The sequence below is a fragment of the Duganella sp. AC917 genome, assembly GCF_979258245.1.
In genome coordinates this window covers 4,800,796-4,913,316 of sequence record NZ_OZ409848.1, presented here as the reverse complement: position 1 = coordinate 4,913,316, position 112,521 = coordinate 4,800,796, and the positions used below count along the sequence as shown (strand labels likewise).

Genomic DNA, 112,521 nt, shown 5'->3' with positions numbered 1-112,521 from the left:
GCGCAATTGCTGGACCAGATCGACCCTGGCGTCTCCGGTAAAAACGAGCGCGGGGCGCCCGCGCCGGTCTAACCCCGCAGGCGCGCCGGCGTGTGGGCCAGGAAGTAGTCCAGGTCCTCCGGCACGCCCAGGCCGTACATGCCGGCGCGGTCGGCGCCGATGTTGTAGTAGCCGAGGCGCGCGCCGTTGGCGATCATCGCGTTGTAGGTGGGCGCGACGTAGAATTCGCCGTTGACGCGCAGGTCGGCGGCGATCATGGCGTCGGCGGCGGCGACGAAATCGCTGCCGCGCGCGAAGTTGTAGATGCCCACCGTGGCCTCGTTCGAGACCACCTGCTTTTCCACCACCTCGACGATGGAACCTGCGGCATCGAGCCGCACATACGACCATTTCGGGTGGTCGGCGCCCATCGTCATGATCAAGCCGTCCAGCTTTTCCGTTGCCATGCGCGCCAGGTAGTCGTCGATGTCCGCATCGATGTACTGGTCGCAGTTGGCGATCATCAGCGGCGTGGCGTCGTCGATCAGCGCGCGCGCCAGCAGCACGGTGCACGCCGCTCCCTGCGTCACCTGCGCCACCGGCACGATGGCGCAGCCGGGCGCGATCGCCTCGAGCCGCGCGCCCAGGCCGTACTGGTCAAGGTGCGCCTGCTGGCACAGGAAGATGAAGCGGTGCGGTTGGCTTGGGCGCAGGTTGTCGACGACCACCTCGATCATCGGCCGGCCGCCGATCGGGATCAGCGGCTTGGGATCGGTGTAGCCGGCATTGGCGAAGCGGCTGCCGTGGCCAGCCATCGGCACGACGATGTTGATCATGGCGCTTCGCCCAGGTATTTGTCGTCGACCGCGCCGGGGACCTTGACCACCAGCGTCACGGTGTCTTCCAGCACGACGAAATCGGTCGACTCCATCGGGTTGATGACGACGATGTCGCCGGTCGCGTATTCGACGCCGTTCATTTGCACGCGGCCGCTCTGGATCACGGTGATTTCCTGCGCGATCTTGTGGTAGTGGCGCGCCTCGCGGTCGCCGGCGCGGTAATGCTTGATGCCCACTTCGGCGGCGCGGGTGGCCAGCGCGGTCGGCGTGAAGTCGCCGACGAACCAGCCGCGCGTCATGTCGTCGAGTCGATAGCGTTCCATGGTCAGCCTTTCGGGATGTCGAGGTAGGCGCGCAGCGCGTACATGCGGCCGTCGCGCCATTCGATGATGTCGACGCCCTCGAGGTGGGTGGCGTCGATGTCGAGCGTGAATTCGATCACGGTGGTGGCGCCGTCGGCATAGATGTTTTTGGCGCGGAAGGACAGCTTTTGGCAGCCCTCGAACATGCCCTTCATCATGGCCAGCGCGGCCGGCTTGCCGTCGATGCGCTTGACCACCGGGTCCTCCAGCGAAAAATCGTCGGCCAGCAGGGCGCCCACGGCGTCGAGGTCGCGGGTGTCGAAGGCGCGGATGTAGGCTTCTGTCAGTTGTTTGGTCATAGTCGGTTCAATTGGGGTGGCGATGCAGCGCGGCTTCGTATTCCTCGATTTTTTTCGGCGAATAGAAGGTGTGGTAGGCGTGGTTGGGCACGGCCAGCGCGGTCAGTTTGCGGTTCAGCAGAACCAGTTCGTTGAGCACCGGCGCGATGTAGAACACGCCGTCGACGCTGGTGTTCTTGCGGATCGAATGCTGGGCCGCCAGCACGAAGTCGGCGCCGCGCGCGAAGTAGTAGAAGCCGGCGATGGCATGGCGGCTGATCGGATGCTTCTCGGCCGTCTCGATGATGGCGCCGTCGTCCTCCAGGCGCGCGTACGACCAGCGCGGGTGCACCGAGTCGAATGTCAGCGCGCCGGCGTCGGCGCCGCCAGCGCGGAAGCGCGCCAGGTAGTCGTTCAGATCGAGGTCGAACACCTGGTCGCCGTTGACGATCAGCAGCGGCTCGTCGGCGCCGATGTAGTCGATCGCCAGCAGCGCGCTGCAGGCGGCGCCCTCGGTCTGGTGCATCAGGCGGATGATGGCGGTGTCGGCGCCGGCCAGCAGGCGCACCGTGCTGTCGAGGTGATAGCGGCTGCAATCCTCATCGCGCAGGATGAAGATGAAGCGCTTGTCCTCGGCGATGCCGTCCAGGTTCTCGATCAGGTACTGGATCATTGGCTTGCCGGCGATTTCGATCAGCGGCTTGGGAAACGGGAAATCGGCACCCTCGAAGAACGGCGACGAGACGCTCAGCGGCACGATAATGTTAAGCATGCGCGGCCTCCAGTTCTGCGATGGTGCGGGTGATATTGGCGTGATTGACCTCGCGCACATCGTGCACGCACATCACATGCGCGCCGGAGTCGCGCGCCGCCTTGATGCCGTTCGGGTTGTCCTCGACGATCAGGCATTCGTCCGGGCGCAGTCCCATGCGCTCGATGGCCTTGAGGTACATGTCCGGCGCCGGCTTGGGCGCCGTCACGTCCTGGTTCGACAGGAAGAATTCGAGGAAGGACAGCAGCTCGGCGCGTTCCAGCATCATGGCGATGGTGTTGCGGATCGAGTTGGAGCACACCGCCATGCGGTAGCCCTCCGCCTTGAGCCGCGACAGCGCGAACTGGTGGTGGAACACCGGCTTGCATTTGGCGTAGATCACTTCCATCGTGTAGATCTGCTTCATCTCGTTGATGAAACCGTGCAGCGCCTCGGGCAGGCCGCGTTCGAGCGACAGCATGCGCAGCTTGGTCTTGGTCGGCAGGCCGTCGTAGGTGACCAGATGGTCGTAGCGGCTGATGGCCATGCCGAACAGCGTGAGCGCGCGGTTGAGCGCTTCGAAGTGCCATTCCTTGGCGTCGATTAGCACGCCATCCATATCGAAGATGATCGCTTTAATCGTGGTCATCGAAAAAATCCTTTGCGGCTTGGGGAAAATCGGTGCACAGGCTCAGGGCCGCGTGCCGGTGCAGGCCGGCGGCGCGCAAACGGCGCCACAGGTCCAGGTGGGGGCGGCGATGCAGCTCCGGCGAGACCACGCAGACCGCCTTGCCTTGCGCCAGCCAGCCTTCGATGTCGGCGGGTTGGTACCACTCGCCGTGGAAGGCGTCTAGCCAGACGCCGGCGGCGCGCTCCAGGAACGACGGCACGGTTTCGTATTCGCTGTGGCGGGTGTAGGCCGGCAGGCCGCGCTGCAGGTAGCCCAGCGCGTCGGGCACCGCCATGTCGAACACGAAGGCGTCGTCGGTGGCGTGGGCGGCCAGCGCAGCGGCAACCGGCGCATGCAGGCCGTCGGCCTTGATGTTGAGCGCCAGCGGCCGGCCGGCCGGATAGCGCGCGCACAGCGCCAGAAAGGTATCGAGCGTCATCTCGCCTCCGCCGGGCATGTCGTGCGAGATGACGACCGCGCGGCCGGCGTCGCGCAAATCGGTCTCGATGCCGAAGCCGCCAGCCAAGGCTCGTTCAAACGCGGCCGGCGAGTTTTTTTCGCTCTCTTCGAGCCAGTAACCCCGGTGCGCGACGATTTTCATGCTTGCGTGTGTGAGCGGATGGAGAACCTGTGATTGTACCCGGGGATCGCCCGTTGCAAGGCCATCCGCGTTGTTATTAGGCAACGCAAAGCGGCAAGCATTTTCATGGCGCGAGCAGGGCCTCGCAGGCCATCCGCATGGCCTGTTGCACGGCCTCGAGCCGGTCGCCGGCGGTGGTGGCCAGCTGTGGATATCGGCCCGCTACGAGGGCGTTGAGTTCAGACAGGCGCGCCGCCAGCAGTTCCTTGAAGCGCGCCGGCGCGCCGAAGTCGTGGCCTTGTTCGCGCGCCTGGTGCAGCAGCAGCAGGCTTTCGAGGGCGGCGTCCAGCGCGGCGACCGGCGCCGCCGCTGACGGCGGCGCCGCCGGGCAGGTCGACAGCGCTTTTGGCAGATAGACGTAGTCGCCCCCGGCCAGGGCGGCGAGGGCGGTGGCCACGTTGGCGCGTTCGATATAGGAGCGCTCGCCGAAGCGGCCGAAGGCCTGGCCGCCCGCGTAACCGAGCGTGGCGCGCTTGAACAGCAGGGCGCCGGGCGCGCACATGGCGGCGGCGGCGCCGCTGTCGCCAACGTCGCCGCCCAGCAGCATGTTGGCCAGCGAAGCGGCGTCGATCAGCAGCTCGTTCGGGAACAGCGGGGCCGCCGGCAGCGGCGTTCCGTCCGGCGCGCGCGGCTGGCGCCAGGCGGCCACCAGGCCCACGCGCGGATGGTCGACGAAGTAGGCCAGCATGACGGCGATTTTTTCCGGCGCCAGCGTGTCGCCCGGCGGCGCGACGGTGATGTACTCGCCAAGCGCCAGCGCCAGGCAGTGATTGAGGTTGTCGAGCGCGCCGAGGCCAGGCGCGTGGCTGTAGCGCAGGCGCCGGTGCGCTTTCAAAAGTGGTTTGAGCGACGCGAGGCAAGCGCCTTGCGGGCTGCTGTCGCTGACGATCACTTCGCAGTTGACGTGGGTTTGCGCCAGCGCGCTCGCCAGCGTGGCCGCCAGCGGCAGCGGGTCTGAGGCCGGAATCAGGATGCTGACCAGCGGCGGGCCGGCGTCCGCGGCCTGCTTGATTTGCCGGAGAGCGCTGCGGCGGCCGCGTTTGAGCGTGCCACGCGCCACGCGCAGGTAAAGCCGTTCCAGGTCGCGCACCAGCGCGGGCGTATCGAACAGCGGCGCACTGGTGCGGTTCTTAGCGAGGCGGTTGCGCAGGCGGGCAAGTTCTTTCGGATGGGTGGCCAGCCGGATCGCCTTTGTCACATACTGTTTTTCGCTGCGGGCGATCAGTTCCGGCAAGCCGGCCGACCGCAGCAGGCTGCCGCACACGCGGCTGGCGAAGCTGCCGCCAGCGCGCGTGAGCAGCGGCAGGCCGGCCCACAGCACGTCGCCGGCGATGGCGCCGGCGTTGTGCGGGCCGGTGTCAAGGAACAGGTCCGCCGCCCGATAACGGGCCAGCTGCGGCTCGCCGCCGGCGGCGGTGGTGGCGAAGCACAGGCGGTCGCTGGAAATGTCGCGCTGCAGCGCGGCCAGGCGCAGGTTGTCGCGTACCTGTTCGCTGTCGGTCCGCAGCCAAAGCACGCTGCCCGGCACCGCTTGCAGAATATGCATCCACGTTGAGAAGCGCTCCGGGACGATATGCTCGGCGGCGCCGAAGCAGCAGAACACGAATGCGTCGTCGGGCAGGCCGTATTCGGCGCGCGCGCCGACCGATGGCGGCGGCGGAACCGGGCGGCGGCGATCCTGCGGCTGGAAGCACTGCGGCAGATACAGCGGTTTTTCGCTATGGTGCCCGGCCAGTTCGGGTGGCAGGACGAAACTGTCGGCCAGAATGTAGTCGACGCGGCTGTTACCGCTGGTGCCGGCCTGTCCAAGCCAGCCGATTTGCACGGGTGACGGGCGGTGGCTCAGGATGCCCGGCCGTCCGCCCGGCAGCATGCCGTGCAGGTCGACCAGGATGTCGATTTCGTGGGCGCGGATCGCTTGCGCCGCCTGCATGTCGTTCAGCGGACCGATAGGCACATGCAGGTCGAAGCCGCGCAGCAGCCGCTGACGCAGCGCCGAATGATCCTCGCCGCTCCAGCAGAAGCCATACACTTCGATGTTGTCGCGGTCGTGCAGCTCCAGCAGCTCGGCGATCATGCGGCCGGTCGGATGCGCGCCGAAACCGCCTGACAGGTATCCGACGCGCAGTTTGCGGTGGGTGTAGCCGTCCTGGTCGGACAACGTCGTCGGCGCCGGAGGAAAATGGATCGCCACCTCGCGCCGCGCGCACGCCAGTTGCCGCGCCGGATCGTCGTCGAGACTGAGCATCGCCAGCGCCGACGTGTGGTGCCGTAACGCCGTCTCGCTCACGCCCGGCACGAAGCCGTGCGCCGGCCATGCGCACAATTTGAGCCGCAGGTCTATCCAGAGCGGCACGATCAGCCGCTGCTTCGGATCGAGTTGCAGGCTGCGCAGCAGCGCGTCCTCGGCCTGCGCCGGATCGCCTTGCGCCTCCGCCAGCCGGCCGATGTTGTTAAGCAGCCGTACCTGCAACGGGGTCGCCGCCGTCGGCGCGCCGGGCGGCACCGCCTCGAGCGCGTCGAGCGCCTCGCGCCACAAGGCCAGCGCCGCTTGCGGCTGGCGTTTGCGCTCCAGTAGCACGCCCAGACCGAGCTGGCTTTCGGTGAATCCGGGACGCAGTGTGAGGGATTTGCGGTAGGCGTGTTCGGCGCCGGCGTCGTCCTCGCCTTGCGTGCGCACCACGGCCAGGTTGTACCACGCCACATATTCAAGGGGGGAGTCGCAGTGCCTGAGCCACAGCGTGTACAAGGCGATGGTTTGTTCGGTCTTGCCCTGCGCGGCCAGCAGGCCGGCCACGCCGATCAGGTCCATGACGGACAGTTCGCCCAGTCCCGCCAGCGCCATCGCCAGGGTGCCTGCTTCCGCCAGATTACCGGCGGCCATGGCTGCGTGCAGTTGCCGGGTCATGGGCTTCGGGCCGCGTCGCTGGTCAGGCCGAAGGGCCGGCGTCCCAGCCGTCGGTGATGTCCGCCGGGTAGCCGCGCTTGAAGTGGGTGGTCCACGGGTAGGCCGGCGCGCCGGTGCCGTCCTTCAGTTTAATTTTGCTGGCGTCGCACAGGAAGGCGGCCGGATTGCCGGCGACGACCGTGCCGGCGGCGACGTCGCGGTGCACCTTGCTGTGCGCGGCCACCAGCGCGCGCTCGCCGACCTTCACGCCGGGCAGGATCACCGACATCGCGGCGATGGCGGCGTAGTCCCCGATCTCCACGCCCATCAGCATATTGCTGGGCGGGTGCGGATCGTTGGTCAGCACCACGTAGGGCAGCAGCCAGACGAAGTTGCCGACCTTGGACATTTTGCCGATGAAGACATTCGACTGGCAGCGCACGTAATCGCCGATCTGGCAGTCGCCCTGGATGTCGTTCATGGTGCCGATCTGGAAGGCGATGCCGGCGACGGTTTTTTCGCGCACCACCACGCGGTGGCCGGTCACCAGCCTGTCGCCGAAGCGCGAGCCTTCGTAAAACACCGAGTGCGACCGGATGCGCGCGCCCTTGCCGATCACCAGCGGCTGGCCCTCGGCCAGCGGGGTCGGATAGCCGATCTCGCAGTAACCGTCGATGACGGCGCCGTCGCCGATGTCCACGTTGTCGTGGATGATCGTGAAGGGGCCGACGCTGATGCCGGCGCCCAGTTTGGCCTTCGGCGAAATGATGGCGCTTGGATGAATCATACGGAGCAGAACCTTCGCACGGCGGCCGCCACTTCAAGCGCCTGCTCGTCGCTCATGGTCGGACCGATCGGCAGGCTCAGAACCTCGCGGTGGATCGCCTCGGCCAGCGGGAACGCGCCCTCGGCGTAACCCAGATCGGCGTAGGCAGGCTGCAGATGCGGCGGCACCGGATAGTGGACGATGGTGCCGATGCCTTGGTCCGCCAGCGCCTTTGCCAGGGCGTCGCGCTGCGCGTGGCGCACCACGTACAGATGCCATACCGGCTCGGCCCAATCGGGCACGAACGGCAGGGCCAGGCCGGCGATGCCAGCCAGCTCGCGGTCGTAGATGGCGGCGATGGCGCGGCGGCGCGCGTTGTCCGCGTTCAGCTTGGGCAGCTTGACGCTTAACAGCGCCGACTGCACCTCGTCCAGGCGCGAGTTATAGCCCGGCACCTCGTTGTAGTATTTAACCTTGGAGCCGTAGTTGCGCAGGGTGCGGATCTTGTCGGCCAGGTCGTCGTCGCTGGTGGTGACGGCGCCGCCGTCGCCCAGCGCGCCCAGGTTTTTGCCCGGGTAGAAGCTGAAGGCCGCCGCGTCGCCCAACTGGCCGGCCACGCCGCCGCGATACAGCGCGCCGTGCGACTGCGCGGCGTCCTCGATCAGTTTCAGATTGTGCTTGGCCGCCAGCGCCTTGAGCGGGTCCGTGTCGGCGGTCTGGCCGTACAGGTGGACCGCCAGGATGGCCTTGGTGCGCGGCGTGATGGCCGCCTCCACCAGCGCCGGGTCGATATTGAAGCCGTCGGCGGTCGGCTCCACCGGGATCGGCGTGGCGCCGCAGTCGCTCACCGCCAGCCAGGTAGCGATAAAGGTGTTGGACGGTACGATCACCTCGTCGCCGGGACCGACGCCGTAGGCCTTGAGGATCATGAAGATCGCATCGAGGCCGTTGGCCACGCCGATGGCGTGCTTGCTCTTGCAGTAGGTGGCGAAGCTGGCTTCGAAGGCCGACGTTTCGGCGCCCAGCACATACCAGCCGGAGTGCAGCACGCGCTTGAACGCCGCTTCCAGTTCTTCGGCTTGCGACAGGTTGATGGCTTTCAGGTCGAGGAAGGGAACGCTCATGGTGACACTCGCTTATGGTGATTTGCCGCGGCCACGAATTCGTCGTAGTCGTGATAATAGTCTTTTGGGTCGTACAGCGTCGAGGCCATCACCACGCACACCGCGCCGGACGAGAAGTTCTCGACTTCGCGCCACATCATGCCGGGCACGTACAGGCCGTAGTACGACCGATTAAGCTGGAATTTCTTGCGCTCGAAGCCATCATCGACGATGACGTCGAAGCTGCCTGACATGGCGACGAACAGCTGCTGCAGCTCGATGTGGCCGTGGCCTGCGCGCGCCGATCCGCCCGGGACGTCGTACAGGTAGTAGACGCGCTTGATATCGAACGGAATATGCACGCCGCCCTCGATCACCGACAGGTTGCCGCGCACGTCGTGGTGCGGCGGCAGGTCGATCAGCCGGCACTGGTCCATCATGACGGCGCTCCCTCGCGGTTTGCCGCCACCTTCGCGTGGAAACGCTGCTGCGAAGTGGCCATCATCGGGAACACGCCGCCCAGGCGCGCGGCCACGTCGTCGACGGTGGGCGCCATCACCGCCAGCTCCTCCGGCCCGACGATGCCGATGTCGGCCGATTCGATCAGCAGGTCGATGTAGTCGGAGAAGCAGTAGCCGAAGTTCGGATTGCTGTTCGGGTTGGAGTTCGATTCGAGCCGGCGGTCGTGGCGGAAGTAGGACAGCTCTTCATCGATGTAGAACACCTTGCCGTCGCGCGCGAGGTTGAAGTAGGCGGCGACGTCGGCCAGCCCCAGGGTGCAATCATGGTTGTGATACTTGAACAGGTGGCGTCCGATTTCCCACAGCCGCTCGCGGCGGAACATGATGGAGCTGAATTCGCCGACGAAATTGCGCATGCCCAGCACCATGCTGCGCTGCATATCGCGCGCCGGCATGCTGCCGCTGGCCTCATACGGACGGCGCGTTTCGGTGCGCTCGTTGTCGACGTTGATCACCTGCGAGGCCGAAAACACCAGCTGAATCTCCGGGTCCATGTTCATGGTCGCGACCATGCGCTCGATGCAGAACGGATGCAGTACGTCGTCGTCGAACAGGGGCTTGATCAACTTGCCCTTGGCCGCGAACAGCGCGGTCAGCACGTTCTGCTCGCGGATCGCCGAATTGCGCTGGTAAATCAGATGGCCGCTGTATTTGGCGCAGATATCCTTGATCGCCTCGGTCGGGCAGTTGTCGCTGACCAGGATCTCGATGTTCGGGTAGCTCTGGCCCAGCGCGGAGCGCAGGCAGGTCTCGAAATGGCCGGTCTTGTACGACGGGATGACGATGCTAACTAAAGGCAAACTCATAGTGCGTTCCCGGTTCAGGCGGCGACTGCCGTTACGATGTACTGCCACGGCAGCGCGTCTTCGACCGCCACCACTGGATCGATGCCGCTGGCGCCGGCCATCAGGCGGATCGCCGCCAGATACTTTTCACGCGCCGGTTCGTCGACGATGCGCGCGCTGCCGCCGCTGATCTGGAAGCCGGCCTGCTGGAACATCTCCAGCATGGCGCCGCGCGTGAAGATGCGCTTGCGCGATTTCTCCAGGCCTCCCGGGCCGTAGCGCAGGTCGCCCGCGTTCATGCGCGCCTGGATGCTCCAGTGCTGGAAGTTGCGGATGGTCGCCACGATTTTGCCGCCGGGCGCGATGCTGGTGCGGATTTTCTGCAGCAGCGTCCATGGATCGTCGATCATCTCCAGCGCCTCGTCGAGCACCCAGCAATCGGCGCCGCGCACGTGGTCCCACAGGTCAGGACCGGCGTGCTCGATCTCCACGTTGAAGACGAAATCGCAGTGCGGACGGGCCGCCTGGGCCGGCGCCGGATCGGCCTCGATGCCGGTGTAGTCGACGATGGCGTTGCGTGCCTTGTAGGCCTTGGCGAAGGCGCCGTCGCGGCAATGCACCTCGACGATCTTGCGCGCCTCCGGCGGCATGAAGTGCAGCAGGTCGGTGTTGACGACTGTAGTGGCGCTGGGCAGGTCGTAGTGATAGCCCCCGGTGCGGATCACGGTGCCCTGCCAGTCATGCTTGATGAAGTTGCGCTTCGGCGGCTTGGGCGCGAAGTCCTCGCGCACCCACTCGATGCTCTCGATCAGATCATGCGCGCCGGCCTGGTGGATCGCCAGCATGGTCGAAATCATCGGCGCGCCGTGCTTGATCGGCATCGGCCATTGGCGTACAACCTCGATATTGGTCAGCATGCAGGCCGGGTGCAGGTAGCGCACGGCGCCGTCGGCGCGGTCGTAGCCTTGCTCGTTGACCGGCTGGATGGTGCCGACGCCGTACATGCCCGGACGCAGATGGCTGTGCAATGATTCGATGAAGCCGCCCTTGAGGATCTCGACGTCCGAGTCCAGGAACAGCACCTCGCCCGACAGGCCAAGATGGTTGATCGCCCAGCTCAGGCCCGGGCCGTGATGGATGTTATAGCCGAACGGGATGAACTCGACGTTCTCGAAGCCGTCGGTGATGGCGCGGATCTTCTCGGCCACGTCCGGGTTGGAGCCGTCGATGATGTAGACGCGGTTGGTGTAGAACTGGCGCAGGGTGCGCAGCAGCGCCTCGATCAGGTCCGGCGAATTGTAGGACACGCTGACGATCGGAATCTGGTCGATGCGCACCGGTTCGGCCGCCGCGGTGTGCGACGGATCGTCGGACGGGCGCACCGCGTGCTGCGGCGCCGGCATGCGCGGCGCGGCCGGCTTGGCCACCTGCTGCAGCACCGTCTCCAGGTTGCGCACGAAGCGCGGCGTATCGAACAGCGCGCAGGTCATGCGGTTGGCCACCAGCTGGCGCTTCATCGAGGCGATGCGGTTAGGATCGTTGGCCAACGCCACGGCCTTCTCTTCGTAATCGGCGAAGTTATAGGTGATCAGCTGCGGCAGGTCGACCGCGCGCAGCAGGCTGCCAGCCATGCGCGACGAGAAGGTGTGGCCGGCGCAGGTGAGCAGCGGCAGGCCGGCCCACAGCGCGTCGCTGGCGGTGGTGCCGGCGTTGAACGGGAAGGTGTCGAGGAACAGGTCGGCCACCTGGTAGCGCGCCAGGTACTCGGCCGGCACGGCGCGGCTGTTGAAGATCAGGCGGTTGCGGTCGATGCCCGCCTCCTCGGCGTAACGGTACAGGTTCTCGCGCACTTCCGGGTAATCGGCCACCAGCCACAGGACGCTGTTCGGCACGCGGCGCAGAATGTTCATCCACGTGCCGAACATGTCGGGCGTGAACTTGAAGTTGTTGTTGAACGAGCAGAAGACGAAGGCGTCGTCCGGCAGGTTGACACTGGCGCGGGTCGGCTTGGCGGCGATGGCGCGCTGGCGGTCGTTGATCTGGAAGGTGTCGGGCAGGTACAGCGGCTTCTCGGTGAAGTCCTTGGTCATCTCCGGCGTGATCAGGAATTCGTCGGCCAGCACGTAATCGACGCCGGGCAGGCCGGTGCTGCCCGGGAAACCGAGGTAGGTCAGCTGCACCGGCGCCGGGCGGAACGCCAGGATGTTCGGGCGCGCACCCAGGGTCAGGCCGTGCAGGTCGACCAGGATATCGATTTCGTGGGCGCGGATGGTGCGCGCGGCCTGTTCGTCGGTCAGCGCATCGATGCGGATGTAATGGTCCATCGCCTTGACCACGCGGGCGCGGATCGGCGAGCCGTCCTCGCGGCTCCAGCTGAAGGCATAGACCTCGAACTTGCTGCGGTCGTGCAGCTCATAGAGTTCGGCGGTCAGGATAGAGACCGCGTGCGAGCAAAAGTCCGACGACAGGTAGCCGATGCGCAGGCGGCTGTGGCCATAACCATGGGCGCCGGTCAGCGGCGCGACGGCCGCGTTGACCTTCTCGTTGACGAAGCGGCGCGCGGCGGCCAGCTGCTGGGCGGGATCGTCGGAGGCGCTCAGCATCGCCAGCGCCGAGGTGCCGTCGATCATGGTCGTGACCGAGATGTGTTCCAGCCCGCTGTAGACGGGCCACTCGCACTGCTTCTGGCGCAGGTGGACCCAATGGGTCATCACGTTGGCCTGCTGCGGATCGACGCCCAGGCTCAGGGCCAGCATCTTCTCGGCCTCGGGGTAGCGCTTGCGGATCTCCAGCAGGCGTCCCAGGTTGTTCAGCGTCTGCACGTGCAGGGTCGGATTGGTTTTGATATCCGGCTGGACGTCGGTCAGGATCGAATTCCACATCGCCAGCGCCTCGTCGGGGCGGCCGACTCTTTCGAGCAGGGTGCCAAGATTGAGGCGGGCCTCGACGAAGTTCGGATTCTGCGCGATCGCCTGGCGCAGCACGGTCTCGGCGCCGGCGTCGTCGCCGCTATTGGACAGCACCACGGCCAGGTTGAAGCAGGCCGCGTAGACCAGCGGCGACGGCGTGTGCAGGATCCAGGTCTGGTACAGGCCGATCGCGGCGGGGAGCTGGCCGCTTTCCTGCAGCACGGCGGCGGCGCCGAACAGATCGCCGATGGAAAGCGCGCCGCTGGCGGCCAGGGCCATCACATTGCCGAGCGGGCTGGTATCGGAGGGAGCGGATGCGGCGGGAGCGTGAGCGGTCATGGCTGGGCTTAGAGTTGGATCGGTCCGGCACGCGGCGAACGGCCCGCAGAGCCACAAAAAGTACGCACTATCATACCTTTTGTCGCTGGCTGCGGGGCAACTTTTGGCTCAGGAGCAAGAATGTAAAACCACCTCTGCTCGACCGATCACAACCCCCGGGGTCAAGTCTGTCATTCGGACACAGGCTCGGCCGTATCGCCTAGATACGGTTGTGAGCGTGTCCGAATGACAGACTTGACCCCGGGGTGGGGTTAGCGGTCGGGGACGCTAAACCAGCTGCTGGCGCTGTGGCCGGCCTGCTCGCGGCGGGTGTTGGTGAGCGCGCCGGCGGCGCCTTGCAGTCCCTGTCCGGCGTGGTATTGCTTGAGCGCGTCCGTCAGCGCTTGCACGCTGTTTTCGGCGCCCGCGCCGGTGGCGTTCAATGCGGCCAGCTGTTGCGTTTGTGCCGCATTGGCGGTGCCGGATGTTGCCGGATTGGCAGTGTTGAAGGCCGACAGGGCGTTGCTCAGGCCACTCACTTGCTGTTGCAGCGAGGTGTTTGGCGTTGCCGACGTTGCCTGTTTTTGCGCCAGGAACCAGACGTCGGCGCTGTCGTGCACGCTGCCGTCGGTGCTGGTGTAGCGCGACGTCAGGCCGATGACGTTGCCGTTTTGCTGCGTCAGCGCGGCGCTGGCGCCGGTGGCGATCGTGGCGATGCCCAGTTGCGCCAGGGTCTTGAGCTCGTCGGCCTGGCTGACGCCGTCCGAGTTGCCGTCGATCCACACGCGCAGGGCGCCGAACGCGTCGTCGGCATCGCTGATGCGGCCGTCGCCATTGCTGTCGAGCGCGGCCAGCGCGGCGTAGCCGTCGGCCGCTTTGGTGCCGTCGGCCAAGGTGGTGGCGCTGCCGAACAGCTCGCCGCCGTCGTTGATGACGCCGTCACCGTTGCGGTCCAGGGCCAGCAGGCCGTCCTTGCTGTCGACCCAGCCGGTGTTGACCGTTTGGCCGTCGCCGCGGATGTCGAACTGCACACCAGCCGCGATGCTGACGGTGCGCACGCCGTTGCCGTCCAGATCCAGCACCAGCGGCGTGGCGTAGTTGACCGACGCGGCGTTGAGCGCCATCGTTTGCGTGACCGACATTGCCGCCACCTGGGCGCCGGTGAAGGCGTCCGCTTGCGCGATGCTGAGCGCGGTCAGGTTGGTGGTCGTCAGCGACGGGACCTGCCCGGCCGTGAACGCGGCGATCTGGTCGGTGGTGAAGACCTGCAACTGGCTCGCCTTGAGGCCCGCCACTTGCGTGTTGGTCAGTCCGGCGATCTGCGTGGTCGACAGGTAGCCGATCTGCGTGACCGTCAGCGAGCCGAGCTGGCTGGTGCTCCAGGCCGCCAACTGCGTCGGCGTGAAGGCGTTGATCTGGTCGATCGTCAGCGCGGCGATCTGGGCGTTCTTGAGCGCGCCCATTTGCAACGTCGTCAGCGCTGCGGACTGGGTGCCGGTCAGCGCGTTGAGTTGCGTCGACGTCAGCGTCTGGATTTGCGCCGTGGTCAGCGATTGCAGCTGGCTGGTGCCGAAAGCGGCGACCTGGTCGACCGTCAGCGCGGTGACCTGGCTCAGCTTGATGCTGGCGACCTGGTCCGTGGTGAGGGCCTGGATCTGGCCGTTCGACAGCGCCGACAGCTGCGTGGTGTTGAGGTAACCGATCTGCGCGGTACGCAGGGCGCTGATCTGGCTGGTGCTCATGGCAAACAACTGGTCGGCGGTCATCGCGCCGAGCTGGGCGCTGGTGAGCGCCTGCACCTGGGCCGTGTTCAGGCCCGGCAGTTGCGTGACGTCGAGGCTGGCAACCTGCAAGGTACCCAGCGCGGCGACGCTGGCCGTGACGAGCGCGCCGATCTGGTTGGTCGACAGCGCGACCACGGCGCTGACGCTGAGCGCGGCCGCTTGCGCGGTGCCCAACGCGGCGATCTGGTCGGTGCTGAAGGCGGTGATCTGGCCACCGTCGATGGCGGCGACCTGCGCCGTCTTCAGGCCGCGCACCTGGCTGGTGGTCAGCGCCACCGTCTGGTCGCTGCTCAGGCCGATGAACTGGCCGGCGGTCAACGCGGCGACGTCCTGGGTGTCGAGCGCGGCGACCTGACCGGTGCTGAGCGCGGCCAACTGGTCGGCGGTCAGCCACTGCATTTGGGCGGTGGACAGGCCGGTCATTTGCGCCGTGGCCAGCGCGGCGATCTGATCTGTGCTCAGGCTGCTGGCTTGGGCGGTGGTCATTGCGGCGATCTGGATGGTGCCCAGCGCACGGATCTGGTCGGTGGTCAGCGCCAGCAGGTTATCGACGGTCAGGCCGTAGGCCAACTGCGCGGTGCTCAGCGCGGCGATATGGGCGATGTCGAGCCCGGCCACCTGTGCCGTTTGCAGGCCGTTGGACAGCTGGATGGTGCTGAAGGCGGCCAGTTGCGCCAGGGTCAGCGAGTTGAGCTGTCCGGCGGACAGCGCCGCAAGCTGCACTGTGTTGATGGCGGTGATCTGGCGCGTGCTCAGCACGACCAGGTCGTCCGTTTCCAGTGCAACGATCTGGTCCGCAGTCAAGGCGTTCACTTGTTGCGTGGTCAAGGTCGATGCTTGCGCAGTGCTCAGCGCGACGATCTGGTCGGTCGTCAGCGCCTGCACCTGGCTGCTGCTCAGGACGGCCGTCTGCGCGGTGCGCAGCGCCACGAGCTGGTCGGTCGTCAAGGCGGCGATGCGGTCGCTGCCGACGCCATACACCAGTTGCGCGGTGGTCAGGGCGCTGACGTGGCCGGCATCCAGTGCGGCCAGTTGGGCTGTGCTCAGGCCGTTGCTGATTTGGCTGGTGGTCAGTGTTGCCAGCTCGGCTGTGGTCAGGCCGTTGAGCTGGTCGCTGTTGAGCACGCTGATCTGGTCGCTGGTCAGCGCGGTCATCTGGCGCGTTGTGAAGGACGACAGGTCGGCCGTTTCCAGCGCGGCAACTTGCGCGGTGGTCAGCGCGGCCACTTGCTGCGTGGTCAGGGTCGACGCTTGCGCCGTGCTCAGCGCGACGATCTGGTCGCTGGTCAACGCCTGCACCTGGCTGCTGTTCAGAACGGACGTTTGCGCGGTGCGTAATGCTGCGAACTGGTCGGTCGTCAGCGCGGCAATGCTGTCGCTGCTCAGACCATACACGAGCTGTGCGGTCGTCAGCGAACTGATGTGGTCCGCGTCCAGTGTCACCAATTGCGCCGTGCTCAGACCGTTGCTGATCTGGCTGGTTGTCAACGCCGCCAGCTCGGCCGTGCTCAGACCGTTGAGCTGGTCGCTGCTGAGTACGCTGATCTGGTCGCTGGTCAACGCGACCATCTGACGCGTGGTGAAGGACGACAGGTCGGCCGTTTCCAGCGCGGCAACCTGCGTGGTTGTCAGCGCGGCCACTTGCTGCGTGGTCAGCGCCGACGCTTGCGCCGTGCTCAGCGCGACGATGTGGTCGGTGCTCAACGCCTGCACCTGGCTGCTGTTCAGCACGGACGTTTGCGCAGTGCGCAAGGCTACGATCTGATCGGTCGCCAGCGCGGCGATGCTGTCGCTGCTCAAGCCGTACACGAGTTGCGCGGTGGTCAGGGAGCTGATGTGGTCCGCGTCCAGTGTTACCAATTGCGCCGTGCTCAGGCCGTTGCTGATCTGGCTGGTGGTCAACGCCGCCAGCTCGGCCGTGCTCAGGCCGTTGAGCTGGTCGCTGTTGAGTACGCCGATCTGGTCGCTGGTCAACGCGACCATCTGGCGCGTGGTGAAGGATGACAGGTCGGCCGTTTCCAGTGCGGCAACTTGCGTGGTCGTCAGTGCCGCCACTTGCTGCGTGGTCAGAGTCGACGCTTGCGCTGTGCTCAGCGCGACTATCTGGTCAGTGGTCAGTGCCTGCACCTGGCTGCTGTTGAGCACGGACGTTTGCGCGGTGCGCAATGCGGCGAGCTGGTCGGTCGTCAGGGCGCTGATGCTCTCGCTGCTCAGGCCATATACGAGCTGCGCGGTGGTCAGCGAGCTGACGTGGTCGGCGTCAAGCGCGACCAGTTGCGCCGTGCTCAGACCGTTACTGATCTGGCTGGTCGTCAGGGAAGCCAGTTGTGCCGTGGCAAGTCCGTTAAGCTGATCGCTGTTCAGCACGCCAACCTGGTCGCTGGTCAAGGCGACGATCTGGCGCGTGGTGAAGGATGACAGGTCTGCCGTTTCCAGCGCGGCGACCTGGTTGGTCGTCAGCGCCGCCACCTGCCTGGTGGCCAGCGATGCCGCCTGTTCCGTGGTCAATGCTGCGATCTGGTCGGTATTGAGGCCGGCGGCGATCTGGTCGGTGGTCAGCGCGGCGATCTGTGTGGTCGCCAGGGATGCGACCTGGTCGGTCAGCAGCGCCTGCAGCTGGTTCGTGCCGAGCACGGTCACTTGCGCGGTGGACAACGCGGCCAGGTCGGCCGTTTCCAGCGCTGCCATCTGGTCGCTGACCAGCGCGGTCAGCTGGGTGCTGCCGAGCGCGCGGACTTGTGCGGTGGTCAGGGCGACGATCTGGTCGGTGCTCAGCGCGGCAAATTGCGTGGCCTGCAGATTCTTGATCGCACCGGTGTTGATCGCGGCGAACTGGTCGGTGTTGAGCGCGGCCAACTGGGCGGTGCTCAGCGATGGCAGTTGGACCGAGGTCAGCACCGCCACATGGGCGGTTTCGAGCAGGCTCAATTGCAGGGTCGTCAGCGCGCCCAGCAGTTGCGTGGTCAGGCCGGTGACAGCGCTGGTGGAGAGCGCGTTGAGCTGGTCGGCCGTCAGCGCGCCGATCTGGTTGGTGTTGAAGGCGGCCAGTTGGTTGCTGTGTAGCGCGACAAAGTCCATCGTGCTGAGTGCGGCGACCTGGTCGGTGCTGAGCACGCTGATCTGCGACGTGCCCAGGACGCCGACCTGCGCCGTGCCCAGTGCCATGATCTGGTCGGTGTTCAAGGCGGCGATCTGGGCGGTGCTCAGGCCGCCGATTTGCGCGGTGCCCAGGGTACTAACCAGGTCGGTTGTCAGCGCGGCGACGTTGGCGGTCGTCAAAGCGGCGATTTGCGCCGTCTTGAGCACGGCGAAGTCTGCCGTCTCCAGCGCGTTGAGCTGGTCGCTGCCGAGCGCGGCCAGTTGCGCGGTGCTCAGCGCGGCAGTCTGCTGGCTGTTTAGCGCGACGATCTGGTCGGTTGTGATTGCGCCGAACTGGGCGGTATTGAGCGCGCCCAGTTGCGTGCTCGACAAGGTGGCGAAGTTGTCGGTGCTGATGGCGGCGATCTGGTCGCTGCCGAGCACGCCCAACTGGCGCGTGCTCAGGTTGTCCATCTGCAATGTGGTCAGCGCGGCGATCTGGTCCGTGGTGAGCGAGCGCGCCTGCGCCGAGCTCAGCGAATCGAGCTGGACGGTGGTCAGGTTTTGCAACTGGTCGACGGTCAGCGCGGTCAGCTGCACGGTGGTCAGCGCTTGCAGCTGCGCGGTTTTGAGCGCCTGCAGGTCGTCGGTGGCGATCGCCCGCACCTGGTCGGTGCCGAGCGCGATAAGCTGGTTGCTGGTCAGCGCGGCGACTTGGGCGGTGGTCAGGTTGTCGATCTGCGTCAGGCCCAGCTGGCTGACTTGCACGGTGCTCAGCGCGGCGATCTGATTACTGACCAGTGCGGCCAAGTCTTCCAGCTCCATCGCGTTCAGCTGAGCGGTGGTCAAGGCGGCGATCTGGGCGGTGGCCAGCTGTGCGAATTGCCGCGTTGTCAGCTGAATGATCTGGTCGTTGCTGAGCGCTTGGAGCTGCGCCGTCGTCAGGGCGTTGAGTTGCGCAGAAGCGAGACTCTGCAACTGGTCGGCCAGCAGCGCGTTGAGCTGGTCGGTGGCCAGCGCGGCGATCTGCGTGGTTTTGAGCGCGATCAACTCGTCGGTGGTCAGCGCCTGGATTTGTGTCGTGGTCAGCGACAGCAACTGGTTGCTGCTCAGCGCCTGGGTTTGTGCGCTGGTCAGCGCGGCGATGCGGTCCAAGGTCAGCGACTGGATCTGGTCGGTGCCCAGCGCGGCGATCTGCGCGGTTTTGAACGCGGCCAGGTCTTCCAGCTCGATGGCGCCCAGTTGCTGCGTGCTGAGGGTGGCCACTTGCGCGGTCGCCAGTTGCGCGAACTGTTGCGTGGTCAGCTGAATGATCTGGTCGGCGGTCAGCGAGCGCAGCTGTGCGCTGGACAAGGCGTTGAGCTGGCCCGAGCCCAAGGCCTGCACCTGGTCGATGAGCAGGGCGGTGATCTGGTTGCTGCTGAGCGCGGCGATTTGCACGGTCTTGAGCGAGATCACTTCGGCCGTGGTCAACGCTTGCATTTGATCGGTAGTCAGCGCGGCGATCTGCGCGGTCGCCAAGCTGCCGAGCTGCGCGGTGGTGAACGACATGATCTGGTCGCTGGTCAGCTGAGCGACGCGTTCGGTGCTCAGCGCGGCAAGTTGCGTGACGGTCAGCCGGGCCAGATCTTCCAGCTCGATCGCGCGCAGTTGATCGCTGCTCAACACGGCAACGCCGGCGGTGCTGATGCTGCCGATCTGGCGCGTGGTCAGCGCCACGATCTGGTCGGTGCTCAAGGCGGCGATCTGGGCGCTGCCGAGGCCGGCGATCTGGTTCTGGGTCAGCGCCTGGATCTGGTCGGTGCTCAGGTTGCTCAGGCCGCCGATCGCGGTCAATTGCGCGGCGCTCAGGGCGGCAAAGTCTTCCGAGCTGAGCGCGTGGATCTGGTCCGAGTTCAGCGACGATAGCTGGCTGGTCGACATCGATGCGACCTGGGTGCTGGTCAGCGCGGTGACCTGGTCGGTGCTCAGCAGCGCGACGTGGGCGGTGTTGAACGCGGCGATTTGCGCGGTCTTGAGGACCGTGATTTCGGCGGTGTTGAGGGCGGTCAGTTGGCCGCTGGTCAGGCTGGCGATCTGGCCCGTGGCCAGCGCGGCGACCTGCTGCGTGGTCAGCGAAGTGATCTGCGAGGTCAGCAGACTCTGGAATTGCGAGGTGCTCAGCGAAGCCAGCTGCGCGGCGGTCATGCCTTGCAGCTGGTCGGTGGAAATTGCGCCGAACTGGGCGCTGTTAAACGCCAGCAATTGCGCGGTGCGCAACGCGGCCAAATCGCGCGTTTCCAGCGCGGCGATCTGGTCGGTGATCAGCGCTGCAACTTGCTGGCTGGTCAGGTTGGCCACTTGCGTGACGCTCAGGCCGGCGATCTGGTCGCTGTTGAGCAGCACGAACTGGGCGGTGCTCAACGCCGCCACTTGCTGGGTCTTGAACGCGGCCAGGTCCTGGGTTTCCAGCACGGCCAGTTGGCCGGCGGTCAGCGCGTTCACCTGGGCCGTCGTCAGATTGCCTGCTTGCAGCGTGTTCAATGCAACGATCTGGTCGGTGCCGAGCGCGCGGAACTGGTCGCTGGTGAGCACCGCCATCTGGGCGGCGGTCAGCGAGCGGAACTGGTCGTCGGTCAGCGCGCTGACTTGGGCTGTCGTCAATGCCTGCACTTGCGCGGTCCTCAGCGCGGCGATGTCGCCGGTAGCGAAGGTTTGCAGCTGGTCGGTGCCGAGGGCGACAAGCTGGCCCGTGCTCAATCCGGCCACCTGCACGCTGGTCAGCGCGGCTGCCTGCGCGGTGCCGAGGTTGGCGAAAAGGCTGGTGCCGAGCGCTGCGAGTTGCACCGTTCTGAGGGCGGCGAAGTCCTGGCTTTCCAGCGCGTTCAGCTGGTTGCTGCCGAGGGCGGCGACTTGTTGCGTGGACAAGCCGGCGATTTGTACGGTTGTCAGCGCGATCAACTGGTCGCTGTTGAAGGCGGCGATCTGTGCCGTTTTGACGGCGGCTATTTGCGCGGTTTTCATCAGTGCCAGCACGTCTGCACCCAGGGCCAGCAATTGCTCGCTGCTCAGCAAGGCTACTTGCGTGGTGGACAAGCTGGTCACCTGCGCCGTGCCCAGCGCGGCGATTTGCGTGCTGTTCAGCGATTGCAACTGCGCGCTGGACAGACCGTTCAGCTGGGCGCTGGTGAGCGCCTGCATCTGGCCGGCGGTCAGCGCGTTCAGGTTGACGGTGCTCAATCCCGCCAGTTGCGCGGTGCGCAGCGCGGCCAGGTCGTGGGTTTCCATCGCGGCGATCTGGGCGCTGTCGAGCGCCTGCAGCTGGCGGGTGCTCAGGTTGGCGACCTGGGTGCTGGTCAGCGCGACGATCTGGTCGGTGCTCAGCATGCTGATCTGATCGGTGCCGAGCGCGGCCAGTTGAATGGTCCTCAACGCGGCCAGGTCGGCCGTCTCAAGCGCGAGCAACTGGTTGGTCGACAACACGGCAAGCTGCGCGGTGCCCAGGTTGCTAGCTTGCGCCGTGGTCAGCGCGGCGACCTGGTCGGTCGTCATGGCCGCTAGTTGCTTGCTGGTCAACGCCGCGATTTGCTGGGTTTTCAGCGCTTGCAGCTGGTCGGTGGTCAGGGCCGCTACGCTGGACGTGCCGAGGCCAATGACCTGTTGCGTCTTGAGCGCGACCAGGTCCTGGGTTTCCATTGCCACCAGCTGGGCGGTCGACAGCAAGGCCAGCTGTTGCGTGGACAGCGCACCCGTTTGCGACGTGGTCAGCGCGACAATCTGGTCGGTGGTGACGGCGCCGAACTGGCCGGCGCTCAGCGCGTTGATTTGCGACGATTTAAGCGCCGCCCAGTCGGCCGTGGTCAGCACGGCCACTTGCGCGGTCAGCAGGTAGCCGATCTGGGCGGTGCTGAAGGCGTTCACTTGGGCCGTGGTCAGCGCGCCCAATTGGGCCGAGCTGAGCACCTGAACCTGATCCGAGCTCAGTTGCGCGATTTGCGTGGTTTTCAGCGCCGCGACCTGGTTGGTGGTCAAGGTGGCGATGGCTTTGGTGCCCAGGCTGAGCAGCTGGCTGGTCTTGAGCGCGGCGAAGTCCTGCGTTTCCATTGCGGCCAACTGCGCGGTGGTGAGCGCTTGCAACTGGGCGGCGGTCAGCGCGCCGGCTTGCGCGGTCGTCAGCGCGACGATCAGATCGGTATTCAGCGCGGCCACCTGCGCCGGCGTCAGCGCGGCGACCTGCGCGGTCCGCAGCGCGGCGAAATCGACCGTTTGCAGCGCGTTGATCTGGTCGGTCGACAGGGCCGCAATGGCGCGCGTGCTGAGCGCGGCGGTCTGGGCGGTCGTGAGCGCGACGATCTGGTCGGTCGTCAGCGCGGCAAGCTGGCCGTTGGTGAAGTTGCTCAGCTGGGTGCTGGCCAGCGCGGCCAACTGGGTGGTCGTCAAGGCGGCCACCGCGTTGCTCGACAGCGCGGCCGCTTGTTGCGACTTGAGCGCCACCAGGTCCTGCGTTTCCATCGCGGCGATCTGATCGCTGTTGAGCGTGGCGATATGCTGGGTCAGCAGCGATGCCGCCTGCAGCGACGTCAGTCCCGCGACCTGTTGCGTCGTGAGCGCGGCGAACTGTGCGGTGCCAATCGCGGCGATCTGGCTGGTTTTCATCACCGCCAGATCGCGCGTTTCGATGGCGGCGACCTGGTCGCTGTTGAGCGCGCCGATCTGGCGGCTGGTCAGCGCGGCGCCCTGGCCGGTGGTCAGGCCGACGATCTGGTCAGTGCCTAGCGCGGCGATTTGCTGGGTCGACAGCGCGGCAAGCTGGGCGGTGGTCAGCGCGGCGACCAGCGCGGTGTTCAGCGCGGCGATATTGGCTGTGCTGAGACCGGCCAGCTGCTGCGTGCGCAGCGCGGCCAGGTCCTGCGTTTCCATGGCGTTCAGCTGGTCGCTCGACAAGGCCGACAGTTGCAGCGAGCTCAGCGCGCTGGCTTGCGCGGTTTTCAGCGCGACAATCTGGTCGGTGCCAAGCGCGGCGATCAGATTGGTGCCCATCGCGGCAAGCTGCTGGGTCTTGAGCGAGGCGAAATTGGCCGTGCTGAGCGCGCTCAGCTGCAAGGTCGAGAGCACCGCCATGTTCTGCGTGCTCAGCCCGTTGGCCTGGGCCGTGCCCAGCGTGGCGATCTGTGCCGTGTCCAGCGCGGCGATCTGCGCGGATTTCAGCGCGGCAATCTGCGTCGTGGTCAGCGCGGCAACCTGGTTGGTTCCGAGCGCGGCGATGCCCTCGCTGGACATCGCGGCGATCTGCTGGGTGCGCAGCGCGGCCAGGTCCTGGGTTTCCAGCGCGGCAAGCAACGCCGTCCCCAGCGACGCCATTTGCGCCGTGGTCAGTCCGGCCGCTTGCGCGGTGGTCAACGCGGCCATCTGGTCGACGGTCAGTGCGTTCAGTTGCGCCGTCGTCAAAGCGGCGACCTGCGCCGTTTTCATCGCGGCGATGTCGCGCGTCTCGATCGCGGCGACCTGCTCCGAGCTGAGCACGGTGATTTGCGTGGTGGTCAGCGCGGCCACTTGCTGCGTGCTCAGCGCGGCGATCTGGTCGGTGCTCAGGCCCCGCAACTGGCCGCTGCGCATTGCGGCGACCTGGGTGGTCGTCAGCGCGGCGATCTGATCGGTGCTGAGGACGCTGGTGGTGGCGGTGCCAAGCGCGTTCAGTTGCTGGCTCCTGAGGGCGGCGAAGTCCTGGGTTTCCATCGCGGCCAGCTGGGCGCTGCTCATCTGGCCCAGTTGCAGCGTGGTCAGCGCGGCGGTTTGCGCCGTCGTCAGCGCGACGATCTGATCGGTGCTGAGCGCGGCGAATTGCCTGGTGGTCAGCGCGGCGATCTGCGCGGTTTTGAGCGCGGCGAAGCCGGCCGTGCCGAGCGCGGCCAACTGTTCGCTGGCGAGGGCGCCGATTTGCACGGTCGACAGGCTGCTGCTTTGCGCGGTGCGCAGCGCGGCGATCTGGTCGGTGGTCAGCGCGCCGAGCGCGGCGGTGCCGAGCGAGACCAGTTGCTGCGTGGTCATCGCGCTGATGTCGTCGGTTTCGATGCTGGCCAGCTGGCTGTTGCTCAGCGCGGCCAGCTGGCGGGTCTGCAGCGCGGCGGTCTGGCTGGAGGTCAACGCGACGATCTGCGCGGTGCCAAGCGCGCGCAGTTGCGCCGTGTTCAGCGCCACCACCTGGCGGGTTTGCAGCGCGGCGATGTCGTCGGCCTCGACCAGCGCAATCTGCGCGGTCGTCAGCGCGGCGACCTGGACCGTGGCGAGCGCGGCGAACTGGTCGCTGGTCAAGCCATGGACCAGCTGATCGTTGGTCAGGTTGATCATTTGCCCGGTCGTCAGTGCCTGGATCTGCCTGGTGGTGAAGCCCTGGCCGATCTGGTCGGTGCTGAGGGCACGCAGATTCTGCGTCGATAGCGCCCGTAACTGGTTGGTACCGAACGCGGCCAATTGCGACGTCAACAGCACGGTCATGTGCGTTGTGGTGAGCAATGCAATTTCCGCAGTCGTCAACAAGGCGATCTGGTTGGGTTGCAGGCTGACGAGTTGGTCGGTGGTGAATCCAGGTACTATCGATGGCATAATTTATCTCCTGACGGAAATATATCTTACCGGCAATTACCTTGATTGAGTGAAAAGACGTCTAAAAGGCGCGTAAATCTTTGTTTAAAAACAAGGGGTTAATATTGCCTGTCTCATCAGCTTGTCAACAAGGCGGGCCGTGCAAAAGAAGCAAATAAGAAACACTGTAAGATAAGGGTTCGCGCGTAACCTTTAACCTTCCCTCTATGCTGCTGACGCCCGCCACATTTATTCCATTGATCAACCCCGAACAGCACGATCGTGCGCTGACGTTCGTGTTCCATCGCGGAGAGTTGCTATTAAACAACGCCACGTTGGGCTTGCCGGACCCCGACAAGGTCGCCGCGCTCGATCTGCCGGCCGAACGCGTGCATGCCTTGGGTACGTGGGAAGGGCGTTATTATCAGCTGGCCTGGCTCGACCAGCCGTTGCCGGTGGACGCCGAGCACGGCTACCACGGCTTGCGCTCGCTGTTCGGCGCTGTCGACGATGGGTTTCTGGGGCTGGCCGGCAGGGCGTTCCAGCTGGCCGAATGGGCGCGCACGCATCGCTTTTGCGGCGCCTGCGGCACGCCGACGCAGCGGCTCGACGGCGAGCGCTGCTATAAATGTTTGAACTGCGGCATGACCGCCTATCCGCGCATCTCGCCGGCGATGATGGTGCTGATCCGCAAGGGCGACTCGGTGCTGCTGGCGATGCACGCCAAGTCGCCGGCCAAGCGCTACACGGCGCTGGCCGGCTTCCTGGAGGCGGGCGAATCGATCGAGGAAGCCGTCCACCGCGAGGTGTTCGAGGAGGTCGGGCTGCGGGTGCACAACCTGCAATACTTCGGCAGCCAGTCGTGGCCGTTCCCGCATTCGCTGATGATCGCTTACACCGCCGATTATCTGGAGGGCGAAATCCGCGTCGATCAGAACGAGATCGCCGACGCCCGCTGGTTCGGTCCGGATGATGCGTGGCCCGAATCGCCGGTGACCGTGTCGATCGCGGCCAAATTATTGAATGCCCACCGTCCAAAAGCATGAGCATCGCATGGAATGAAGTCGGGCAAGCCGGCGAACTGGAGGCCGCCTTCGCGCTGGCGCGCTCGCAGCAGCGTCCGCTGTTCCTGTACTGGGGCGCGGTGTGGTGTCCGCCGTGCAACCGCGTCAAGGCCGAGATCTTTGCGCGCGACGAGTTCATCCGGCGTTCGGCGTCGGTGGTGTGCTGCCACCTCGACGGCGACACTGCCGGCGCCCAGGCGCTGGCCGCGCGCTACGGGCTGCGCAGCTATCCGACGCTGGTGCTGTTCGCGCCCGACGGCAATGAGATCACGCGCCTGCCATGCGAGCTCGATGGCGAACTGTTCGTTGCCGCTTTCGACACGGCGTTGGCCGTGCATGCGTCCGGTTCCAGCGCCGTCGTTGCTTTGGAGGCCGCGTTGTCCGGCGCGCGCAAGCTCGTCGCGAACGAGTGGTCGTTGCTGAGCCACTATTCCTGGGATACCGACGAAGGCCGGCTGCTGGGCGGGCTGGATTTGGCGGAGACCCTGCTGGCGCTGGTGCGCGCGTGTGACGATGCCGACGCCGCCGCGCGGCTGGCTTTGCATGCGCAGCTGGCCACCGCCGGCAAGGGCGTCGATGCGGCGGCCAATGCCGATGCGTTGATGGCGATTTTTTCGGACCCGCAGTTGGCACGCGCCAACATGGATATTCTCGGCAACAGCGGCATCAACCTGATCAAGTTCGCCAGCCGGCGCGAGGAACTGGCCGCCGTGCTCAGCGGTGCGGCCGCGCAATGGGCCGACGATTTCTGGCTCGGTGCGCCGGATCGCTTGACGGCGGTGCGGCTGCAAATGCGGCTGTCGCGTTTGCTGACATCGACGCAGGGTTTGCAGCAGCAGGTGCTGGAGCGTGTGGAGACGGCGCTGGCCGAATCGACCGATCCCTATGAGCGACACACCTTGGTCAACACGGCGATCAGCGCGCTGAACGATGCGGGACTGGCGGCGCACGCGGAGCAGGTGTTGCTGGCGGAGTTGCCGCGCTCCCACTCGCCCTACTATTTCATGTTGAGTCTGGCGACGGGCGCCAAGCGGCGCGGCGACATGCTAGCCGCGCTCGACTGGTATCAAAAGGCATGGAACGCGGCGGTCGGTCCGGCGACGCGCTTGCAGTGGGGCGTGACGTACCTGAATAGCCTGATGGAGTTGTCGCTGCAAGACGCGCTGCGCATCGACCAAGCCGAACAAGGCCTGCGGGCCGATATCGCGGCGGCCGGTCCAGACGCCTTCGAACAACGTAATCTGGCGCAGCTACAAAAACTGCGCGATGAGAAATGGGTCGCACGGCGCAGGAACGGATAATCCGCCCGACGCGCTTGCACGATTTTTCGCGGTTATTGATTGGAAAGTTCCCAGGGTCAGTTCCGACATTCGGACATTACGGAACTTCCGCAGTTCCAGAAAGTGCCTAAAATATTTTGGTTTGTCCGAATGTCGGAACTGACCCCGGGTTCTAACGGGAGCCTGGCTTGCGGCGGAACTCGGCGTTCGGTTTCCATTGCGGCATGTCCTTGTTCTGCGCGATGCGGTAACCGGTCTGGAACAGCAGGGCGATGTCTTCCACGGCGCCGCGCGTGTCCCACTTGGGATCGACCACGTCGTTGACCGTATGGTATTGCTGCGCACTGTAGCGCAGCAATTTTTCGCGGCCGTATCCGGCCGGCTTGCCGATGAAGTCGAGGCTGTCGCTGAGGTGCACAACCGGCACCCCGGCCTTGGCGAATTCGATCTGGTCGCCACGGTAGAAATTGCCATATTCGCCGTTGCTGTCCGGCCGCACGGCGCGGCCCTGGCTGCGCGCCACGTTGACCACCACGTCATCGGCCGTCGATTGCCCCATGCCGCGCAACTCCACCGTGCGCGTGCGGCCCCAGACGTTCATGCCCTGCAAGTTGATGTTGACCAGCGTCTTGTCGATCGGATACAGCGGGTTGCGCGTGTAGTATTTGGCGCCCAGCTGGCCGCGCTCCTTGCCCGTGGTCGCCAGAAACACGATGGTGCGCTTGGGCGCGACCGGCAACGCCTTGTAGGCCTTGGCGATCTCCAGCAGGGTGGCCACGCCGGCGGCGTTGTCGAGCGCGCCGTGGAAAATCTGCTGCGTGCGCGGGCCGGGCAGGGTGTCATCGATGCCGAAGTGGTCCCAGTGCGCGCTGTAGACGATGACTTCGTTCTTGAGCTGCGGGTCGGAGCCGGCGATCCTGGCCACGACGTTGTGCGAAGGAACTTCGCGCCACGCGTTCAGTTCGCTCACCTTGAGCTTGACGCCCAGCGGCACCGGCTTGAAGTCGCGCGACAGCGCCTGCTGCTTCAGCACGTCGAAGTCGAAGCCACCGGCTTTGAAGACGTCGCGCGCGCGGTCGCCCTGCAACCAGCCGGGCACGGCCGGAAAGTCCGGGTCCGGCGCCTTGTCGAAAATCGCGAAGTTTTCGCGGCTCCAGGTGTTGCGCACGACCTCGTACGGGTAGGCGGCCGGCTTGGCTTCGTGCACGATCAGCGCGCCGTCCGCGCCCATTTTGGCGGCCATTTCATATTTGTAGGCCCAGCGCCCGTAGTAGGTCATCGCCGCGCCGCCGAACACGGCCGGGTCCAGCCGCTTGGGCTGCTTGGGGTCCGGCAGCGGCGGGTCGTTGATCAGCACGACCATGGTCTTGCCTTTCAGGTCGACGCCCTTGTAGTCGTCCCAGCGATATTCCGGCGCCTGCACGCCATAGCCCACGAAGACCAGCTCGGAGTCGGTGACGTCGATCTGCCGTTCGGCGCGCGCCGACCAGGCCACGTAATCGTCGCCGAAGATCAGCTGCGTGCTGACGCCGTCCTTGCCGGTGTAGCTCATCGTCGGGTGGCTGGAGATGGCCACCGTCGGCACCCGTTGCAGATAAGTGCCGTCCGGGTTGCCCGGCTCCAGGCCCAGCTTTTTGAACTGTTGCTGCAGGTACTCGATGGTGAGCTGTTCGCCACGCGTGCCCGGCGCGCGTCCCTCGAACTCGTCCGACGAGAGCGCGGTGACGTGCTCGAGCCAGCTGCCGGCGTCGATCTGGCGCTGCGCGGCGTGCAGCATCTTTGCCGGCGACGGCGCCGCTGCGGCTTTGGCCGTGGCCGTGCCGGGCGCATGGGGCGTGGCCGCCAGGCTGGCGCACGAATAACTAGCCAGCAACGCCGTCGACAGGAGCAGTTTCATGAAAATAACTTTTGTTAAGGGACGATAGCCTCATTCTGACACATTTTGTTGCTCGATGACACTAATTAACCAATCCACAAATAATCTCACCCGTGGCGACAGGTGGCGGTTGTGCGAATAGACGATATTGAGCGGCATCGGCGCGGGCCGCCAGGCCGTCAGCACTTGCTCCAGCGCGCCCGATGCGAGCAGCGGACCGATGCTCTGACCCGGCACCTGGATCAGGCCCAGTCCGGCCACGCAGGCGGCGATATACGCCTCGGTGCCGTTGACGGAGACCCGGCTGCGCATCGCCAGGGTGCGCTCGGCGCCGTCGCTGTCGACGTATTGCCAGTCCATGTCGCGCCCGGTCTGGCTGGAGAAAAAATTGACGGCGTAATGGTGTTGTAAATCGTCTAGTGTGCGCGGCCGGCCGTGACGTTCAAGATAGGCTGGCGAGGCCAGGTTGACCTGTTCCAGGTTGCCGATGCGCCGCGCCACCAGCGTGGAGTCGCGCAAGGTGCCGCCGCGCACGGCGCAGTCGATGCCTTCGCCGACCAGATCGGCAAAACGGTCGCCGGAGCCGAGCCGCACCTGTATCCCGGGATGGCGCGCGATAAATTCGGGCAGCGCCGGAATGACGACCAGGTGCGCCAGGCGCTCGGGCAGCTCGACCCGCACTGCGCCGCTGAGCAGGCGGCCGTCGCCGGCAAACAGGCCGTTCATGTCCTCCAGGTCGTTGAGCAGGGCCGTGCAGCGTTCCAGATATTGCGCGCCCTCGGCCGTGAGGCTGACCTTGCGCGTGGTGCGCTGGAGCAATCGCACGCCCAGTTGCTGCTCGATCGCCTGCACGGCGTTGGTGACGGTCGGCTTGGGCAGATTGAGCCGCTCGGCCGCCTGCGTGAAACTCTTGCAGTCGGCCACCGCGCGGAAGATCTGCATCACCTTGAACTGATCCATGATTGTTATGTATTTTCGAATGAAGTAATGGATTCGCGCATATTTATTATCTCGATCGATAATAGCATAATGACTTCTCCGCTTCCTTCTCACTTACTCTCTCTGGAGCTTCATCATGCAAACACGCAAACTCGGCCGCACTGGCCCGCAAGTCTCGCAACTGGGCCTGGGATTGATGGGCATGTCCGACCTGTACGGTCCGGCGGATCGCGCCGAAAGCCTGGCCACCATTCATGCCGCGCTGGACGCCGGCGTCACCCTGCTCGACACCGGCGATTTCTACGGCATGGGCCACAACGAATTGCTGCTGGGCGAGGCGCTGCGGGCGGCCGGCCGCGACAACGTCAACATCAGCGTCAAGTTCGGCGCGATGCGCGATCCTGCCGGCAACTGGATCGGCTACGACGCCCGGCCGGCGGCCGTGAAGAACTTTGCCGCCTACAGCCTCAAGCGGCTGGGGGTGGAGCATATCGATATCTACCGTCCGGCGCGGCTGGATCCGACGGTGCCGATCGAGGAGACCGTCGGCGCCATCGCCGAGCTGGTCAAGGCGGGCCGGGTGCGCCACATCGGGCTGTCGGAAGTGGGCAGCGAGACCTTGCGCCGCGCCCACGCCGTGCATCCCATCTCGGATCTGCAAATCGAATATTCGATGATTTCGCGCGGCCTTGAGGATGGCATCCTGCAAACCTGCCGCGAGCTGGGCATCGGCATCACCGCCTATGGCGTGCTGTCGCGCGGCCTGATCAGTGGACACTGGAGCAAGCAACGCGCCGGCGAAGCCGATTTCCGTGGTTTGGCCAGCCCGCGCTTCCAGGGCGAGAACCTTGACCACAACCTGGGGCTGGTGGAAAAAGTGCGCGCCATCGCCGACGAGCTGGGCGTGTCGGTGGCGCAAGTGGCGATCGCCTGGGTGGCGGCGCAGGGCGAGGACATCGTTCCGCTGGTGGGCGCCCGTACCCGGGCCCGCCTGACGGAGGCGCTGGGGGCGAACGCCGTTCAACTGTCGGCAGCCGATCTGGCGCGGCTGGAGCAGGCGGTGCCCGCCGATGCGGCCGCCGGCGATCGCTACAACGCCCATTCCACCTCTGTGCTCGACAGCGAAAAAGGCTGAAAACGCTGTCAAATCGGATAATCGGATGGATTTGACCGGAAAATTGCGCTTTTTTATCTGAAAACTTAATACTAAGATGAACTTATCGACGAACACAACGCAACACGTTCCGCAACATCGCCGAACAGCGCTCTCCGGAGCATGCAGTTAATCAGATAAGGAGCACTACCATGAACGTCAAATCCATCATCGCATCGGTTTCCCTGCTGGTTGCCGCCGGCGCTGCTTTCGCCCAGGCACCGTCGGGCCAATTGACCCGTGAACAAGTCATTGCCGAGACCGTCGCCGCGCGCGCCGCCGGCCAGCTGGACCAGAACGAACTGACGATCACGCAATCGTTCGCGAACGCCTCGCCGAGCGCCCTGAGCCGCGCCGACGTCAAAGCGCAGACCGTGGCCGCGCGCAACGCTGGCGCGCTGGACCATAACGAAGCCTACGACGACCCCGCCTACATGACGCCGAGCGCCCGCAAAGCCGATGTGAAGGCGCAAATGGCCGCCAAAGCCGCTCAAGGCGGTAGCACACAATAAGTATCTCTTTCGACGTGCCCGGCGCGGCATGGGCCGCCGGGTAACGCATCCTCAGCAAACGGGCGCAGCGATAAAGATCGCCGCGCCCGTTTTTATTGTTGAGTGTTCGTTACGCATTCCCATATAAACAACAAGGTAGCGTTATCACTCCCGGCATTTAACGTTTTTCGGTATAGTTTCCTGTGGAAAACAGGAGACTTTTATGAATAAATTATCTTTCCAGCAGAAGCTGTGGGTGCCATTGATTTGCAGCCTGCTGTGCATTACCGCCATCTTCCTGTATCAGACGTTCGAGGTCCGCAGCCTGCGCATCGAAGAACGCAGCAACGAATTGCGCCACATCGACGATGCCGGCCTGAGCATCGTCAAACAGTTCGGCGACAAGGCCGCCGCCGGCACGATGACCAAGGAAGAGGCGCAAAAGCAAGCGATGGCGCTGATCAAGGGTCTGCGCTACGGCAAGGACGGCTATATCACCATCACCAGCGGCACCGTGTCGCTGATGAATCCGTTCAAGGCGGAAAACGATGGCAAGGACATGGTCGACTTCAAGGACCCGAACGGCACCTATTTATACCGCGACATCCGTGGCGCAGGCGCCTCGCCGGAGGGCGCCGGCTTCGTGCGCTACTGGTGGACACGGCCGAACACCACCGTGCCGGTGCCCAAGATGAGCCGCGTGCAGCATTACGCCCCGTGGAACTGGGACTTGACCACCGGCGTGTACATGGATGACATCGACGCGGCCTTTCAAGCCTCGCTGTTGAAGTCGGCCGGATTGCTGGCGGCGGTGTGCGTGCTGCTGTGGACGATCGTCAGCCTGGTCAACAAGAGCTTGCGCCATACCATCGGCGGCGACCCGGATTACGTCAGCAAGGTCGCGCTGCAGATCGCCGGCGGCGACCTGAGCGCGTCGATCAAGACCCACGCGAGCGACAACGCCAGCATCCTGTTCGCGATGAAGTCGATGCAGGGTCGGCTGGCCGAGACCATCGGCGAGATCCGCCGCAGCGCCGACACCATTGCCACCGCCTCGGGCGAGATCGCCTCGGGCAATATGGACTTGTCGGCCCGTACCGAATCGCAGGCCAGCTCGCTGGAAGAGACGGCTGCGTCGATGGAAGAATTGACCTCCACCGTCACGCAGAACGCCGATAACGCGGTGCAGGCCAATCAGCTGGTCATGTCGGCCTCGGCCGTCGCGGAAAAAGGCGGCAAGGTGGTGTCGCAGGTGGTGCAGACGATGGATACGATCAACGCGTCGGCGACGCGCATTGTCGACATCATCAGCGTCATCGATGGCATCGCGTTCCAGACCAACATCCTGGCGTTGAACGCGGCGGTCGAAGCGGCCCGCGCCGGCGAGCAGGGCCGTGGCTTCGCGGTGGTGGCCTCCGAGGTGCGCAACCTGGCGCAGCGCTCGGCCGGCGCGGCCAAGGAGATCAAGGAGCTGATCAACGCGTCGGTGGACAGCATCAGCGCCGGCAGCGCGCTGGTGGCCGAGGCCGGAACGACGATGGATCAGGTGGTCGCCAGCGTGTCGCGCGTGACGCAGATCATGTCGGCGATCACGGCCGCGTCGAGCGAGCAGAGCACCGGGATCGGCCATGTCAATACGGCGATCACCGAGATGGATTCGGTCACGCAGCAGAACGCGGCGCTGGTGGAGCAAGCCGCCGCTGCGGCGGGCAGCATGCAGGAGCAGGCTGGCAATCTGGCCGAGCTGGTGAGCCGGTTCAAGCTGAGCGGCGACCAGCCGCAGCAGAGTGTTGCCATCCATCAGCCGCGCGCGGCAGCGAGGCCGGCGCCGCGCCGGGTGGCGTTGTCGCGTTAAGATAGGACCGGGGGGCAGGCACGGCTTGTTCCCCGGGCATCCGTCGAGTTTTTTACTGCGCCGGTTCCAGCACGGCCGCTTCAAACACCAGCTTGCCCCCGTCCACGCGGAACACGCCGATCAGTTCCCCGCCGTCGCCTTTGACATCCGGATACTGCGTGCAGGTTTGCGTCTCGACCTGCCACATCTCGCCGCCGGCGCGCAGGGTCCACACATTATCCCCGCCCGACAGCAACTCGATCTCGACATCGTCGGCGGGCATGTCCGACAGCTCGATCCTGCGCAAGCATTGCGGCAAATGCTGCATGATCAGTTCCACACTGCTCTGGCTGCTCCAGAAATACTTCTGCGACCGGTGCACCGTCATCACGTGCTCGCTATTGCCGGTTTCCGGGTAGTACGAAGCGCTGTCGTCGACACACGCCGTCAGCATCAGGGACATCAGTACTATCAGTATCTTGCGCATGGGCGGGTTCCGGTCGGTACTATCGAGTTTGCAACATTATAGCCGTCCCCGGCTGTGCAACCCGCAGCGTCGGCGCCGCCGCGCCCGTTTTGAAGAAACCGACCACCCTGGCCAACGCTTCGGCCTGCTCCTGCATGCTCTGCGACGCGGCCGCCGCCTGCTCCACCAGCGCCGCGTTCTGCTGCGTGACCTCGTCCATCTGCGTGATGGCGACGTTGATCTGTTCGATGCCCATGGTCTGCTCCTGGCTGGCCGAGGTGATCTCGCCCATGATGTCGGTCACGCGCTGGATGCTGGCGACGATGTCGCCCATGGTCTGGCCGGCCTCGTTGACCAGCTTGGAGCCGTCGTCGACGTTGGCCACCGAGGCCGAGATCAGTTGCTTGATCTCCCTGGCCGCCGCCGCCGAACGTTGCGCCAGGTTGCGCACTTCCGACGCCACCACCGCGAAGCCGCGCCCTTGTTCACCGGCGCGCGCCGCCTCCACCGCCGCGTTCAGCGCAAGGATATTGGTCTGGAAGGCGATGCCGTCGATGACCGAGATGATGTCGACGATCTTGCGCGACGAGGCGTTGATCGATCCCATCGTGTCGACCACCTGGGCGACGATGGCGCCGCCCTTGCTGGCCACTTCCGACGCGCTGCGCGCCAGCGTGTTGGCCTGGCGCGCGTTGTCGGCGTTCTGTTTGACGGTGGAGGTCAGCTCCTCCATCGACGACGCGGTTTCCTCCAGCGAGCTGGCTTGCTGCTCGGTGCGCGATGACAGGTCCATGTTACCGGCGGCGATTTCATTTGAGGCGACCGTGATGGTGTCCGTGCCTTGCCGTACCTGGCCGACGACATTGAGCAGGCTATCGTTCATGGCCTTGAGAGCGCTCAGCAGCCGCCCGGTTTCGTCGGTGGCGCTCACTTCGATGCGGGTCGACAGGTCGCCGGCGGCCACCGTTTCGGCCAGGTCGACGGCGGCGTTGAGCGGCACCGTGATCGAGCGCGTGATGAACCACGCCACCGCGGCGCCCAGCGCCACGGCCAGCACGCCGAGACCCACCAGCAGCAGCTTCGCCGATCGCAGCACCGCCTCGACGTCGTCGCCCGCCTGTTTGGCCTCGGCGCTTTCGAGGGCGACGATGTCGTTCAAGACCTTGAGCACGCCCTGCAGGCTGGGGGCGGCCGTCTGCGTCAGGTAGGCGGTGGCGTCCTGGATCTCGCCTTCCTTGCGTAGCTCGATCACCTTGTTGTTCTTGGCGGCGCCGTCGGCGATCAGCGCGTCCAGGTTGGCCAGCATGGCCTTTTCCTTGTCGTCCGTAGCGCGCCCGGACAGGATTTTTTTCGCCTCGCCATACTTCTTGCGCGCCTCGTCGATTTTCTGCAGCTCGGCGTTGACTTCCGGCGTGCTCGGGACCACGACGATATTGGTCAGGTGTAGCGTGACATCGCGGACGCTGTCGACCATGTGGTTGGCCGCTTCCATCTTGACATTCTTGTCTTCGATGATGTCTTGGGTGCTGCTGCCGATGCGGCTCATGGAACCGAGTCCCAGCACCAGCACGGCGACAAGCAGCGCCAGGACGATGGCGAAGCCGGCGCCGAGGCGCGTGCCGATTTTTACGTGGTCGAGGGTCATGGCGGCATTCCTTTGATTTCACACAGGCAAGTATCTCAATATACGCGCCCGTGCCCATTAAAGGAATGCGCTGTCGTGGTGCAGCAACGTTAGCCGAATTTGACCAGATTGAGGACCGGCAGCGGGCCGCCGGGGAACTGCGCCAGTCGGCCGCCGCCATCGACGGTGCCCAGGTCGACGCCGGCGAAGCCCAGTTGGTCGATCAGTTGGCCGACGGTTTTTTTGGCGTCGGCGTCGTCGCCCGAGTAGAACAGCACGCGGCGACCGCCCTCCGCTTGCGGATCGCTTTGCAGCAGCGCGGCGCCCAGATGGTTGAAGGCCTTGACGACGCGGGCGCCCGGCAGCAGGTCGGCCAGCACCAGGCTCGATGCGCGGCCGCCCAGGTCCACCGCCTTGAACGACGGCGCTTCGATCGCGTTGTTGGCGTCGACGACGATGCGGCCATTCCATGCGGGCAGGCTGCGCACCGCGTCGGGGATGCGGCTCCACTGCACGGCGAGGAAGACCACGTCGGCCTTGGCCGCTTCTTCGATGGTGACGGGGCGGATGGACGGCAGCTCCTGGTGCAGCGCGGCCAGCGATTCCGGACCACGGCTGTTGGCGATGGAGGCGGCGATGCCGGCTTTGGACAGGTTGCGTGCGATGGCCGAACCGATGGCGCCTGCGCCGATGATGGAGATGTTCATGGTGTGTTTCCTTTCAATGTTTGGTTGCGATGAGTTCAGTATGGCCGTCCGCACTTGCTACGGGTAGTCGTGGCTTGGTAGTATCAGCTTCAAGCAAACGTTGAAAGCCTCGTCCATGGAAACGCTGTCCAATCTTGAATCTTTTGTCCGCAGCGCCGAATCGTCCAGTTTTTCGGCGGCAGCACGCCGCCTGGCACTGACGCCGGCCGCCGTCAGCCGCAATGTGGCGCAGCTTGAGCGCAACCTGGGCGTGCGCCTGTTCCAGCGCACCACGCGCGGGCTGACGCTGACCGAGGCCGGCGAACGGTTTCTCAACTCCGTCGGCGCGGGGCTGGACGGCATCCAGGGCGCGATCGCGGAAGTCACGGCCAAGGCGGGCGAGCCGGCCGGCGTGCTGAAACTGAGCATGGCGCCGGGCTTCGGCCGCCGTCACGTGCTGCCGCTGATGCCGGCGTTTGTGGCGCGCTATCCGGAGGTGACCCTGGACATCCATCTGGAAAACCGTCGCGTGGATCTGGTGGCCGGCGGCTTCGATGCGGCGATCGGCGGCGGCTTCGAGTTGTCGCCGGGCGTGGTGGCGCGCGAGCTGATGCCGGCGCATGGCGTGGCGGTGGCGTCGCCGGCTTACCTGGAGGGACGCATACCGCCGGTCACGCCGGCGGACCTGGCGGACTTCGACGCGATCGTCATGCGCTCGCCACAGAGCGGCAGGGCCAAGTCGTGGGAGATGCGCAACCGGGCGGGAGACGGCATGTCGGCGCTGCTGCGGCCGCGCGTGTTCCTCAACGATCCCGATGCGATCGTCGCTGCGGCCTTGATGGGCATGGGCGTGGCGACGCTGGTGATGACCGATCTGGAATCGCATCTGGAAAGCGGCGCGCTGCAACGCGTGCTGCCGGACTGGTATCTCGACGTTGGCGCCATCTCGCTGTACTTCACCAGCCAAAAATTAATGCCCGCGAAAACGCGGGCGTTCGTGGATTTTATGACGGAAGCGTTCCGCGCACAGAAAATGGCGGCACGGTATTCGGCGGTCTAAATTAACTTAGAAGCGGTAGCCGACACCCACGCCGATCATCAACGGATCGACCTTGACGCGGCTGGCCTTGGCGCCGCCGATCATCACGTCGCTGCGGATCTGCGCTTTCTTGACGTCGAAGTTGAGCGACCATTGGTTGTCGATGGCGTAATCGACGCCGGCCTGCAGCACCAGCCCCACGCTGTCGTGTTCCAGGCTGGCCGCGCCGTTGAGCAGGCGCACCTTGGACAGCGTGGTGTAGTTGATGCCGGCGCCGACGTAGGGCTTGAACGGCGCGTCCGGCGTGAAGTGGTACTGCACCAGCAGCGACGGCGGCAGGTGCTTGAAGCTGCCGATGTTGGTCCCGTCCAGATAGACGTCGTGCTTTTGCGGATAGGTCAGCACCAGCTCCGCCGCCAGATTGGGGGTGAAGAAGTAGGAGACGTCGAATTCGGGGATGGTCTTGTCGCTGACGGTGAGGCGGTCCGACGCGCCAACGCCGCCGATCGGGGCCGACTTGTCGGCCGTGTCCAGATGCACGGCGCGCACGCGCACCAGCCATGGCGACTCTTGCGCCACCGCGTTGCCCATTGCTACACCCGTCAGGCTCAGGGTGGCCAGTACTGCTGCTGCGATTGCTCTGGTCTTGCTCATTTCACTTCCTCTTTGATGTCGTCGTTGTGTGGTCACTCGGTACGTTTCAAAGTCTATTGATCTGGAGCACGAAAAACTTTGATCCAAGTCAAGAATGGAAATATTTCATGCATGCTGCAGAGTTGATGTAGTGGGTGTAGTATCACCAGCGGTGTATTCCGGCTATCAAAATCCAGGGAGAAGTGCATGGCTAAACTGAACGTCAACGGCGTGGTACGCGAATTCGAGGCGGAGGAAGACACGCCGCTGTTGTGGGTCATACGCGAGCAACTGGGGCTGACCGGCACCAAGTACGGCTGCGGCGTGGCGCAGTGCGGCGCCTGCACCGTGCATATCGACGGCGAGCCGACGCGCAGCTGCGTGCGGCCGGTGTCCACCGTCACCGCCGAACAAAAGATCACCACCATCGAGGGGCTGTCCAAGGACGGCTCGCACGCGATCCAGAAAGCCTGGGCGGCGCTGGACGTGCCGCAGTGCGGCTTTTGCCAGTCCGGCATGATCATGGCCGCCGCCGCGCTGATACGCGAAAAGCCGAAGGCCACCGACGCCGATATCGATATGGCGATGACCAATATCTGTCGATGTGGCACCTACAACCGGGTGCGCGCGGCGATCCATGTGGTGGTCAAGGGCGGCGATCCGAAAAGCGCCGGCCTCAATATCCAGCATGTGGAAGGAGGCAAGGCATGAGCGGCGTGACCGTATTGCCAGGCTCCGTTTCGCGCCGGGGCTTTTTGAAGGGCGCGGCCGCCGGCAGCCTGGTGGTGGCGTTTCATATTCCGTTCGAGGCGGTGGCGCAGGGTGCGCCGGCCTCCTCTAAGGGCACGCCGGAGGTCAACGCGTGGGTGGTCGTCAAGCCGGACGACACCATTGTGATCCGCATCGCCCGCTCCGAAATGGGCCAGGGCACGCTGACAGGCCTGGCGCAGCTGGTGGCCGAGGAGCTCGACGCCGACTGGAGCAAAGTCACCACCGAATATCCGACCCCGGGACAGAACCTGGCGCGCAAGCGCGTCTGGGGCAGCTTCTCCACCGGCGGCAGCCGTGGCATCCGCGAGTCGCATGACCTGGTGCGCAAGGGTGGCGCCACGGCGCGCATCTTGCTGGTGCAGGCGGCGGCTGATGCGTGGAAGGTGCCGTCGTCCGAGTGCGTGGCCGCCGTCAGCGTGATTACGCACGAGGCGAGCGGACGCTCCATCAGCTACGGCAAGGTGGCGGAGGCGGCGTCGAAGCTGAGCCCTCCGGCCGAGGTGATGCTCAAGGACCCCAAAGACTGGAAGCTGGTCGGCAAGCGCCTGGCGCGCCTCGATACGGTGGACAAGACCACCGGCGCGCAAATCTACGGCATGGACATCAAGATGCCCGGCCTGCTCAATGCCGCCATCAAGGATTGCCCGGTGTTCGGCGGGACGGTCAAGAGCTTCGACGCCAGCGCGATCGAAAAGCGCCCCGGCGTGAAGAAGGTGATCAAGGTCGGCGACAGCGCCGTGGCGGTGGTGGCCGACACCTGGTGGCGCGCCAAGTCGGCGCTCGATGCCTTGCCGATTGAATGGGACAAGGGCCCGAACGCGAATTTGTCGAGCAAGGACGTGGCGGCAACCTTGAAGGCGGCGCTCGACGCGCCCGATGCGGTGGTCGGCAACTCCAATGGCGACGCCAGGGCGGCGATCAAGTCGGCGGCGCGCACCATCGAGGCGGTGTATTCGTATCCGTGGCAGAACCACGCGACCATGGAGACCATGAACGCGACCGTGATCTGGACCCCGGAACGCTGCGAAGTATGGACGCCGACGCAAAACGGCGAGGCCGCGCTGGCGGCGGCGTCCGAGGCGGCGGGGCTGCCGGCGGCCAAGTGCGACGTCTACAAGATGCACCTGGGCGGCGGCTTTGGCCGGCGCGGCGCCTCGCACGACTGGGTGACGCAGGCGGTGAAGATCGCCAAGGAGATGCCGGGCACGCCGGTCAAGTTGATCTGGACCCGCGAAGAGGACATGCAGCATGGCCGCTACCATCCGATCACCCAGTGCAAGCTGACCGCCGGCCTGGATGCAAAGGGCAATATCACTGGCCTGCACATGCGCATCGCCGGCCAGTCGATCCTCGCTTCGCTCGGCATGGCGATCAAGGATGGCAAGGACCCTGTGGTGTTCCAGGGGCTTAACGCGCCGGGACCGGAGGCGTCGATCGGTTATTCGTTCCCGAATCTGCTGATCGATCACGCGATGCGCAATCCGCCGGTGCCGGCGGGCTTCTGGCGCGGCGTGAACCTGAACCAGAATGCGATTTACCTGGAATGCTTCCTCGACGAGATAGCCTTCGCGACCAAACAGGACCCGCTGGCGCTGCGCCGCAAGCTGATGGCCGAGCATCCCAAGCATCTGGCGGTGCTCAACGCGGTGGCTGAAAAGGCCGGCTGGGGCAAGCCGGCGAAGAAGGGCGTCTATCGCGGCCTGGCGCAGACGATGGGCTTTGGCAGCTACGTTGCCGCATGTGCCGAGGTATCGGTCGACCAGAAGACGGGCAAAGTGAAGGTTTTGCGCATTATCGCGGCGACCGATCCGGGTTACGCGGTCAATCCGCAGCAGATCGAGGCGCAGATCGAAGGTTCGTTCGTGTATGGGCTGTCGGCGTCGCTGTACGGCGAATGCACTTTGAAGGATGGTCAGATCGAGCAGACCAACTTCGATACTTATCCGGTGCTCAAGCTCGACGAGATGCCGAAGGTGGAGTCCATCATCATGCCGTCGGGCGGATTCTGGGGCGGCGTGGGCGAGCCGACCATCGCGGTGGCCGCGCCAGCGGTGCTGAACGCGATCTTTGCCGCCACCGGCAAGCGGATACGCGACCTGCCGTTGAAGAACCACAGTTTGAAGAAGGCGTAGGAAGGGTGGCGGCGTGGCGGCGCGCATAGGTGGCAAGGATGTCGGCCGGCTGGCGCTGGCCGGCTGCGTCGCCTTGGTGGCGCTGGCTATCGCGCGGCCTGCCGCCGCCGATCCGGGCTATGCGGTCTCCGGCGACGGTATCGCCGCACCGTTGACCGGCGCGGTTGCCGGCGATGCGGTGCGTGGCCGCGCGCTGGTGGCGAACCGGCAGGCCAGCCTTTGCCTGTTGTGCCATACCGGTCCGATTCCCGAGGAGCGCTTCCAGGGCAATCTGGCGCCCGACCTGCAAGGCGCGGGCCAGCGCTGGAGCGCGGCACAGCTTCGGTTGCGCATCGTCGACGCCAGCCATTTCAACCCGTTGACGATCATGCCTTCCTATTTCAAAACCGATGGCCTGAACCGCGTGGCGCCGGCCTTTCGGGACAAGACGATATTGACCGCGCAGCAGATCGAGGACGTTGTGGCCTGGCTGCTGACGCTGAAGGAGCAAACACCATGAAGCGCCGCGACATGCTGGCCGCCGCAGGCACCGGGCTGGCGATGCTGGCGCTGGTGCGCCCGGCTTTCGCCAACACCGAGGAGATGGCTGCGGCGATCGATACCTTCACCGGCGGCGTCAAGCCGACCGAAGGCAAGGTGACGTTCGATATCGCACAGCTGATCGACAACGGCAACGCGGTGCCGGTGACGATTACCGTCGATAGCGCGATGACCGCCGCCGACCATGTGAGCGCGATCGCCATTTTCAACGAGCGCAATCCGCAGACCGATGTGGCGGTGTTCACACTTGGCCCGCGCGCCGGCAAGGCGCAGGTATCCACGCGCATACGGCTGGCCACATCGCAGAAACTGACGGCGGTGGCGCGCATGAGCGACGGTAGCTACCGGTCCGCATCCGTGAGCGTGATCGTGGCGCTGGCGGCCTGCATCGAAGGGGAGGCTCCCTGATGGCGCGCGCATTGATCCACATGCCGGCGACGGCCAAACGCGGCGAAGTGATCGAGATCCGTGCGTTGATCGGGCATCCGATGGAGACGGGGTACCGCCCCGGCGCCGACGGCAAGCTTATCCCACGCGACATCATCCGCAAGTTTGTATGCCGCTACGACGGTGAGCAGGTGTTTGGCGCCGAGCTGCATCAGGCGATATCGGCCAATCCGTATATCAGCTTCTTCACCATCGCGACGGAGACGGGGACGCTGGAGTTCACGTGGGAGGGCGACCAGGGTTTCGCCCAGACGGAGAAGATGAATTTGACGGTGGGGCCGGCATGAACCGGCGACTGGGCGGCGCTGCGTGCTGCCTTGCCGGCGTGTTGATGCTGGGCGCGACCAGCGCGCAGGATACGCGCCGCTCCGGCAGTGAGTTCATGAGCGCATCTACGCAGGCGATGCAGCGTGACGACACGCTCAATCCCGCGATGCTATGGATCAGTGGCGGCGAGGCGCAGTGGGGCGCCGCCGCCGGCAAGAGCGGCAAGTCGTGCGCCAGCTGTCACGGCGAGGCGAAGCAGAGCATGCGCGGCGTGGCTGCGCGCTACCCTGCTTTTCACGCCGGTAGCAAGATGACGATCAATCTGGGTCAGCGCATCAATATGTGTCGCGAGCGGAAACAGCAGGCGCCGGCGCTGCGGGTGGAGAGCGAGGAGCTGATCGGGTTGGAGGCGTATGTGGCGATGCAGTCGCGTGGCATGCCGGTGGAACCGCCGCAAGATGCGGGGACCAGGGCAGCGGCCGTGCGCGGCAAGGCCTTGTATGTGCAGCGTATCGGTCAATTGAATTTGTCGTGCGCACAGTGTCACGACCAGCAGGCGGGCAAACGGCTGGCCGGCAGCACGATACCAGAAGCGCATGCCGCCGCGTATCCGATCTATCGGCTCGAGTGGCAGGCGATGGGATCGTTGCAGCGTCGCCTGCGCAATTGCATGAGCGGCGTGCGCGCCGAGGTGCCGGCGTTTGGCGCACAGGAGCTGGTGGACCTGGAAGCCTGGCTGGCCGTTCGCGACAAGGGAATGAAGATGGAGACGCCAGGGGTAAGGCCGTAACACGTCCCCGTGGTGAGGTTATTTTTGCGTTCAACGCATGCTTAGGGGATGGCTATGTTCTTCAAAATCTTAACGGTGGCGGGACTGTCGCTGGCCGCCACCAACGCCGGCGCGACAACCATCTCCGCCGGCGCGCGCCTCGCCGCCAACTGCGCGGCATGCCACGGCACCAACGGCGATACCAAAAACGCGCCGAATTTCGCCACGCTACCCGGTCTGGCCGGGCAGCCCCGCGAAAATCTGGCCGCCAGCCTGCGCGCCTTCAAATCCGGCACGCGACCGTCAACCATCATGACCCAAATCGCCAAGGGCTACACCGACGAGCAGATCGAACTGCTGGCGGCCTTCTTTGCCGCGCAGAAGAAAGCGACGCCATGAAACGCCGCCAATTCATCCAGGCCGCAGGCGCAGGCGCCTTGCTGGCATCGTCCGCCGGTTGCGCCAGCATCGGCGGCAAGGCGCGTCCGCAGGTGGTGGTGGTCGGCGGCGGATACGGCGGCGCCACCGCCGCCCGTTACGTGCGCATGTGGAGCGAGGGCGCCATCGACGTAACCCTGATCGAACCGGATGCCGGTTTCATCTCCTGCCCGCTATCGAATCTGGTGCTGGGCGGTTCGCGCGGCATCGCCGACTTGTCGCTGTCGTATGACGCACTGGCGGGCAAGCATGGCGTGCGCATCGTGCGCGATACGGTGACCGCCATCGACGCCGGCAAACGTACGCTGGCGCTGGCCGGCGGGCAGACGCTGTCGTACGACCGGCTGATCGTCTCGCCGGGAGTGGAGTTCATGTGGGACCAGCTGCCCGGCATGTTGAAACCCGGCGCGCGCGAGGCGGTGCTGCATGCGTGGAAGGCCGGCGCGCAAACCGTCGCGCTGCGCGCGCAGCTGGAATCGATGCCCGACGGCGGCGTCTTCGCGGTGACCATTCCGCCGGCGCCGTATCGCTGTCCTCCGGGGCCGTACGAGCGCGCGTCGCAGATCGCTTTCTACTTCAGCCGCTTTAAGCCGAAATCGAAGGTGCTGATTTTGGATGCGAATGACGACGTGGTGTCCAAGGGGCCGCTATTTAAGAAAGTGTGGAAGGAGCGGTATGGCGGCATTATCGAATACCGGCCGTCGTTTAGAACCGCCGATATCGATGCGGGAACGCGCACGGCGGTGTCGGAGCTGGGGGATCGGGTGCGGGCGGACGTGCTTAATGTGATTCCGCCGCAGCGGGCAGGGTCGATCGCGGTGCAAAGTGGCCTGGCTAACGCCAACGGCCGCTGGTGTGGCGTGGATTTTCTCAGTTTCGAATCGACGCAGGCCAGGAATATCCACGTGCTGGGGGATGCGATTCAGGTGTCGCCGTTGATGCCCAAGTCGGCGCACATGGCCAACCAGCATGCCAAGGTGTGTGCGGCGGCGGTGGTGGATTTGCTCAACGGCCGCGCGCCCGATCCGCACCCGATGCTGACCAATACTTGCTACAGCTTCGTGTCGGACACGGATGTGATTCACGTGGCGTCTGTGCACGCTTATAACGCGGAGCAGAAGACGCTGCTGGTGGTGTCCGGTTCGGGTGGCGTGTCGGCGGGACCGAGCGCATTGGAGGGACAGTATGCGATGAACTGGGCGCGCAATATCTGGGCCGATACACTCGGCGCGTGAGTCACCGGTAGCGCGCCAGAATCTGGTCGATGCTGCCGTCCTTCAGCATGGTCTCTATGACACTGTTGACTTGACCGAAAGGCACCTGCGACTTGCGCGAGAACGCGCATTGCGCCTTGAAATTGATAAACACCAGCTCTGGACGCAAATGCAGCGCCGGATGCTGGCGCTGCAGGTAGGACATCGTGGTCTCGCCGATGACGGCGTACTGCGTCTTGCCGGCCAGGATCTGCTGGATATTCTGCTCGATCGTGATCGCGTCCATGCGCGTGAACCCCTTGCCCAGCACCTGCTCGATGCGTGGATACCGGTAGCCGGCCACCGTGCCGACCGGCTTGTTGCGCAGGGCCCGCAGCGATTCGACCGGCGGTGCGTCGCCACGCGCGACGACCATTTCAGTGTCCGGCAGCAGCGGCGTGCTCCAGTTGTAGTCGCCATCGATCCAGAACGGCATCACGTAGCACATGCCGTCGGCGCGGCCGCTGGTCAGCACTTGCTTTACCCCCGGCACGTCGACGCTGATATAGACCGCGCGCCGCCCCAGCCGCCTCGCCATGGCGTCGCCCAGGTCCTTGAGGATGCCGCCCGTCAGGATGCCGTTCTCGAAGCGCACGATCGGCATGGCCTGGTCCAGCGGCGCGATCATGATGTATTCCCCCGGCGCCGCGTGCGCGCCGGTCGAGGCGCATAGCGGCAAGATCGTCAACAACGTGGCCGCTATGCGCTGGGCGGTTTTGAGCATGTCCGGTTATCCTGAATGAGGGTATCCCCTCATTATAAGGCGGACACGACCGCATCAGGCCGTCATGCGATCCCAGCCTTCGCGGACAGCCGCCTTGAATTTTTCCCACCCCGATTGCGGATAGCTGCTTTCCCAGTTGCTGCGCAGTTCCGGTTCGACGTCGTTCCACTGCCGGCCCTTGTAGGAAGCGTTGGACGCCATCGACGAGCCGTAGCGGTAGGCCGGGTCGTAGTCCTCGTAGGCGCCGCCGGCGCTGGCGTAGTTGTTTTGCCAGTGCGAGCGGAAGTGGGTGTCCGTCTCGGGCGCGATTTGTTCGACCTCGACGTCGGTGCTGCGCACGGTGTCGTTGATCTGCTCCTGCCGTTGCGACACATCTTTGCCGACCACGACCTCCTCGACCACGTGTGCGGTCTTCTGCACCACAGCCTCTTCGGCGCTTTCGCGCAGCTCGAACGACTTTTCCTGGAACGCGGGCACCTGGTCCGGCGCGATGGCCTGGTCCACCGGATGGCGCTCGATGGTGACGTGCTCTTCGCGCAGGGTGATGTCTTCCTGCACCGGGGTTTCGATCACGCGCTGATAGACACGTACGCCGCCGCGCTGCACGGTTCGCTTGCCGACTTTGAGCTCCTCCTGGATCACGGGGATCGCCTGTTCCTCGGCGGTGGTGCGCTGCATCGAGCCCGGCTGGGCCGACTGCGCGCCCTGCGTGATGCCGGCCGACGCAGGCTGCGTGCCTGACATCGCGTCCGTGTCCAGTGACTGCGCGCCTTGCATGGCGCCCGCCTCCGACGACTGCGATCCTTGCATCAAGCCAACCTCGGACGATGGCGTGCCCTGCAACGAGCCCAGATCCGTCGACTGTGCGCCTTGCAACGAACCCACATCTGCCGACTGCGCGCCTTGCATTGAACCCACATTCGTCGACTGCGTACCTTGCATGATGCCGGACGCTGCCGACCGCGCGCCCAAGGTCTCGCCCGCCACTGTCGATGGCGCGCCTTGCATGTCGCCGGCAGCCGATATTTGCGCTTCCTGCATCGAGCCGGACATGGCCGATTGGCTGCCCTGATGCGCGCCCTGGTAGGCTTGCGGCTGCGGAACATGCCCCGTCATCCCCTGGTGCTCGTCGATGTCGATCGGGCCGAAGCCCTCGACAATGTCCGCAGCGCGTTCGATCTCGTCCTCGGTGGCGGCTTCGACCGTCAGCATGGTGTTGCCGCGGTTGATGGCGGTGGTGTAGGTATGTCTGTCGGCGTGTTCGTCGTTGCCGAAGATGCTGCTGAAAAAGTGCATGATGCTGCCGCCGATGCTGTCGTCGGCGCCGTCTTGCGTCTGCGTGCCGGTGCCCGAGGCCAGCCGCACGGTATCGCTGCCGAAACCTGCGTTGAGCAGCTCTGCCTTTGCGCGTTCGGCATCGCCGCGTTGTTCGAATACTGCCGCCAGTGTATGTGCCATGGTTGCTTCCTTGGTGAGAGTGGATGAGGGTTGCCCGCCGTTCCCGTCGTCGAAGCGCTCGACCGTCACGTGCTCCGCGCGCAGCGGCACCGTCTGCTGGTGCCGGTTGGCGTGACGCTGCCGTGTAATGTGTAGTTCCTCCTTGATCCGGTAGCGCTTTTCCACCACCAGCACTTCTTCGAGCACTGGAACGATGAAGGTGTCGGCATCGTAGCGCGCGGCGGGGGGCGCGCTGACGATACGGTCGACCGGCACGTGCCGGATATCGAGCTCGTCACGCCACAAGGTCTGATCAACCTGATGCGGATGACTACGCACTTGCTTGTGAACGCGCACGCCACGGCCGGTCTCGGCCAGGCGCGTGCGCACGTGCACTTGCTCCTGATACACGGGCAGCGTGACCGGTTCGCCTTCTGCGGCGTGCGGCGGTGGAGTGTGGGATTCGTTGGCCATTTGGAGGTGTGCCGGCGCTAGAAACGGGATACCCAGTCTACGTCGGCGCCGCGCCGACCAGCGCCCGTTTGCCGCTTAGAAAAACGCGCGCCTGGTTTTCCTGAAGGCAAGCGGGCGCTGAGTTTGCCGCTTACCACGTAGACTGATTTTTCGTATCGATCTCATCCGTTTAACCGAGGAGCCCATCATGACCCACACACTGGCAGCCGTATTTGAAACCCGCGCCGAGGCCACCCAGGCTCAGGAAGAACTGATCTTGAATGGCTTCGATCGCGGCAATATCAAGATTAGCGATTCCGGCAGCGCCGCCGGCCGCGCGCGCATCGACGACGACGCATCGATCCTGGGCAACATCAAGCAGATGTTCAGCGAACTGATCGGCCGCGAGCACGCCGACCGTCATGTTTACGCGGAAGCGTTGAACCGCGGACACACGGTGCTGACCGTGGAATCCGAGGACCTGGCCAAGGCCGACCTGGCCGCCGACATCGTCGAAGACTTCAACCCAATCGACATCGACGAGCATGAAACCATGTGGCGCGCCAGCGGCTGGACCGGCGCGGAAATCCTGCGCAGCGGCACCGGCATGCAGCAGACCTCGTTCGGCGGCTCGCAAAGCACGCCCGAGCCTGCGCTGCAAAGCGCCCCGGAGCCGCACGGCATCCGTCCGCGCGAAGAGGCGGTCGAGTTCGTCCGCTCCGAGCAGGGCATGCTGACGCAGGGCTCGCTGCAGCGCGGCGAAGTGATTTCGCCGGACGGCCCGTTCGCCGGCGATCCGCTGGCCGAGGGACAGCGCACGGTCCAGCGCAGCGGCATGCGCATCTATCCGCGCGATGTCGCCGCCGGCGCCAATCAGGACAGCTTGAATATCATGCGCGGCGAGCGGGTTGACGAGCTCGATAGTCAGGCTAATCAGGATAGTTTGAACATTCTGCGCGGCGACACCGACGGCGACGAATATTTCCGGTCGCACTGGGAGAAGACCTACACAGGCGGCACCTATCAGGAATACAACCCGGCATATCAATATGGCGAATCGATGGCCGGCAGCCCGACGTATCAAGGCAAGCCCTGGGAGCACGCCGAGCCCGAGCTGCGCACGACCTGGGAGAATACCTATCCGCAGTCGAACTGGGAAAAGTTCAAGGAGGCGGTGCGGGCCGGTTGGGATCGTGTGACGAAGTAAGTGTTATTGGCGGCGCTTGGCGGATTAGGGTTGACGCCTGATCCGCCGCAGCGACTCGCGGATCGGTTCACTCAGCCCGAAAGGAAATGTTTTGTCGGCTACTGTGCCCATGTTCGTATCCTCGCAGCGAGCTCGGAGAAAAGCCGTACACCATCGACTTTGACGAACCGATAGACAAGCAGCGCCTGGGCTTCGTCATAGGTATGGCTGGTCAGATTGCGCATGCGATATAACTGGCTCCAACCGTTTCCGTCCACCAGCAGCCCCGGTTCGAGCGCCGCCTGTAACGTTTCTTTGGCACTGAGCACGACGATGTCTTGGGTTCCCAGCCAAAGATTAATCGCCTTCCACGCAAGCTCATACGTGAATTCAAACTGTTGGATGGACGCGTCGCGCAGAGACGAATCTTCAGGTTGAGCCAGCGTTTCCTCGAGACGCACGAACGCGGAGAAAAAGTCACGGCTGCGTTCGGCGAGACGATTGTTCAGGTGATATCGGAAGGTTGATAGCCCATTATAGCTCCCTCGTTTGCACGTCCCGCGATAGGGGCGGACTAAGATGCAGCATCCTGGCTGGTGTAGAGTTCCTCTCTCCGCAATTTACGGCCATAGTCCAGCAGGTCTTTTGGATAGACCAAGTGGTTGATCTGGCTGTCGTCCAAGTCCAGGAGGTAGACCGCCGCAGCCGCCTCGAATGCCCAGTAGCCGTAATAGCCGGCGTAGCCCTCCTTGCTGACATTCAGGTGCTCGTCATACCAGCGCGGATGATCCTTCATGGAGGGATACCATTCCTTGAGATACTGCTGAACAAGGTCGAGCGTTTTCTGTTCGTCCTCTTCATAGAAGACTTGCAGCAGGATATTGTACGGGTCCTCAAGCACGCACGACGACAGCGCCATGCCATCTTCGATGTATCCGCCAATTAATTGTTCAAAGAGCCCATCTTCGCCTCGGTGGCTTCGCAGTATGTGAATGATGCGTTTGACCGAGTGGAGATCACGCAGCAATATGGCGATGCTCACTAGCTGAAGGGTGTCCTCATAATCAAACAGGATTGAAAAGTCCGGTGCGGCGCGGTATTTGTACGGTCCGTATTCCGGGACCTCCAGCGCGGCCTCTTTTTGGAACGCTTGTTCGATATCGTTCCATTCCTCAAACGCGTCGACTATGCAAGCTATCCGTGGCGCTAATTCCGCAACTGGAACGCCTGCTGTGTAGTCGAGTATCCAGATCCAGAAAGCTTCCAAATAGAGGAAACGATGAGCGATGGACTGGTCCTCGGCCGTTTCTGGGAATTGCTTGTTTTTAAGTTGGCCTTCAATCAGCAATATCTGATTCGCACGTGTTTTCTCATAAAGATCTTCGTTAAGAAACTGCTGACGGCGACGTTCATGAAAGGGCAAATTCTTCATAGTTGATTTCGTTACAGGACGTCTGTTTTGCGCGGGATGCTGCGGGCGTAATCGACCAAGTCTTTGGGATATACCATCTCGTCACGGTAGCTGGAGTCATCGATTTCGTAGAGGTAGGTGAAGGCACCCGAGCACATGGCCCAGTATCCGAAATACGGCGTGAACTCCGGCTTGATCTTTTCGTGCTTCCCCCAAAAGTGAGCTTTCCCCTTCATATTGGTGTACCATTTTTTTACGTGTTGGCGCATTTCTGCGGCCATATCTTCCGGGGTATCGCTATCCACGACGTCCAGCAGCTTCTTATACTGTTTTTTCCAGAGGAGATAATCAAGCCATGGGCGGTCCGGGAGGAAAAGCTTAAAAAGTTCTTCTAGCACGGCGTCAACGCGATCAAAATCCGTACCTTCGTTAAAAGCGCAAATTCTTGGCACCAAATCTTCCCGGCGCAACAGGATTGCGACGGCTACCATGTTCAGATAGCCGACATACGTGTCGATCATGTCGTTCATGATGAATGGAGGGTAGTAGTCGTCGTCTGGAACCTCATCCAGGCACGCAATCCAGCGCTCATAAGCGATGACGATGCTGTCCAGGGAATTCGCTAGATCCGCTAGGCTTTCGCCAGCCGTATAGCGCAGCTGAAAAATTATCCAGCTATCCAAGGCCGCCGTTTGCAGATCCCTACACCTGTCGACCAGAGGTAGATTTTGTGGGGACTCGATAGCATTCTCGGCCTCTAGCTGGGCAACAGTATTTCGATAGCTTTCTTCGTCGAGGTAAATTTGGCGTCGACGATTGTCGAACTCGATTGGTGTCGGCATTTGCAAGTCCCTAAAATTTATTGGCCTCGCAGCCACTGCCAAATCGTCAGGCCGTATTGTGCATCCGGGAAGTCTGACATGACCGTTCCTACGGCGAAGTGCGCTTGGCTGTCCGTTTTTGCCGGCGTGAACCATAGGCCGGACTTCGGACAGAGTTCCCCACCTGCTACGCGCAACGGCTTGGTCATCGTCTCTTGAGCATCGTAGCGTGGGATGCTGCGTGCGTAATCGGCCAGGTCTTTGGGATACACTGTCTCGTTACGGTAGGCCGAGTCGTCGATGTCGTAGAGGTAGGTGAATGCCGCCGCGCACATCGCCCAGTAGCCGTCGTAGGGAGTGAACTCTGGCTTGATTTTCTCATGCTGCCCCCAGAAGTGGGCCTGCCCCTTCATATCGGCATACCAGTTTTTCACGTAGCGCTTCATTTCGGTTCGCATCTCTTCTGGCGTATCGCTGTCGATAGCGTCGAGCAGTTTGCGGTAGGGCTTATCCCATAGCCAGTGATCCAATTCAGGACGATCTGGCAGGAAAAACTTGAATAGTTCCTCTAGCACTGCATCGACTCCGTCAAAATCTGTTCCTTCATTTAGCGCACAGATTCTTTCTATCAAGTCCTCACGCCGCAATAGGATGGCGACAGAAACGATGTTCAAGTACCGAACATATGTGTCTATCAGATCGTTCATGATGAACGGCGGATGGTATTGGCTGTCCGGCAGCTCGTCCAACGCTTCGACGTAGAGTTCGTAGGAAGCGACGACATGGTCAAGCGAGTTTGCCAATTCCGTGAGGCTTTCGCCGGCGGTATATTTCAGCTTGAAGATGACCCAACTGTCAAATGCCCTTGCTCGCAGATTTCTACATAGATCCTCTTGGGATAGGCTGGGACCTAAGGGCCGACCGGTTTCAACCTCGAGCTGGGCAATCGTGCTGCCGCAGCTATCTTGATCTAGAAAGACTTGGCGCCGCCTATTTCTGAATTCTGAATTTTTCATTGGCGGAGCCTTGTTTCGGGGCAGGACTTGCCTTCCTCAAAGAGAGTTTAGTGCCCGCCTTTAATTGGACAGCCACTGCCAAATAGTAAGACCGTACTGCGCATCCGGGAAGTCCGGCATTGTGACGCCGGCGGAAAAACGTCCTTCGCTGTCCGTTTTTGCCGGCGTAAACCAAAGGCCGGACTTTGGACACGGCTCCCCACCCGCTACCCGTAACGGCTTCGCAATGGTCTGTTGGTTTTCATCGTAGCGTGGGATGCTACGTGCGTAATCAACGAGGTCTTTGGGATACACGGTTTCGTTACGGTATGACGAGTCGTCAAGATTGTAGAGATAGGTAAAGGCAGCCGCGCACATTGCCCAATAGCCATAGTACGGTGTGAAATCAGGTTTGATCTTTTCATGCTTATTCCAGAAATGGGCGAGCCCTTTCATGTCGGCGTACCACCTCTTAACGTAGATCTTCATAGCCTGCTCCATCTCGGGCACAGTATCGCTGTCGATAGCATCAAGCAGCTTTCGATATGGTTTGTCCCATAGCCAATAATCCAAGTTCGGGCGGTCCGCAAGGAAAAATTTGAATAATTCCTCCAGCACCGCATCGGATTGATCGAAGTCGGTTCCTTCGTTAAGCGCGCATATTCTCGCTATCAAGTCCTCACGACGCAATAAAATTGCGGCACAAAGAAGATTTAAATAATCGACATAGGTGTCAATCATGTCGTTCATCATGAAGGGCGGATGATATTTGTCATCTGGTAGTTCATCAATGGCTTCGACGTATTGTTCATATGCAAGAACAATTTCATCCAGAGAGCTCGCCAGCTCTGTGAGGCTTTCGCCGGCAGTAAATTTTAGCTGGAAAATTATCCAGTGGTCTTGTGCATTTAAAGAAAAATTGGTGCATAAATCTTCTTGCGAGAGGCCTGGGACGGTTGGAATCGCATTCTCGGTCTCAATTTGCTTGACTGTATTGATGTAGCTTTCTTCGTCAAGATAACTTTGACGCCTTCTACTAATGAAATTGGATTTTTCCATGATATTTCGGTACCTATTTTTTACGTTTTTTTCCTGGCCCTGAACGAGGCGGCTTGCCACTGATTTTATACTCCGCTTCGGCCGCATCCAGATCGCTTTCGCCGAATTCGCGCTGAACGTCGTGACGACTATGATCGGCGGCATACTTCTGCGCTGCCGCCGGTTTGCTAATTAATCCCTCACTGATAATCTTTTCCATAGCGATAATGTGTTCGCCGGCTTGCAGGGGCGAAACCAAAAACACATGCCTCGAGTAGTTGGTACCATTTTTTAGCATGCGTACGCGATATTTCGAAAAGTCTTTCTGGATACGATCATGAATCCATATCCGACTCATCTGCATGACCAGACCCGGCTTAGAAGCACCGCCTTGGCCTGTCGTCCGCGGACCTGAACCGTTTTTTTGCCGTCGACCTGTCGCGCCTGTGGGGGCACTACCGGCAGCCTTTGCTTCACCCAGCATAGGCAATAATTTCGCGGCTGGGCTCATGCTGGCCTTTGCCTCAACAACGGCAAATTGGTGGGGGGGCGGGCGATTTGTCAGCCATAGAGAGTCTATGCCGTGAGTCAGTACATGTACGCTCGGCGTGCAAAGGTAAAGTGGAATCTCGTCGTCGTTAAGCTTTTTAAACTCGCTTTGCCAACCGGCGGTCTTTTTGCCAGGGCCGCCAATCATGTCATGCCGGTTCCAGCTAAGTCCCCAGCCTTTGTGCTCGATAACATGGTGGTCGACGATGTGCTCGCCCAGCAAGCCCTTAGCAGCGTTCTCCAATCCCTTGTAAGCCTGAAAAGCCGTGCGCTGCACCACGTTGGCGATTTTACCGGTAGTGGTACGCCCGTTCAGTCGCGGCTTGTCGGCCACCCGCAAATGACTATTGGCGCTTGCCCCCCTCGCCCCCGCCCCATGATGCCCACCACGCGGAATACTTCCAGCATTACTAGCCACCGTCATCACCACCGCCGCCGCATGCTCCCCCAACAGATCGGTGATGAACGCCTTGATATGCCCCGACGCCTCCCGTATCGGCGCAGCTAGCTGCCCGCGCATTCTCTTGATACCCGGCGAAACGTCGCGCGCCAATTGCTCCAGATGGTCCGGACACCACCAATGTCCCTGGCCGATATAGTCGAGCAGCGCGATGCAGCTCTCCAGCGCCATGTTGGCCTGCACGATCGCCGCCTGGGTGTTGCCGGCCCAGTCGAGCGCCTTGACCCACGCCAGCGCGCCGCCCTTTTTCTTCGACAGCATGCGCTCGATCATCGCCACGCCGCTGTTGACCGCGCCCTTGAGCGCCTTGCGTTCCTTGTAGAGCGGCTTGAACACGGTCTTGAACGCGCTGCCCACCTCCGGCACCACGCCAAAGGCGGCAAAGCCCAGATAAATCTTTTGATCGATGGTCGCCTTGGCAAAGCCGCCTTGCTTGTTGATCCGGTACAGGCTGCCTGAAACATCGCGCACGTCCATCACCTGGTCGACCACGGGGATCAACGAGATCAGGCCGCCGATGATCTGGGCCGATACCATCTGGTCCTCGTTGAAGTCGCCCATGATCAGGTCTTCGAGGAATTTCATGCAATCGTCGACGAGACTCATACCCACCCCTGACTTTGCTCGCGCAATTTGCGCTCGCGTTCCATCTCCGCGTCCATCGCGGCCTTGAAGTCCGGCTTTTTATACTCCGGCGTTTCTTCCTCCGGCGGCTTCCACGGACGCGGATCGTCGCCATACTCCACCACATACTCGCCCGGCGGCGTGCCGGTCAGCAAAGCGTGCCCCTTCTCATCCAGCTTGCCTTCACGCACGGTGCCATTCTCGAACGTGACCTTGTAGGCGGCGCCGGGGATTGGCGCCAGATCGTCGTAATGGAACAGGATCTCGATCGAGTTATCGAGATCGGCCGCCTGCGGCAAGGCCGGCAGCGCCGGTGTCGCACTCATCGGCCCCGCCAACTCCTTCATGCTGGCCTTGAACTCGATCTTGCCCGGCCCGTGCAGCTCGATGTTGCCGCCCTCAAGCTTGAGATGCGCGCCTTGCGCGGTCAGCCGCACATGCTCCTTGCCGGCCACGGTGATGCCCTTGGCCGTGCTGGCGACGGTGAGCGCCTTGTCGGCCGTCAGCCTGGTCTCGTCGGCTTGGCTCTGGCTGCTGACCTTGCCGCTGGCCGCGTGCAGGCGGATGCCGACCTCCTGGTTGGGCTTCTGCGCATTGGTCGCCTTGCCGTAGGTGAAGAACTTGATGCCTTCCTTCACGCTCGCGTAGCTGTTGCGCTGGGACGCCAAGTTGATATCGTGGCCGGCGGTCAAACTGGTGCCTGCTGCGCCTAGCACCGCGTTGGCCGGCGTGTTGGCTGCGATACCCGCCGGCGAACTCAATTGCAGATGCGGCTCGCTGTAGGCCGTCACGTCCGATTCCACCGCGCCCAGCACGTCCATGCTGCGCTTGAGCTGGGCGATGGCGGGCAGCGGCGTTGCCGGCCCGGTTGCGGGGGCCTTGCCGCCGACCGTCAACGTGCTGTGCTTCTGCGCCATCTCGTCGAGATCGGTTTGCAGCTGCACGCTTTCCTCCAGCTGCGTGATGGCCTCTTTCGAATCCATCTGGCTGCCGGTGGCGCTGCCGCGCGCGTCGGTCGATAGCAGAACACCTTTGCCGGCCCGCACGGCAATGCTGTGCTCGGTCTTAAGCTCGGCGCCGAAGCCGGCCGCCTTCAGCCGCTGGTTGTCGCTTTGATGCAGGAGGTGGCCGAGATTCAACTCAGCCGTGCCCTGGTGCGCTGTCGCATGTCTCTGTAGACCAAGACGTGATTGCCCCGGGCTGTCGTCGAACACCAACTGGTTATAGGCGCCGCTGCCGCCCTGACTGGACTGGATCGCCTGCGTCTTGATGCCCGACAGTGCCGCCGGGTGTGCGTGTCCGCCGGCCTCGCCGGGGAACCAGGCGGGCGCGTTGCCGGTCGCCACGCCGGCGCCGCCCGCCACCTGATTGTGCTGCGCGTCGGCCTGGCCGCGCCCATTGTAGACGGTGCCGAGCACCACCGGCCGGTCGATATTCCCCTCGAGGAAATCGATCAGCACCTCCTGCCCGATGCGGGGCAGGGCGCTGCTGCCCCAGTTGGCGCCGGCCACCGGCGCCATCGGCGTGGCCACGCGCACCCACGTGCCGGCCTGGTCGTCGCCGGGCGCGCCGGTGTGGCCGTCGGGCATCGGATGCGCCAGGCGGCTGTGGCTTTGCGCGCCGCGCTGCCAGTGGAACTGCACTTTGACCCGATGGTCGCGGTCGGTGTGGATCGGCGCGCCGGGCGGGCCGACCACGATGGCGGTCTGCTGCCCGTGAATGGTCGGACGTGGATGGAGCAGTTTGCCGTGCGCGTCCGTGCCGCTGAAGCGGTAGGGAATATTGCTGCGGATCGCATCGATACGGACTCGGTACAACGGCCGCTCGCCCATCGCTTTGCCCACCGCGTGCAGGCTGGTCTTCTCCTCCTTGCCGATCAGCGAATCGAGTATGCCTTCGCCGAGCCGCTGCATCAGGCTCGACTTCAGGTCCGCGCTGAGATTGTTGTGCATCAGGTGCACGGTGCGCACTACCAGGAAGCTGCGCTCGTCGTCGCTGCCGGCCAGATCGAACTGGGCCTGGCCGGTGAGGGCGAACGTGGTGCCAGGCGCAAGCGTGCGCACGGTGCCGGCACCGACGTGGACTTCCTTGCTGGCCTCGAACGCCTGCAACTGGTTGTCGGCGATGCGCTGGCCTTGCTCGCGCGACTGGTAGGCGTAGGCGCCGGGCGCGTCGCGGCTGACCAGCGGAGATCCGTCGCCGCCGTCCGCGCTGGCGGCGCTGACGGCGCGCGTGTCGAGCGAGCGATAGTCCCAGCTGCTCAGTTCGATGGTGTTGGTTTGCAGGCGCAGCTCGGTGCGCCAACGGTCCAGCGTGTCCTGTTTCATGGTGGCGCCGGGCTGGCTGAACGCGATGCTGGCCTGCGCGTTGGGCTTGAAGCTGCCATTGTGGTCGGCGATGACCATCATGTGGCTGCCCAGGCCGGGGCTGGCGGCATCGCCGCTGTGCTCGAAATAATCGAACAGGCCTTCCTCGTGCATCAGGCGTTTGGCGAAGGCGAGGTCGCTTTCCTGGTACTGGGTGATGATGCTGCGCTTGGGGTAGACGGCGCGGTCGAGGATGTCGAAGCGCCACGCCGGCACCAGCTTGCCCTGGCCCTGGTAGGCGTTAAAGACGGTGTCAAGGATGTCGAACACCGTCATGTCCTGGAAGATGCGGCTGTCGCGTCCGCGCGCGAGGAAGGCGGTCCAGGGTTCGACGGTGAGGTTGTAGCGGGCGAAGCCGCCGTTGGCGCCCGCCATGTCGATGGCGGTGACGTGGCCATGGAACGGCCGTAGCTGGTCGCGGCTGGCGGCCGTCATCAACTCCAGCAGCACCGGCTGGCCGATCAGCGACTTGAGCGGAATGGCGGCGTCGGTCGACAGCGCGGCGACCTTGAAGCTGAAGCCGATGCCGATGCCTTCCTCGCCGCGCACGCATTCGGCCAGCAGCACGTCGCCGCCGAGCGGCGTGGTGAGCTTGAGCAGCCGCGTGCCCTGCGAAAAACCGGCGAGCAAAGCGGACGGGTCGAACTCGCCTGACTGTGATGGAATCGGTTCTGACATGTGACTCACACTCCGATGCATGGCGCTGGGGAAACAGCGACTGACGTGATGCAATCCAAACAAGATTACACCTTAGAATTTGCATATTTACAAGAGTGATTTGAATCGTGCTCAGCTGTACTAGCGCATGGGGCACAAATCCCGTCACGCCAAACTGTGACGAGTTGATCTTGTCCGGCGTGCGTGAAAAATTGCGGTCAGACCGTCGGTGCGGACGGTTTGGGCGGCGTGTCGGCGATGCCGTAGGCCGACGGCCAGTTGTCCGGCAGGTGCCAGGTGCCAAACACCCGGTCCAGGAACGGTAGCGTGGAGGAAAAATTGCGGTCCAGCGGCGCGATGCTGGTATGGTGCCAGTGATGAAAGGCCGGCGTGGCGATGACCGATTCCAGCGGACCGAACCGCAACCGCAGGTTCGAATGGATGAAAAATCCCCACACCGTGCCAATGACGATCACCAGCGCCGGCGTGGCGCTACCGCCCGCGCTGGCGCCGGCTAGTCCGAGGATGTACAGCGGCGTCATGCCGAACAAGCGGGTGACGACCATGTCGACCGGGTGCGCGTGGGTATTGATCAGGAAGTACAGGTGGTCAGGCTTGTGGTGCACCGAATGGAAACGCCACAGCCAAGGCAAGCGGTGGCTCAGGCGGTGGCCCCAGTAAAAGCCGATTTCCGCGATCAGGAACGACAGCGGCAGCTTGACCGCCAGCGGCAGTGCGCCCAAGGCAGCCGGCAGTGCTGCCGGCAGCGCGGCATGCGCGCCGACGGCGACCACCGCCATCAACGCGCTCAGCACGGCCGCGGGGAGCAGGCTGTTGAGGAAGTATAGCCCGAGGTTGAGCGCCAGCGCGCGGCGCGGCAGGCGCGCCTTGCGCACCGCCAGCCAGCGCTCCAGCGGCACAAACACCAGCGATAACAGCGCCAGCCACAGACACAGCCGCCCCACGTTGACGGCGAAGGTCGGCATGTAGGCAAGAATGTGATTCATCGGTGTCGGGACTTCAGTGATGTGCACTTGCACCAACAAGAGCGCTCATGTGCGCAATGGAAAATGCCGGACGCGAACGCCCGGCATCGGTCATTGTCAATTCAGAATTAAGCTGCCTTGGCTTTGCGGCGGCGTGCGGCGAAGCCGACCAGACCCAGGCCAAGACCCAGCATGGCGAAGGTTTCCGGCTCAGGTACGGCGGAGGTCATCGACACGCCGTCGATCAGCGAGAACGGTGGAACGCCATTTGGCGTGCCTGCGGCCAGGAAGCTCAGCACTTCGCTGGCGCCGGTGGCCGTGAAGGTGAAGGTTTCTTTCTGCCAACCGGTAAAGCCGTGGTTGGCGTTGTTCTTCACGGCGGTCGACTGGGTCTGGTTGCCCAGGGAGACGTGCCACTGCTCGGTAGTCTCGCCCGAGTAGCCGGACTGCTGGGCGCCGGCCCAGTAGAAGCTCACGTTGTACTGCTGGCCGGCCGTCAGGCCATTGACCGTCTGCGACAGGGGGGCAACGCCGTACGCGCCGTCGGAGGCGACGAAATTGCCACCGACCGGGCTCGCTTGCAGTCCGTTGGACGCGCCGTTTTTCGGGCCCCACAGCTGCAGGTTGCCGTACTCGCCGGTCGTGCCGCCATTGTCCACGTTCGCGCCGTTGAACAGGAAGTTGTAGCCAGTGGTCGTCCAGCCAGCCAATTGATGGCCGCCCCAATTGATCTGGCCCTGGTCGCCGGATTCGAAATTGCCGTTGATGATCAGTTCGGTGGATGCGCCGGCGGCACCGCTGAACAGGGCAGCGGTCGCGGTTACGGCCAGCAACAAGGATTTGATACGCATATGAAAGCTCCAGAATCGTAGTAGCGGTCGTCCGGCCGCCGTCGGTCAGTGTTAACTATCCGGCATTATGCCCAAAATAGATGCCGCTAGGAATATTTTTATATTGTAAAGGATGTTGAATGATTTGGAATTTTGTGTCACGCGCCAGTTGGAATTTTCACTTTCGCTCGAACCAAGGTTGAAGGCACTCCGGGACAAATTGAGCGGTTCCGTTCGTGTTCGAGTAGTCACGAAACAATAAACGATGGCCGCTCTGGCATTGGCCGGAGCGGCCGCCGCGAGCAGTGTAGCGTTTTCGCCGTCCAGTTCGCCGCCTTGCGTCACCTCAAAAACACCCATCTCCCGCCGTGACATCATCGATCTCCTGTGCAGTCCGATCATTGCCTTCTGGCATTGAAGCTGCCCACTCTGTGATGGATGCCGCGATGGAAAAGCTACTGCCGCACTATGAACGGGAACTGAGCCAGCTGCGCCGTGACGGCGCCGAGTTCGCCGGCCGGTACCCCCAACTGGCCGGCAGCTTGCAAATACATGGCGAAACCTGCGCCGATCCCCAGGTCGAGCGCCTGTTCCAGTCTTGCGCCTTCCTCAACGCCCGCTGCGCCAAGCGGCTCGATGATGGCCACTCCGGCTTCACCGAATCGCTGCTCGGCATGCTGTACCCGCACCATTTGCGTCCGATGCCATCGTGCTCGGTCGCGCGCATCGACTACCGCGGCGCCCCGAAAAACTCGGTCAGCACCGTCACCGTGCTGCCGCGCGGCGCCGCCATGAAATCATTGGCACCCAACATCGTCAGCTGCGGCTTCCGCACCGTCTACGACGCCACGGTCGCCCCGGTCGCCATCGGCGCGGCATGGTTTGAACCGCACATTCAGGTGCCGTCGACGATCGCGCTGCCGCCCGACGCCAGCGCCGCGATCTGCATCACGATCGAAAGCACCGGCGTCTCGCGCGGCCTTGCGCTCCAGGGCCTGAGCACCATGCGCGTCTTCATCGAGGCCGACGCCACCCTGCGCGCCACCTTGCGCGACGCGCTGTTCATGCGCACCGCCTGCGCCTGCGTCGAGGCGGACGGCCAATGGCGCACGCTGGTCAAGCCGCCGATCGCGCCGGTGGGCTTCGCCGCCGACGAAGCGCTGCTGCCGGTCGCCCCGTCCGAACACGGCGCGTATCGCCTGCTCAGCGAGTACTTCGCCTTCCCGGAGAAATTCGACTTCTTCGACATCGATCTGGGCGCGCTGATCGCCGCCAGCCCGGCCGACTGCACCCGCCTGACGCTTCGCCTCGCGCTGGCAGGCGCGCGTCCCGCCACGCCCGCAGCGTGCGTGCTGCGCGCGCTGACCGAAGCTAACCTGGTGCTCGGCTGCACACCCATCATCAACCTGTTCGAAAAAGCGGCCAAGCCCGTGTTGATCCGCGCGACCGCCGCGCGCCGCAGCTACCCGGTGGTCCTGGATTCAATCGCTGCCAGCGACAGCGGGATCTACAGCGTCGACTCGGTGCAGCTGGTGAGAAAGCAGCAGCAGGGCAGCAGCATTCAGGAGTTCTCGCCGTTCTACGCGCTGCACCAGGGATCGTCCAGCGCGAAAGGCCGCTACTGGCTGGAGCACCGCGACGATCTTGGCGGCGGCACCGATCACGGCGTCTCGCTGACGCTAGTCGATCAGGAACTGGCGCCATTGCGGATGGACGACGGCACGGCATCGGTACAAGTCACCTGCACCAACCGCAACCTGCCGCAAAACCTGTTGTATGGACGGACCGACGGCGACCTGCGCTCGGTCAAATCCAGCGGCAACTTCCCGATCCGCATGCTGCGCCGGCCGACCCTGTCGCACCCGCAGGCGTCGCACGGCGACAGGCTATGGGGACTGATCGCCCATCTGTCGCCGAACCACCGCACGCTCACGCAGGAAGGCCTGCCCGCGCTGGCCGCGACGCTGCGCCTGTACGCCCAGCGCGACAACGCCACAGCCCAGCACCAGATCGAAGGCATCACGGGTTTGTCGCACCGCCCGTCCACGGCCTGGATGCGGACGGCCACCGACAGCGCCTATCTGCGCGGGATCGAAGTGACCGTCACCCTGAACGAAGCGACATACGCCGACACCGGCGTCCACGTCTTCGCCCAAGTGCTGGACCACTTATTTAGCCTGACCGTCCACTTGACCAGCTACACCCAGTTGGTGATCGTCTCGCAAGCGAGCGGCAAGGAAGTGCTGCGCTGCCCTCCGCGCAGCGGCGCTTTGCCGCTGGCCTGACCTTCCGCCACATCCGCCGCATACCAGAGGAGCAAACGTGGGACTCGATAACGATTTTTTCAGCTTCATGAACATGCCCAAGGAGCTGGTCACCTTCAACCGACCGATCCGGCTCAAGCTCGATCTGCCGGGCGGCATCAACGACGACATGCTGCTGCCGCAGCGCGTATTCGGCACCGAGACGCTGTGCGGCGGCATTGACTACCGCGTGCTGTGCGTCTCGTCCAACGCCACGCTGCCATTGAAGCAGCTGATCGCCGTGCCGGCCGCGCTGCAATTCGTCACCGACCAGGGAGATTTGCGCAACGTCTGCGGCATCGTCACCGAAGCCAGCTCCGGCGACAGCGACGGCGGCCTGGCCAGCTACCAGCTGGTGCTGCGCGACGCCTTGGCGATCCTGGAAAAGCGCATCAACACGCGCGTGTTCCGCCAGATGGACGAAGTGGAGATCGTGCGGCAGATTCTCTCGGAATGGCGGCAAAAAAGCTCCACGCTTGGCGTTTGCTTCATGGACGAAGTGGACGAAGCGTTCCATCTGCAGCAATATCCCAAGCGTGAATTCACCATGCAGCACAACGAATCGGACGCCGCCTTCATCCGCCGACTGCTCAAGCGCAGTGGCATCGGCTGGTACGTGCGCGCCGAGGCCAATGGCCAGGTGCCGACGCACACGCTGGTGCTGTTCAACAGCGCCGACAGCCTGCGCCAGAACGTCGCCGGCACCATCCGCTACCACCGCGACGCCGGCACCGAACAGCGTGACACGATCACCTCCTGGGGTGCGGTGCGCAGCCTGCAAGCAGGCGTGGTGACGCGGCACAGCTGGGACTACCGCTCTCTAGGCCCGGACTACATGATGGCGCAGACCAGCAGCGGCGTCGATCAGGGCGTGAGCGGCAACGAGCTGGCCGCCAGCCTGGATGACTACCAAGTGATGATGCCGCACGCCGGCGACGACGTCGACGACTTGTGCCGCCTCGGCAAACTACACATGTCGCGCCACGATTTCGAATCGAAATGCTTCCACGGCGAAGGCAGCGTGCGCGATCTGTGCGCCGGCGAGTACTTCACCTTGAGCGGGCATCCGGAGGTGGACCAGCACCCGCGCGAGGAGCGCGACTTCGTCGTCACGGCCTTGCAGGTGAACGCGCAGAACAGCCTGCCCAAGGCGCTGGCCGAGCGCGTGGAGCGAATGTTCTCGCGCAGCCGCTGGACGCAGGGCGCGCAGGAGCCGCAGATGCAGAAGGAGGTCGCGGACAGGATGGCCTCGGGCGCGCTGCGCATGCATATCCAGTTCACGGCTGTGCGGCGCGGCGTGAAGATCGTGCCGGCGTACGACGCGCGCACCGACCTGCCGCAGGCGCTAATGCAAAGCGCGATTGTCGTCGGGCCGAAGGGCGAGGAGGTGTATTGCGATCAGATGGGGAGGGTGAAGATTCGCTTTCCGGGTGCGCGGGCGGCGGATCATGTGCATGCGGATGGATCGGGTGCGGCGGGTGACGATAGCGACTCCGCCTGGGTGCGCGTCGCGTCGAATTGGGCTGGGAATGGGCCGGGTAGTGTGGAGCAATGCGGCACTGTTGGCCTGCCGCGCGTGGGGACGGAGGTGCTGGTTAACTTTCTGGGCGGTGACCCGGACAAGCCGGTGATCGTGGGGCAGCTGTACAACCAGCAGGCGCAGCCGCCGGCACTAAGCGACCAAGGCGATCTGCCCGGAAATCGTTACCTCTCCGGTATCAAGAGCCGGGAAATTAAGGGCACTCGAGCAAATCAGTTGCGACTTGATGACACCACTGGAGAAATTAGTGCCCAGTTGGCAAGTGATCATGGGCGAAGCGAGCTGAATCTGGGATTTCTGACGACGCCAAGGGACCACGGTGCGGGTAGCTTGAGGGGCGAGGGAGCAGAGCTGCGCAGTGATGACGCAGTCGCTATTCGGGGTGCAGAGGGTTTGTTGCTCACGGCGTGGAAGCGACTCGCTGGAGCAGACAAACAACTCGCGCGGGATGAGTTCTTGATGTTGCTTGATCAGTGCGCGGAGCTTGCACATTCATTGGGAGCATATGCGGAAAATCATCAAGCGCTCCCGATTGAAACCGATGAGCAAATGACACTTAAGGACGCCTTCAATAGCTGGGATACAGCCCCCTCCAAAGAACAGGCGGCTATTGCGATTACCAGCCCCGCAGGTATTAGTTTCGCGACACCAAAAGCGTGTGTTACCTACGCGGGAACTAGTTTAGATATGTTTTCAAGAGAGCATCTTCATGTTGGTGCTGGACAGAAAATGGTCCTTAATTCGGGCAAAGGCATGTCGCTGTTTGCCGAAGATGGTGGTCTTCGGGCCATTGCACACCGTGGACAACTTCTTTTACAGAGTCAGCACGGGGCAACTTCTATCAATGCGTCGACAAACATTACTTTCACAGCGACCGAGGGAAAGCTTACCGCGATGGCGAAAGAGATCATTCTTATCTCAGAAGATGGCTCATACCTAAAAATTGGAGGGGGGATCGAACTTGGGACCGGCAATAAAATTAATTTCCATGCCTCGAATTTTGAATTTTCTGGCAGCAAGAAACTAAGCACATCGCTGCCACGCTTCGCAGAATCTCGGGCTGAAAAAACAAAGGGATTGAAAATAGAGCTACAGGATACGGATGGTGAAACACCCAATCAAGAGCCGCTTAGCATCATCGCACATTCAGACGCCTCCGAACACGTTGCCGTATCGAACGGCGGATCGTGTTTGGTAGAGAATTTGCCAAGTGGCGGCTTCACAATATTTCAGACTGTTCGTTTGCTGGCCGGATTGACCCTCTCAGATTGACCCTCCCTCCAGGTCCTCGCGAACGCCGCGACCCTGTCGTAAGATCCCTCGAACCCCAATTCCTTTAGGTCCTCATGGATCTGTTTGAGCGTGCGCCGCTGCTTGCGCGACTTGGCCGCCTCGGTCTTGAGGAGCGCTGAAAGCTGGAATGCGTATTTGTCGATAGCGCGGGTGGAGCGCCGCTCAGCGTAGGCTGGCTCTATGGTTTCCGAGCGCAGGTAGCGCCGGACGGTGTTTCTGGAGATGCCCAACCGCCTGGCTATCTCTCTCAATGGGATCTGCTCGCGAATGTGCCAGCGTCGAATAATGCCTAGTAATGCCACGTCGATCACTCCAATTCCCCGCTCAATGTCATGAGCAGGATTGTGTCCTAAACGTGGGTCAGATTCGTTTGCAAATTATGCGGCAAAGTGGGTCATATTTCGCTGCAAATCAACACCAGAATCCTCTATGCACTGCAAGACGTTCCAGGCGCTAGAGTAGTGCCAAACAGCAGTGCGGGAACTTTTCATCCGAAGATCTATCTGTTTAAGACTGGGAACGAGTTCTCGTTAGTGCTTGGTAGCCCTAACTTTACGCGTGCCGCGTTCAGTGTGAATCACGAAGCAGCGCTGTTCATTGAGGGCGCATAGGCTGGAGCCAAGCATGAGCCGGCGTGGGAACTGTCACGATAATGCTGTCGCTGAAAGCTTCTTCCAGCTTCTAAAGCGCGAGCGCATCAAACGCAAGACCTATGCAACCAGAGACGACGCCAGGCAGGACATCTTCGACTACATCGAGATGTTCTACAATCCGAAGCGCCGTCACGGGTTTAATGACAGGCTTTCGCCGGCAGAGTTTGAGCGAAGGCATTTTGAACGACGCGCGGGTGTCTATCAGACTCGTGGCGATTCAGTTTGAGAAAGAACTCCTACCAAGGGGGGCGTATTATCGGGTCGGGTGGCTACTATCCAAAAGCCCTTATGACCCGATAACTTCTGAAATATTCGAGATCCAATAAAAAGTGATGGTACTTGGAATTAGAAAAGGCTCCGTGTGGAGCCTGTTCTAATTAACTATGCTTTGGTTTTCAAGCTAAGGCACAGTTTTTCCTTTTGTGTGTCAGTTGACAAGTAGGCCAGTCGCATTAAGTAGCGACTATTAGTCGCAGAATTGTGGCGCCAGTTGCAAATAGTTTGGCGCCCTACGGTCGCCTGACAGATTAAACGTCAATATTCCCCGCCCGCAGAGCATTATTCTCAATAAACGCCCGGCGCGGCTCCACATCATCCCCCATCAGCGTAGTGAAGATCTGATCCGCAGCAATCGCATCCTCAATCTGCACCTTCAGCAAGCGCCGCACGGTCGGATCCATGGTGGTCTCCCACAGCTGATCCGGATTCATCTCACCCAGACCTTTGTAGCGCTGCTTCGACACCACCCGTTCCGCCTCGTCGCGCAGCCACTGCATCGCGTGGTGGAAGTCGACCACGGCCGATTCCTTGGTCCGCTCGCCTTCGCCACGGCTGACGATCGCGCCTTCGCCGATCAAGCCCTTGAACGTTGCCGCCGCGCTGGCCAGCACGTTGTAGTCCGCGCCCTGCACGAAGTCGGCGTCGATCGCGCTGACCTTCACGTTACCGTGATGCATGCGCTCGATGCGCAGCGCGTGCTTCTCCGACAGCTCGTCCGAAATCACCGTCACCTTGACGGCGATATCGTTGATCTCCTTCGACAGCGCGGCCGCCGACGCCTCAGCCAGCTCCTGCGTGCTCAAATCCAGGGTCACGCCGGTCATGATGGCGGTCAGCGCGGCGCGGTCGATCACGCGCGTCAGGCGCATCATGATGACGTTGGCCAGGTTGAACTGACGCACCAGCTCGGCCAGCGGTTCGCCGACGATCGGGTCTGCACCCTCGCGCGGCGTGAGCACGGCGGTGTTGAGCGCCACGTTCATCATGTAGGTCGCTTCCTCGGCGTCATCCTTCAGATAACGCTCGTCGCGGCCGGCCTTGACCTTGTACAGCGGCGGTTGCGCGATGTAAATGTGGCCGCGCTCGACCAGTTGCGGCATCTGGCGGTAGAACAGGGTCAGCAGCAGCGTGCGGATGTGGGCGCCGTCGACGTCCGCATCGGTCATGATGATGATGCGGTGGTAGCGCAGCTTCTCGACGTTGAATTCGTCCGGGCCGATCGAGGTGCCGAGTGTGGCGATCAGCGTGGTGATCTGCTCCGACGACAGCATCTTTTCAAAGCGCGCCTTTTCCACGTTCAAGACCTTACCGCGCAGCGGCAAAATCGCCTGGAACTTGCGGTCGCGGCCCTGCTTGGCGGAGCCGCCTGCGGAGTCACCCTCGACGATGTACAGTTCGCACAGGGCCGGGTCTTTTTCCTGGCAGTCGGCCAGCTTGGCCGACAGGCCCAGGCCGTCCATGATGCCTTTGCGGCGGGTCAGGTCGCGGGCCTTGCGGGCCGCTTCGCGCGCGCGCGCCGCTTCGACGATCTTGCCGCAGATGATTTTGGCGTCGTTCGGTTTTTCCTGCAGGTAGTCCGACAAGGTCTTGGCGACGATCTCTTCAACCGGGCCGCGCACTTCCGACGACACCAGCTTGTCCTTGGTCTGCGACGAGAATTTCGGCTCGGGCACCTTGACCGACAGCACGCAGGTCAGGCCTTCGCGCATGTCGTCGCCGGAGATTTCAACCTTGGCCTTCTTGGCGAATTCCTGCTCGTCGATGTATTTGTTGATGACGCGGGTCATCGCCGCGCGCAGGCCGGTCAGGTGGGTGCCGCCGTCGCGCTGCGGGATGTTGTTGGTGAAGCACAGCACCTGTTCGTTGTAGGCGTCGTTCCATTGCATCGAGACGTCGACCGAGATGTTGGTGTTCTGGTCCGACATGCGTTCGCCGGTGGCCTGGAACACGGTCGGGTGCAGCACCGTCTTGGCTTTGTTGATGTATTCGACGAAGCCGCGCGTGCCGCCTTCGAAGGCGAAGATTTCTTCCTTGCCGTTGCGCTGGTCGCTCAGGCGGATGTTGACGCCGTTATTGAGGAACGACAGTTCGCGGATACGCTTGGCCAGGATTTCGTAGTGGAATTCGACGTTGCCGAAGATGGTTTCGTCGGCCCAGAAGTGGACGTCTGTGCCGCGCTTGTCGGTGTCGCCGATGACCTTGATCGGGGAGACGGCGACGCCGTCGACCATTTCGATTTCACGGTTGACCGGCACGCCGCGCGCGAATTCCATGAAGTGGACCTTGCCGTTGCGGCGGATGGTCAGCTTGAGCGTTTTCGACAGCGCGTTGACGCACGATACGCCGACGCCGTGCAGGCCGCCGGAGACTTTGTACGAGTTCTGGTCGAACTTGCCGCCGGCGTGCAGTTCGGTCATGACGATCTCGGCGGCGGAGCGCTTCGGATCGTGCTTGTCGTCCATCTTCAGGCCGGTCGGTACGCCGCGGCCGTTGTCGGTGATCGAGATCGAGTTGTCCGAGTGGATGGTGACGTGGATTTCCGTGCAGTGCCCGGCCAGCGATTCGTCGATCGAGTTGTCCAGCACTTCGAACACCAGGTGGTGCAGACCCGTGCCGTCCGAGGTGTCGCCGATGTACATGCCGGGACGTTTGCGTACTGCTTCCAGACCTTCAAGGATCTGGATCGATGCTGCGCCGTATTCTTCGGTCGGTACCACTGGGGCTGGATTCTCTGCTGGGATGGCGGACATGTGCTGCTTTCTCTGATTATCGATTACTGGTGTTGACTGGCTGCTGCTGGAACTTAGATCCGCATCGGCATAACGACGTACTTGAAGTCGGTGTTGTCCGGGATCGAGATCAGCGCCGACGAGTTCGAGTCGCCCAGGGCGACGTTGATCTGGTCGCACTTGAGGTTATTGAGCACGTCGAGCAGATAGGTGACGTTGAAGCCGATGTCGACGCTGTCGCCGCCGTAGTCGATCTCCAGTTCCTCGACCGCTTCTTCCTGGTCGGCGTTGGTCGAGCTGATCTTCATGCTGCCCGGCGTGATGATGCAGCGCACGCCCTTGAACTTGTCGCTGGTCATGATGGCGGCGCGTTGCAGCGAACGCAGCAGCTCATCGCGGCCGATCGTGAATTCGTTCTTGTAGCCCTTCGGGATCACGCGCGTGTAGTCGGGGAACTTGCCCTCGACCAGCTTCGAGATCAGCTCGATGTCGGCGAAGGTCAGTTTGACCTGGTTGGCGGCGATGTCCAGTTGAACGGTCTCGTCGTTTTCTTCCAGCAGGCGCTGCAGTTCGATGATGGTCTTGCGCGGGATGATCACTTCCTGGCGCTCGAACGTTTGCTCGGTTTCCACCTGGCAGAACGCCAGGCGGTGGCCGTCGGTGGCCACGGCGATGACGTTGTTGCCGTCCAGGACCAGCAGCAGGCCGTTCAGGTAGTAGCGGATGTCCTGCTGCGCCATCGAGAAGTGCACCATGTTGAACAGGTGCTTCAGGGTTTTTTGCGGCAGGGTCACGCTGGCGCTGTAGCTGTCGGCCTGCTGGACGGTCGGGAATTCCTCGGCGGCCAGGGTTTGCAGCGCGAAGCGCGATTTGCCCGTTTGCACGGTCAGGCGCTTGTTGAGCAGCGTCATCGTCACGTCGCCCGATTCCGGCAGCGCGCGCAGGATGTCGAGCAGCTTGCGGGCCGCGACGGTGGTGCCGGCCACGTCGGCGCCGGAGCCGATCTGGGCGTTCGTGGTGATCTGGACTTCGGTGTCGGTCGACAGGAAGGATACGTTTTCGCCGTCTTTGCGGATGAGGATATTGGCCAGAATCGGCATAGTGTGCCGACGCTCGACAATACCACTCACGATCTGCAGTGGCCGGAGAAGGGTATCTCGGGTGGTTTTGACCAATTGCATAGATTATCCTCAGTAGTAAAGATTAACGATATTTCAATATTAACTTGTGTGCAGCTCTGCAGTTCGACCAATCATAATGGCAAAACTAGCGTCCCGCTAGCCCTTCAGCGTTTGTTCCAGCACGTGCAGTTCGTGGTTGCATTCCGGGTTCTTGGTGCGGTCCAAAGCGATCTTGCGCACGGCATGCAAAACGGTCGTGTGGTCGCGTCCGCCGAACAGTTCGCCGATTTCCGGCAGGCTCTTTTGCGTCAGTTCCTTGGCCAGGTACATGGCGATCTGGCGCGGCCGGGCGATGTTGGCCGGACGGCGCTTGGAGTACATGTCGGCGACCTTGATGTTGAAGAAGTCGGCCACCGTCTTCTGGATGTTTTCCACCGAGATCTGGCGGTTCTGCACCGACAGCAAGTCCTTCAGCGCTTCCTTGACGATGTCGATCGTGATGTCCTTGCCGTGGAAGCGCGAGTACGCCAGGATCTTGCGCAGCGCGCCTTCGAGCTCGCGCACGTTCGAGCGCAGGTGCTTGGCGACGAAGAAGGCGACGTCGTCCGAGAAAGTGACGCCTTCCTGCTTGGCCTTCTTCAACAGAATGGCGACCCGCATTTCCAGCTCCGGCGGTTCGATCGCGACCGTGAGGCCCGAGTCGAAGCGCGAGATCAGGCGGTCGTCCATGCCGGTGATTTCCTTTGGATACGTGTCCGAGGTGATGATGATCTGTTTCTTGGCGGCGATCAGCGCTTCAAACGCGTAGAAGAACTCTTCCTGCGTGCGGCTTTTGCCTCCGAAGAACTGAATATCATCGATCAGCAGCATGTCGAGCGAGTGGTAGTAGTGCTTGAAGTCGTCGAAGCCCTTGCGCTGGTACGCGGTCACCACGTCGCGCACGTATTGCTCGGCGTGGATGTAGCGGATCTTCGCGCCCGGCTGGTCGGCCATGACCTGGTTGCCGATGGCGTGGATCAAGTGGGTCTTACCCAGGCCGACGCCGCCGTAGAAGAACAGCGGGTTGTACGACACGCCCGGGTTGTTGGCGACCTGGATGGCGGCGGCGCGCGCCAGCTGGTTGGCCTTACCGGTCACGAAGCTGTCGAACGTCAGATCGGTGTTGATGCGGCTTTGCTCGCGGCGGGGCGCGGCCGACGCCGGCAGCTCGGGCACCGACGGCACCGGATCGGAATTGCGCGGGTGGTTGTTCGGGTTGCCGTCGTTGTAGTCCGGCGCCGGCACCACGGTGGCCGGCTTGCGCGGCATCGACAGGCGCGGGTCGAGCACGAACTGCACCTCGGTCGGCGCTTCCCAGTACTGGCTGGCCAGCGCGGTGATGCGGCTGGCGAACTGCGACTTGACCCAGTCCAGCTTGAAGCGGTTCGGTGCGGCCACACGCAACTTGCCCGCCTCGTAATCGAGTGGGATGAGCGGTTTTATCCACGCGCTAAATTGTTGCGGCGTCAGTTCCAACTCCAACTGTGCGGAGCAGGTCTGCCAGAAATTTTCCATGAATCTTATCTATTCTCTACTGCTGATGAGGGTGTGGAACGGGGTTGTTGTACCGCCGGTTCGCCACACGTAACGCGCTATTCTACTCTCGCTCGCTAAAGTTATCCACAGGCACGCCGCTTATTTTCGTACTTTCGGCTGAGCTGGAATCGCCGGCAAACCGGATCTGTTGTTGACAAGCAGGGCCGAAATGCTGATAATTCAGGGTTCCCCGCCCGTATTCCGTGTTTATTCACTTGAACGTCAATATGGAGTAAGCGTGGATTAGCGGGCGATGAGATGGACCCAGCTGTGCCGGCAGCGTTGGCATGGGTGCGCGAAGTGTCATTGGCACCAAAAATTGACGGGCGCTGGCCCGATTTTGTATTTTTTTCTGCTTTTAGCGAGACCAACATGAAACGTACTTACCAACCTTCCGTCGTGCGTCGTAAACGCACCCACGGCTTCCGCGCTCGTATGGCTACCCGTGGTGGCCGTGATGTGCTCAACGCACGTCGCGCAAAAGGCCGCAAGCGTCTGGCTGTATAAGCCACCTGCTTGTTAGCTGATCGCGTGGAAAGCTGTATTTCAAGCGGCTCGACAGGCGAAGGTTCCCACGACTTCGCGCGCGTTCGGCGTATCGTTAAAACGGATGAATTTTCATCCGTTTTTCGTTTGCGCCCTACGCAAAAAAGCGCGCACTTCGTGCTCTACACCCGCCTGAACGAATTGCCGCATGCGCGGCTGGGCGTCGTGGTGGCCAAGCGCTTCGCGCCCCGGGCCGTCACGCGCAACACGATCAAGCGCGTCACCCGCGAGCTGTTCCGCGTGACCGGCCTGCCCGCCATCGATTGCGTGGTGCGCCTGGCCAAGCCGGTCAACAGCAAGGACGGACCCGCCACCACGGCCGCGCTCAAACGGGCGCTGCGCGTGGAATTGGCACGTCTGTTCGCCGCGCAGGCCAAGTTGTCCGGCCGGCAGGCCGCGCAAGGAGTGCCAGTGCCAGTGCCAGTGCCAGTGCCGCCGGCTTCGGCTTCGGTATCTGCAGCGCCGGCGGCCTTGCCAACGGCGACGACGCCTCCACTTACGCCGTCATGACCAAAGTTCTCCGCTTCCTGCTGCGCGCCTACCAGTTGACCATCAGTCCGCTGCTGGGGCCGCGTTGCCGCTTCTATCCGAGCTGCTCGAATTACGCGCTGGAAGCGTTACAGGTGCATGGCGCCGGCAAGGGCAGCTGGCTGGCCGCCAAACGCGTGTGCCGCTGCCATCCGTTCAACGATGGCGGCTTCGATCCGGTGCCTCCCAAGGACGCGCCGGATGCCAAGAATTCCTCTTCAACGACCGCTTGCGGTTGCAACCACTCCTGATAAATACCCTAATGGATATCAATAAACGTACCATCCTGTGGATCGTGTTTGCCGTGTCGCTGGTAGTTCTATGGAACAACTGGATGGTCTCGACCGGCCAGCCTTCCATGTTCGCCCCGGCCCCGGCCCAAACCGCCAAGGCGCCCGAGGCGAAGAAATCGGAACTGCCGACCGCCGCCGCCACCGGCGCGACCGCCGGCGCCGCCGCATTGCCTGGCGCGCCAGCGGCCGACGCACCGTTCAAGAGTGAGCGCATCACCGTAACGACCGACCTGTTCAAGGTCGACATCGACACCCTGGGCGGCACCATCCGCCGCCTGGAACTGCTGCAGTATAAGGACGGCGTCGATACCCACAAGAACCAGGTGCTGTTCGACGTCGACAGCGCCACCGGCAAGACCTATCTGGGCCAGACCGGCCTGATCGGCGCGCCCGGCCTGCCGAACCACACCACCGGCTTTGTCGCCCGTCCAGGTCCGCGCACGCTCGACAGCGGCAACCAGATCCAGCTGGTGCTCGATTCGGAGCAGGGCGGCGTCAAGCTGACCAAGACCTTCACCTTCAAACGCGGCGACTACGTCATCGATGTGCGCCACGACGTCACCAACGTCGGCACCGCGCCGGTCAAGCCTGAGCTGTACCTGCAACTGGTCCACGACGGCAACAAGCCTGCCGGCGACTCGTTCTTCAACAGCAGCTACACCGGCCCGACCCTGTACACGGCGGCCGACAAGTATCACAAGCTGAAGTTCGAGACGCTGGAGAAGGACGCCGAATCCGCCGCCAAGTCCGGCAAGGATGTGGTGCAGGAGCACCCGACCAAGGCCGACAACGGCTGGGTCGCGATCTCGCAGCACTTCTTCGTCTCGGCCTTCGTACCGCAGGACAAGACCCCGCGCACCATCTTCACCAAGAAAGTGACGACCAACCAGTACGCGATCGGCACCATCCAGCCGCTGGGCACGTTGGCGCCGGGCGCCACGGTCAGCAACAGCGCGCGCCTGTATTCGGGCCCGCAGGTTGAGAAGATCCTGGAAAAAGTCACCCCTGGCCTGGAGCTGGTCAAGGACTACGGCATGCTGGCCGTCATCGCCAAGCCGATCTTCTGGGTCATGGACCACATCCACAGCGTGCTGGGCAACTGGGGCTGGACCATCATCGTCTTCACGATCCTGATCAAGCTGCTGTTCTTCCCGCTGTCGGCCGCCGGTTACAAGAGCATGGCCAAGGTCAAGCTGGTCACGCCGAAGATGCAGGCCATCCGCGAGCGCTACAAAGGCGATCCGGCCAAGATGAACCAGGCTACGATGGAACTGTACAAGGCCGAGAAGATCAATCCGCTGGGCGGCTGTCTGCCGATCCTGGTGCAGATGCCGGTCTTCATCGCCCTGTACTGGGTGCTGCAAGCGGCAATTGAAATCCGTGGCGCGCCATGGATCGGCTGGATCACCAACCTGGCCGCGCCGGACCCATGGTTCATCCTGCCGGTGCTGTACGCGATCTCGATGTACATCACCACCAAGCTGAACCCGGCGCCTGCCGACCCGATGCAAGCGAAGATCATGCTGTTCATGCCGCTGGCGTTCTCGGTCATGTTCTTCTTCTTCCCGTCCGGCCTGGTGCTGTACTGGGTGGTGAACAACGTGCTGTCGATCGGTCAACAGTACGTCATCAGCAAGAAATACGGCGCACCGGCTGTCGCCAAGGCCTAGTCTTAGCGTTTAGTGTTGCCAGGAAGCCCGTGTTGATCGCGGGCTTTTTTTATATCCTCTACAATTAGCCCATGAATATCGACTCCTCCCCCATCGCCGCCATCGCCACCGCACCGGGGCGCGGCGGCATCGGCGTCGTGCGCGCCTCCGGCAAGAATCTGCAACCGCTGATCGCCGCGCTGTTCGGCGCCACCGCGCTGAAGCCGCGCCACGCCACCTACATTCCGTTCACGCAGGCCGACGGCGCCATCATCGACCAGGGCATTGCGGTCTGGTTCAAGGGACCGAACTCGTACACCGGCGAGGATGTGCTTGAGTTGCAGGGGCACGGCGGACCGATCGTGCTGCAGTTGCTGCTGGCGCGCGTGCTGGAAGCGGGCGCCGAGCTGGGCTTGCGGCTGGCCGAGCCGGGTGAATTCACGCGCCGCGCCTACCTGAACGACAAGCTCGACCTGGCGCAAGCGGAGGCGGTGGCCGACCTCATCGACGCCTCGACCGAAGCGGCGGCCAAGTCGGCGTCGCAATCGTTGTCGGGCGTGTTTTCAAAGACGGTCAACAAGCTGGTGGAGGGCGTCACCGGCTTGCGCATGCTGGTCGAAGCGACGCTGGATTTCCCCGAGGAGGAGATCGACTTCCTCGAGAAATCGGACGCGCGCGGACAGTTGGCCGGCATCGTCGGCGCGCTGGACCAGGTGTTCAAGCAGGCGGCGCAGGGCGCGCTGCTGCGTGAGGGACTGAGCGTGGTGCTGGTGGGGCAGCCGAACGTCGGCAAATCGTCGCTGTTGAACGCGCTGGCCGGTTCTGATGTCGCCATCGTCACGCCGATCGCCGGCACCACGCGCGACAAGGTCACCGAAACGATCCAGATCGAAGGCATACCGCTCAACATCATCGACACGGCCGGCATACGCCACGCCGACGAAACGGTCGATGTGGTCGAGCGCATCGGCATCGAGCGCACCTGGGGCGAGGTCGGCAAGGCCGACGTGATCCTGCATCTGCTGGACGCCGACCACGGCCCGTCGCGCGCGGATGAAAACATCGTCGCCGCCTTCCCGGCAGGCGTGCCGGTGCTGCGCATCTGGAACAAGATCGATTTGTCCGGCCACAAGCCGAGCGTGGACGCGATGCCGGATGCCACGCATGTATATCTGTCGGCGCACGAGAACATCGGCATCGACCTGCTGCGCAAGGAATTGCTGCGCATCGCCGGCTGGCAGCAGACGGGCGAATCGCTGTACCTCGCGCGCGAGCGGCACCTGATCGCGCTCAAGAACGCCGGCGCGCATCTGGAGCGTGCCGGCGAGCACGCCGCGCAAAACGATCAGTCGCTGGATTTGTTCGCGGAAGAATTGCGCCTGGCGCAAGCGCAGCTATCGAGCATCACGGGCGCGTTCTCGTCGGATGATTTGCTAGGCGTCATCTTCAGCCGCTTCTGCATCGGAAAATGAGTAGTTGCCCAGCATTGCCAAAATGCGCCAAGATAGCCGACATAAAGTGTTGAAAATCAAAGGGTTATGCGCAAAGTTTGCCCATATGCGCCAATTGACAGCAAGTGTTTTTCAGTACACAATTCAGTACACAATCATCCATAGAAAAAGTCTGTGTACTCAAAATGCCTAAAGCAGCCATCCCACTGAACGACAAGCGCATCAAGGCCATGAAGCCGAAGGAAAAACGCTACTTGGTCGCCGATGGTGGCGGCCTGGCGCTGGAGGTGATGACGTCCGGCGCTAAGATCTGGCGCTACCGCTACTCACTGAACGGCAAGCAGCAGCCACTGGTGACGATTGGGGACTATCCGGCGATCAGCCTGTTGGATGCGCGCGACCGGGCGCGAAAGTACGCGGAATCGGTTTCGGATGGCATCTCGCCGATAGCTGAGGCCAGGAAGGATAGGGGGGCGACAAAGGTGCTCGACTCCGTCCGTGCCTTCGCCGATGAGTGGTTCGAGTCGGAGATCGCGGGAAAGTCCGACTCGTATCGAACGGTGACCCGCCGCGCCCTCGACAAGGACATCCTGCCGGCGATCGGGAATATGGCGCTGGTCGACGTCAATGCCGGCCACGTGCTGGCCATCTGCGATAAGGTCAAGGGGCGCGGCGCGCCGCAAATGGCGCTCTTCACCCGCAACGTCGTGAAGCGCATGTACGAATATGCGATCTCGCGGCAGGCTGTTGCCGTCAACCCAGCTCAGCAGCTGGTCGCTCGCTTCATTGCCACGCAGCAGAGCCGCACCCGCGTGCTGGCGCCGGATGAGATTGGCCGCCTGCTGCGCGCCGTCTACGCCTCCAACATGAGCCGCGCCTATAAGTTGGCGCTGCATCTGCTGGTGATCACGATGGTGCGCAAGTCCGAGCTGATTGAGGCCGAGTGGAGCGAGTTCGACCTTGAGGCCGGCGTGTGGCGCATCCCGGCCGCGCGCATGAAGAAAGATAACGAGCATTGGGTGTATCTATCCGCCCAGGCGGTCGAGATGGTCCGCGAGCTGCAGACGCTGTCGCATAGCCAGCGCTTTCTGTTCGCGATGCGGCGCGGCTACGAGGACCGGCCGATTGCCAAATCCACGCTGAACCAGGCTGTTCGCGCGATGAAGTCTGACCTGCAGCACTTCGTCATCCATGATTTCCGCCGCACCGCGTCGACCCACCTGCACGAGATGGGCCTGTCGTCGGACGCTATCGAGAAAGCGCTGGCGCACCAGATCCGAGGGATAAAAGGCGTGTACAACCGGGCCGAGTACGCGGATGAGCGCCGAAAGATTTTGCAGCTTTGGGCTACTTTCGTAGATGCGCAGATAGCCGAGGGCGGTAAGGTAGTCGCCGGCCGATTCCGAAAAGCAGCATAGACGGCGCCGCGCCCGACAGCGCCGGCAAAAGTTTAAAGCACCAGCATAGGTTAGCTCCCGAAAAGCGGCTCTTCACCGCCTGGCTGGTGCCCCGATTCTTGAAGAGAGCCACCTTGAAGGGGTGACCATGAACAGAAACCAACGCTTGCGCGTCAGCGCGCTAAATGACCTTCAACGATTTTGCCCTGACGCGCACTACTGGCTGCGCGAGCACAGCCCGCAAGCAGACTTGGAGCTCTCTAACATTGTTCTGGCTAACCCTGGCAGCCTGAGGCCAACGCTGCGCGAATTGGACGCCGCCCAAGCGCTCAGCTATTTTGCGCAGTATGAGATCCGCAGCCGCACGATTTGGGACAAAATCAATCCCGTGATGGATGCTACCGCGCCGAGGCTGGAACCGAGCGAGGAGGAGGAGCGCGCAAGGGCGGATGGCGAGCGCGAGATAGCCGCGCGGCTAGAGGTTTTCCGAAATGCCGCTCTGACCTATGCGCGCACCGTCGGCGACCCGCAGCTGATCGAGGGGTTCCAGCCGTTGCCGGCACCTGTGGTACTGGGGACATCGGGCGCCGACGCGGCGCCGAAAGCTGAGCGGCAGGATGCGGCGATACTCGGCTGGCTACGGGAAAATGGATACAACCCGATAGCTTTGCCGGATCGGCCCTCAGGCAAGGCGGGAGTTAAGGCGCTAGTGTCGGACGATGCGCTCAAGGACCGCAAGCTCTTTAGTGAAAAATCGTTCGATATCGCCTGGGCTCGCCTGCGCAAAGATAAGAAAATCATCGGTGGGGAATAGGTGTACCTGCTTGGGTATCCCCTAAATTGGGGTATAGGGGAGTCTTGCGGGGGGAGATAGTCGTCATGGAACGATGCATGTCATTGAACATCACTGAAAGTGACATGACATGCAAACTACCCAACAGGCTTCCGTTCGGGCGACGATGACGACAGCAGAGGCTGCCACCGCCCTGAACCGCAAACCCCAAACGCTCAACAAGTGGGCGTTCACCAAAACCGGCCCGGTGCAACCCGTCCGGATCAATCGCCGCCTGGCTTGGCCGACTGAAGCCATTGTCGCCCTGTTGAACGGTGGCCAGCAATGAGCGCCAACGTATCGACCTCCCTGCCGCTGGTCGGCATGTCTCGCTGGCTCCAACTGCAACACATCATCCCAGTATCCCGCGAGAAGTGGCGCCAGCTGGTCAACGCCGGCCGCGCGCCCGCACCTGTTCGGCTGAGCGAGCGCTGCAGCATGTACCCGAATGCCGAGGTGCACCGGTGGCTGGCTGACCCGATCGGCTACCGCGCGGAAGGCGGTGCAGCATGACGCACCCACCACGGAAGCCAAAAAAGACGAAAGGCGCAGCCCCCAGCAAAGAGAATGCGCCCTCCAAAAACAAATTACCGCCCAATTATAAGGCAATTTCCAGCCGTTCGACAGCAACATCTGATCAGCACGCCCGTGTGCTCGAATTGCTGCGCATCTCCCCGAAGACCACCTACAACCTGCGTGCGCATGGGATCGCCCAATGCGCGACCCGCATCTATGAGCTGAAGGCGCTGGGCTACCGCATCACCAAGACGACTGTGACCGCTGTGGACTCCGACGGCTACATGCACGCCGGCGTTGCGCTGTATTCGCTCAGCGAGGTGGCAGCATGCTGAGCGCACTCAACGACAAGGCCGCCCCAATGATGAGCAGCCGCGAAATGGCCGAGCTTACCGAAAAACGCCATGACAGCGTAAAGCGGACCATTGAGACCTTAGCTACAAAAGGCATCACATCCCAGCCACAAATTGTGGATGGGGATCGATCGGCTAATGGCATCGTCGAGAAGCTGTATTTGGTCGGCAAGCGCGACAGCTATATCATCGTGGCGCAGTTGTCGCCTGAGTTCACCGCGCGCCTGGTCGACCGCTGGGAGGAGCTGGAGGCCGCCGCAGCATCCGGGGCGCTGCCGGACTTTACCAATCCGGCCGCAGCCGCGCGCGCCTGGGCGGATCAGGTCGACGCGCGCGAGGCGCTGCGCCTCGAGCTGGCAGCAGCGGCGCCGGCGGTGGAGTTTGTTCAGGGGTATGTCGACTGCACTGGGCTGAAAGGCTTCCGCCAGGTCTGCAAGCTGATCGGCGCCAACGAGGCTGTGTTCCGCCAGTTCTTGACCGACAGGGACGTCATGTACTTGCTGGGCCGGGAGTGGATGCCCTACGCTGCGCACCTGGCCGCCGGCCGCTTCAAGGTCAAGGCCGGCAAGTCCGACCTCAACGGCCACGCGTTTAATTCGGCGCGCTTCACCCCCAAGGGCGTCAACTGGGCGGCGGGCGAGTTTGCCAAGTACCTGCTGGAAGTACGTCAGGGCAGCGCCAATGCTTAATCGCATGTTCGCTATCACCCTGCGCCCGCTGGCGCCGCCACCGCCAGGCCTGTTCGCCCTGCTGGTGCTGCTGGCCAGCGCCCTCCGAGGTTGTGCATGAAAGCAGGTTTCGCCCTCAACATCGAGCGCCTGTACGGTTCTGGCATCATCCGCGTCGCTGCCAAGCACCTGCTGCGCGAGCTTGCCGCCGAGCTCGGCGCTGACAGCCACATCGACGCTGCGCGCATCAAGGACAACGTCGTCTTGCGCGGCCCCGATACGTCCGCTGGCGTCGCCGCTCTGGCCAAGTCGCTGATGGATGCGGCCGGCGTGACGAAGTGCCGCAAGGGCGCCGTAACGGGGCTGGAGCTGTTGTTCACCCTTCCGGCGACGGCGGCGATCGATCCTCGCCAATACTTCGAACAGGCCACGCGCTGGGCCGAGCAGTACTTCGGCGTGCCGGTGCTGTCATGCGTCCTGCACATGGATGAGGGCTCGCCGCATGCCCATGCGCTGTTATTGCCGCTGGTCGACGGCCGCATGGGAGGGTCCGACCTCCACGGCGGCAAGGCCAAGCTGGCGGCAATGCAGACGAGCTTCCACGAGGCGGTAGGCGCGCCGCATGGCCTGCCCAAGTACGTGCCGCAGAAGCGCCTCAGTGCGCCGGTGCGCGCGTCAGCGATGGATCTGGCCCGTCAGTCGCTCCAGGCCAACGCAGCGCTTAACGACGACATCATCGACGTGCTGCTGGCCCCACATGCGAAAGACCCGGCGCCGCTGCTCCTGGCGCTCGGCATCGCCATGCCGACGACCCAGACGCCGGCCAAGGATTTCGTCAGCATGATGATATCGCCATGCAAAGCGGAGAAGCGCAGCCATACAGGGGAAGCCGACTATCGCCACATAGGGAAACAGATTCAACCCGCGCCAACGGTGTCGCTTCCCGATACCTGTGTCGGGGAAGGAAATCCTGCCTCCCCAAATCCAGTCCATGAGCAGCCGCACCGGCCCGCCCAGGGTATGCAGGCCTTCCAGCACACCTCAGCACTGGCCGCCGACCAGGTCGATATCCTCCTGAGATTTCAGGAGGCCCGCGCGTCCTGCGTCGATCTCCTTGAAGCTCAGGAGATTCCCGCGCCGGCCGGCGACGTCAAGGCCGTCCACCAGCTGGGCACCCTTGCGGTCGACCACCACCAGCCCGGCGCCAACGATACGGCCAGCCGATCAGCTGAAAGTTCAGCGCATCTCGATATGAGCAAAAGTGCTCACGTCTCCAAGCCCGCCACCACCGGCGACACCAAGCCGGTGGATTGCGTCGCGTTGGTCGGACATCAGCCCACCACCACCCCCGCGCCGTGTGCGAACGGGATGCGTCCGCACAAAGGCCGGCGGGTGGATGGCAGAGATCAATCCAGAAATGGCGACATCTCTGCCACCCCTCCCGGCAACCTGCTCAAAACTGAGCAGGTCGACCGGCAGGCCGGCCACGTCCGCGCGCGCCGGCGCTCGTTCAAAGGGGGCGCAGGAATAGCACCCCCTACGCGATCGCCGGACCACTGCGCCACCGGCCCGCCGGCCAGCGCCAGCCCCTGAGCGGCATCCGTAAGCGAAGTGGGATTTCCCCACTTCGAATAAATTGATAGAAAGAAATATATGAAACTGAAATTGAACAAAGACGGCTCGGCCGTTGTCCGTGACGGCATGCCCTTGTACGTCGCGGATGATGGCACCGAGCGCGGAATCGACGGCGCCGCCGCTTTCAAGCTGGCACTGGGCAAGCATTTCGAGGCGTCGCCTGTCATGTCGCGCTTGAAGCTCCCGGCTGACATCATCGCCGCGTCATTCGGCAGCCATTTCGATATCCAGGGCGGCAAGTTCGTGGCGCTGGACAAGCACGGCATCAAGGAATATTCCAGCAGTCGCCCCGGTGAAGTCGCAACGTTCGATGAAGCGCTGGGCCAGCTCATCGACCGCTACCCAAATAAAAGCATGCTCCTGAAAGAGCTGGATGCGCCGGGCGCCGCCCAAGCGCCTGGCCAGCAGCAAGGGAAAGGCGGCACCGTAACACGCGCTGCTTTCGATGCGATGCCGCCGGCCGCCCGTGCCAAGTACATCACCGGCGGCGGCCGCATTGCGGATGTCGCCAGCGCCGCCCCACCTGCGCCACCTTCCGGAAGCATCACCCGAGCCACCTTTGACACCCTGAACCCCCAAGAGCGTGCCAAGTACGTCACGGGCGGCGGCAAGGTGGCTGACTAAGCCAAGCGGCCCGCTGGGCGGCTTTCGCTGCCCGGCAGGCCCAACCACACCCGCATGGTCTTTTCGCGTCGCCACGGCGCGATAAGTGGCCTTGCCGGGTAAACGGAGATGAGATGAACGACCGAGAACTGACAAATGCCGCGCTGTTGTGGCACACCGCCCACGCGCGCCGGCTGGCCGTCGGGAAGGAAAAGCGCCGCCTCGACGCCCAGCTCAAGGCCGGCGGTGATGATGGCTGGAGCCTGCAGCGAAGCATCCAGCAGAGCGAGGCCGGGCGCCAAGTCACCGAACTGAAGCGCAAGGAACTGGCCGCCTTGCGCGCGCTGGCCAGGGTCTGTGCGAAGCAGCGCGGACACCTGCAGTCCGCCGATATCATCGATGTGGATGGCACTGCGGTGCTGCTGGCCGGCGCCGGCTTGCTTGACCTGGCTTGACAGGGAGGAGTCATGCGAGGCTTGCCCACCGCCGTGAGAATGCATATCCTGACTGAGCTCGCGTGCTTTGCCGCGCCCTCGAAGGTGGCCGCCTCGGTCAAAGAAAAATTCGGTATCGATGTGAGCCGCCAGTGCGTTGAGGCGCACCACCCGGAGCGCAAGGCCGGCGCCAAGCTGAACCCGGCCTTGCGCGCGCTGTTCTATGAAACCCGGGTGAAGCTGGTTGCCGAACTAGACGACATCGGCATGGCCCACCAAGCGTGCCGTCTGCGAGGGCTGGAGCGGATGCTCGAGCAGGCCGAGCGGATGGGGAATCTAGCCCTAGCCGCGCAGATCGTCGAGCAAGCCGCGCGCGAGATCGGCGGTATGTACGTAGGCGGCCGGATTTAGCCGAATAGGTTCGCAGAAGGTTCGCGGATGGTGCGCAGTTTCAGTGCCGATGACCGCGCAGCCGAAGAAAGCCCATCGTCATAGGTAAAACAACGGCGGTTCAGGCCACAAACCTGCTGATTTGCGAGCGATTCTGACGCGAATAGGTGCGCACTTTAGTTCGCACTTCGTGCGCGATAAAGCCGAATATCCGGAGCGTATCGCCGAGCGCCAAGACGGTACGCAGGCCGATAAGCACCTCAACGGCACCCGTCGCGTCACAACCAGAGAATGCTACTATCCCAGCAGTGGGGACCACCCGGCCCCCGCAGTTAGCCGGAGGATGCGTGAAAGTCAAAGATCTGATTGCTCAGCTTAGCAAACTCGACCCGAATCTCGATGTGTTTTGCCATGATGACAGCCCCATACCTATTCCCGAGGGCTACACCGGCCCCTTCGAGATTACAGACGTAGGCTCCCAAAAAGTAGTCATTTCTAGCGACGCCGTCGGCATGGTGACCATTAGCTTCGACAATGAAGCCCCTGGCGCGCGACTCACAGCGCTGATCGGCATAACCTCGGACGTTTAAGCTCCCGAAAGGCGAACTCAGCTGCAAATGTCATCTAGTGCTCTCACGTACTAGATGGCTGGGTGGTGCGCTGAGTAGGTAGCGGGCGGCAAATAGCTTGCTGACGTCGCATACTCCAGGGCGATTGCAGGGAATTGCTCAAATAAAACGTTGATTTTTTGATAGAATCGTTAGTTCGGTATGGATGAGCAGCTGTCATAATTATTGAAAGTGTACCAATGTCAGACCACAAAATTGTTCCGGACAAGGTTACTAAGCCCATTCAGCTCCTAGCCGCGTGGCTAGTAGGTTTAATAATAGTAGACATCGCGTTTTTGACTGCGGCGCAGCAAATTTCAAGACCGGAATGGGCTGCAGGCTGGTTAGTGGGCGCGGCGATTTTAAACGTGCCCCTATTTATTGGCGCACTCTTTTTATTGCAGACGAAATTTAGGCCGCAAATGCAGGAAGATTCTTATTATTCCAAATATTTGGAAAGTGGCTATCCTTCTAATATCGGAGCTGAAGCAATAGTGAAATCCGAGGTCATTGAAACGAGCAGAAAAATCGTTGAGCGATTGGGTCCCGAAGTGGCGGGTCAGGAAGATTCGATCTCTGAAGTCTTAGAACAGTCAAGAGATGATTCGCTCGTAGCAAAATATGGTGGCAGCAGGTCTCTATCCGAACTCTTCGTAGCACCGAGGACTTGGGGCGATGTGGTCGCTCTGTATGAGGAAAACCCATCGTTCATTCGGGATGTTGAGGCCTTGAAAAACGAAGGTCTGATCCTGGCCACGTCTGGAGATTATGTCGATGCCCGATTGACAGACTTGGGAACGCGGGTCGCTCGAACTGCGAGAGAGAAGCGGTTGCTGTTTTCTCAAACTAGACCTGACACGTGGTCAACTATGAGAATCAGTTTAGTTAAAGGTAATCGGCAACGATGGGGAGCATGAGCAAATACAACTCTCATTTGTTGAGAAATTTTATTGATAAGCGACGAGGGAGCGGTGCGTAACTGTGCGGGTGTTTTATCCTTGGATTTCCCGGACCGCGTCAATGCTGGTTTTTAGGCCACGAACGGCCTAGGGCGTGCGCGGCACGCGGCACCGGCGCGTAAAGCCGAACTGCCTCAGTTTGAGGGGGTGTCCACAATGTGTGGCTGACCCATTCGCCATTGACGGACGGGATGCAGATCGATGAACCCCCAATGGGGGATGGGATGCACTTCCACCACCGGCGGAAGACTCCTCAATTTGAGGAGTTCGCGATCTACAGGATTTCCTGTGTTTTCCGCTGCGCCGCCGCGTCGGTACACCACCCGAAAATTTGGGCGGTCGTCAAACTCCGGGATTTCCCGTAGTTATCGGAATGCAAATCCGGAAATCCTGCTTAGGTTGTTGGGAAAATTTCCGGCTACTGCTGAGACGCGGGAAAAATTTCGTTCGTCTCCAAATGCCGGCGAAAGCGGGAATACCCCGAGCCGCGTCCATCTCCTGCAATGCAGGACGTCACCCCTCGGCAGCGCGGTCCATAATTTTTTGGAGCGTGCCCGCTACCCCAGACATCGCATTCAAACGAATTTGATCGGCTTCCGCCGGACCAGGTACATAAGGGAAAATCCCGCATGTAGAATCAGCCTGCCGCAAATGCGGGGAAATCCCGGGTTTGGACATGGGCGCCGGCGTTACCGGAAAATCTGGTAATGAGTGCGACGCGCTGCCGGCCTGATCCTGTGACAATCACACATTACCACTGCACAATTCTGTGCCCATGCAAACACGAGCGATATCGGAAATTCGGGAGCGGGGCCGCCACCTCAAAACTGAGGAGACGGTCAGGACCCGCGCCACTATCGGAAAATGGGTAGTGGGGCCGTCCAACCAATTTTGGTGATTCGATACCCATGCGATAAATCTCGGATCGCCAGTCGGCGCCCCGCCGTTAGGGATATTTTTCCCAGATGGTCCGAGTACCACTCTTTCTCCCCTCATCGAGTGCCCATCGCTTCCCTCAAGAATCAAAACTAAGCATCTCTCCTCTCGATCCCCTGCAGAGCTCCAGCAGGTAGTGCCTGGTAAAGCTCCTGCACGCGTGCCGGCAAAGAAATCTGGTACTCAACAATCATGTTGACTAGAGGAAACAACTGCTCCGCTACCCCGACATCGTCGGCATCAAGTTTGCCCGGGTGTACGGCGTTGTTTCCAGTGATGCGGACCACATCTAAAGCCTGCTGTATCTGCTTTGGCAGCCCCAAGGCGACTAGCGCAGCAATATCAGCGTTGATATTAATGCCCGATTGCCCGAGGTGGACCATCAGCTTTTGGACAACAAGTCGAAGCAATGCAGCCGCGCCACGCGGGGATGTCTCGCAGATTGCAGCCGCCTCTCGATAGTCGATTGCAATATCGCTCGGCATGTCAGGATTTGGAGGGGCCGTCCGAACAGCAGGAGGATATGCGTAATTACCGTCGACCCATACGCAAGCGGCGTGGCAAGCGTGACACAAACTGAAAATCAAATCCGCGTTATGCAACTCGGCCTCAGAAAATCTTACGTTGGTCACATTAAGCATGGCAAATCCCCATTTAGGCTGCCGGGCCAAGACGTGGCAATGTGGGCAAGTAAAAGACTTCGCTCCTAGACTCGGTGGCTGATAGCTCATTTTCGATCCCGGTAAGGGTTTGACAACGTTGCGGCAGTGTACAGCGAGATGGGAATGCCTGTTAGAAAACGAACGATTACTAACATCACCAAAGATCAACACAAATCACTGTTGGAAATATAGGGCTTGCTATTTCTAACAGGTGAGGATATTCTAACAGTGTTTTCTAACAGTCCTCACCGGAGAATCACATGGCAACCTTCGCATACGGCCGCGTCAGCACCACCGAACAGAGCGCAGACAATCAGAAGCTGGAAATCGAAGCCGCCGGCCATGTGGTCGATTACTGGTTCGCCGATACGATCAGCGGCAAGATTAGCGCCAAGCAGCGCCCGCAGTTCGCCGCGCTGCTCGGCCAGATCCGGAACGGCGAAACGCTGGTGGTCGCCAAGCTTGACCGTCTGGGCCGCGACGCGCAGGACGTCGGCGCCACCGTCAAGCTGCTGGCCAGCCGCAAGATCAGCGTCATCGTGCTGCAACTCGGCAAGCTCGACCTGACGTCGCCGGCCGGCAAGATGATGCTGACCATGCTCGCCGCCGTGGCCGAGATGGAGCGCGACATGCTGGTTGAGCGCACGCACGCCGGCCTGGCCCGCGCCAAGAGCGAAGGCAAGACACTGGGCCGTCCGTCGAAGACTAGCGCCGAGCAGCGCGCCGATATCATCACCAAGTACGCCGCCGGCGAGAGCGTCAGCGCGCTGGCCCGCCTCTACAGCGTCTCGCGCGCAAACATCCTGGGCGTGGTCAAGCCGGCCTGAGTTGCCTAGGGCTGAAGTACACCGGCGGTGGGCATCGGCGCCACCGGCCAGCCCGCCCCGATACCGCTTCCCGCTGGCAACCTGACTGGCAACCGCCGCGCGCGTCGCCGGCGGTGTCGTTGCTGCGAACGATACCCCAGGCGAAACGGCGAATGACGGCTGAGCCTTAAGCAGTGTACGAGTTCAAAGTTTGAACTATTTGTTCTATCGGAATAGGCTTGACCAAATGTTCCCGGAAACCTGCGGCAGTAGTTCGGGCTAATGTGTCAGCGTCATTCCTGGCCGTAAGAGCTATCAAAGGTATGGTTTTCAATGCGGGAGATTGGGATAGCAAAGCGGCAACTGAAAACCCGTCCATCCCTGGCATGCTCAAATCCAGCAAAATCACATCTGGGATGAGGTCAGCGGCTCGCTGGATGCATTCTTGTCCACCATACGCCGCCAAGGCCATATGGCCATAAAATTTTAGAAGAGCGACTGTCATATCAGCCGCATCGCGGTTGTCATCGACAACCAAAACACGTTTGGGGGGAAATGCAGAGGCCATGATGTCCTAGCGAAAGGAGCGACTAAGCGCTATTTACGGCAGGTTTTAGGCCGGAGAAAGGAGGTGAGCAGGTGTGGCTCATTGCCTCGATGAAACTGATTATAACGGAGAATAATTGCACTTGCTTTTCCATGCCTCGTATCGAACTTAATATTTACGGGTCATTGTCGCCACGCCCGCTCTCATTGAACCGGACTTCAAACAGACAAAGGCATCTTGCTGGAAATTTTAGCTAGGCGCCCCTCGGTTACTTGATGCGGATAAATCCGAGGGAAGTGCCTAACACCACTGCGCCGAGCCCTGAACTCCTGGTAGCGGGCAAATATTCCGAGCTGAAACCATTGGCAAACTCTTTTCCTTCACGGCCTCGAATGGCGGTGATGTACATTACCGGGTCATCGAACCCACCGTCAACAGCCTCAACGACTATCTCTTGGTCGTCATCATATTCGGCCAAAACTTTCAAAAGCTCGCTTTTTTTCATCAGCATCCCCCGCAGTGTCGACGGCATATTTTGCCATGCGTTGCCACTGGAGGTTATCCCGTTTGAAACGCCGCCTGCGTAGCGGTGTGGGATTTCCCATAGCGCCAGGGCGAGGCAGGATTTCCGGTATCGGTACCGTATGCCGAAAACTGGGCGAACGGCGCCTATCCGTCCCGGCTCAGCGCCGCGCGCCCTAACGTGTGATTTTCACATGATTGGACCGGTCGGCAACCGCCTCGAAACACAGGATTTCCCCGTATTTGCGGCAGGCCGATTCTACATGTGGGATTTTCCCGTATGTACTTGGGCACCCCGACGGGCAACCTGCGAAAATTCCGGCGGCACATAGCACACCTCATTCGCTCGAACGCGATGTTGCGGCACAGCCTCGTACGTCGATTTCGCTCCTAGCAGATGGCTTGTGAGAGCTTGCCTGGTGATAAAATTCGTCTTCTTATGGAGACGTTTATGCAGTTTTTATGCGAAGTTCGGGGCCAACAACATTTAGTTCGGGCCGACAGGGTTGGCGGGTACACGATGGTCTATTTTGCACCGGCCGACAATCTGGAAACCATCGTCACCTATCAGCTTTTCCCTGCGGTGATAGATGAGACTTATGCGCCTGAGAGCGCTGTTTTTCTTGCGCGTGTGGCGCGCATTGCTCTTGCCCACTTCGAGCATGCAGCTACACCGTTCCCCCTCATAAGTGTGATTGCATACACGTCTGAGCTGCCGACATATACGGGTGATTTGGCTGTGACTCAATCGCACCATGATGCTCCGAGAAAGAGTACTCCCCGCAAGCTTCCTATCCAGGCCACCGACGCCTGACGTCCTGCGATGCAGGAGATTGACCTCCCCGTAGGTATTCCCGTTTTCGCCGGTATTTGAGGGCTGAGCCGGATTTCCGGCTTTGAGCATACGCCGTGCTTTCCCGTAGTTTCATTTTGATAAAACTACAGGAAATCCTGTAGATGGCAACCTCCTCAATCTGAGGAGTTACCGCGTTTAGCGCCATGTCGCAGTTAATACCGGAAATCCGATAATTGCGAAATTTCGCATTTCTTCATTGGAACCGTGCAGTTAGTCCAAACCCAATCAGGCTAACATTTGTGATTAACAATATAAATTACTTAATTTTCCGCAACCGTTATAATTGTGCACAGCAACAAACCTGCCATGTGCCAAGTTCTCCGCGCCTCCTCCGGCAACACCTCGTTCCTCACCTTACCTTCGTGAGTATTTCTTGCACCTGTGTCCCACAGGCTGGTGAATATTTAAGGTAAAAAAATGCAACCTAGAGTCAACCATCATTTAGCCCTTGCTTTCGAGCAAGCGGTTGTTATTGACGCCCTTAGTGGGGCATCAGCCGCATGGGCTTTCTTGGCGGCGCTAGACGTCCCGAGAGAGACGATTTTCCGCGTGCTGATGAATGCATCGATTCGCCGCGATACCGATACGCCAACGGCTTCGACGATTGAGAAATGTCGTTTTTCCCCAAGGAGCTAAGTCCGCGTTTGATCGCAGTTCACACCGAAGAGCGCACGAAGGGAGTGAAGGGAGCACTGTTTTTTTCGCGCTCCCTTTGCTCCCTTCGCGCTCCCTTCAATCGGTAGTTTCTGGCAGGCACCACAGCCAAGCGCCGCCCATGCTGAGTTTCTTGGCCTCAATGCCGAGGGACTTCTTCAGCCGCTTGGCCGCGTCCCACGAGTGGCCGGCGTCGCGCACCTCGCCCTGTAGCGCCTTCGCGGCCATCTTGCCGCCCGCCTCCCGGAGCGTGTCGACCAGCATGCGCTCCAGATCCTGCCGCGCATCGCCGTCCTCGCCATTGTCGTCATGTTCGACGTCGCCGAGGATCTCGCGCGCCGTGCCGTCTATGATTCCCTCCCATACCGCGTGTGTCGCCTCGATGCCGCCGTCGATCGTCACCAGCTCGAGCGAGTAGGCCACGCCGCCATCATCGGGTGCGATGTTCGACTTCGCCCGCGCCATCACGCGCCGGTTACTGCCTTCCTCCTTCGCCGTGACCAGCACCATCCGCGCGAGCGCGCCGAATGCCTGCGAGCCTATCACCCGGTCCTGTGGCGCCTTGCCGGCGCCGCCCTTGGCAAAGTGCGTGATGCCGATGACCGCGCAGCCGTGGGCGTCGGCGAAGTCGACCACCGCCTGCAGGCTGCGGCGCACGTCGTTCGCGCGGTGCATGTCGCCGGCCACCGCCGACACGATCGGGTCTATCAGCAGCAGGCTGACGCCGCCAATCGCCTCGGCCGCGCGGCGCAGGTCCGGGATATCCTGCGACGGATCGAACGGCACGCTCTCGCCGTCCTGGGCGATCCCCTCGATGAAGTGACAGCGCGCCAGGTCGGCGCCGGACGCAATCAGGCGCGGCACCAGCGTATCGTCGGCAACGTCCTCACTCGACCAGATCAGCACATTGCCCAGGCCCGCGCACGCGCTGCCGTCCGGCCACCGGCCGCCGGAAGTCAGCACCGCCGCCAGCGCGAGCGCCAACGTGGTCTTGCCGGTACCGGCGGCGCCGGCCAGGATGGTGAGCTTGCCGGCCGGCACCCACCCCGGCCACAGCCAGGTGATCGGCAGCGGCTTGATGTCGGCGCCGCATCGGATTTTGACGACGCGTTCCCCGTGCTGCCGCGAGCGGTCGAGCGGCCGCGCTGTTTCGCCCTGGCGCTCCAGTTCGACGCGCGCGGCGCGGGCGTGGTCGTCCTCCTTGTCTAAAATAAAGCCGGCCATTTGGCCGTCCATGTGTCCATCTGCCATCATGATTCCGCTAGTTTAAGAAATGCTGTTCGGTTACGGTCGCCGTCGACCAGCAGCAGCCGGCGCGGTCGGGCCTGATAGAGTCGGCCCGATAGCGTGCGCAGCGCGCCGTACCGGGTCAGGTTGCCCGGGAATACCAGCACCACGTCGAGCCCGGCCACGGCGCGGCACTCAAGCGCGGTCGGCAGGTTGGCCGGGTCAATCTGGATGGCGTTGCGCTTGGGCGGCAGCATGCCGACGCCCAGCCACAACACGCCGCCCACGGGCGCCAGGCCGTACACGGCACGGATGCGCGCCAGTTCGGCGAGGGTCGTCATTCAGCGCCGCCGCGCATCTGCATCGGCCACCATGCGCAGGCCGGTCGCCGCCGGCGCGCTGTTGGGCGCGACCAGTGGCTTACTGATCGACACCTGTCGGACGATGTCCAGCATCTGCCCTCGGACCTCGTGCGCGATGGCGTGGAAGTAGCTGAGTAACTCCTTGTCCTCCGCGCTGAGGCTGTTCACCACCAAGCGCAGCGGCCCGGCAGCGGGTTTCTTGCGCGCGCGTGTCGGCTTGGTTGTGACCGCGGTCATTTCGCACCTCCGCCGATCAGGCGTAGCACTGGACGCTTGTGACGCGGGAAGTCCTTTGCCATTTCAGCCATCATGTGCAACATCGCCTCTTGCGTTTGGTCCGTTAGCTCGGCAAAGAGTTGGGCGGCGCGCAGCTGGTTGGCGGTGAGCTCGGCGGACGGCATCGGCGCGGGCACCGATGGGGCGGCGCTGAGTGGTTTCTTCGGTGCACTCACTTGGCGCCTCCGCTTATCAGATGCAATTTGGCGGCCGGGCGGAGCGGGCGCTTCTTGGCCTGATCCTCTGCCACCTCCACAAAGATTAAGCAGTTGCGCCGCGAGGTTTCGGTCATGCTGCGGCATGCGGTGAAGAATCGAACGGCCCAAGCAGATTCCTCGGCGGTCATTTCGAACGCGGGCGGCGTGGCCGTGCTGGTGCCGCCCATGGTAATCAGCTTCCGGCCGGTCATCGCACACCTCCAACAACAAGGCGCAGGGCAGGTGCTGCCTTGCGGGCTTTTTCAACATCCTGCTGTGCAATTCGGTGAGCGAATTTCGGCAGCATGGTGCGGCTGGCGCGTCCCATGCTGCGAAAGTCCACGATGAGTTGCCGCTCTTCTTCCGAAAGCTCAAGCTTCTCGCCGCCGGGCGCGGCGATGACGGCGAGCTCTCCAGGTGTGGCGCGGCGGGGGCGCTTCGGCGCAACCGGCTTGATTTTGGCGGGCGCGCTCATTGGACACCGCCTTCGACTTCTTCGAGGGTCAGGCTCATGGCCGCCGCCGATTCCTGAATCAGGATCGCGGCGCGGTATGCCGATTTGAACAGGGCATCGAGCCGGGTGGCGGCCTGCAAAGTGGCCGGGTCGGTGATGTTCATGCCGTCGATGATCTCGAAGGCGATCTCGGCGAGCGTCTGCGCCGTCAGGGCCTGCTCCTCCACGCTGCTCACATGGGCTTGCAGACTGCCGAGCTGCAACAATGGCAGAGTGATATTTATCGCTTGTGCAGCGGCCGTGCTGGTGTTAAAATCGGTTTTGTGGTTCATATTTGCTTTCAAAAGGGTGAGTTGATCCATGCCGCATGCAGACGTTCTGAGCGTCTGTTTGCAACTTCCACTCGGTTCCGCCGAGTCGGTCTTGAGTGACCCGGGAGGACGGCCTGCCAGCCTTCCTCCCGCAAGTCATTTATCTACTCCGGAAATTTCCGTAGTTTTTTTCTCTCCAATTTCATCTATTCCTGTTCGATTTCCTTCGGCTTGTCTTTATTCGCTTTTGCCGCGACGGCCAGACCGAGACGCAGCAACTGGACCAGTTGGCCATTCAAGCTGCGATCCTGCGCCTTAGCCAATTCATCCGCCTCGGCGTGGAGCGACTTGGGCATGCGGATAGTGATGCGTACAATTTCCTCGTCCATACCGTTCCTTCAATGTGTCACTGTTTTAGTGACTCCATGTCACTATACGCCTCTTGCTCGTAGTGTCAATATAGTGACATGGAAGATTTATACCGAAGTCAGTTCAGGCTGCCTTATCCGCTCTATGAAAAGCTGAAGGCCCACGCCGACAAGGCGGGGCGGAGCGTCAACGCCGAACTCGTTGCGCGATTGGAACAATCCTTCTATGAGGCGCCGATGTCCGGGCTCTCCGTCGAGGATGTCGTGAAGGTCAGCCACCAAGTCATCAAAAGCCTCTACACCGACTTCATCCCACGCCCCAGCACTGAACCCGCGCCGACCACTCCAGTTCCGCGCCAGCGCCGGGCAGCAGCCAAGTCCAAGGGGTAACTCAATCAGTCGGAGGTTCGGGAGGCGGGCGACGCTGGCTAGGCGCTCGTCTCCCACGGCCGGATCGACACGGCTCGGCGCGCGAAAGGCGTTGCTCTAAAGCCCGCGCCGGGCTTGATGGGAGCTGCGGCACAATATGCTAAAATTTTCTTTTTGGAAAGAAATCCATGCTTACTTGGGCCGAAATCCTCTGCTGGATAGAGAAGCACCCTGGCCTCGCCTCTTGGATGCAGGCCGTCGGCGCCATAGTCGCGCTCATAGTCGCCATCGGCGTGCCGTGGTGGCAAAAAAGTCAGGCCCTCAAGCAAGCTCATGAGGCTGAAAAGGCGCAGCTTCGACACCTGATTTCCACCTTGCTTGACGAGATAACAGTCGCGGCGGAAGCCTTCGCCGGGGAAAGTGGGGAGCTGCTGTTGAATAGCGCAGATGGCACACCGATCGACGTAACCATCCCAATGCTCGAAACTCCCTTCCCGATCTACCACGCTTCCTTGCCGAGGATAGGGCAACTTCCGACCGAGGAACTTCGGAAACTTGTGATAAAGGGCTACGGACGTGCTATCGGTTTCGTTGCTAGCATCCGTTTCAACAACGTCCTGATTGAAAGGCTTGAGCACGCTCAGTACCTAGTGGCGCTTAGCAACGACCCGGTCCACAACGAGCTGCGCGATAGGCGAGTTTACGTTCTGAACCATTACGGCAATGCCTTGAGACAGTCCTACAAGGCCGCCCTCGAAGACGTCGACGCTATGCAGGTCGCACTTCGCGAATGGCTGAATCGGAACTGAATCGCAACTCAGATTCCGCCCTGTGCAATGCTCCGCGTACTCAATTAACAGCTCGCGCTGGTCGTCAGCGTCACCGGCGCCGATTCGGTCAGGTTGACCTGGTGGCGGTGGTGGTCGACGTCGTTCAATGGATCGTGCATGGTACGATTTCTGTTTCAGTAAGGAGATCAAAATGATTTTGCAATCAGACGTCAGACGCTTTCGCCATGCTGCGCGGATTTCTCTCCTCGCATCCATGGCACTCTCCACGCGGGCGGCAATGCGCGTCGCGGCTTTGAGGGGTGACTCGGGCGCCGCCGAGGCCCTGAAGCAAAGGAATGAGCGAATCATCAAAGCTGCTGCAGCCACTTATCGACGGTGACGATGCAGTCAGCCGGACCTGCCCCATGAAGCGTCCCAAGTGGGGGCAGGCGGCGGGGCGGTTTGTCGCGCAATGACATGGTAAGATTTCCGTTTGGAATCGGATATCAAGATGGCTTGGTACACCAAGTGGGTAATCATGGTGATGGCGGCGCTGGCCTATGTCGGTGGTCAAAATCTCATCAACTGGCCCGGCCTCACCGCATCTGACTGGGGCACATGGATCGGCGCCATTGGCACTGTTACCACTCTCGCCGGCACGATATGGCTCGCAACTGCTGAAAGCAGGCGGCGGCGCAACGACGATATCACACGCGCCCATCTCATGGCCGCTGCACTCGCACCGCGCATAACTCACCTGAGAAACGAGTTGTCCGCTATGGAGGGAGGTCTTTCTTTCACTGATGTCGACACCGGTCTCCATCGGCCGCCAGGCATCGAGGCCAACGTATTCTTGTCCTCGACCTACAAACCAGCAACGTCCGACGAACTGATTTTGCTTACTGCTCTGGGCGACAATTGCGCCAACAAACTCGCCTACGCACAGGCCCAGCTTGACGTCTTCAAAGCCTTGATGATCAATCACATCGACAACGCCGAGGACCCGGAAGCCCCTCTTGCGAACGATATTGGCCAGATCTGGCTTGAATGGATAAGTGGACTCGGCGATCGGTTCGAAATGATCGAGCGGCAACTTGTGGACATTGCTCGCATTTATGCAACGCCCCCGACTTCCGACGAGCTGTATGGGCCGGACTTCGACTAGCGTGCGCCCCCCTACGGTCCCAACGCATGCGCCATCTGCGGCGATGCGCTGCAGTCATGGTGGCGGCGGTTCCGTCCCAGGTTACAAAGCGGCTTCCTCAGGGCCAGCGACATCTTCGGACAGATCGTTTTTTTAGTACACAGGTAAGTACACAAAACGCCAATCCAGCATTGAGGGCCTATATCTCCGGGCATCACTTCAGGTCAGCCGCTTCTGCATCGAAATAAACTCCGGGGTCAAGTCTGACATTCGGACACGCTCCCAACTATAAGTGGACTACGGCCAAGCTCGTGTCCAAATGCCAGACTTGACCCCGACCTACGAGATCGTTGTTCAATTCTGGTTCGGGTAGCGGCCAGCTTCTGAATTACGTAGGGCGGATTAGCGCAGCGTAATCCGCCGTGCATGCGCCGTCGACGACGCTACCACGTCCACTTCGCCAAATCCGCCCGCGTACGATCAGTACGGCAAGCCGCTCACGTTCAGCGCGATCTTCCACACCGACCCGGCGCCGGTGATGAACAGCGTCTTGCCATCCGCACCGCCGAACGCGGCGTTGGTGACATTCGCATCCACCTTGATCGTGGCGATGTGCTTGCCCTGCGGCGTGAACACGCGGATGCGCTTGTCGGTGTGCTCGGTGACGTAGACGTTGCCGTGGCAGTCGATCGCCATGCCGTCCGGGATGCCCAGGCCATTGACCAGGTCGCGTCCCTTCTGCGGCTTGCCGCCGACGATGGCGTACGCGCGCAGCACGCCTTTTTCGCCAACCATACCGTTCACATACAGTACGTCCCCTGCCGGCGACAGCGATACGCCGTTCGGATTGGTGAGCGTGTCGTCCACCACGCTGACCGTGTCGTCGGTCGCCACGCGGTACACGCGCGTTTTGTCCTGCCCGCCCGGCGCGGCGTCGCGCTGGAAGGCCGGGTCGCTGAAGTACAAGGTGCCGTCGGCGGCCAGCGCCATGTCGTTGGGCGAGTTGAAGACGTTGCCGTTGTACTTGTTCACCACATCGCTGCGCTTGCCGTCCATCGTGTAGCGCGAGACGTTTTTATACTTGTGCGTGGCCGCGATGATGTTGCCCTGCGCGTCGACCGCCAGGCCGTTGCTGCCGCTGTCGGCGATCAGGGTGGTGACCTTGCCGCTGGCATCGAGCTTCTGGATGCGCGACGGGAATCCCGGTCCGAACGTGAAGTCCGAAAAATACAGCGCGTCCTTGATCCACACCGGACCTTCATACAGCCCCGGTTCCGAGCGCGTCGGGTTGGCCGCGACGATGCGCTGCGCGGTCAGTTCGCCGGACGGCGCGGTGCCGGTGCAGGCTAGCGGTGCTGCGGCGGCTGCGAACGCGGCGGGGGCTGTCAATGCGGCCACCAGTGTGGTGGCGACGGCGGCGGACAAGATCGATGCGAAAGTAAAGGCAGGGCGAATTTTCATGCGGTGGTTTCTTCCAGTTTGTGAACGATGACGCAGTCGCGTCCGGCGTGTTTGGCGGCATACAGGCAGCTGTCGGCGGCGGCCAGCATGGTTTCGGCGGTGCACAGCCGATCCTTGACGAAGCTGGCCACGCCGATGCTCATTGTCACATATGGACGCTTGGCGGCGGGCGCGTGCGTGACCTCCAGTGCGGCGATGCGCGCGCGGATGGTCTCGGCCACCAGCGCCGCCTGCTCGGGACCGGTGTCCGGCAGCACGGCGCCGAATTCCTCGCCGCCGTAGCGCGCGGCCAGGTCGGCCGGCCGCTGCAGCGTGGCGGCAAACGCTTCGGCGACCAGGGTCAGGCAGGCGTCGCCCTGCTGGTGGCCGAAGTGGTCGTTGTACGCCTTGAACGAGTCGATATCCATCAGTAGCAGCGCCAGCTGGCCGTCGTTGCGCTGGGCGCGCCGCAGTTCGCGGTCGAGCGCGACGTCGAAATGGCGCCGGTTGGCGATGCCGGTCAGCCCGTCCACATACGATTGCGCGCGCAACGCCTCGGCCTGCCCACGCAGCTGGCGCTCGCGGCCGACCGTGCTGCTGATGTCGCTCACCTGGATCAGGCAAAACCGTTCCTTGCCTTCGGTGAACGGCGTCACCGACACCGCCTGCTCGATGCGCTCGCCGCCCCAGGTGCCGGTCGGGAACAGGGGGAAGGGGGATCGGTTCAGCCCCGGCGATAAGTGCTGCGGCGTTTTGCTCTGCATCGCGCTGTGCACGGCCTGCTCCAGCCGCTGGCCGCGCAATTCCGGAAACACGTCGAACAGCTCGCTGCCAAGCACGCGGTGGGCGGACTGCCCCGAGTGGCTGGCCATCCATTGGTTCCACAGGACGATGCGCTGCCCGGCGTCGAGCACGACGAGGCCGAGGTCGGCGAGGGCCAGCGCGCGGCTGGACAGCTGGGCGTGGCCGGCCGTGGCAGGCTGGTTGGCGTGTACAGTTTCCGTCATTCGGACTTTCCAGGCGGGAATGATAATGGTGTAATGATTATATGCCGCCGGACGCGCCATGAGGTCGAGGAAGATGCCCTAAAGCCACACTTTGACAGCGACTCACTATCATTTTCGACTTTTTAATTAAAAAATATTTCTCCCCTATGAGCGGCGGACAGAGCGCGCAGCGTGGCGCTGGAGAACTGTCGTATGGACGCATTTTTTGCCGATCCGGCGGCTGTGGACGGTCCGCCGAACCTGCTATGATTGATTCGTCGCAGATGAGTGTTCCGTTTCCAACACATAGCTCGAAACCTGCGCGGCCTTGAGAATTCTCATGCTTGAGATATTCCGCTGAAGTAACCTTGCAACGTTGACTTGGGCAATGCCCGAAACGGAGGGGATCGTGGAACCGACACAAGAAAGCGTACCGGACGATGGCGCTGGCACGCCGCCGCCGCCGATGGCGGTAGCCGCCCCGCCGGCACGCACGCGGCAGATGTTGCCGCCCAAGGGCTCGTGCTGGTACTGCGAGAAGCCGCTCGACAACGTCAAACGCTTCTGCGACAAGGAATGCGCGGACGCCTTCGACGAAGAGAAAGAATTTACGCGCTGAAGACTAGCGCTTTGCCGCCTGCAATACCGCCAGCGCCGCCTCGAAGTCGAACTGATGCGCCGCCTCGGTCACCTCCTGAAACACCGCCACTCCCAAGCTTGCCGCGAGCACCGTTGCCGAGTGCTCCAGCACATCGATCGCCGCGCCGTCGCCTTCTTCCAGCAGCCTGGCCAGATGCTGCACCAGCATGCGCGTTTCCGGGGGATGCTCGCCAACGGACGCCGCCGGCGCCGGCGGTTGCGCGTCGGCCCCGCTCAGCTCGGCGTCGATCGCACCCATCAGGCAGCGTAGCGCGTGCTCCAGCTGCGCCAGCGGCCCCATGCACATCGCCGCCGGCCCCGCGCAGGTGTGCTCCAGTTTGGACGCCAACAGGTAGACCTGCTGCGCGCCGATCATGCCGGCCGCCCCCTTGAGCGTATGGATGATGCGTTGCGCGCCGATGGGATCGCCCGCCGCAAGGTCGGTGCGGGCCTGGTTGGCGCTGTCCTGATAGCGTTGCCGGAAGCGACGCAGGATTTGCAGATACAGCGCGCGGTCGCCCATCAACTGTTGCAGGCCGGTTTCCACCTGCAGGATATGGCCCTCCGCGGGCGCCGGCGAGGCTGGCGTGTCGGAAAGTGTCATGGGCGGCGTCATTGCTGCGTAGTGAACGACCACGTGCGCGGCGCGGCCACGCCGCCCACCGTGCCATCGAAGCTCACATCGTAGACGGTGCCTCTGCGCAGCGGTGCCAGCGGGATAATGGAGGCGGCCGGCGCCGTGATCCGCGAGTCGGTCGCGTTGCTGAGCAGAAGGGTATTGAGCGCGCTGCCGCCGCGCGGGGTGATGGTGAAACTGCGCACGACGACGACTGCGCCGCCCCGGCCGCTGTCGCCGTGGACGCTGATCGGGTAGCCAACCTCGTTCTGGTTCGGCACCGGATCGGGCGATTCGGTATCGCTAAAGAAATTGATCGGCACGTTGATCTGGTTGTTGATCGGGTAATTGACCAGCCTGCCCGCGCCGATGCCGGGGCCTATGCCGTTGGTGGCCGTCAGGTCGGCGGTGAAGTAGGTATAGCCGTTGGGAACGGTGGTGGCGCCGGTGCCGACTTCCTTGAAGACTGGCTCGAACATCACGAAGCGGTGATAAATCGCGGTGATCAGTTCCTCAACGTGGTAAAAGCCGGAGGTGTTCGTGGTGGCGGAGATTACTTCGCCGATCGCGTAACCGCCGGGTAATCCATAGCCGGCGGCGGCGAGCCGGTTGATCAGGTTGACGCCGGTGAAGCCGGGTGCGCCGACGGTCTGCTCGTGTGTGACGGTGTTGTTCAGGCGTAGATAGTTGGAATGCCCCAGCGCGGCCGCATCGACCTGGCTGTTGCGCGCCAGCACCGACAAGCCCAGCTGTGAACGCCGGTAATTGAGCCAGTTGTAGCCATCCAGGGCGGTGTTGCCGGTCAGCGTGGGGGCGCCAGGTTCGGGCACCGGCGGATTGGCCGGGGTGTTCGACGTCGTTGGCGCGCTGTCGTTGCTGCTTCCGCCCCCGCCGCCACAGCCTGCGAGCAGCGCGGCGATCAGCAGCATTGCGGCCGGCAATGGTGATAAGGAGAGCTGCCGGTGCTTGTGGTGTGCCATGTTGAAAACTCCTGTGCGTATGGGCCTTTAACCCGGGCTGGCTACATCGATTTTAAGCCAGATTGTGCGTTCGCGGTACGCAATATGCCGGCCGGGGCCGCTTCGTACGGGACGGCTTGCGTAAGATGGTAAGCTAACCGCTCAGCCAGCCACCCGTTGGTGTCGTGTGTCTGCTTAACCTGGAAATCCATCATTTGAAACCTATCAATCAAGCGCGCGTGCGGCGCGCCAAGTTCGCGTTGCCCAGCATGGTGACGTTGATGTCGATCGCCTGCGGCTTCGGCAGTATCGTCATCTCTGTCGACAACGCACTGGTCGGGTCCGCCGAAGACTACCGGCTCGCCGCCATCTTGCTGGTGCTGGCCGGCGTGTTCGACGCGCTCGACGGCTTGGTCGCCCGCGCCACCAACACCTCGTCCGAGTTCGGCATGCAGCTCGACTCGATCGCCGACGTGATGAACTTCGGCTGCGCGCCGGGGCTGCTGCTGTATTGCTATGGATTTGTGCAGCTGGGTGTCGACCATCAGACCTTGCTGCGGGCCGGCGGCATCGCCAGCTTCTTCTTTGTGGCTTGCGGCGCGCTGCGGCTGGCGCGCTTCAATGTCAGCGTCGGCCGCACCGACCCGCGCTATTTCGTCGGCATGCCGATCACGGCGGGCGCGGCTTGCGTGGCGTCGGTGGTGGTGGCCTGGCCGAACCCGGCCGCGAGCACCTGGCACGCGATCCTGGTCGTGCTGCTGTTGTTTGTGGTGGGAACGCTGATGGTGTCGACGGTGCGCTTCCCGAGCTCCAAGCAGAAGAAGAGCTGGGGCGCTCTGGTGTTGCTGGTGGTGAATCTGGCCTTGCTGGCCTGGTTGCAGGCAAGTTACTTCGTGCTGTTCTTCGTGGTGTACATCGCTTTCACGCTGGCGCTCAATCTGGCGTGGAAGCGCGGCTGGAAAGGCATCCCGCCGCCGGTCGTCTACGACGATATTTAGATGGGCGCGCCGAGGCTCAAGCCACTTCGTGCCCGCGCGCTGCGCGCAGAATCTCGAACCACTGGCTGCGGCTCAACGTGAACTGCGTTGCTTCCACCGCTTCCGCCACGGCCTGAATACGCCCCGATCCGGTCAGTGGAATCGGGCGGCTAGGCAACTGCATGATCCACGCGAACACCACGCTGCCAAACGGGCGGCGCACTTCATCGGCGATCTTCTGGATCACAGCGCTCACCCGCACGCCTGCGGCGTCGTCCTTGCTGAACAGTCGGCCGCCGGCCAGCGGCGACCAGATCATCGGCGACACGCCCAGATCCTGCAGGCCGTCGAAGGTTTCGTCGAACATCGGCGCCACGCACAGCGGCGAGAACTCCACCTGATTGGTCGCCAGCGCGATGCGGCGGTTCAAACTCTCGAACTGGTGGCGGCTGAAATTGGACACGCCGAAATGGCGCACCTTGCCCTCTTGGCGCAGACGTCCGAAAGCATCGGCGATCTCGTCAAAATTCATCAGCGGATCGGGACGGTGAATCAGCAACAGGTCCAGGTGATCGGTGCCCAGCTGGCGCAGCGAGTTTTCCGCCGAGGCGATGATATGGCTGGCGCTGGTGTCATAGTGCTGGATCGTATGGTCCGGACGGGCCGCGTTGACCAGTTTGATGCCGCACTTGCTCACCAGTTGCATGCGCTGGCGCAGCGACGGTTGCAGCGCCAGCGCCTCGCCGAACACCGCCTCGACACCGTAGCCGCCATAAATGTCGGCGTGGTCGAAGCTGGTCACGCCCATTTCCAGGCATTGCTCGATGAACGCCACCCGTTGCTGGGGCGTCAGGTTCCATTCGTTCATGCGCCACATGCCGGCGACGATGCGTGACAAGGTCGGACCACCGTTGCTGGTGACGATGGACGGGCAGGAGAGGTTGGAGCTCATTGGAAAGCTTTCACAGAAGGTGAGTATCGCGGCAAGGCCGGCCTCGGAAACCGGGACGGTCGAATAAACGAAAAATGTAGAGCGGATTACGCGGGACGCCGTAATCCGCCAATGCATGCGCCGTCGCGACGCATGCGGGGAATTAATTCATCCAGAGACGGATCGAATCCCAGGCGCGGCCGAAGATCGATGCTTCTTCGACGTTTTCCAGCGCCACCACCGGCAGTTCCAGCAGCGGTTTGCCGTCGACCATCATCTTCAGCGAGCCGACGCGGGTGTTCAGCGGCAGCGGCGCGACCAGCGGATCCTTACGCTCCAGCACCGGCTTCATCTTGGCGGCGACACCCTTCGGCACCGTCACCATCACATCGCTGGTGAAGCCGATCTTGACCGCGCTTTGCGAGCCCTTCCAGATTTGCGGCGTGGCGATGGCTTGCCCCTTGGAGTACAGCTTGACCGTGTCGAAGTTCTGGAAGCCCCAGTTCAGCAGCTTCTGGCTTTCCTGCGTACGGGTGTTGTCGGAATTGGTGCCCAGCACCACCGAGATCAGGCGGCGTTCGCTGGCGCCGTTCGGACGGCGCGCCGAGGCGATCATGCAATAGCCGGCCGCTTCGGTGTGGCCGGTCTTCATGCCGTCGACGGTCGGGTCCAGCCACAGCAGGCGATTGCGGTTCGGCTGCGTGATCTTGTTGTACGTGAAGCTCTTGACCGAGTCGATCTTGTAGAACTGCGGGAAGTCCAGAATCACGCGCTTGGCCAGCACCGACAGGTCTTGCGCGGTGGAATAGTTGTCAGGACTAGGCAGGCCGTGCGGGTTGGCGAAACGGGTCGACTTCAGGCCCATGCGCTCGGCTTCCTTGTTCATCATGACGACGAAGGCCGATTCGTCGCCGGCGACGGCTTCGGCCAGCGCGACGGCGGCGTCATTGCCGGACTGAATCATCAGACCATGCAGCAGGTCGTCGATGCTGACCGGGGTGGCCGGATCGATGAACATCTTCGAGCTGCTGGCGTCGACCTTCCAGGCCTTGGTCGAGACGTTGACCATCTGGTTCAAGGTGACCTTTTTGTCGCGCAGCGCGCCGAACACGACGTAGGCGGTCATGATCTTGGTCAGCGAAGCGGGCTCGACGCGGGAATTCGGATCTTGCGAGGCGATCACCTGGCCGCTGGTGGCGTCCAGCAAAAGCCAGGATTTGGCGGCGATGGTGGGAGGCGGCAGGGTTTGTGCCACAGCGGCGGACATCAACATCACACTGGTGGCCAGTGCCGCGATCAATTTTTTCATGGGCTAAATATTCGGTGATAAGGTTAAAGATTGCTTAAAAAAAACAGCGTAAACAGCGGGAATTATAGAGCGTTACTCGGCTGCTGCGCTGTCGGTTTCGGTGTCGGCGACATCGCTGGGACGGCGCCACAGCTGGGTAACCCAGCTCTTGATGTGTTGCAGCTTGCGGTGGAAGAAGTGGTCGGCTCCCGGGATCACGATCACCGGAATCTCCTGCGGGCGCAGCCAGTCGAGCACGTCGATCAGCGGAATGGTGTCGTCGTTTTCGCCGTGGATCAGGATGGTGTCGGCGGGAATGTCGGCCATGTCCCATTTCTTGGCGGCGCTGCCGACCAGCACCAGGCGCTCGGCCGGCGTACCGGCCGCGACCAGGCGCTGCGCCAGCTTCGACTGCACGAAGGTGCCGAACGAGAATCCGCCCAGCGCCACCGGCAGGCCGGGATACTTTGCCGTCATCCACGCATGCAGGATGGCCATGTCGTCGGTCTCGCCGTGGCCGTGGTCGTGCACGCCCTCGGAGGCGCCGACGCCGCGGAAGTTGATGCGGGCCACCACGTAGCCGAGGCTGGCGAAGGTGCGCGCCAGCGTGACGGCGACCTTGTTGTCCATCGTGCCGCCGTACAGCGGGTGTGGATGCGCCACCAGGGCGACGCCGACCGGCGTGTCGTTCTTCGGATAGTCGATCTGGCCTTCCATCAGGCCGGCGTTACCCGCCAGGGTGAATTTTTCGTTCTTGTTCATAGCTCTTTAGATTTTCAGACGGTCAACAATCTTGCCCTGCACCAGGTGGCTGTCGATGATTTCATCGATGTCGCTGTTATCGACGTAGGTGTACCAGACGCCCTCCGGATAGACCACCAGCACCGGGCCTTCCTCGCAACGGTCCAGGCAGCCGGCCTGGTTGATGCGCACGCCGCCGTGGCCGTTGATGTCGAGTTGCTTGCAGCGTTTCTTGGCATGCTTCTGCGCCGTCTCGGCGCCATGGTCGCCGCAGCTGTTGCGGCCGTCGTCACGCTTGTTCATGCAGAAGAAGACGTGGTGTTTAAAATACGGGATGTCGCTCATGGCTGTACCTCTCGGAAAATTTGTAAGCGCGGTGTAAGGTTGCCGTGTGGCGCTATGATACCCGGCCTTGGCCGGACGCGGGGTCCCGGTCTCTGGGCTCCCGGGGCTCTTTGTTGAGCTTGTGCGAGGGCAGCCACAGGAACCAGACCGCGAAGAACGGCCACAGCAGCGACAGGAATTGCGCCGCGCCATTGAAGTTGAGGAATTTTCCCTGCACCCATGTTTGCAAAGTGGCCACGAAGTACGGGTTGGCCGGGGTGGTGTTGATGATTACCAGGCTCAACAGCAAAGTCACCGCGCCCAGCCGGCGCTGCGCCACCTGCGGCGCGAACGTCAGGCCGGCGAGCATGATGGCGCCGATCAGGAAGCCTCCCTCGGCGCCCGGCGTGACCCAGGCGAAGGCGTTCTCCGGCGAAAACAGCAGCGCCGTCGCCAGCGCCTTGATGACGATGGCCGAACCGATCATGGCCGTCACCAGCAGCGCGCGCGGGGCCGGCTTGCGCAACAGGCACAGCAACGTCAACGCCGCGCCGACCATGCCGCAGGCGGTGATGATGGTCTCCGACAGCCAGTATTGTTCGACCGTCAGCACCATGTCGGGCCGCACGTAGCTGGCCAGGTCGATCTCCATGTCGAGCAGCTGCGACAGCCAGTCCGACAAGATGGGCAGCAACTGGCCCAGGCCGAACAGGAAGCTTTGCGGGTAGATCTGCGCCAGCGGCCACAGCGCCAGCAGCACCAGGCCCTGGCTGGCGTGTGGCGCGAACCAGGCGCGCCGCAGCCGCTGCAGCGGGCTTTCATCGAGCAGGCGCCGTACCGTCAGCGCGCCGATCAGCGCGCCGACCGCGCAGCCGGCGGCGTTGGTATAGAAGTCCAGGTTGGACGAGACGCGGCTGGGCAGATAGGTTTGCACCGCTTCCATCGTGCCCGAGACCAGCAGCCCGCACAGCGTGGCAAGCAAAAAGGCGAAGATGCCCCGGATGCGCGGGTACAGCGAGTAAACCAGCAGCGCGCCCAGTGGCACGTAGCCGACCACGTTGATGATGGCGTCGAACTTGGTCCAGTAGCGCGGCATGCTCGAGGTTTCGAGGAAGATCAGCGGCGACAGGCCCTGGTTCTGCCAGCCGGAGAACGGGAACCAGCTGGCGTAGATGATCAGCAGCAGATAGGCCAGCAGCGCCGCGCGCGAGAGCGGCGAGCCTTTGCGGACATGCGCCGCGACGGGCGGCGCCGATGCTGCCGGTTGCGTCATTTCTGCGGTGCCGGCATCGCGGGTGTCCCGGTTGCCGCCGGCGCCGCCGGCAAGCCGTTCAGCCATAACAGCATATCGGCGGCCAGTGCGTCGGCGGCGTCGGCGAGGGCGCGCGCGCCGCCGGCGGCGTCCGCGCTTGGCGCCGGCGCGCTGCGCGTGAAGGTTTTCTGGTCCACCAGGCGGTGGCTGCGGAACACCGAGGCGCGCAGGCTGATTTGGCCGCTGCTTTGCGTCGCCGTCTCGAAGTTCTGGGCGAAGTCGTCGACCTCGAGGCGCAACAGGTTGACGCTGGCGGCGGAGTCGGTGGTCGACAGCACCTTCACGCCGGCCTGCGCGATGCGCGCCTTCATGCGCTGCGTGATCAGCTGCAGCGGGGTACTGGTCCACTGGTTGTAGGCGTAGGGGCGCGACTGGCGCGCGTCCGCGTACAGCAGGCGGTATTGCATGCGCTCCGAATCGAGCGACGCCGGGCCGGTGGCGTCGGCGACGATGATGGCGCCGACGTTGTTGGCGCTGGCGGCCTGGGTTGGCGGCGGCAGCGGGCCGAAGTCGTAGTTGGCGTTGGTCGGGCCTTTGCTGGCGCAGGCGCTCAGCAAAGCGGCAGTAGCGATGATGGCGGCGATGTTGGCGCGGGCGCGCAGGGTCGTGGTCATCGGTGATCCTTATTTGGTCGGAGCGGTAAAGCCTTCTTCTCCCGGGCCGGGCGGAGTGCCGGGCGCGCCGAAGATCAGGCTTTGCGGACGATCGTTAATCTTGTTCATGGTCTTGCGCAGCGCGCGCATCGACGAGCGGGTGTCGTCGGCCAGCGAGTTCACTTGCGGCAGCGTGTCCAGTTCCAGGCCGCCGGCCACCGATTCAACCGACAGGCCGATGCGATCGACGGTGCCGCTGACGCGCGCGATCGGTCCATCCGGCGCTTGCAGGCCGGTGGTCAGGCGATTGACGTCGGTCGCCAGCGCGTTGACGGAAACCAGCGTGCGCTGGACTTCATTGGCCAGCGCCGGCAGCTTGACGATGGTCGGTTCCAGCTTGGCCGGCAGGTCGCGGTATTTGTTGGCGGTCTCGCTGACGTCGGCGAACGCCGCCAGCATGATCTTCTGGTTCTCCGGATTGAGCAGGGTGTTGAGGCGCTTGGTCACTTCCTCGGTCTGCGACAGGATCTCCTTGCCGCGTTTTTCCACCTGGTCCAGGAAGCCCTGGCGCAACGGGATGACAGCCGGCGCATCGTTGCTGGTGGCCAGCAGCGGCGAGCCGGTTTGCTCGTCGTCCAGCTGAATGAAGGCGATGCCGGTCACGCCCTGGTAGCCCAGGGTGGCGAAGGTGGTCTTGGTGATCGGCGCGTCGGTGTTGATGTTGAGCGTGACGAGGATCTGGCCGGCCATCTTCGGATTGAAGGCGATGCCGCCGACCTTGCCCACTTCGAGGCCGCGGTAGCGCACCGGCGCCTGCGGGTTCAGGCCCGGCACCGATTGGGTGGTGGCGATCACGTACGGCGCCCGTTCGACGCGGTCGCGGTTGAACCAGATGCCGAACAGGATCGCCGCGATCAGCAGGGTGATCGTGAAAAAGCCGGTGGTGAGTGCGTGAGATCTGTTTTCCATCAGTGATCCTTATTGGTTTTTTCGTCCAGCGTCTTTTCGTCCAGCGCCTCCAGCGCGCGGCGTCCCCGGTCGCCCAGGAAGAACTCCTTGATGAACGGGTGGTCGACCTTCAGCACGTCCTGCAGCGGGCCGAGGGCGATCACGTGTTTTTCGGCCAGCACGGTGATCCGCGTCGACAGCGCGAACAGCGTGTCGAGATCGTGCGTGACCATGACGACCGTCAGTCCCAGCTCCCGGTGCAGCGATTTGATCAGCGATACAAACGCCTCCGACAGGTCGGGATCGAGGCCGGCGGTCGGCTCGTCGAGGAACAGCAGCTTCGGTTCCAGCGCCAGCGCGCGCGCCAGGGCCACCCGTTTGACCATGCCGCCGGACAGGTCGGACGGCATCTTGATCGCGTGCTCCGGTCCCAGGCCGACCATATTCATTTTCAGCAGCACGGCGTCGCGCACCAGGTCTTCCGGCAGCACCTGCAGTTCGCGCATCGGCTGGGCGATGTTTTCAAACACCGTCAGCGCCGAATACAGCGCGCCTTGCTGGAACAGCATACCCCAATGGTTGCGCAGCTGCTGGAGCTGTGCGGAGCCGATCTCGCTGATATCTTCGCCGAAAACCCGCACGCAGCCGCGCGCGGGACGTTCGAGTCCCAGCATCTGGCGCAGCAGCGTGGTCTTGCCGGTGCCGGAACCGCCGACGATGGACATGATCTCGCCCTGTTCGATTTCCAGGTTTAAGTCCTGGTGCACGACGGTGCGGCCGTACTTGGTCCACAGGCCGGTGATGTCGACGATCGGCACGCTGCCGTCGAGCGTCAATTCACCCGTACCAGCGCCCGGGCCGCAGGCTTTTTCGGGAACGAGAGCGTCATTCGCCATCAGAACCCCACGCCGTTGAACAGGATCGCGAACACCGCGTCCGCCAGGATGACGACGGTGATGGCCGTGACCACCGAGGTGGTGGTGCCGCGTCCGAGGCTTTCGGTATTGGGCTTGATGCGCAGGCCGAAGTGGCATGACACCAGCGCGATCAGCATGCCGAACACCACACCTTTGCCAAGGCCGATCATGTAGTTCGCCAGTGGCACCGCGTCCGGCAGCTTGGAGATAAAGTATTGCGGCGACAGGCCAAGTTCCACTTGCGCCGACAGCATGCCGCCGATCAGCGCCATCGAATCGGTCCAGATCACCAGCAGCGGCATCGAGACCGCCAGTGCCAGCACCTTCGGCATCACCAGGCGGAAGCCGTGCGAGATCCCCATCACCAGCATGGCGTCGAGTTCCTCGGTCACCCGCATCACGCCCAGTTGCGCGGTGATCGAGGAACCGGAGCGGCCGGCCACCAAAATTGCCGCCAGCAGCGGCCCCAGTTCGCGGATGATGCTCATGCCGAGCAGGTTGACCAGATAGATGTCGCCGCCGAAGGCGCGCAACTGCTGGGCCGACAGGAACGACAGCACTACGCCGATCAGGAATCCGACCAGCGCCGTGATGCCCAGCGCCTGGAAGCCGGCGTGGAAGATATTGGCCGAAATTTCCTTCCACGGACCGCGCAGAGGCGCCCGCACGAAGCGCCAGACGTCCAACGTCAGTTGGCCGATCAGCGTGATGAAGCCGGCCATATGTTCGAAGAACAGCAGCATCGCGAAGCCGAGCTTCATCACCCACGTCAGGCGCTGCTGGCGCGCGCGCGGCAGTTCGAGTTTGCCGGTGGTTTCGAGCCGGTTGAAGAATTCTTCCTGCCCCGGCGCCAGGCGCAGGCCGGGTGGACGGGTTTTGCCCCAGGCGTTCCAGAACAACTGGGCGCCGATGTGGTCCATGCTGTCGATCGCCGACAGGTCCCAGTGGACTTTGTCGGCCTTGAGGGATTTCAGCAGCCCGGTGATGGTTGCCATCGCCTTGCCCTGCGCCAGAGCGTGCACTTGCCAGGTGCCGCCCGCCGCGACCGACGGGCCGTCGGCGGCGCCAGGGTTGAGGGTGAGGGTAGGCTCTTGGGCTGTAGGCATTACGTCAGTTTAAGGGAGATTGGCCGGGTCCGCTACCTGTGTTCATGCGAGGGTGCGCTGGCACGCTCTCCCTTAAGAACGAGTCGGGGGCCGAACAGGGCATCATGCGGCCAGCCTGCGCGCCTGCCGCTTTGGCGCCGGCGTCTCGGCCGGTTTGGATTTGGACCCGGCGTAATCGCTGGCCAGCAGCGCGTCGGCGGCCGCCTTGTCCATCCCGCGTTCCTGCAGATACCGCGCCACCATGGCTACCAGCCGCTCCAGCGCGATGCGGTGGGTGGCGTCGGTGTTCGCGTACAGCCAGTCCGAGAAGGCCATGAAGTGTTCGAACGCCGAATCCCCGAGCAGTACCGGCAGCGTATTGCCGAAGCGGCCGGAGTTGGCCACCAGGTCCCAGTAGCGGGCGAAACGCACCAGCCGTTGCATGGTCGGGAAGTCGATATCGCGGTTGGCCAGGATGGTGTACGGCGCATAGGGCTCGAACACCAGCCCGAATTCCTGCGTGTGGCGGATGATCGGCGTGCCGCGCAGGCGTTTGAGGATGCCGAACTGGATCTCGTGCGGATCGAGCGCCCACAGTTTGTTGAAGCCTTCGGCGAAGCTCTCCACCGTTTCGCCGGGCAGGCCGGCGATCAGGTCGACGTGCATGTGGGCGTTGGAGTGCTCGGTCAGCCAGCGGATATTGTCGGCGGCCTTCTGGTTGTCCTGTTTGCGGCTGACCAGCGTCTGCACCGCCGGATTGAAGCTCTGGATGCCGATCTCGAACTGCAGCGCGCCGGGCGGGAACTTGCTGATGCCCTCTTTCAGTGCGTCGGGCAGATGGTCCGGCACCAGCTCGAAGTGGGCGTAGACCGGATCGTCCGGGTTGGCCTCCAGCTTATCGAGGAAAAACTGCATGATTTTCAGGCTGGTTTTGATATTCAGGTTGAAGGTGCGGTCGACGAACTTGAACAGCCGCGCGCCGCGCGCGTGCAGCGATTCCATCTCCGCCAGGAAGCTCTCCAGCGCGAACGGCCAGGCCGTTTTGTCCAGGGCGGACAGGCAGAATTCGCACTTGAACGGGCAGCCGCGCGAGGCTTCGACGTAAATCGTGCGGTTTTTGATATCGTCGTCACTATATAAGGAGTAGGGCAGTTTGATCCCGGCCATCGGCGGCTGCACGCCGGCGTGCACCTTCATCAGCGGTTTTGGGCCGTTGAGGATCTCGCCGCACAGCTTGGGGAAGGTGACGTCGCCCCAACCGGTGATCAGATAATCCGCCAGCTTGACGATTTCCTGCTCGTTCGACTCGTACGACACTTCCGGCCCGCCCAGCACCACCATCACATGCGGGGCCACGCGCTTGAGCATCGCGATGACTTTTGTCGATTCCTCGACGTTCCATATATAGATACCGAAACCGACGATCTTCGGCGCGTGCGCGAGGATGCGCTCGACGATCTCGGTGGTCTTGGCGCCGATGACGAATTCCTGCAGGCGCGTCTGCTCCTGCAGCTCTCCCATGTTCGCTAATAGATAACGCAATCCCAGCGAGGCGTGGGTGTAGCGGGCGTTGAGGGTGGTGAGCAGGATGGACATGACGCACTTTGGATCGGTAAAAGCGACATTTTACGCTGTCGCTCTTGTCAGCAGTCGAACCCTTTGCTATAGTTCGCCTCCCCGCAAAACGGCCACACAAAACAGCGTGTTGCAGATGAAGCGGGGAAAATGAAGTGCTTGACGAGATGTTCGAAACGCTTCATAATCTTGCCTCTTCGCTGATGAACACAACGCTTCTTCAGCAGGCAGCAAGCAGTACCGAATTGTAGTTCTTTAAAAATTAACAGTCGATAAGTGTGGACGTTTGATGAAAGTGCACATGCGACCTTCGGGTTGCATGAAACTTAAAATATCAAATGTTCACAAGAAGTAATGAAATAGGCGCTACGCAAGTAGTGACCTGTCAGTATTTTGAGTGAGCGACCTCTTAGCAATAAGAGTGCCGGTAAAACGGCAAAAGTAACAGAGATTAAACTGAAGAGTTTGATCCTGGCTCAGATTGAACGCTGGCGGCATGCCTTACACATGCAAGTCGAACGGCAGCGCGGGGCAACCTGGCGGCGAGTGGCGAACGGGTGAGTAATATATCGGAACGTACCCTGGAGTGGGGGATAACGTAGCGAAAGTTACGCTAATACCGCATACGATCTAAGGATGAAAGTGGGGGATCGCAAGACCTCATGCTCCTGGAGCGGCCGATATCTGATTAGCTAGTTGGTAGGGTAAAAGCCTACCAAGGCATCGATCAGTAGCTGGTCTGAGAGGACGACCAGCCACACTGGAACTGAGACACGGTCCAGACTCCTACGGGAGGCAGCAGTGGGGAATTTTGGACAATGGGCGCAAGCCTGATCCAGCAATGCCGCGTGAGTGAAGAAGGCCTTCGGGTTGTAAAGCTCTTTTGTCAGGGAAGAAACGGGTCTTTCTAATACAGAGATCTAATGACGGTACCTGAAGAATAAGCACCGGCTAACTACGTGCCAGCAGCCGCGGTAATACGTAGGGTGCAAGCGTTAATCGGAATTACTGGGCGTAAAGCGTGCGCAGGCGGTTTTGTAAGTCTGTTGTGAAATCCCCGGGCTCAACCTGGGAATGGCAATGGAGACTGCAAGGCTAGAGTTTGGCAGAGGGGGGTAGAATTCCACGTGTAGCAGTGAAATGCGTAGATATGTGGAGGAACACCGATGGCGAAGGCAGCCCCCTGGGTCAAAACTGACGCTCATGCACGAAAGCGTGGGGAGCAAACAGGATTAGATACCCTGGTAGTCCACGCCCTAAACGATGTCTACTAGTTGTCGGGTCTTAATTGACTTGGTAACGCAGCTAACGCGTGAAGTAGACCGCCTGGGGAGTACGGTCGCAAGATTAAAACTCAAAGGAATTGACGGGGACCCGCACAAGCGGTGGATGATGTGGATTAATTCGATGCAACGCGAAAAACCTTACCTACCCTTGACATGGATGGAATCCCGGAGAGATTTGGGAGTGCTCGAAAGAGAACCATCACACAGGTGCTGCATGGCTGTCGTCAGCTCGTGTCGTGAGATGTTGGGTTAAGTCCCGCAACGAGCGCAACCCTTGTCATTAGTTGCTACGAAAGGGCACTCTAATGAGACTGCCGGTGACAAACCGGAGGAAGGTGGGGATGACGTCAAGTCCTCATGGCCCTTATGGGTAGGGCTTCACACGTCATACAATGGTACATACAGAGCGCCGCCAACCCGCGAGGGGGAGCTAATCGCAGAAAGTGTATCGTAGTCCGGATTGTAGTCTGCAACTCGACTGCATGAAGTTGGAATCGCTAGTAATCGCGGATCAGCATGTCGCGGTGAATACGTTCCCGGGTCTTGTACACACCGCCCGTCACACCATGGGAGCGGGTTTTACCAGAAGTAGGTAGCTTAACCGCAAGGAGGGCGCTTACCACGGTAGGATTCGTGACTGGGGTGAAGTCGTAACAAGGTAGCCGTATCGGAAGGTGCGGCTGGATCACCTCCTTTCTAGAGTAGCACTGAGTTAGTAATAACTCGCCATCAAGCGTTCACACTTATCGACTGTCAATATAAAGAACAGCATTTGGGGCTGTAGCTCAGCTGGTTAGAGCACCGTGTTGATAACGCGGGGGTCGTTGGTTCGAGTCCAACCAGCCCTACCAGTTTCTGCCTGTAGTAAATCTCAGGGGGATTAGCTCAGCTGGGAGAGCACCTGCTTTGCAAGCAGGGGGTCGTCGGTTCGATCCCGTCATCCTCCACCAAAAAGTTCAAATGCAAGCAACGCGCACCGCGTATGTTTATGTTTGATCTTTTAGAGATCAAGTGCTGTACGTTCTTTAACAATCTGGAAGAAGTAAGTAAATTTTTATTGATCGCAAACGCCGACAGGCGAATGCGATGGGTAATGATTGTATGTATCAACAAACGCAACAACGTAGTACTTCTTATTTCTATAACCGCTCCTTTGTTTAGTCGCAAGGGGCTAACGTTATAGGGACAAGTGAATAAGTGCACATGGTGGATGCCTTGGCGATTACAGGCGATGAAGGACGTAGTAGCTTGCGATAAGCTGCGGGGAGCTAGCAAACAAGCTTTGATCCGCAGATTTCCGAATGGGGAAACCCGGCCTTTTAGGTCATTGCATACTGAATACATAGGTATGCAAAGCGAACGCGGCGAACTGAAACATCTAAGTAGCTGCAGGAAAATAAATCAACCGAGATTCCCAAAGTAGTGGCGAGCGAAATGGGAAGAGCCTGCACGTTTTAGCACGACGCATAACAGAATCCTCTGGAAATAGGAGCCATAGCGGGTGATAGCCCCGTATGTGAAATGCGATGTGTGGAACTAAGCGTGCGACAAGTAGGGCGGGACACGAGAAATCCTGTCTGAATATGGGGGGACCATCCTCCAAGGCTAAATACTCGTAATCGACCGATAGTGAACCAGTACCGTGAGGGAAAGGCGAAAAGAACCCCGGGAGGGGAGTGAAATAGATCCTGAAACCGTGTGCATACAAACAGTAGGAGCGGACTTGTTCCGTGACTGCGTACCTTTTGTATAATGGGTCAGCGACTTACATTCAGTGGCAAGGTTAACCATATAGGGAAGCCGTAGAGAAATCGAGTCCGAACAGGGCGATAGTCGCTGGGTGTAGACCCGAAACCAAGTGATCTACTCATGGCCAGGATGAAGGTGCGGTAACACGCACTGGAGGTCCGAACCCACTAATGTTGAAAAATTAGGGGATGAGCTGTGGGTAGGGGTGAAAGGCTAAACAAACTTGGAAATAGCTGGTTCTCTCCGAAAACTATTTAGGTAGTGCCTCAAGTATCACCATCGGGGGTAGAGCACTGTTATGGCTAGGGGGTCATCGCGACTTACCAAACCATTGCAAACTCCGAATACCGATGAGTGCGAGCTTGGGAGACAGACGTCGGGTGCTAACGTCCGGCGTCAAGAGGGAAACAACCCAGACCGCCAGCTAAGGTCCCAAAGATTGGCTAAGTGGAAAACGAAGTGGGAAGGCTAAAACAGTCAGGATGTTGGCTTAGAAGCAGCCATCATTTAAAGAAAGCGTAATAGCTCACTGATCGAGTCGTCCTGCGCGGAAGATGTAACGGGGCTAAGCCAGTCACCGAAGCTGCGGATATGCGCAAGCATATGGTAGGAGAGCGTTCTGTAAGCCTGCGAAGGTGTCTTGTAAAGGATGCTGGAGGTATCAGAAGTGCGAATGCTGACATGAGTAGCGATAATGGGGGTGAAAAGCCCCCACGCCGTAAGCCCAAGGTTTCCTGTTCAACGTTCATCGGAGCAGGGTGAGTCGGCCCCTAAGGCGAGGCAGAGATGCGTAGCTGATGGGAAGCAGGTTAATATTCCTGCACCGTCGTATGATGCGATGGGGGGACGGATCGCGGAAGGTTGTCCAA

The 112,521-nt window shown here is 62.3% G+C and carries 102 protein-coding genes, 2 tRNA genes, 2 rRNA genes and 2 pseudogenes (2 of these 108 cut by a window edge); 48 read left to right on the top strand and 60 right to left on the bottom strand.

Going from position 1 to position 112,521, the window contains the following annotated elements:
* A protein-coding gene (locus ACZ0BA_RS21480) for a hypothetical protein (RefSeq protein WP_463453202.1) crosses the window boundary here: on the top strand, window positions 1–72 show its end. It extends 780 nt beyond the left edge of the window; 72 of the gene's 852 nt are visible here — the last part of the coding sequence; its start codon lies beyond the left edge, outside the window; its stop codon occupies window positions 70–72.
* Here ACZ0BA_RS21480 and ACZ0BA_RS21475 read toward each other — a convergent pair.
* The 13 genes from ACZ0BA_RS21475 to ACZ0BA_RS21415 all read right to left on the bottom strand — a co-directional run bounded on the left by ACZ0BA_RS21475 (window position 69) and on the right by ACZ0BA_RS21415 (window position 24,252).
* Window positions 69–815, bottom strand: coding sequence for a glycosyltransferase family 2 protein (locus tag ACZ0BA_RS21475; RefSeq protein WP_463453201.1), 747 nt, complete (start codon window positions 813–815; stop codon window positions 69–71). The genes ACZ0BA_RS21480 and ACZ0BA_RS21475 overlap by 4 nt on opposite strands.
* Window positions 812–1,141 (bottom strand): hypothetical protein, encoded by a 330-nt coding sequence (locus tag ACZ0BA_RS21470; protein WP_463453200.1) that lies wholly within the window; start codon window positions 1,139–1,141, stop codon window positions 812–814. Before ACZ0BA_RS21470 ends, ACZ0BA_RS21475 begins: the two co-directional genes overlap by 4 nt.
* A gap of 2 nt (window positions 1,142–1,143) precedes the next feature.
* Window positions 1,144–1,479, bottom strand: coding sequence for a nuclear transport factor 2 family protein (locus ACZ0BA_RS21465; protein WP_463453199.1), 336 nt, complete (start codon window positions 1,477–1,479; stop codon window positions 1,144–1,146).
* A gap of 7 nt (window positions 1,480–1,486) precedes the next feature.
* Window positions 1,487–2,230 (bottom strand): glycosyltransferase family 2 protein, encoded by a 744-nt coding sequence (locus ACZ0BA_RS21460; protein WP_463453198.1) that lies wholly within the window; start codon window positions 2,228–2,230, stop codon window positions 1,487–1,489.
* Window positions 2,223–2,858 carry an HAD family hydrolase gene (locus tag ACZ0BA_RS21455; protein WP_463453197.1) on the bottom strand — a complete coding sequence of 212 codons (636 nt, stop codon included), beginning with the start codon at window positions 2,856–2,858 and terminating at the stop codon, window positions 2,223–2,225. Before ACZ0BA_RS21455 ends, ACZ0BA_RS21460 begins: the two co-directional genes overlap by 8 nt.
* Complete coding sequence (locus tag ACZ0BA_RS21450; protein ID WP_463453196.1) at window positions 2,845–3,480, bottom strand: PI-PLC domain-containing protein; 636 nt, start codon at window positions 3,478–3,480, stop codon at window positions 2,845–2,847. Before ACZ0BA_RS21450 ends, ACZ0BA_RS21455 begins: the two co-directional genes overlap by 14 nt.
* 103 nt (window positions 3,481–3,583) lie before the next feature.
* The gene (locus ACZ0BA_RS21445; protein ID WP_463453195.1) at window positions 3,584–6,427 is read right to left on the bottom strand and encodes an O-linked N-acetylglucosamine transferase family protein; all 2,844 of its coding nucleotides are present in this window, start codon (window positions 6,425–6,427) and stop codon (window positions 3,584–3,586) included.
* A 22-nt stretch (window positions 6,428–6,449) separates the two neighbouring features.
* Entirely contained in the window at window positions 6,450–7,193 is a 744-nt protein-coding gene (locus ACZ0BA_RS21440; protein ID WP_463453194.1) for an acyltransferase, read from the bottom strand.
* Window positions 7,190–8,296, bottom strand: a complete 1,107-nt coding sequence (locus ACZ0BA_RS21435; protein WP_463453193.1) for a DegT/DnrJ/EryC1/StrS family aminotransferase — start codon at window positions 8,294–8,296, stop codon at window positions 7,190–7,192. The genes ACZ0BA_RS21440 and ACZ0BA_RS21435 overlap by 4 nt, the downstream gene beginning before the upstream one ends.
* Entirely contained in the window at window positions 8,293–8,715 is a 423-nt protein-coding gene (locus tag ACZ0BA_RS21430; RefSeq protein ID WP_090327764.1) for a sugar 3,4-ketoisomerase, read from the bottom strand. The genes ACZ0BA_RS21435 and ACZ0BA_RS21430 overlap by 4 nt, the downstream gene beginning before the upstream one ends.
* A complete protein-coding gene (locus ACZ0BA_RS21425; protein ID WP_463453192.1) occupies window positions 8,712–9,602 on the bottom strand; it encodes a glycosyltransferase in 891 nt (296 codons plus the stop codon). The genes ACZ0BA_RS21430 and ACZ0BA_RS21425 overlap by 4 nt, the downstream gene beginning before the upstream one ends.
* 14 nt (window positions 9,603–9,616) lie before the next feature.
* On the bottom strand, window positions 9,617–12,829 hold the full coding sequence (locus ACZ0BA_RS21420) for an O-linked N-acetylglucosamine transferase family protein (protein WP_463453191.1): 3,213 nt from the start codon (window positions 12,827–12,829) through the stop codon (window positions 9,617–9,619).
* A 251-nt stretch (window positions 12,830–13,080) separates the two neighbouring features.
* A complete protein-coding gene (locus ACZ0BA_RS21415) occupies window positions 13,081–24,252 on the bottom strand; it encodes a beta strand repeat-containing protein (protein WP_463453190.1) in 11,172 nt (3,723 codons plus the stop codon).
* Between the two features lie 206 nt (window positions 24,253–24,458).
* On the opposite strand from ACZ0BA_RS21415, the gene nudC reads away from it, so the two are divergent.
* Window positions 24,459–25,277: an NAD(+) diphosphatase gene (gene nudC / locus ACZ0BA_RS21410; RefSeq protein ID WP_463453189.1), complete on the top strand. Its 819-nt coding sequence runs from the start codon at window positions 24,459–24,461 to the stop codon at window positions 25,275–25,277.
* Entirely contained in the window at window positions 25,274–26,596 is a 1,323-nt protein-coding gene (locus tag ACZ0BA_RS21405) for a thioredoxin family protein (protein WP_463453188.1), read from the top strand. Before nudC ends, ACZ0BA_RS21405 begins: the two co-directional genes overlap by 4 nt.
* Before the next feature lie 151 nt (window positions 26,597–26,747).
* On the opposite strand, the gene ACZ0BA_RS21400 is transcribed toward ACZ0BA_RS21405, so the two are convergent.
* Both ACZ0BA_RS21400 and ACZ0BA_RS21395 read right to left on the bottom strand, forming a co-directional pair.
* Window positions 26,748–28,472 (bottom strand): M28 family peptidase, encoded by a 1,725-nt coding sequence (locus ACZ0BA_RS21400; protein WP_463453187.1) that lies wholly within the window; start codon window positions 28,470–28,472, stop codon window positions 26,748–26,750.
* A gap of 30 nt (window positions 28,473–28,502) precedes the next feature.
* Complete coding sequence (locus ACZ0BA_RS21395) at window positions 28,503–29,411, bottom strand: LysR family transcriptional regulator (protein ID WP_463453186.1); 909 nt, start codon at window positions 29,409–29,411, stop codon at window positions 28,503–28,505.
* Window positions 29,412–29,526: 115 nt separating this feature from the next.
* Here ACZ0BA_RS21395 and ACZ0BA_RS21390 point away from each other — a divergent pair, with 115 nt between their 5' ends.
* The 3 genes from ACZ0BA_RS21390 (at window position 29,527) to ACZ0BA_RS21380 (ending at window position 32,889) form a co-directional block, all read left to right on the top strand.
* Window positions 29,527–30,525, top strand: coding sequence for an aldo/keto reductase (locus ACZ0BA_RS21390; protein WP_463453185.1), 999 nt, complete (start codon window positions 29,527–29,529; stop codon window positions 30,523–30,525).
* A 170-nt stretch (window positions 30,526–30,695) separates the two neighbouring features.
* The gene (locus ACZ0BA_RS21385) at window positions 30,696–31,055 is read left to right on the top strand and encodes a DUF4148 domain-containing protein (RefSeq protein WP_463453184.1); all 360 of its coding nucleotides are present in this window, start codon (window positions 30,696–30,698) and stop codon (window positions 31,053–31,055) included.
* A gap of 202 nt (window positions 31,056–31,257) precedes the next feature.
* Complete coding sequence (locus ACZ0BA_RS21380; protein ID WP_463453183.1) at window positions 31,258–32,889, top strand: methyl-accepting chemotaxis protein; 1,632 nt, start codon at window positions 31,258–31,260, stop codon at window positions 32,887–32,889.
* 52 nt (window positions 32,890–32,941) lie between these two features.
* Here ACZ0BA_RS21380 and ACZ0BA_RS21375 read toward each other — a convergent pair whose 3' ends face one another.
* The 3 genes from ACZ0BA_RS21375 to ACZ0BA_RS21365 all read right to left on the bottom strand — a co-directional run bounded on the left by ACZ0BA_RS21375 (window position 32,942) and on the right by ACZ0BA_RS21365 (window position 35,665).
* Window positions 32,942–33,355, bottom strand: coding sequence for a hypothetical protein (locus ACZ0BA_RS21375; protein ID WP_463453182.1), 414 nt, complete (start codon window positions 33,353–33,355; stop codon window positions 32,942–32,944).
* A gap of 19 nt (window positions 33,356–33,374) precedes the next feature.
* The gene (locus tag ACZ0BA_RS21370) at window positions 33,375–34,979 is read right to left on the bottom strand and encodes a methyl-accepting chemotaxis protein (protein WP_463453181.1); all 1,605 of its coding nucleotides are present in this window, start codon (window positions 34,977–34,979) and stop codon (window positions 33,375–33,377) included.
* 89 nt (window positions 34,980–35,068) lie between these two features.
* Entirely contained in the window at window positions 35,069–35,665 is a 597-nt protein-coding gene (locus ACZ0BA_RS21365) for an NADPH-dependent F420 reductase (RefSeq protein WP_463453180.1), read from the bottom strand.
* Window positions 35,666–35,780: 115 nt separating this feature from the next.
* Here ACZ0BA_RS21365 and ACZ0BA_RS21360 point away from each other — a divergent pair, with 115 nt between their 5' ends.
* The gene (locus ACZ0BA_RS21360; protein ID WP_463453179.1) at window positions 35,781–36,704 is read left to right on the top strand and encodes a LysR family transcriptional regulator; all 924 of its coding nucleotides are present in this window, start codon (window positions 35,781–35,783) and stop codon (window positions 36,702–36,704) included.
* A 6-nt stretch (window positions 36,705–36,710) separates the two neighbouring features.
* Here the strand turns inward: ACZ0BA_RS21360 and ACZ0BA_RS21355 are convergent, their stop codons facing one another.
* Window positions 36,711–37,337 carry an OmpW/AlkL family protein gene (locus ACZ0BA_RS21355; RefSeq protein ID WP_463453178.1) on the bottom strand — a complete coding sequence of 209 codons (627 nt, stop codon included), beginning with the start codon at window positions 37,335–37,337 and terminating at the stop codon, window positions 36,711–36,713.
* A gap of 186 nt (window positions 37,338–37,523) precedes the next feature.
* Here ACZ0BA_RS21355 and ACZ0BA_RS21350 point away from each other — a divergent pair, with 186 nt between their 5' ends.
* The 8 genes from ACZ0BA_RS21350 to ACZ0BA_RS21315 are packed head-to-tail and all read left to right on the top strand — an operon-like array spanning window position 37,524 to window position 43,915.
* Window positions 37,524–38,027, top strand: coding sequence for a (2Fe-2S)-binding protein (locus tag ACZ0BA_RS21350; RefSeq protein WP_463453177.1), 504 nt, complete (start codon window positions 37,524–37,526; stop codon window positions 38,025–38,027).
* Window positions 38,024–40,219 carry a xanthine dehydrogenase family protein molybdopterin-binding subunit gene (locus ACZ0BA_RS21345; RefSeq protein WP_463453176.1) on the top strand — a complete coding sequence of 732 codons (2,196 nt, stop codon included), beginning with the start codon at window positions 38,024–38,026 and terminating at the stop codon, window positions 40,217–40,219. Before ACZ0BA_RS21350 ends, ACZ0BA_RS21345 begins: the two co-directional genes overlap by 4 nt.
* A gap of 13 nt (window positions 40,220–40,232) precedes the next feature.
* Window positions 40,233–40,718, top strand: a complete 486-nt coding sequence (gene soxX, locus ACZ0BA_RS21340; RefSeq protein WP_463453175.1) for a sulfur oxidation c-type cytochrome SoxX — start codon at window positions 40,233–40,235, stop codon at window positions 40,716–40,718.
* Window positions 40,715–41,167, top strand: coding sequence for a SoxY-related AACIE arm protein (locus tag ACZ0BA_RS21335; protein WP_463453174.1), 453 nt, complete (start codon window positions 40,715–40,717; stop codon window positions 41,165–41,167). Before soxX ends, ACZ0BA_RS21335 begins: the two co-directional genes overlap by 4 nt.
* A complete protein-coding gene (gene soxZ / locus ACZ0BA_RS21330; RefSeq protein WP_463453173.1) occupies window positions 41,167–41,493 on the top strand; it encodes a thiosulfate oxidation carrier complex protein SoxZ in 327 nt (108 codons plus the stop codon). Before ACZ0BA_RS21335 ends, soxZ begins: the two co-directional genes overlap by 1 nt.
* On the top strand, window positions 41,490–42,263 hold the full coding sequence (gene soxA / locus ACZ0BA_RS21325; RefSeq protein ID WP_463453172.1) for a sulfur oxidation c-type cytochrome SoxA: 774 nt from the start codon (window positions 41,490–41,492) through the stop codon (window positions 42,261–42,263). Before soxZ ends, soxA begins: the two co-directional genes overlap by 4 nt.
* 54 nt (window positions 42,264–42,317) lie before the next feature.
* Entirely contained in the window at window positions 42,318–42,641 is a 324-nt protein-coding gene (locus ACZ0BA_RS21320; protein WP_463453171.1) for a c-type cytochrome, read from the top strand.
* Window positions 42,638–43,915: an FCSD flavin-binding domain-containing protein gene (locus ACZ0BA_RS21315; protein WP_463453170.1), complete on the top strand. Its 1,278-nt coding sequence runs from the start codon at window positions 42,638–42,640 to the stop codon at window positions 43,913–43,915. The genes ACZ0BA_RS21320 and ACZ0BA_RS21315 overlap by 4 nt, the downstream gene beginning before the upstream one ends.
* A gap of 1 nt (window position 43,916) precedes the next feature.
* Here the strand turns inward: ACZ0BA_RS21315 and ACZ0BA_RS21310 are convergent, their stop codons facing one another.
* Window positions 43,917–44,657, bottom strand: a complete 741-nt coding sequence (locus ACZ0BA_RS21310) for a substrate-binding periplasmic protein (RefSeq protein WP_463453169.1) — start codon at window positions 44,655–44,657, stop codon at window positions 43,917–43,919.
* Between the two features lie 54 nt (window positions 44,658–44,711).
* A complete protein-coding gene (locus ACZ0BA_RS21305; protein ID WP_463453168.1) occupies window positions 44,712–46,568 on the bottom strand; it encodes a YsnF/AvaK domain-containing protein in 1,857 nt (618 codons plus the stop codon).
* Window positions 46,569–46,755: 187 nt separating this feature from the next.
* Between ACZ0BA_RS21305 and ACZ0BA_RS21300 the strand changes: the two genes are divergently transcribed.
* Entirely contained in the window at window positions 46,756–47,754 is a 999-nt protein-coding gene (locus tag ACZ0BA_RS21300) for a hypothetical protein (protein WP_463453167.1), read from the top strand.
* A 98-nt stretch (window positions 47,755–47,852) separates the two neighbouring features.
* Here the strand turns inward: ACZ0BA_RS21300 and ACZ0BA_RS21295 are convergent, their stop codons facing one another.
* The 10 genes from ACZ0BA_RS21295 to ACZ0BA_RS21250 all read right to left on the bottom strand — a co-directional run bounded on the left by ACZ0BA_RS21295 (window position 47,853) and on the right by ACZ0BA_RS21250 (window position 58,848).
* The gene (locus tag ACZ0BA_RS21295; protein ID WP_463454804.1) at window positions 47,853–48,242 is read right to left on the bottom strand and encodes an HI0074 family nucleotidyltransferase substrate-binding subunit; all 390 of its coding nucleotides are present in this window, start codon (window positions 48,240–48,242) and stop codon (window positions 47,853–47,855) included.
* Between the two features lie 65 nt (window positions 48,243–48,307).
* Complete coding sequence (locus ACZ0BA_RS21290) at window positions 48,308–49,165, bottom strand: PoNe immunity protein domain-containing protein (RefSeq protein WP_463453166.1); 858 nt, start codon at window positions 49,163–49,165, stop codon at window positions 48,308–48,310.
* Between the two features lie 11 nt (window positions 49,166–49,176).
* Window positions 49,177–49,986: a PoNe immunity protein domain-containing protein gene (locus ACZ0BA_RS21285; RefSeq protein ID WP_463453165.1), complete on the bottom strand. Its 810-nt coding sequence runs from the start codon at window positions 49,984–49,986 to the stop codon at window positions 49,177–49,179.
* Between the two features lie 17 nt (window positions 49,987–50,003).
* Window positions 50,004–50,981, bottom strand: coding sequence for a PoNe immunity protein domain-containing protein (locus ACZ0BA_RS21280; RefSeq protein WP_463453164.1), 978 nt, complete (start codon window positions 50,979–50,981; stop codon window positions 50,004–50,006).
* A gap of 60 nt (window positions 50,982–51,041) precedes the next feature.
* Window positions 51,042–52,019: a PoNe immunity protein domain-containing protein gene (locus ACZ0BA_RS21275; protein ID WP_463453163.1), complete on the bottom strand. Its 978-nt coding sequence runs from the start codon at window positions 52,017–52,019 to the stop codon at window positions 51,042–51,044.
* A gap of 13 nt (window positions 52,020–52,032) precedes the next feature.
* A complete protein-coding gene (locus tag ACZ0BA_RS21270) occupies window positions 52,033–53,613 on the bottom strand; it encodes a hypothetical protein (RefSeq protein ID WP_463453162.1) in 1,581 nt (526 codons plus the stop codon).
* Entirely contained in the window at window positions 53,610–56,675 is a 3,066-nt protein-coding gene (gene tssI / locus ACZ0BA_RS21265; RefSeq protein WP_463453161.1) for a type VI secretion system tip protein TssI/VgrG, read from the bottom strand. Before tssI ends, ACZ0BA_RS21270 begins: the two co-directional genes overlap by 4 nt.
* A gap of 197 nt (window positions 56,676–56,872) precedes the next feature.
* Window positions 56,873–57,661: a sterol desaturase family protein gene (locus ACZ0BA_RS21260; protein WP_463453160.1), complete on the bottom strand. Its 789-nt coding sequence runs from the start codon at window positions 57,659–57,661 to the stop codon at window positions 56,873–56,875.
* Window positions 57,662–57,768: 107 nt separating this feature from the next.
* On the bottom strand, window positions 57,769–58,491 hold the full coding sequence (locus tag ACZ0BA_RS21255; protein ID WP_463453159.1) for a PEP-CTERM sorting domain-containing protein: 723 nt from the start codon (window positions 58,489–58,491) through the stop codon (window positions 57,769–57,771).
* A gap of 51 nt (window positions 58,492–58,542) precedes the next feature.
* Window positions 58,543–58,848, bottom strand: a complete 306-nt coding sequence (locus ACZ0BA_RS21250) for a hypothetical protein (protein ID WP_463453158.1) — start codon at window positions 58,846–58,848, stop codon at window positions 58,543–58,545.
* 68 nt (window positions 58,849–58,916) lie between these two features.
* Between ACZ0BA_RS21250 and tssF the strand changes: the two genes are divergently transcribed.
* Window positions 58,917–60,755, top strand: coding sequence for a type VI secretion system baseplate subunit TssF (gene tssF, locus ACZ0BA_RS21245; protein ID WP_463453157.1), 1,839 nt, complete (start codon window positions 58,917–58,919; stop codon window positions 60,753–60,755).
* 37 nt (window positions 60,756–60,792) lie between these two features.
* Window positions 60,793–63,585, top strand: coding sequence for a type VI secretion system Vgr family protein (locus ACZ0BA_RS21240; RefSeq protein ID WP_463453156.1), 2,793 nt, complete (start codon window positions 60,793–60,795; stop codon window positions 63,583–63,585).
* Here the strand turns inward: ACZ0BA_RS21240 and ACZ0BA_RS21235 are convergent.
* Window positions 63,573–63,908: pseudogene (locus ACZ0BA_RS21235) on the bottom strand (helix-turn-helix domain-containing protein); the annotation flags it as partial. The gene ACZ0BA_RS21240 and the pseudogene ACZ0BA_RS21235 overlap by 13 nt on opposite strands.
* 87 nt (window positions 63,909–63,995) lie before the next feature.
* Here ACZ0BA_RS21235 and ACZ0BA_RS21230 point away from each other — a divergent pair.
* Window positions 63,996–64,217: a phospholipase D-like domain-containing protein gene (locus tag ACZ0BA_RS21230; RefSeq protein ID WP_463453155.1), complete on the top strand. Its 222-nt coding sequence runs from the start codon at window positions 63,996–63,998 to the stop codon at window positions 64,215–64,217.
* A pseudogene (locus tag ACZ0BA_RS21225) lies at window positions 64,204–64,485 on the top strand (IS3 family transposase); the annotation flags it as partial. The gene ACZ0BA_RS21230 and the pseudogene ACZ0BA_RS21225, both read left to right, overlap by 14 nt.
* Window positions 64,486–64,786: 301 nt before the next feature.
* Here ACZ0BA_RS21225 and gyrB read toward each other — a convergent pair.
* The 3 genes from gyrB to dnaA all read right to left on the bottom strand — a co-directional run bounded on the left by gyrB (window position 64,787) and on the right by dnaA (window position 69,942).
* A complete protein-coding gene (gyrB, locus tag ACZ0BA_RS21220) occupies window positions 64,787–67,288 on the bottom strand; it encodes a DNA topoisomerase (ATP-hydrolyzing) subunit B (RefSeq protein ID WP_463453154.1) in 2,502 nt (833 codons plus the stop codon).
* Window positions 67,289–67,341: 53 nt separating this feature from the next.
* Entirely contained in the window at window positions 67,342–68,448 is a 1,107-nt protein-coding gene (gene dnaN / locus ACZ0BA_RS21215; protein ID WP_463453153.1) for a DNA polymerase III subunit beta, read from the bottom strand.
* A gap of 96 nt (window positions 68,449–68,544) precedes the next feature.
* The gene (gene dnaA / locus ACZ0BA_RS21210) at window positions 68,545–69,942 is read right to left on the bottom strand and encodes a chromosomal replication initiator protein DnaA (RefSeq protein ID WP_463453152.1); all 1,398 of its coding nucleotides are present in this window, start codon (window positions 69,940–69,942) and stop codon (window positions 68,545–68,547) included.
* 393 nt (window positions 69,943–70,335) lie between these two features.
* On the opposite strand from dnaA, the gene rpmH reads away from it, so the two are divergent.
* The 17 genes from rpmH to ACZ0BA_RS21125 all read left to right on the top strand — a co-directional run bounded on the left by rpmH (window position 70,336) and on the right by ACZ0BA_RS21125 (window position 82,783).
* A complete protein-coding gene (gene rpmH / locus ACZ0BA_RS21205) occupies window positions 70,336–70,470 on the top strand; it encodes a 50S ribosomal protein L34 (protein WP_010401996.1) in 135 nt (44 codons plus the stop codon).
* 36 nt (window positions 70,471–70,506) lie between these two features.
* Entirely contained in the window at window positions 70,507–71,019 is a 513-nt protein-coding gene (gene rnpA / locus ACZ0BA_RS21200) for a ribonuclease P protein component (RefSeq protein ID WP_463454803.1), read from the top strand.
* Window positions 71,016–71,288: a membrane protein insertion efficiency factor YidD gene (gene yidD / locus ACZ0BA_RS21195; RefSeq protein ID WP_315222741.1), complete on the top strand. Its 273-nt coding sequence runs from the start codon at window positions 71,016–71,018 to the stop codon at window positions 71,286–71,288. Before rnpA ends, yidD begins: the two co-directional genes overlap by 4 nt.
* 11 nt (window positions 71,289–71,299) lie before the next feature.
* Entirely contained in the window at window positions 71,300–73,000 is a 1,701-nt protein-coding gene (yidC, locus tag ACZ0BA_RS21190) for a membrane protein insertase YidC (protein WP_463453151.1), read from the top strand.
* Between the two features lie 71 nt (window positions 73,001–73,071).
* Window positions 73,072–74,451 carry a tRNA uridine-5-carboxymethylaminomethyl(34) synthesis GTPase MnmE gene (gene mnmE / locus ACZ0BA_RS21185; RefSeq protein WP_463453150.1) on the top strand — a complete coding sequence of 460 codons (1,380 nt, stop codon included), beginning with the start codon at window positions 73,072–73,074 and terminating at the stop codon, window positions 74,449–74,451.
* Window positions 74,452–74,615: 164 nt separating this feature from the next.
* Window positions 74,616–75,848: a tyrosine-type recombinase/integrase gene (locus tag ACZ0BA_RS21180; RefSeq protein ID WP_463453149.1), complete on the top strand. Its 1,233-nt coding sequence runs from the start codon at window positions 74,616–74,618 to the stop codon at window positions 75,846–75,848.
* A 127-nt stretch (window positions 75,849–75,975) separates the two neighbouring features.
* The gene (locus tag ACZ0BA_RS21175; RefSeq protein WP_463453148.1) at window positions 75,976–76,641 is read left to right on the top strand and encodes a hypothetical protein; all 666 of its coding nucleotides are present in this window, start codon (window positions 75,976–75,978) and stop codon (window positions 76,639–76,641) included.
* A 109-nt stretch (window positions 76,642–76,750) separates the two neighbouring features.
* The gene (locus ACZ0BA_RS21170; protein WP_463453147.1) at window positions 76,751–76,948 is read left to right on the top strand and encodes a DNA-binding protein; all 198 of its coding nucleotides are present in this window, start codon (window positions 76,751–76,753) and stop codon (window positions 76,946–76,948) included.
* Window positions 76,945–77,172, top strand: a complete 228-nt coding sequence (locus ACZ0BA_RS21165) for a helix-turn-helix transcriptional regulator (protein WP_463453146.1) — start codon at window positions 76,945–76,947, stop codon at window positions 77,170–77,172. The genes ACZ0BA_RS21170 and ACZ0BA_RS21165 overlap by 4 nt, the downstream gene beginning before the upstream one ends.
* A complete protein-coding gene (locus ACZ0BA_RS21160) occupies window positions 77,169–77,510 on the top strand; it encodes a helix-turn-helix domain-containing protein (protein WP_463453145.1) in 342 nt (113 codons plus the stop codon). Before ACZ0BA_RS21165 ends, ACZ0BA_RS21160 begins: the two co-directional genes overlap by 4 nt.
* On the top strand, window positions 77,504–78,217 hold the full coding sequence (locus ACZ0BA_RS21155; RefSeq protein WP_463453144.1) for a phage antirepressor KilAC domain-containing protein: 714 nt from the start codon (window positions 77,504–77,506) through the stop codon (window positions 78,215–78,217). Before ACZ0BA_RS21160 ends, ACZ0BA_RS21155 begins: the two co-directional genes overlap by 7 nt.
* A 96-nt stretch (window positions 78,218–78,313) precedes the next feature.
* Window positions 78,314–79,789: a plasmid recombination protein gene (locus ACZ0BA_RS21150; protein ID WP_463453143.1), complete on the top strand. Its 1,476-nt coding sequence runs from the start codon at window positions 78,314–78,316 to the stop codon at window positions 79,787–79,789.
* A 60-nt stretch (window positions 79,790–79,849) separates the two neighbouring features.
* Window positions 79,850–80,455 (top strand): DUF6651 domain-containing protein, encoded by a 606-nt coding sequence (locus tag ACZ0BA_RS21145; RefSeq protein WP_463453142.1) that lies wholly within the window; start codon window positions 79,850–79,852, stop codon window positions 80,453–80,455.
* A gap of 113 nt (window positions 80,456–80,568) precedes the next feature.
* Window positions 80,569–80,889 carry a hypothetical protein gene (locus ACZ0BA_RS21140; RefSeq protein WP_463453141.1) on the top strand — a complete coding sequence of 107 codons (321 nt, stop codon included), beginning with the start codon at window positions 80,569–80,571 and terminating at the stop codon, window positions 80,887–80,889.
* Window positions 80,890–80,901: 12 nt separating this feature from the next.
* On the top strand, window positions 80,902–81,279 hold the full coding sequence (locus ACZ0BA_RS21135; RefSeq protein ID WP_463453140.1) for a DUF2280 domain-containing protein: 378 nt from the start codon (window positions 80,902–80,904) through the stop codon (window positions 81,277–81,279).
* Window positions 81,280–81,605: 326 nt separating this feature from the next.
* Window positions 81,606–81,848, top strand: coding sequence for a hypothetical protein (locus tag ACZ0BA_RS21130; RefSeq protein WP_463453139.1), 243 nt, complete (start codon window positions 81,606–81,608; stop codon window positions 81,846–81,848).
* A gap of 218 nt (window positions 81,849–82,066) precedes the next feature.
* Complete coding sequence (locus ACZ0BA_RS21125) at window positions 82,067–82,783, top strand: hypothetical protein (RefSeq protein WP_463453138.1); 717 nt, start codon at window positions 82,067–82,069, stop codon at window positions 82,781–82,783.
* A gap of 1,070 nt (window positions 82,784–83,853) precedes the next feature.
* Here the strand turns inward: ACZ0BA_RS21125 and ACZ0BA_RS21120 are convergent.
* The gene (locus ACZ0BA_RS21120) at window positions 83,854–84,402 is read right to left on the bottom strand and encodes a DUF4145 domain-containing protein (RefSeq protein WP_463453137.1); all 549 of its coding nucleotides are present in this window, start codon (window positions 84,400–84,402) and stop codon (window positions 83,854–83,856) included.
* A gap of 281 nt (window positions 84,403–84,683) precedes the next feature.
* Between ACZ0BA_RS21120 and ACZ0BA_RS21115 the strand changes: the two genes are divergently transcribed.
* Window positions 84,684–85,250 (top strand): recombinase family protein, encoded by a 567-nt coding sequence (locus ACZ0BA_RS21115; protein WP_463453136.1) that lies wholly within the window; start codon window positions 84,684–84,686, stop codon window positions 85,248–85,250.
* Between the two features lie 166 nt (window positions 85,251–85,416).
* On the opposite strand, the gene ACZ0BA_RS21110 is transcribed toward ACZ0BA_RS21115, so the two are convergent.
* Window positions 85,417–85,797 carry a response regulator gene (locus ACZ0BA_RS21110; RefSeq protein ID WP_463453135.1) on the bottom strand — a complete coding sequence of 127 codons (381 nt, stop codon included), beginning with the start codon at window positions 85,795–85,797 and terminating at the stop codon, window positions 85,417–85,419.
* A 247-nt stretch (window positions 85,798–86,044) separates the two neighbouring features.
* On the bottom strand, window positions 86,045–86,281 hold the full coding sequence (locus ACZ0BA_RS21105; RefSeq protein ID WP_463453134.1) for a hypothetical protein: 237 nt from the start codon (window positions 86,279–86,281) through the stop codon (window positions 86,045–86,047).
* A gap of 468 nt (window positions 86,282–86,749) precedes the next feature.
* Here ACZ0BA_RS21105 and ACZ0BA_RS21100 point away from each other — a divergent pair, with 468 nt between their 5' ends.
* Window positions 86,750–87,112, top strand: coding sequence for a hypothetical protein (locus ACZ0BA_RS21100; RefSeq protein ID WP_463453133.1), 363 nt, complete (start codon window positions 86,750–86,752; stop codon window positions 87,110–87,112).
* Between the two features lie 774 nt (window positions 87,113–87,886).
* On the opposite strand, the gene ACZ0BA_RS21095 is transcribed toward ACZ0BA_RS21100, so the two are convergent.
* The 8 genes from ACZ0BA_RS21095 to ACZ0BA_RS21060 form a co-directional block, all read right to left on the bottom strand.
* Complete coding sequence (locus ACZ0BA_RS21095; protein WP_463453132.1) at window positions 87,887–89,044, bottom strand: AAA family ATPase; 1,158 nt, start codon at window positions 89,042–89,044, stop codon at window positions 87,887–87,889.
* Between the two features lie 14 nt (window positions 89,045–89,058).
* The gene (locus ACZ0BA_RS21090; RefSeq protein ID WP_463453131.1) at window positions 89,059–89,376 is read right to left on the bottom strand and encodes a hypothetical protein; all 318 of its coding nucleotides are present in this window, start codon (window positions 89,374–89,376) and stop codon (window positions 89,059–89,061) included.
* A complete protein-coding gene (locus ACZ0BA_RS21085; RefSeq protein WP_463453130.1) occupies window positions 89,377–89,634 on the bottom strand; it encodes a hypothetical protein in 258 nt (85 codons plus the stop codon).
* The gene (locus tag ACZ0BA_RS21080) at window positions 89,631–89,849 is read right to left on the bottom strand and encodes a hypothetical protein (protein WP_463453129.1); all 219 of its coding nucleotides are present in this window, start codon (window positions 89,847–89,849) and stop codon (window positions 89,631–89,633) included. The genes ACZ0BA_RS21085 and ACZ0BA_RS21080 overlap by 4 nt, the downstream gene beginning before the upstream one ends.
* Entirely contained in the window at window positions 89,846–90,082 is a 237-nt protein-coding gene (locus tag ACZ0BA_RS21075) for a hypothetical protein (RefSeq protein ID WP_463453128.1), read from the bottom strand. The genes ACZ0BA_RS21080 and ACZ0BA_RS21075 overlap by 4 nt, the downstream gene beginning before the upstream one ends.
* The gene (locus ACZ0BA_RS21070) at window positions 90,079–90,345 is read right to left on the bottom strand and encodes a hypothetical protein (protein WP_463453127.1); all 267 of its coding nucleotides are present in this window, start codon (window positions 90,343–90,345) and stop codon (window positions 90,079–90,081) included. Before ACZ0BA_RS21070 ends, ACZ0BA_RS21075 begins: the two co-directional genes overlap by 4 nt.
* Window positions 90,342–90,686 carry a hypothetical protein gene (locus ACZ0BA_RS21065; protein ID WP_463453126.1) on the bottom strand — a complete coding sequence of 115 codons (345 nt, stop codon included), beginning with the start codon at window positions 90,684–90,686 and terminating at the stop codon, window positions 90,342–90,344. The genes ACZ0BA_RS21070 and ACZ0BA_RS21065 overlap by 4 nt, the downstream gene beginning before the upstream one ends.
* Window positions 90,687–90,841: 155 nt before the next feature.
* A complete protein-coding gene (locus ACZ0BA_RS21060; protein ID WP_463453125.1) occupies window positions 90,842–91,024 on the bottom strand; it encodes a toxin-antitoxin system HicB family antitoxin in 183 nt (60 codons plus the stop codon).
* Window positions 91,025–91,102: 78 nt separating this feature from the next.
* On the opposite strand from ACZ0BA_RS21060, the gene ACZ0BA_RS21055 reads away from it, so the two are divergent.
* The 3 genes from ACZ0BA_RS21055 (at window position 91,103) to ACZ0BA_RS21045 (ending at window position 93,307) form a co-directional block, all read left to right on the top strand.
* Window positions 91,103–91,393, top strand: coding sequence for an Arc family DNA-binding protein (locus ACZ0BA_RS21055; RefSeq protein ID WP_463453124.1), 291 nt, complete (start codon window positions 91,103–91,105; stop codon window positions 91,391–91,393).
* Window positions 91,394–91,560: 167 nt separating this feature from the next.
* Window positions 91,561–92,181, top strand: a complete 621-nt coding sequence (locus tag ACZ0BA_RS21050; protein WP_463453123.1) for a hypothetical protein — start codon at window positions 91,561–91,563, stop codon at window positions 92,179–92,181.
* A 454-nt stretch (window positions 92,182–92,635) separates the two neighbouring features.
* Window positions 92,636–93,307 (top strand): hypothetical protein, encoded by a 672-nt coding sequence (locus ACZ0BA_RS21045; protein WP_463453122.1) that lies wholly within the window; start codon window positions 92,636–92,638, stop codon window positions 93,305–93,307.
* Between the two features lie 459 nt (window positions 93,308–93,766).
* Here ACZ0BA_RS21045 and ACZ0BA_RS21040 read toward each other — a convergent pair whose 3' ends face one another.
* Both ACZ0BA_RS21040 and ACZ0BA_RS21035 read right to left on the bottom strand, forming a co-directional pair.
* Window positions 93,767–94,747, bottom strand: coding sequence for an SMP-30/gluconolactonase/LRE family protein (locus tag ACZ0BA_RS21040; RefSeq protein WP_463453121.1), 981 nt, complete (start codon window positions 94,745–94,747; stop codon window positions 93,767–93,769).
* A complete protein-coding gene (locus tag ACZ0BA_RS21035; RefSeq protein ID WP_463453120.1) occupies window positions 94,744–95,733 on the bottom strand; it encodes a GGDEF domain-containing protein in 990 nt (329 codons plus the stop codon). The genes ACZ0BA_RS21040 and ACZ0BA_RS21035 overlap by 4 nt, the downstream gene beginning before the upstream one ends.
* Before the next feature lie 388 nt (window positions 95,734–96,121).
* On the opposite strand from ACZ0BA_RS21035, the gene ACZ0BA_RS21030 reads away from it, so the two are divergent.
* Window positions 96,122–96,331, top strand: coding sequence for a hypothetical protein (locus tag ACZ0BA_RS21030; RefSeq protein ID WP_463453119.1), 210 nt, complete (start codon window positions 96,122–96,124; stop codon window positions 96,329–96,331).
* 3 nt (window positions 96,332–96,334) lie between these two features.
* Here the strand turns inward: ACZ0BA_RS21030 and ACZ0BA_RS21025 are convergent, their stop codons facing one another.
* Both ACZ0BA_RS21025 and ACZ0BA_RS21020 read right to left on the bottom strand, forming a co-directional pair.
* Window positions 96,335–96,955 (bottom strand): Hpt domain-containing protein, encoded by a 621-nt coding sequence (locus tag ACZ0BA_RS21025; protein ID WP_463453118.1) that lies wholly within the window; start codon window positions 96,953–96,955, stop codon window positions 96,335–96,337.
* An 8-nt stretch (window positions 96,956–96,963) separates the two neighbouring features.
* Window positions 96,964–97,947, bottom strand: coding sequence for a CAP domain-containing protein (locus ACZ0BA_RS21020; RefSeq protein WP_463453117.1), 984 nt, complete (start codon window positions 97,945–97,947; stop codon window positions 96,964–96,966).
* Between the two features lie 218 nt (window positions 97,948–98,165).
* On the opposite strand from ACZ0BA_RS21020, the gene pssA reads away from it, so the two are divergent.
* Entirely contained in the window at window positions 98,166–98,924 is a 759-nt protein-coding gene (gene pssA, locus ACZ0BA_RS21015; RefSeq protein ID WP_463454802.1) for a CDP-diacylglycerol--serine O-phosphatidyltransferase, read from the top strand.
* A gap of 16 nt (window positions 98,925–98,940) precedes the next feature.
* Here pssA and ACZ0BA_RS21010 read toward each other — a convergent pair whose 3' ends face one another.
* From ACZ0BA_RS21010 to ACZ0BA_RS20965, 10 genes are all read right to left on the bottom strand, one after another.
* A complete protein-coding gene (locus ACZ0BA_RS21010) occupies window positions 98,941–99,855 on the bottom strand; it encodes an aldo/keto reductase (protein ID WP_463453116.1) in 915 nt (304 codons plus the stop codon).
* Between the two features lie 142 nt (window positions 99,856–99,997).
* On the bottom strand, window positions 99,998–101,143 hold the full coding sequence (locus tag ACZ0BA_RS21005) for a D-alanyl-D-alanine carboxypeptidase family protein (protein ID WP_463453115.1): 1,146 nt from the start codon (window positions 101,141–101,143) through the stop codon (window positions 99,998–100,000).
* A gap of 72 nt (window positions 101,144–101,215) precedes the next feature.
* Window positions 101,216–101,884 (bottom strand): alpha/beta hydrolase, encoded by a 669-nt coding sequence (locus ACZ0BA_RS21000; RefSeq protein ID WP_463453114.1) that lies wholly within the window; start codon window positions 101,882–101,884, stop codon window positions 101,216–101,218.
* Window positions 101,885–101,890: 6 nt separating this feature from the next.
* Window positions 101,891–102,208, bottom strand: coding sequence for a (2Fe-2S) ferredoxin domain-containing protein (locus ACZ0BA_RS20995; RefSeq protein WP_463453113.1), 318 nt, complete (start codon window positions 102,206–102,208; stop codon window positions 101,891–101,893).
* A 52-nt stretch (window positions 102,209–102,260) separates the two neighbouring features.
* On the bottom strand, window positions 102,261–103,460 hold the full coding sequence (locus ACZ0BA_RS20990) for a VanZ family protein (protein WP_463454801.1): 1,200 nt from the start codon (window positions 103,458–103,460) through the stop codon (window positions 102,261–102,263).
* Complete coding sequence (locus ACZ0BA_RS20985; protein WP_463453112.1) at window positions 103,457–104,113, bottom strand: ABC-type transport auxiliary lipoprotein family protein; 657 nt, start codon at window positions 104,111–104,113, stop codon at window positions 103,457–103,459. Before ACZ0BA_RS20985 ends, ACZ0BA_RS20990 begins: the two co-directional genes overlap by 4 nt.
* Before the next feature lie 9 nt (window positions 104,114–104,122).
* Window positions 104,123–105,061, bottom strand: coding sequence for an MlaD family protein (locus ACZ0BA_RS20980; RefSeq protein ID WP_463453111.1), 939 nt, complete (start codon window positions 105,059–105,061; stop codon window positions 104,123–104,125).
* Window positions 105,061–105,936, bottom strand: a complete 876-nt coding sequence (locus ACZ0BA_RS20975; RefSeq protein ID WP_463453110.1) for an ABC transporter ATP-binding protein — start codon at window positions 105,934–105,936, stop codon at window positions 105,061–105,063. The genes ACZ0BA_RS20980 and ACZ0BA_RS20975 overlap by 1 nt, the downstream gene beginning before the upstream one ends.
* The gene (locus ACZ0BA_RS20970) at window positions 105,936–107,063 is read right to left on the bottom strand and encodes an MlaE family ABC transporter permease (protein ID WP_463453109.1); all 1,128 of its coding nucleotides are present in this window, start codon (window positions 107,061–107,063) and stop codon (window positions 105,936–105,938) included. The genes ACZ0BA_RS20975 and ACZ0BA_RS20970 overlap by 1 nt, the downstream gene beginning before the upstream one ends.
* Before the next feature lie 102 nt (window positions 107,064–107,165).
* Window positions 107,166–108,638 (bottom strand): B12-binding domain-containing radical SAM protein, encoded by a 1,473-nt coding sequence (locus tag ACZ0BA_RS20965; RefSeq protein WP_463453108.1) that lies wholly within the window; start codon window positions 108,636–108,638, stop codon window positions 107,166–107,168.
* Between the two features lie 432 nt (window positions 108,639–109,070).
* Between ACZ0BA_RS20965 and ACZ0BA_RS20960 the strand changes: the two genes are divergently transcribed.
* The 4 genes from ACZ0BA_RS20960 to ACZ0BA_RS20945 form a co-directional block, all read left to right on the top strand.
* Window positions 109,071–110,599: ribosomal RNA gene (locus ACZ0BA_RS20960) — 16S ribosomal RNA — on the top strand.
* 78 nt (window positions 110,600–110,677) lie between these two features.
* Window positions 110,678–110,754 (top strand) — tRNA-Ile (locus ACZ0BA_RS20955).
* 23 nt (window positions 110,755–110,777) lie between these two features.
* Window positions 110,778–110,853 (top strand) — tRNA-Ala (locus tag ACZ0BA_RS20950).
* A 233-nt stretch (window positions 110,854–111,086) separates the two neighbouring features.
* Window positions 111,087–112,521 (top strand): 23S ribosomal RNA (locus ACZ0BA_RS20945) (it continues 1,438 nt past the right edge of the window).
* Together the 16S and 23S rRNA genes with 2 tRNA genes alongside form the textbook arrangement of a ribosomal RNA operon.

Bases quoted from the DNA above. Each gene is read 5' to 3' on its own strand.
- ACZ0BA_RS21135 (WP_463453140.1), top strand. From the start codon at position 80,902: ATGCGAGGCTTGCCCACCGCCGTGAGAATGCATATCCTGACTGAGCTC.
- ACZ0BA_RS20970 (WP_463453109.1), bottom strand. From the start codon at position 107,063: ATGCCTACAGCCCAAGAGCCTACCCTCACCCTCAACCCTGGCGCCGCC.
- ACZ0BA_RS21455 (WP_463453197.1), bottom strand. From the start codon at position 2,858: ATGACCACGATTAAAGCGATCATCTTCGATATGGATGGCGTGCTAATC.
- dnaA (WP_463453152.1), bottom strand. From the start codon at position 69,942: ATGGAAAATTTCTGGCAGACCTGCTCCGCACAGTTGGAGTTGGAACTG.
- ACZ0BA_RS21365 (WP_463453180.1), bottom strand. From the start codon at position 35,665: ATGAACATCTCCATCATCGGCGCAGGCGCCATCGGTTCGGCCATCGCA.
- dnaN (WP_463453153.1), bottom strand. From the start codon at position 68,448: ATGCAATTGGTCAAAACCACCCGAGATACCCTTCTCCGGCCACTGCAG.
- ACZ0BA_RS21285 (WP_463453165.1), bottom strand. From the start codon at position 49,986: ATGCCGACACCAATCGAGTTCGACAATCGTCGACGCCAAATTTACCTC.
- soxZ (WP_463453173.1), top strand. From the start codon at position 41,167: ATGGCGCGCGCATTGATCCACATGCCGGCGACGGCCAAACGCGGCGAA.
- ACZ0BA_RS21415 (WP_463453190.1), bottom strand. From the start codon at position 24,252: ATGCCATCGATAGTACCTGGATTCACCACCGACCAACTCGTCAGCCTG.
- ACZ0BA_RS21160 (WP_463453145.1), top strand. From the start codon at position 77,169: ATGACGCACCCACCACGGAAGCCAAAAAAGACGAAAGGCGCAGCCCCC.
- ACZ0BA_RS21090 (WP_463453131.1), bottom strand. From the start codon at position 89,376: ATGACGACCCTCGCCGAACTGGCGCGCATCCGTGCCGTGTACGGCCTG.
- ACZ0BA_RS21290 (WP_463453166.1), bottom strand. From the start codon at position 49,165: ATGAAGAATTTGCCCTTTCATGAACGTCGCCGTCAGCAGTTTCTTAAC.
- ACZ0BA_RS21065 (WP_463453126.1), bottom strand. From the start codon at position 90,686: ATGGATCAACTCACCCTTTTGAAAGCAAATATGAACCACAAAACCGAT.
- yidD (WP_315222741.1), top strand. From the start codon at position 71,016: ATGACCAAAGTTCTCCGCTTCCTGCTGCGCGCCTACCAGTTGACCATC.
- ACZ0BA_RS21100 (WP_463453133.1), top strand. From the start codon at position 86,750: ATGCAGTTTTTATGCGAAGTTCGGGGCCAACAACATTTAGTTCGGGCC.
- ACZ0BA_RS21075 (WP_463453128.1), bottom strand. From the start codon at position 90,082: ATGACCGGCCGGAAGCTGATTACCATGGGCGGCACCAGCACGGCCACG.
- ACZ0BA_RS21250 (WP_463453158.1), bottom strand. From the start codon at position 58,848: ATGATGTCACGGCGGGAGATGGGTGTTTTTGAGGTGACGCAAGGCGGC.
- ACZ0BA_RS21435 (WP_463453193.1), bottom strand. From the start codon at position 8,296: ATGAGCGTTCCCTTCCTCGACCTGAAAGCCATCAACCTGTCGCAAGCC.
- ACZ0BA_RS21345 (WP_463453176.1), top strand. From the start codon at position 38,024: ATGAGCGGCGTGACCGTATTGCCAGGCTCCGTTTCGCGCCGGGGCTTT.
- ACZ0BA_RS21475 (WP_463453201.1), bottom strand. From the start codon at position 815: ATGATCAACATCGTCGTGCCGATGGCTGGCCACGGCAGCCGCTTCGCC.
- ACZ0BA_RS21440 (WP_463453194.1), bottom strand. From the start codon at position 7,193: ATGATTCATCCAAGCGCCATCATTTCGCCGAAGGCCAAACTGGGCGCC.
- ACZ0BA_RS21125 (WP_463453138.1), top strand. From the start codon at position 82,067: ATGTCAGACCACAAAATTGTTCCGGACAAGGTTACTAAGCCCATTCAG.
- ACZ0BA_RS21270 (WP_463453162.1), bottom strand. From the start codon at position 53,613: ATGAGTCTCGTCGACGATTGCATGAAATTCCTCGAAGACCTGATCATG.
- ACZ0BA_RS21170 (WP_463453147.1), top strand. From the start codon at position 76,751: ATGCAAACTACCCAACAGGCTTCCGTTCGGGCGACGATGACGACAGCA.
- ACZ0BA_RS21180 (WP_463453149.1), top strand. From the start codon at position 74,616: ATGCCTAAAGCAGCCATCCCACTGAACGACAAGCGCATCAAGGCCATG.
- ACZ0BA_RS20985 (WP_463453112.1), bottom strand. From the start codon at position 104,113: ATGACCACGACCCTGCGCGCCCGCGCCAACATCGCCGCCATCATCGCT.
- ACZ0BA_RS21360 (WP_463453179.1), top strand. From the start codon at position 35,781: ATGGAAACGCTGTCCAATCTTGAATCTTTTGTCCGCAGCGCCGAATCG.
- ACZ0BA_RS21155 (WP_463453144.1), top strand. From the start codon at position 77,504: ATGCTGAGCGCACTCAACGACAAGGCCGCCCCAATGATGAGCAGCCGC.
- ACZ0BA_RS21390 (WP_463453185.1), top strand. From the start codon at position 29,527: ATGCAAACACGCAAACTCGGCCGCACTGGCCCGCAAGTCTCGCAACTG.
- tssI (WP_463453161.1), bottom strand. From the start codon at position 56,675: ATGTCAGAACCGATTCCATCACAGTCAGGCGAGTTCGACCCGTCCGCT.
- ACZ0BA_RS20965 (WP_463453108.1), bottom strand. From the start codon at position 108,638: ATGTCCATCCTGCTCACCACCCTCAACGCCCGCTACACCCACGCCTCG.
- ACZ0BA_RS21300 (WP_463453167.1), top strand. From the start codon at position 46,756: ATGACCCACACACTGGCAGCCGTATTTGAAACCCGCGCCGAGGCCACC.
- ACZ0BA_RS21260 (WP_463453160.1), bottom strand. From the start codon at position 57,661: ATGAATCACATTCTTGCCTACATGCCGACCTTCGCCGTCAACGTGGGG.
- ACZ0BA_RS21055 (WP_463453124.1), top strand. From the start codon at position 91,103: ATGGAAGATTTATACCGAAGTCAGTTCAGGCTGCCTTATCCGCTCTAT.
- ACZ0BA_RS21085 (WP_463453130.1), bottom strand. From the start codon at position 89,634: ATGACCGCGGTCACAACCAAGCCGACACGCGCGCGCAAGAAACCCGCT.
- ACZ0BA_RS21470 (WP_463453200.1), bottom strand. From the start codon at position 1,141: ATGGAACGCTATCGACTCGACGACATGACGCGCGGCTGGTTCGTCGGC.
- ACZ0BA_RS21035 (WP_463453120.1), bottom strand. From the start codon at position 95,733: ATGACGGAAACTGTACACGCCAACCAGCCTGCCACGGCCGGCCACGCC.
- rpmH (WP_010401996.1), top strand. From the start codon at position 70,336: ATGAAACGTACTTACCAACCTTCCGTCGTGCGTCGTAAACGCACCCAC.
- ACZ0BA_RS21000 (WP_463453114.1), bottom strand. From the start codon at position 101,884: ATGAACAAGAACGAAAAATTCACCCTGGCGGGTAACGCCGGCCTGATG.
- ACZ0BA_RS21320 (WP_463453171.1), top strand. From the start codon at position 42,318: ATGTTCTTCAAAATCTTAACGGTGGCGGGACTGTCGCTGGCCGCCACC.
- gyrB (WP_463453154.1), bottom strand. From the start codon at position 67,288: ATGTCCGCCATCCCAGCAGAGAATCCAGCCCCAGTGGTACCGACCGAA.
- ACZ0BA_RS20980 (WP_463453111.1), bottom strand. From the start codon at position 105,061: ATGGAAAACAGATCTCACGCACTCACCACCGGCTTTTTCACGATCACC.
- ACZ0BA_RS21005 (WP_463453115.1), bottom strand. From the start codon at position 101,143: ATGAAAAAATTGATCGCGGCACTGGCCACCAGTGTGATGTTGATGTCC.
- ACZ0BA_RS20990 (WP_463454801.1), bottom strand. From the start codon at position 103,460: ATGACGCAACCGGCAGCATCGGCGCCGCCCGTCGCGGCGCATGTCCGC.
- ACZ0BA_RS21305 (WP_463453168.1), bottom strand. From the start codon at position 46,568: ATGGCCAACGAATCCCACACTCCACCGCCGCACGCCGCAGAAGGCGAA.
- ACZ0BA_RS21105 (WP_463453134.1), bottom strand. From the start codon at position 86,281: ATGAAAAAAAGCGAGCTTTTGAAAGTTTTGGCCGAATATGATGACGAC.
- ACZ0BA_RS21255 (WP_463453159.1), bottom strand. From the start codon at position 58,491: ATGCGTATCAAATCCTTGTTGCTGGCCGTAACCGCGACCGCTGCCCTG.
- ACZ0BA_RS21445 (WP_463453195.1), bottom strand. From the start codon at position 6,427: ATGACCCGGCAACTGCACGCAGCCATGGCCGCCGGTAATCTGGCGGAA.
- ACZ0BA_RS21060 (WP_463453125.1), bottom strand. From the start codon at position 91,024: ATGGACGAGGAAATTGTACGCATCACTATCCGCATGCCCAAGTCGCTC.
- ACZ0BA_RS21275 (WP_463453163.1), bottom strand. From the start codon at position 52,019: ATGGAAAAATCCAATTTCATTAGTAGAAGGCGTCAAAGTTATCTTGAC.
- yidC (WP_463453151.1), top strand. From the start codon at position 71,300: ATGGATATCAATAAACGTACCATCCTGTGGATCGTGTTTGCCGTGTCG.
- ACZ0BA_RS21025 (WP_463453118.1), bottom strand. From the start codon at position 96,955: ATGACACTTTCCGACACGCCAGCCTCGCCGGCGCCCGCGGAGGGCCAT.
- ACZ0BA_RS21020 (WP_463453117.1), bottom strand. From the start codon at position 97,947: ATGGCACACCACAAGCACCGGCAGCTCTCCTTATCACCATTGCCGGCC.
- ACZ0BA_RS21420 (WP_463453191.1), bottom strand. From the start codon at position 12,829: ATGACCGCTCACGCTCCCGCCGCATCCGCTCCCTCCGATACCAGCCCG.
- soxA (WP_463453172.1), top strand. From the start codon at position 41,490: ATGAACCGGCGACTGGGCGGCGCTGCGTGCTGCCTTGCCGGCGTGTTG.
- ACZ0BA_RS21150 (WP_463453143.1), top strand. From the start codon at position 78,314: ATGAAAGCAGGTTTCGCCCTCAACATCGAGCGCCTGTACGGTTCTGGC.
- ACZ0BA_RS21145 (WP_463453142.1), top strand. From the start codon at position 79,850: ATGAAACTGAAATTGAACAAAGACGGCTCGGCCGTTGTCCGTGACGGC.
- mnmE (WP_463453150.1), top strand. From the start codon at position 73,072: ATGAATATCGACTCCTCCCCCATCGCCGCCATCGCCACCGCACCGGGG.
- ACZ0BA_RS21110 (WP_463453135.1), bottom strand. From the start codon at position 85,797: ATGGCCTCTGCATTTCCCCCCAAACGTGTTTTGGTTGTCGATGACAAC.
- ACZ0BA_RS21380 (WP_463453183.1), top strand. From the start codon at position 31,258: ATGAATAAATTATCTTTCCAGCAGAAGCTGTGGGTGCCATTGATTTGC.
- ACZ0BA_RS21350 (WP_463453177.1), top strand. From the start codon at position 37,524: ATGGCTAAACTGAACGTCAACGGCGTGGTACGCGAATTCGAGGCGGAG.
- ACZ0BA_RS21050 (WP_463453123.1), top strand. From the start codon at position 91,561: ATGCTTACTTGGGCCGAAATCCTCTGCTGGATAGAGAAGCACCCTGGC.
- ACZ0BA_RS21465 (WP_463453199.1), bottom strand. From the start codon at position 1,479: ATGACCAAACAACTGACAGAAGCCTACATCCGCGCCTTCGACACCCGC.
- ACZ0BA_RS21430 (WP_090327764.1), bottom strand. From the start codon at position 8,715: ATGATGGACCAGTGCCGGCTGATCGACCTGCCGCCGCACCACGACGTG.
- ACZ0BA_RS20975 (WP_463453110.1), bottom strand. From the start codon at position 105,936: ATGGCGAATGACGCTCTCGTTCCCGAAAAAGCCTGCGGCCCGGGCGCT.
- ACZ0BA_RS21120 (WP_463453137.1), bottom strand. From the start codon at position 84,402: ATGCTTAATGTGACCAACGTAAGATTTTCTGAGGCCGAGTTGCATAAC.
- ACZ0BA_RS21425 (WP_463453192.1), bottom strand. From the start codon at position 9,602: ATGAGTTTGCCTTTAGTTAGCATCGTCATCCCGTCGTACAAGACCGGC.
- ACZ0BA_RS21355 (WP_463453178.1), bottom strand. From the start codon at position 37,337: ATGAGCAAGACCAGAGCAATCGCAGCAGCAGTACTGGCCACCCTGAGC.
- ACZ0BA_RS21040 (WP_463453121.1), bottom strand. From the start codon at position 94,747: ATGAAAATTCGCCCTGCCTTTACTTTCGCATCGATCTTGTCCGCCGCC.
- ACZ0BA_RS21165 (WP_463453146.1), top strand. From the start codon at position 76,945: ATGAGCGCCAACGTATCGACCTCCCTGCCGCTGGTCGGCATGTCTCGC.
- ACZ0BA_RS21115 (WP_463453136.1), top strand. From the start codon at position 84,684: ATGGCAACCTTCGCATACGGCCGCGTCAGCACCACCGAACAGAGCGCA.
- ACZ0BA_RS21095 (WP_463453132.1), bottom strand. From the start codon at position 89,044: ATGGACGGCCAAATGGCCGGCTTTATTTTAGACAAGGAGGACGACCAC.
- ACZ0BA_RS21315 (WP_463453170.1), top strand. From the start codon at position 42,638: ATGAAACGCCGCCAATTCATCCAGGCCGCAGGCGCAGGCGCCTTGCTG.
- ACZ0BA_RS21395 (WP_463453186.1), bottom strand. From the start codon at position 29,411: ATGGATCAGTTCAAGGTGATGCAGATCTTCCGCGCGGTGGCCGACTGC.
- ACZ0BA_RS21335 (WP_463453174.1), top strand. From the start codon at position 40,715: ATGAAGCGCCGCGACATGCTGGCCGCCGCAGGCACCGGGCTGGCGATG.
- ACZ0BA_RS21400 (WP_463453187.1), bottom strand. From the start codon at position 28,472: ATGAAACTGCTCCTGTCGACGGCGTTGCTGGCTAGTTATTCGTGCGCC.
- ACZ0BA_RS21175 (WP_463453148.1), top strand. From the start codon at position 75,976: ATGAACAGAAACCAACGCTTGCGCGTCAGCGCGCTAAATGACCTTCAA.
- ACZ0BA_RS21460 (WP_463453198.1), bottom strand. From the start codon at position 2,230: ATGCTTAACATTATCGTGCCGCTGAGCGTCTCGTCGCCGTTCTTCGAG.
- tssF (WP_463453157.1), top strand. From the start codon at position 58,917: ATGGAAAAGCTACTGCCGCACTATGAACGGGAACTGAGCCAGCTGCGC.
- ACZ0BA_RS21370 (WP_463453181.1), bottom strand. From the start codon at position 34,979: ATGACCCTCGACCACGTAAAAATCGGCACGCGCCTCGGCGCCGGCTTC.
- ACZ0BA_RS21070 (WP_463453127.1), bottom strand. From the start codon at position 90,345: ATGAGCGCGCCCGCCAAAATCAAGCCGGTTGCGCCGAAGCGCCCCCGC.
- ACZ0BA_RS20995 (WP_463453113.1), bottom strand. From the start codon at position 102,208: ATGAGCGACATCCCGTATTTTAAACACCACGTCTTCTTCTGCATGAAC.
- nudC (WP_463453189.1), top strand. From the start codon at position 24,459: ATGCTGCTGACGCCCGCCACATTTATTCCATTGATCAACCCCGAACAG.
- ACZ0BA_RS21140 (WP_463453141.1), top strand. From the start codon at position 80,569: ATGAACGACCGAGAACTGACAAATGCCGCGCTGTTGTGGCACACCGCC.
- ACZ0BA_RS21405 (WP_463453188.1), top strand. From the start codon at position 25,274: ATGAGCATCGCATGGAATGAAGTCGGGCAAGCCGGCGAACTGGAGGCC.
- ACZ0BA_RS21310 (WP_463453169.1), bottom strand. From the start codon at position 44,657: ATGCTCAAAACCGCCCAGCGCATAGCGGCCACGTTGTTGACGATCTTG.
- ACZ0BA_RS21280 (WP_463453164.1), bottom strand. From the start codon at position 50,981: ATGAAAAATTCAGAATTCAGAAATAGGCGGCGCCAAGTCTTTCTAGAT.
- ACZ0BA_RS21450 (WP_463453196.1), bottom strand. From the start codon at position 3,480: ATGAAAATCGTCGCGCACCGGGGTTACTGGCTCGAAGAGAGCGAAAAA.
- ACZ0BA_RS21385 (WP_463453184.1), top strand. From the start codon at position 30,696: ATGAACGTCAAATCCATCATCGCATCGGTTTCCCTGCTGGTTGCCGCC.
- ACZ0BA_RS21010 (WP_463453116.1), bottom strand. From the start codon at position 99,855: ATGAGCTCCAACCTCTCCTGCCCGTCCATCGTCACCAGCAACGGTGGT.
- ACZ0BA_RS21375 (WP_463453182.1), bottom strand. From the start codon at position 33,355: ATGCGCAAGATACTGATAGTACTGATGTCCCTGATGCTGACGGCGTGT.